Raw genomic sequence first — 105,476 nt, forward strand, 5'->3', positions numbered from 1 at the left:
GGGTACGGATACTGAGAACAGCAGAGCCGCGAGCGATAAAACGGCGAGCTTGCCAGATCGGCGTGTGAACTTGTTCATCTCGATTGCTTCTCTCCTTGTCTCTTTAATTATATGTAATATAAACGCTCGTTTTATAAAAAAGTTACTTTTTTTGCTTATTTCTATACAGGTTTTGGAAAAAATAAAAAGAACAGCGAATCCATCCATCTGAAGATAGTTCCGTTCTTAACAGGAAAAAGTGAAGCTGGCTTCGAAAAAATCAGCGAGGAGCAGGTGCTGGGAGGTTTCAGGCAGCCTGGGACAAGTTGAAGAATAAGTAACGCAAGAAAGCATAACGTGATAATGGGACGATAACGTGCATCTTTTTCTAAAAGGAGAAGCGACACGGAGTAAGTGGGATGTTGACCTTAATATACCGATCTTCAGTCAAAACAGAGAATACATAAACCAATACGTTTATTTGTCAAAGGAAGAATGATTATGGAATGCGTTATTTTTATCGGAATTCAAGCATCAGGAAAATCGACCTTCTATAAAGATAGGTTTTTTAAGACTCACGTTAGAATAAATCTTGATATGTTAAGAACCCGAAATCGTGAGAATATTTTTATTGATGCTTCAATAAGAACCCAGCAGCCATTTGTAATTGATAATACCAACCCCACAATTCTTGAGCGACAAAAATATATCGAAGCAGCAAAGAAACACAATTTTAAAGTTGTCGGTTACTACTTTGAACCTAATTATGATTTAACCTTTGAAAGAAACAAGAGAAGAGAAGGAAAAGAAAGGGTTCCAGAGATAGGAATTAAAAGCACACTGAAGAAATTACAGAGTCCTTTGTATAGTGAAGGGTTTGACGAATTATATTTAGTGAGATCAAAGCATGGGGAATTTGAAGTTAGTCGAGTGCCAATAAAATGAGTCATAAATTCCCACTTTCCTTTATAAATTTTTCACGTTTTCTCAAGGTTTATTTTTCTTGCTCACGGCTCTGAAATATGGTAAAATTCTTCTTGTTGTGAATTCGGTGGTCCGCTGCGGATAATGAGGGAGACATGGGAGTTCTCCGGAAGAAGCATGAACGCCTGAGTGGAAGGAGGGAGTCATAGATGAATATCGTTCAAGCGATTACACAGGAACAGCTTCGCAAGGATATTCCGAGCTTTCGCCCTGGCGACACTTTGAAAGTGTACGTAAAGGTTATCGAGGGATCTCGTGAACGTATCCAGCTGTTTGAAGGTGTTGTAATTAAGCGTCGTGGCGGTGGAATCAGCGAAACTTATACCGTTCGTAAAATTTCCAACGGTGTGGGCGTGGAAAGAACTTTCCCGCTTCATTCCCCGAAAATCGATAAAATCGAAGTGGCTCGCCGTGGTAAAGTACGTCGTGCGAAGCTGTACTATCTTCGTGAACTTCGCGGTAAAGCAGCAAGAATTAAAGAAGTGCGTCGTTAATCCAGCATTTTCGACCAGCAGGGGGCTTGTTCATGCAAGCCCCCTTCCTTTATCCCAAAAAAGGACATTTGTCCGTCATTTCAGGCATTTCTATATCTGAAGGAAGAAGCGGGGGCGTCAATTTATGGAGCAGCTTTACCAAGAAAGTCAGCAATCCGATCAAGCGCCAGACAAAAAGAACAATGAAACAATGGAATGGGTAAAGGCCATCGTGATCGCTGTTGGACTTGTTCTCGTAATTCGGTGGCTTTTGTTTGCGCCCTTCATTGTAGACGGTCCTTCGATGCATCCGAATTTTTCAACGGGCGAAAGGATTATCGTCAACAAAGTGATTTATGACATCCGCAAGCCGAAACCGGGGGAAGTTATTGTGTTTCATGTCCCTTCCGAAGGACGGGATTTTATAAAGAGAGTGATCGCCGTACCCGGAGATACAGTAAAGGTGCAAGGAGATACGGTTACGGTTAACGGAAAACCGATTGACGAACCATACATTAAAGAGGCTGTTGAAGCGAAACATAAGAATAACGAATTGTACAATGACAAGGATTTCCCAAATGAAGATGTTCAGGACGGAACCGTTCCCGAAGGCCATTTGTTCGTGATGGGCGATAACCGCTCGGACAGCAGGGACAGCCGGATGATTGGCTATATTCCGTACAAGGATGTTGTCGGGCGGGCTGATCTTGTCTTCTGGCCGTTCAATAAAGTACATTTTATCAAACACTAACATAAGTGGTCCAAGAATCAAGTAAATAAGGGAACTGAGGTGAGAGTGCGATGACAATTCAGTGGTTCCCCGGGCATATGACCAAAGCCAGGCGGCAGATCCAGGAAAAGCTCGGTTTGATTGACCTTGTGATCGAACTCCTAGACGCTCGTCTTCCGCTGTCCAGCCGCAATCCGATGATTGATGAAATTCTTGCCGGCAAGCCGCGGATGATTGTGCTGAACAAATCGGATCTGGCCGATCCGGCTGTGACCAAGGAATGGCTCCGGTTTTTCAAGGAAGAGGGACATGGAGTTCTGGAGGTGAATGCCTCCACCGGACAAGGCATTAAGGAGATTCCTTTGAAAGCGAAGGAACTGCTTAAAGAGAAAATCGACCGGCAAATTGCGAAAGGGATTCGTCCGCGCGCGTTAAGGGCGCTTATTGTCGGCATACCGAATGTCGGCAAGTCTACGCTCATTAACAGGCTGGCAGGCAAAAATATTGCCGTTACCGGCGACCGTCCCGGCGTAACGAAGGGGCAGCAGTGGATCAAGGTCGGCGGTGAAATGGAGCTGCTTGATACGCCCGGCATACTCTGGCCCAAATTTGAGGATCAGAATGTCGGGTACCGCCTTGCCGTAACCGGAGCGATCCGGGAGGAAATCCTGAACGTAGAGGATATAGCCTTTTTTGCCGTTAAATATTTGGCCAAGTATTATTGGCCGCAGCTTAAAGAGCGTTTTGAGCTGGAGGAACAGCCGCAGGATTTTGACAACCCGGATGAAATAGTAGCCGTTATGGAAGCCATTGGCCGCAAAAGGGGTTGCATCGTCAGCGGAGGCCGGATTGATCTAACAAAGGCATCGGGAATCTTGCTCCGCGAACTGCGGGCGGGGAAAATGGGGCGTTACTCGATGGAAGCGCCATATTAATCGAATTATTTTTACAAGCCGTCGGCTGTGCCGGCGGCTTTTTTGACGAATAGCGCACCTAGCCGAGCCAGGCACAGGCCGGCAAGCCGAGTCCGGGCGTTCGATTAAGACAGAATGATCAGCAAGGACTTTCATCCAGCCCTTTTTCCGCGTCCACGAATCAGCATAATCACAAACAGAAGACCTGGGATAATCCCGAGCAGAATCGGATTGAGCATGAATTTCTCTGCGACGATCGTTCCGATCTCCAGATGCGACTGCCAGTTCGGCGGTATAAAAGCCGTTAAATAGATAAGAGCTCCGACCAGAAAGACAAATCTGCGATAATCCGTTTGAAAGAGCTGGGCCAACCCGAGTACGGCGGCCAAAAACCATAATGTAGCTTTTATAAAGATCCCTGAATAAAAAAGCAGGATGACAAGAACATCGAAACGTTCAAAGATTCCGGGAATCTGGATGAGCTGTACGGCCTGAAGCAGGGGAACGGTGCTGATGTCGGCGACTTGCGGTCCGAGAACGATAAGGGTCGTTGTATTCATGAGAAAAATAACGAAGCCCGCAATAAAATACGCCCGGATCGACGTCCCGGAGAGTTTCTTCTTGTCGTCCAAATGGCTCCAGAACATCAGAAAAACCATCATTTGACCGAATGGAAACCAGATAGATCTGGATAAACTTTCCTGTAGTATTGGCCGGATTCCGTTCTCCAGAACAGGAAGAAGTTTATCCGGTTGAGCGACGCCGGTGATAAAATACATCACCACTAAAACGAGATAGAAGAATATGACTCCCCCGACTAAAAATTCGGCTACCCGGAAGAAGACTTCCATCCCTTTGTATATTGCATAGATCGACAACAGCATCAAAATCAGCATAATGAGGAAAATGGGAGTTCGGGAAAGAATGGTCATAATCGTAAGTTCTCCGAAGTCCCGTACATTTCGCATGGATTCATAGGCAAAACTCACGACGTAAATCCATCCGACAAACTTGCCCGCATACGGGCCGAAATACTGAATTAAGATCTGAACCAACGTATGATCCGGTTCCCGGCGCTGGATCGCCAAGAACATCAGGACCAGCAGAAACCCGATCAGCATGCCGGTAATGACGACCAGCCAGGCATCCTGTTTGGCTTTGATTCCCAGCTCAAACAGCGGGGTGCTTCCGATCAGAAACAAGATGATCATGGTGCCAAGCTGATATTTACTGATCTTTTCCATACGTAAGGCCCCCAGTTCATTTATTTTTGCCGGACATTTTGGAAAAGGAATCGTTAATCATCCCGGTACGCCGAATTGTTACCTTTACATTAATGTCCAATTGTATTTTGGCAAATTCATTATCCCAGTTTTCGCTCCAAGTTTTCCATTCCCTTGGATAGGCCTTGTGAAAAGCGTCTCCGAAACCAAGGATGTCGGCTTTAACCTTTTTAACGGCTTGAAACGAACGCTCCATATCGTTTTTGATTTGTTCCTGAATTTGTTTCTCCAACTGCCGGAGAATTGCCGGTTTTTTAAGATCCAGCTCGCAGGGGGTTTCGAAGAGAATTCCTTTTGCATCTACATCAACGGACATTGACAACCGGCCGTCAGAAAATTTCGGCATTATTCGGGTGCGGGAGCTTTCTACAGAGAAGGAGGAATCTTTGTCCTTCGGCCTTTTTCCCTCACAGGAAAAGACGACGGTCGTACTGTTCAATCGATCCGTCAACCAGGGAATGCCGGCGCTTTCCTTCCTGCTTAGCCAGGCCGCAAATTTGCCCTGCTTAAACACCCCGAACCGATCTATTTTCAATACGGCGGGACTTCGGGTTTCTTTGAAGGCGTCCAAAGACTTTGTTTCCTCCTTGTTGCCGGAGATTTTGATCTCCGGCAACGCGGCGCCCGCAGCGGGCTTTGCCAGGGTCACAATCAAATCGTGTATTTTGGACGGAACCCAATTGGACATGCCGTCCCTTTTTTCATTAATCAAATTGGCGATCGCGTTTCCGGGAAGAGTCTCCATTGGTGTAAGAACCTCCAAGACGTTCTTTGCTTCTCCGTCCGAAAGGAGTATATCCACATTTTCTCTCGTTTCGATATTTCTCAGGAAGAAATCCAGGATGGAATCGACGCCATACTCCGCAACGCGCCTGCTGATAATGACGGCACGGTTATGAGAAAAAAAGAGGCGGCGGGGCGTTTCCAGCTCCTGGTTTTGAATCGCCTGGAGCACGGTTTTCCCTTGCGACGAGAAGACGGACACCGGAGACTGGGAGCTGGCAGTGCCGGATTGTCCTTGCGATGCCTGCGGAATGATGATTTGAAAGGTGACGATCCATTGATTGGATTCATCCAGATCAAAGGCCATTGCGCTGACAATCCCCAGTTTGTTGAGTTCGATTTTGTTACCGCAGCCGCTTTGCAGACATAAGCAGATGATAAGCAGCATCAGAATGAGCCGATGTTTCATTTCAAGATCACCTTTTAGTTCCTTTCTTCTCCTCTGTTTCGGGAGGTTCAGGCTGCAAATTCGATTTTTGACGAATTCCATTCTCCGCTGCTATAAGTCGGGGTCTGGTTGTCATCATCCACCTTGGCACCCTCACAAACGCATCTTTCCAGTTTCCGGGAACGAAGGGCGATAACGGCGTCAAGTAAGGAATACCGAACGAGCGGAGTCCCGACATATGAATCAGGAGAAAAAGAAGCCCCGACATGATTCCAAACATCCCCAGAGTCGCGCCAAGAAGCATCAGAATGAACCGGATCAGTCTTGCCGAAATCGCGATATTGAGTGCGGGAACAACGAAGCTGGAGATCGCGGTAAAGGCGACCACGATGACCATAGCGGCCGATACCAGACCAGCTTGAACCGCCGCCTGTCCAAGAACAAGCGCGCCGACGATGGAAATCGCCGAACCGATGACCCGCGGCAAGCGTATTCCGGCTTCCCGCAAGATCTCAAACGTGATTTCCATCATTAAGGCTTCAAAGAATGCCGGAAACGGAACCCCTTCCCTCTGTGCGGCAAGACTGACCAGCAGGGTTGTCGGGAGCAGCTCCTGATGAAACGTCGTAATAGCGATATACAAAGAGGGCAAAAGCATCGATATCGTGAGCGCGGAGAACCGTAAAATGCGCAGAAGGGTGGAGATATCGAATCTTTCGTAATAGTCTTCGCTGGCTATGAAAAATTTGAAGAAAGTAACGGGCAGCACAAGCACGAACGGTGTTCCATCCACCAGGACCGCAACCTGTCCATCCAAAATAGCCCCAGCAACGCTATCGGGACGTTCCGTGTTGATGAGGGTGGGAAACAGGGTAAAGGTCTGATCCTGGATAAATTCCTCCAAATAACCGCTTTCCAGAATGCTGTCCGTATCAATGCGGTCGAGCCGCTTCAGAAGCTCGTTTACAACGGAATCCCTGGCGACCCCTTTCAAATAGAGGACACTGACGTCCGTTTGCGTAATTCGCCCGATTATCCGGTCGATTTTCCACAGGTTCGGACTTTTGATCCGGCGCCGGATAAGCGCGATATTGGTATTGATATCTTCGGTAAATCCGTCCTTGGGGCCTCGAACCACCGATTGCGACGAAGGCTCCACAACGCTTCTGTGCTCCCATTTGGCGCAGTTTGCCGTCATTCCCCGATCCCAGCCTTCCGCGAGAATAACGGCATTTCCGTTATACAGGGCCTGTATTAATTCGGGCAATCGCATTTTCGTATTGGTTGCGCCAACAGTCAGAATTTTTTTTTGTATCAGGGTAAAAGAGTCCGCCAAATCTTCTTCCGAATCCGGATTAGCCTCTGCAGCGGACAGGATCGGCTTAATGATGTGATCATTGATCATCTCAATGTCGGTCGCCCCGTTCAGGTAAACAACAGCCATAGACAGTTGGTAAGGCCCTTCAAAAGCTCGAACTGTAATATCCGAACTGTGCCCGGTCAAGTCCGAAATTTGCTCAATATTTTGCTGCAGGCTGCGGGAAAGTTCTGTAGTCCGTTCGCCTGCCTCGGATTCTTGTTGCGGACTGATCTTGTCTTTCGGGAAAGATCGCTTCAGGATTTTTTTCATATGCAGCATCCACCTAGTGTATGTAGTATTTTTCAGTTTCTCCGCAGCCCATCACGATTATGCATAATGCAGTAAAACTGAACGATTTTCATAGAGCGGCCGATATTATAATTATTATAAAATCTTGACCCGTACTAGGCTGCAACCTGGCCTTGTGATAATCTAGTAAGCGAGGATGAATCGGATGGTGAAGGAGCGAAAGAGAGTGAACAAAAAGCTTGCAGCCTCGCTTGCAGCCGCCCTGATTCTGATGCTGTTTGGCGGAATGGCGGTTTGGCATAAAGATGTTGTTAAACGCGGTGTACGTCATGTACTGGTGAGGGCCGGTTTTAAAGGCTTGTCCGATTCGGGTCAGAGCGCAAAGCTGCCCATTTTAAGGAAACCTTCTGCCAAGCCTACTCCGAATGCCGTTTATTATCGCGACGGGGTTATCGTACTGATGTATCATGAAGTAAAGCCAGTGCAAAGTGATGCAAAAACACTGCTAGTCAGCAAGTTCAAGGAACAGTTGAATTTGATGAAAGCCAACGGCTTTCACTGGATAACGATGAGTCAATATACGAATTTTATTCTTCATCATGGCAAAATTCCGGATAATGCGGTTTTGCTGACCTTTGACGACGGTTATGAATCTTTCTATCAGTATGCGTATCCTGTATTGAGGCAGTATCATGCTCCGGCGACCAACTTTCTGATTGTGAATACGATCAGCAACGTTAAGCATATTGGCATTCCCAAATTGACATGGGGCCAGATCAGGCTGATGCATCGTAGCGGCATTGATTTCTTCAATCATACTTTTGATTCCCACAGCTACAGCTATACCGACAAAGCTCATCGCCATCTGAAGCCGCTGCTGGCAGGACCCATTTATTCGGCCAAAGATGCCCGGAAGGAAACGGAGCCGGAATATGAGGACCGGATTTATAATGATTTGTCCAGAGCCAAAGAGATGCTTCATAGAGAACTGGACAATACCTATGACGTTCTTGCTTTTCCATACGGAGCCTTTTCGGAAGATACGATCAAAGTTTGCCGCGAATTGGGAATTGAGGTTACGTTTACGGTGAAGCGCGGAATGAATCACGCCGGGCAGCTGAACGGATATCGGGTAAATGGAGGCGGCGGGGACAATGAACCCGACGTGATCGTGGAGTATATGAAAGAAGGGGCGCCGGAGAAGAATCTGACCTTGAACAAACCTTATGATTTGATAGAGATCAAATAGCAAGGCTTTGCCTGAAAAAAACGCATCCCAGGTCGACCGCAGTATGAGTATAAAGCGGCAGGATCATTGTTCAGAAGGAAAGGAGGACCAGGGTGGAAGATTTGCTTGGATATGAAAGGGAATATTGGGAGAAGTCTTTCCAGCATATTGCCGGGATTGATGAAGTGGGAAGAGGATGTCTGTTTGGAGATGTCGTGGCCGCAGCGGTTATTTTGCCGCAGGGGCTTGTATTGGAAGGCGTGAACGATTCCAAAAAGCTGAGCCCGAAGAAACGGGAAGCTCTATTCGATGAAATCATGCGGGAAGCAGCCGCAGTCGGGATCGGGCTTGTTGATGCGGAAACGATTGACCGTATTAATATCAAACAGGCCGCCCGTCTTGCCATGAAGCAGGCGGTTGAAAATTTGCAAGTGCAGCCCGACTATTTGTTTGTCGATGCCGAGAAGGTGGATGTTCCGCTTCCGCAGCTGGCGATTATCAAAGGAGATGCGAACAGCCAGTCTATCGCGGCAGCATCGATTATTGCAAAGGTGACGAGAGACCGGCTTTGCCAGGGAGAGTGGGAAGCGAAATACCCTGAATACGGGATCGCAGTACATAAAGGCTACGCTACGAAGCTGCACAGGGAGCAACTTTTGCTGCTTGGCCCTACACCGATGCACCGGAAAAGTTTTTTGACCCATTTGTTTATAGAGCAGCAGGAGCTGTTCTGACCGGATCAGATGGGGGAACCGGAGCAGGTTTATGGTTTGGCCTTGCTTCGAACTAAGCAAAGGGGGTAAAAGCAATGAATATTGGCCCTATCTTAAGAGGCGCGCTCGGAAAAAGCCAGCCAGCTGACGCCAGAACGCTGGAGCTGCGCACAGGCCAGGTGGTGAGGGGAACTGTGTTAAGCGTATCGGAGGACGGGGCGCAAGCCGTAGTTGAGGTACAGGGCGTGAAGCTGAAAGCCGCTCTGGAATCTCCGCTGCGGCAAGGGCAGTCCATGATGATGCAGGTTCAGCCGCCCGGAGGCGACGGGCAGACCGTTCTTAAGCCGCTGCTGCCCGGAGCAATGCCGTCAGGCGGCGATCCAGGCGTGGAGCAGCTTCTGAAAAATGCCGGCTTGGACAATACGCCGGACAACCGCGAACTGGTCAAGCTGATGCAGAGTGCAGGCATGCCGGTTACCCGGGAGCAGGCGGAGGCGCTCATTCGGACGCTGGCCGCAAGGCCTGCCGAAGTCCCGCTCGCTGAATGGGTAAACGCGGCGGCCATTGCGGTTCAGCGCGGACTTGAGCTGAGCGGAGAGATTGTGGGCGGCCTGCGCCAAGCGATATACGGGCCGCCTGTCCATCAACTGATCGCCGTTCTTGAAGATCAGCTTGCGGCATTGCTTCGGGCAGACGGCGGTACTTTGGGCCTTACCTCCGGCCAAATGGGTCCGGCCTCGTCCGAAAGTCTGCCGGAAGGTACGGCAGCGGGTTCAAGCGCCGGAACGGGGTCTGCCGTCCCGGGCCCGGGCGCAGCCAAGGCCGGCGAACCGGCCTCGGCTGCAGGCGGGGCAGCGGCCGGTTCCGCTGCCCAAGGCACAGTCGCTCTGCTGCAAAAGCTGCAGAGCGTTCTCGGCGAGCTGCGTGCAGAGCTCGCCGCAGGGCAACAGAGCTCCCGCGCGTCTGCGCCGGGAGCTCAGGCGAATGCCGCAGCCGCCGGTTTCCCGGCTGCGGGCGGGAGCGCCGCCGCGCCTGGCCAGGCGGCGCAGGAAGCAGCTCCGCCGCCGCAGGGCGGGGCTGCGCCGGAGCTGACGCGGCCCGCCCACGAGACGGAGTCGTGGGTGGGCCGCGTCTTGAAGCTGCTCGGTGCGGAGCACGAGCAGCAGGCGGGGCGCGCGCTTTTGCTCGCAAGCGCGCGCCATGCGGCTGCGCCGCAGGAGACGCCGCCCGGCCAAGGGGCGGCGGCCAGAGCCGGCGGCGGCGAAGCTGCGCCGCCGGGCGCGGGCGCGGCTCAATCAGGCGCCGCGCCCGCTGCGAGCGGCACTGCGGCTGCTAGTGCCGCCGCCCGGGCCGCGGCAGGCGGAAGCGCTGGAGCTGCAGCAGGAGCCGGTGCCGAAGCACCCACCGGGAGCTCCGGCACTGCGGCTGGCTCCGCATCGGCGCAGCCTGCGGGCGGCGAAGCGCCCGCTGCAAAGCTCGCAGCGGGCGAGCAGCAGGCCGGCGGCCTTAAGCCGCTTCCCTCAATCCTTCCGGCGGAGTCTGCCGCGGAGCTTCCTGCGTCTTCTCCTGCCGCCTTTGCCGGTTCCTCCGCTGATGATGCGGCGGCGGAGCCGCTTAAGGAAAGTCTGAAAAGCGTGCTTCTGCAAATTATGGACGCCCCGGATGCGCCGCCGCAGCTGCAGGAAGCCGCCCGGCAAATGGTTCAGCAGCTGACGGGGCAGCAGCTGCTGCTGAATACGGACCGGACGGCCCCGTTTGCGCAAATCACGATGTTCCTGCCGTTTAAAGGTCCGGACGGCGGCGAAACGGCGACCATCCAGATTCAGTCGCGCCGGGGGAGACGCGGAGAACTGGATCCGGACAACTGCCGGCTCTGGTTTGATCTTAATATGTCTGCACTGGGAAAGCTTATGGTTGACGTCCAGGTTGCCGACAAAAAAGTCATTTTGCAGATTCACAGCGAAGGCGAGGAAGTGAGCGCTTTTCTGGAGAATAGACGTGAAGAAGTGAGCGAAGCGATAAAAGGGGCCGGATATCGGCTAGTCGAGCTAAGAACAGAATCCTACCCGGTGCCTGCGGAAGACCGGGAGGAGAACGTTTCACAGTCTGGGGCCATTTCATATGTTCCTTCTGTGTACCGGGGAGTGGATTATCGGGTATGAGTAAACAGCAAAGGGAAGAATTGCCGCTAATCAAGAAGGCGGTTGCCTTGAAATATGATCCGGGCGTCCATGAAGCGCCGATTGTGTCTGCCAAAGGACGAGGGCATCTGGCGCAGCAAATTCTAGACAAAGCGAAAGAGCACGGCATTCCGGTTCAGGAGGATGTTGCGCTTGTGGAGGTGCTCTCCAAGCTGGATTTGGATCAGCAAATACCTGCGGAACTGTATACGCTCGTTGCGGAAATATTAAGCTTTATTTACCGTTCCGATCTTGCGGCGAAGGATGGAATGGATGATGGGGAATAACGGGGAAAAGCATCCTTTTTTCACAAGAGATAACCGGAAAGCTACAGGAGCGGCGGGGGAAAAGGCTGCCGCTGACTTTCTGGAGCATGAGGGCTATACGATATTGGAACGGAATTGGCGCTGCCGCAGCGGCGAGCTCGATATTGTCGCCTGCAAGGACGGCCTTGTTGTCATCGTTGAGGTTCGCAGCCGGAGCGCCGGCTCGTCTTCCTTCGGAAGCCCGGCCGAATCGGTTAATGCTCGCAAGATCAGGCAGGTGAGGGACACTGCGCAGGTTTATCTTTTTCAGAGCGGCCGGAGCGGTTTGGCTGTCCGTTTTGATGTAGTGGCCGTATTGCTGGACCGAAAGGGCGAAGCGGTATCCACCGAGCATATCATGGCGGCGTTTTGAGCTGTCCCTCCAGCCGGAAAATGAGCGTGCAAGCAAGCAGAAAGTGTGAGCGAAGCGGTCTGCCCAAGTTACTCTTAAAAAAATTTCCGGATTCGAACAACATTTCATTGACTTTCAAGGCGCCCTAATTATACAATGATTTACAACAACATAAGGAAGAAAAAGGAAGCACCTTTTCTTGACAGAGAGTGGATGTACCATGACTGCCGGAATGAGGTGTTTTTTTGCTATGTACGGAAAATTATACAGCGCTTGTCTTTATGGTATCGACGGGGTGCTGATTGAGGTGGAAACCGATTTAAGCAACGGACTCCCAATGGTGTCCATCATAGGCCTGCCGGATACGGCGGTCCGGGAAGCTGTCGAAAGAGTCAGATCGGCTATCAAAAATTGCGGGTATACTTTCCCGCTGCAGCGGATCACGATTAACCTGGCACCTGCCGATCTGCGGAAGGAAGGCTCCGCATTTGACCTGGCGATTGCGCTTGGCTTGCTTACGGCGAGCGGCCAAATATCACTGCCGCTTGATGAGAAGGTGTTGATTATCGGAGAGCTGGCGCTTGACGGAGCGCTGCGTCCGGTAACCGGCGTCCTTCCGATGGTCGATCTCGCCCGTCGCTGCGGATTCCATTCTGTGCTTCTGCCGGTCGAGAATGCGGATGAAGCTTTGCTGCTGGAAGGGGTTCATATCTATGGAATCAGCCATTTGAACCAGCTTTCCTTTCTGAAGCAGGCTCCGGATGGCAGAAAGCAGGCGAATCCAGGCATGTTCGTCAGCTCGGAATCAACAGTCTCCACCGATCAAAACGCTAGCTGCCGCTTGGAAGGGGCATCCGCCTCCTGGTCCCGCCTGGAGTATACCCGCAACTCATCAACGACACCTGTGGCTCAGATTCAGCAGCAACCCGATAATTACAGCGACGTTTCAGGACAAAGGCAGGTGAAGCGGGCGCTTACCATTGCGGCAGCGGGCATGCACAATCTCGTACTGATCGGTCCTCCGGGCACGGGCAAAACGATGCTGATCCGCAGACTCCCGGGCATTTTGCCTGATTTGTCCGAAGAAGAAGCGCTGGAAGTAACGAAAATATACAGCTCAGCGGGAAAATTCAAGGAATTTTCTCACGGACTGCTGAAACGCCGCGCTTTCCGTTCACCCCACCATACGATTTCAGCGGGAGGGTTGGTCGGAGGCGGCCCGATTCCGAAGCCGGGCGAGGTAAGTCTTGCCCATAAAGGGGTTCTCTTTCTTGACGAGCTGCCTGAGTTTTCACGCCATGTCCTGGAAGTGCTGCGTCAGCCGCTGGAGGAGCGGATGGTCACGATCAGCCGTTCAAGAGCTGCGTTTACGTTTCCGGCCCATTTCCTTCTGGCGGCCTCGATGAATCCATGCCACTGCGGCTATCTCGGTTCCCAGCCGCCTTTGCCCCGCTGCACATGCAGCCCGGGCAGAATCAGCCAATACCGTGCGCGGATTTCGGGTCCTCTACTGGATCGGATCGATCTGCAGCTTGAAGTTCCGCGTCCCAAGACATGGAATCCGGACGAAGTCCCGATTTCCTCCGAAATGATGAGAGAGCAGGTATTGTTTGCGCAGGAGCGGCAAAGCCGCCGTCTCCAGGGCAGCGGGCTCAGTTGGAACAGCGAGCTGTCCGGAGCCATGCTCAGGCAGTCCGTCAAGCTGCGCAGGGATGCGGAGCTGCTGATGACCTCGTCGTTCGATCACTTGGGGCTCAGTATGAGAGCTTATGACCGAATTATCAAGCTGGCCCGTACCATTGCCGATTTGGAGGATAAAGAACAGGTCATGGCGGAGCATGTGGCGGAAGCGATGCAGTATCGCCAGCTTGACAAGCGAAGCGTTGACACGGAAATATAGCGGGTTGTTATCGGGATTTGACGAGCGTCGGCAAATGCTCGGGAAATTTGTCAAAGCCCGTTGTCACTGTACTGTAACCGTTCTCAAAATGGGATGAATTTCATATCAAAAAGATGTGTATAAACCGTGAACTTTTTGAGGAAAGCGTTTTAAAAACATGCTAAAATAAATTGGGTTTATATTGATTGCCCATATAACCGTCCGTTGATAGGAGGATTCAAACCAGATGAATATCCATGAATATCAAGGAAAGCAAGTGTTGAAACAGTATGGTCTGGCCGTTCCGGAAGGACGGGTGGCGTTTACGGTGGATGAAGCCGTAAAGGCGGCAGAGGAATTGGACAGTCCGGTCGTTGTGGTCAAGGCTCAGATTCATGCGGGCGGCCGCGGCAAGGCCGGAGGCGTCAAGGTAGCCAAACATCTGGATGAAGTGCGCGTTTACGCACAGGAGCTTCTCGGCAAGGTGCTCGTTACTCATCAGACGGGTCCTGAAGGCAAAGAAGTTAAAAGGCTGCTCATTGAAACAGGCTGCGACATCAAGAAGGAATACTACATTGGGGTTGTAGTAGACCGTTCAACGGGACGGGTTGTGATGATGGCCTCTGAAGAGGGCGGTACGGAGATTGAAGAGGTTGCCGCAAAGACGCCGGAGAAGATTTTCAAGGAAGTGATCGACCCGGCAGTGGGGCTCCAAAACTACCAGGCGCGCCGGCTGGCTTATGCCATCAACATTCCGAATGAACTTGTGGGCAAGGCTGTTAAATTCATGGCGGCGCTTTACAAGGCGTTTGTGGATATGGACTGTTCAATCGCGGAAATCAACCCGCTTGTTGTGACCGGTGAGGGCGAGGTGCTCGCGCTGGATGCCAAACTGAACTTCGACTCCAACGCTCTTTTCCGTCACAAGGATATTCTTGGGCTTCGGGATCTGGAAGAAGAAGATGCGAAAGAGATCGAAGCTTCCAAATACGATCTGAGCTATATCGCCCTTGAAGGCAATATCGGTTGTATGGTCAACGGAGCGGGCCTTGCCATGGCAACTATGGACATTATTAAATATTACGGCGGCGAGCCGGCGAATTTTCTGGATGTCGGCGGCGGTGCAACGGCAGAGAAGGTTACGGAAGCCTTTAAAATTATTTTGTCCGACCAAAAGGTAAACGGCATATTTGTGAATATATTTGGCGGAATTATGCGCTGCGATGTCATTGCGTCCGGCATTGTCGAAGCCGCCAAGCAAGTAGAGCTCAATCGACCGCTTGTCGTTCGGCTTGAGGGCACGAATGTGGGGCTGGGCAAGAACATTTTGGCCGATTCCGGACTGGATATCGTTTCTGCAGACTCCATGGCGGACGGGGCGCGCAAAATCGTCGAATTGGTCTCGTAAGTCTCATTTTCATCCATATAAAGCTGGAAGAATTGCCTGACTATGAAGGAGGCCTTTAAAATGAGCATTTTGATCAATAAATATACAAAAGTCATTACCCAGGGTATAACCGGAGCAACCGGGCTGTTTCATACGAGAGGCGCGCTTGAATACGGAACGCAAATGGTAGGCGGTGTTACGCCGGGCAAAGGCGGAACGACGATCGATATTGAACTGGAAGGCGGTCAGACCGTCACCCTGCCGATCTTTAATTCCGTGATGGAGGCCAAGGAGTCGACAGGGGCTACGGCAAGTGTAATTTATGTTCCCCCCGCATTTGCTGCCGACTCGATTATTGAAGCGGTAGAGGCCGGGCTTGATCTCGTCATTTGCATTACGGAAGGCATTCCGGTTCTGGACATGGTGAAAGTGAAACGGTTTATGGAAGGCAAGAGAACCGTCCTCATCGGTCCCAACTGTCCAGGCGTCATTACACCCGGCGAATGCAAAATAGGGATCATGCCCGGTTATATTCACAAGCCTGGACATGTAGGCGTCGTATCCCGAAGCGGAACGCTTACTTATGAAGCGGTACACCAATTGTCCACGCGCGGACTGGGCCAGTCGACGGCGGTCGGGATTGGCGGAGACCCTGTCAAAGGCTCGGAATTCATTGATATTTTATCCCGCTTCAACGAGGATCCGGATACGCATGCAGTTATCATGATCGGCGAAATCGGCGGAACCGCGGAAGAGGAAGCCGCGGAATGGGTACGCGACAATATGACGAAACCTGTTGTTGGCTTTATTGGCGGTGTTACGGCGCCCCCAGGCAAGCGGATGGGGCACGCAGGAGCCATTATTTCCGGTGGAAAAGGGACGGCGAAAGAGAAAATCGAAAAGCTGGAGACATGCGGCATTAAGGTGGCGCCGACTCCTGCGGAAATGGGCTCAACGCTAATCGAAGTGCTGGAATCCAGGGGATTGCTGCAGGGCTGCCAGGTACATTAATAAAGGCTGCAAAACTGTCCAGGCAAAGGTAAGCAACCTTCTTATCCTAATAACAGGAATGGAAGGTTGCTTATTTGTGTCTGCCGGCTTTTGAGCTCTATGGAAAGGATGCTGATGGATAAAATGGATCTGCGAAAAGTGCTAATTGGACTGCATCACAGCAAAGGGATCGGCTGGAAAACGATATCGCAGTTAATGGAGCATCGAGATTTGCCTATGGCCGAAAATTTTGGCGAATCCGATTGGATTGAGCGGGGCGTCGCAGCCGCAGCCGCCCGAGGACTTACGCATACGGTTCGGGAAGAATATGTTCTAGAATATGAAGATAATCTTAAGAACAAGGGGATAATACCGGTGACGCCATTTGATGCCGAGTACCCCATATTATTGAAAGAAACGCCTAGACCGCCTTGGGTATTGTATACGATAGGACGAATCGAGCTGCTTGCTTCGCTATGCATTGCGCTCGTCGGGACCAGGGTGCCTACAGCTTATGGCAGAAAGGCAGCCGAAATGCTGGCTGGGACGCTGGCTAGCCAAGGGATCAATGTCGTCAGCGGCATGGCGAGAGGGATTGACGGAATTTGTCATGAGGCGGCTTTTCGCGCCTCCGGGCTTACAACAGCGGTGCTGGGTACGGCGATCGACAAGCCATATCCTCCCGAGAACTACTCGCTTTACCGGGAAATCGGCGAAAAAGGGCTTATCATATCCGAGTATCCGGTTGGCACGCCGCCCCATCCCGGTTTGTTTCCGCAGCGCAACCGGATTATTGCTGGGCTCTCCCGCGGCACAGTCGTGGTGGAAGCGGATCTGCGAAGCGGATCGCTCATCACGGCCGATAGCGCGCTTGAGGCCAATCGGGATGTGTTTGCCGTTCCCGGCCCGATCACTTCGCCCAAAAGCAGAGGAGCTCTAAATCTGATCAAGCAGGGAGCCAAGCTTGTAACGGAGGCATCGGATATTTTGGAAGAATACGGATTTAGGCCGGCTCCTGTGCAAATGGAAAATGGAAACAAGTTGACAGAAGAGGAACAGCGCATATACCATATGTTGGAGCAGGGAAACCGAAGCTTTGATGAGCTTCTGGCCCTGACTAGCTGGGAGTTTGGACTTTTGCATTCAGTTCTGTTATCTTTAATCATAAAAAAGCAGGCGGTTCAACTGCCAGGCTCCATTTATAAATTGGTTTAGTCTGTGAACAGCAAAGCAGACGTGAATGAAATCAAGCTTAACTATGTATGTAGGAGAGGAGGAACATCCTGTGGCGGATTCACTAGTAATCGTGGAATCACCGGCCAAGGCAAAGACGATCGGCAAGTATTTGGGCAGCAAGTTTATCGTCAAAGCCTCCATGGGCCATGTCCGCGATTTGCCGAAAAGTCAAATCGGCGTTGAAATTGAAAATGATTTTAATCCAAAATATATAACGATTCGCGGTAAAGGCTCTGTACTTAAGGAATTGAAGGACGCCAGCAAAAAGGTGAAGAAAGTCTATCTGGCAGCCGACCCTGATCGCGAGGGAGAAGCCATTGCCTGGCATTTGGCCCACGTGCTGGATTTGAATGAAGGAGAAAGCTGCCGGGTCGTATTTAACGAAATTACGAAGCAGGCTGTGAAAGACGCTTTCAAAAGCCCGCGGCAAATCAATATGGACCTTGTTAATGCACAGCAGGCACGGCGCATTTTGGATCGGCTTGTCGGCTACAAAATCAGTCCTCTTTTATGGAAGAAAGTAAAGAAGGGGCTGTCGGCGGGACGTGTTCAATCCGTAGCGGTCAAAATTATTATGGACCGGGAAAATGAAATTTCGGAATTTGTGCCTGAGGAATACTGGAGCATCACGGCTTCTCTCAAAACGGGAGACAGCGTATTTGAAGCCAAGTTCCACAAGTTTGCGGGAGAGAAAAAGGAGCTTCACAGCGAAGCTGACGTACAAGAAGTTCTGAAGGCGATTGAAGGCGCGGAATACACGGTTGGCGCTGTTAAAGAAAAGGAAAGACAAAGACATCCCGCTCCGCCGTTTACGACAAGTTCGCTGCAGCAGGAGGCTGCACGCAAGCTGAACTTCCGCGCTGCCAAGACGATGTCCGTCGCCCAGCAATTGTATGAAGGGGTAGACCTCGGCAAAGAAGGTACGGTAGGTCTGATCACTTATATGCGTACGGACTCGACCCGGATTGCCGAATCGGCTCAGTCGGAAGCCAAGGAATTCATTTTGGAGAAGTACGGAAATGACTTTGCGCCGGAGTCGCCGCGCCAATATTCGAAGAAAGCGGCCAATGCGCAGGATGCCCATGAAGCGATCCGCCCAACTTCTGTTTCAAGAGATCCGGAATCGGTCAAGGCCTTCATGAGCAAGGATCAATTCCGGCTTTATAAGCTGATTTGGGAACGCTTTATGGCAAGCCAGATGGCCTCGGCCGTTCTGGACACGATGTCCGTAGACATTGCAGCAGGTGAAGTCACCTTCCGGGCGGTTGGATCCAAAATCCGCTTCCACGGCTTTATGAAGGTTTATGTGGAGGGAAGCGACGATTCCGCAGCTTCGGAAGACGACAAATTTCTCCCGCTTCTTCATGAAGGTGACCGCTTGCAAAAGGAAAATATCGAGCCCAAGCAGCATTTTACCCAGCCCCCTCCCCGGTATACGGAAGCGAGGCTCGTCAAAACGCTGGAAGAGCTCGGAATTGGACGCCCGTCTACTTATGCCCCTACGCTTGAAACGATCCAGAAACGCGGATACGTAGCGATAGAAGAGAAGAAATTTGTTCCAACCGAGCTTGGAGAATTGGTTATCGAGCAAATGGAACAATTTTTCCCTGAAATTCTGGATGTAGAATTTACGGCGAACATGGAAGGTGATCTCGACCATGTCGAGGAAGGCACGGAAGATTGGGTTCGCGTTCTCGGCGAATTTTACGGTTCCTTTGAGAAGCGGCTGGAAGTCGCTGAAGAAGAGATGAAAGAAATTGAAATCGAAGATGAAGTGTCTGATGAGATTTGCGAGAAGTGCGGCAAACCTATGGTTTATAAATTGGGGCGCTTCGGAAAATTTTTGGCGTGTTCGGGTTTCCCGGAATGCCGGAATACGAAGCCAATTGTCAAAGAAATCGGTGTGACCTGTCCCAAATGCAAGGAAGGCCATGTCGTTGAGCGCCGCAGCAAGAAAGGCCGCGTATTCTATGGCTGCAGCAGATACCCGGAGTGCGATTTTGTCTCATGGGATAAACCTTCAGCGAAGCTTTGTCCTGAATGCGGTTCACTGATGGTCGAGAAGAGAAGCAAACAGGGGGTCAAGCTCCAGTGTACGGCTTGCGATCACAGCGAGATCGTGGAGGAAGAGGGCGACGAGGCATCAGAGGTTTAACATATTGGAGGTTGTAAAAATTGACAGAACCAAATAGGGTAACCGTTATCGGCGCAGGTCTGGCGGGCAGCGAAGCTGCCTGGCAGATTGCAAGCCGCGGTGTGCCTGTTACTTTATATGAAATGCGCCCTGTGGTCAAAACCCCGGCTCATCATACGGATCAATTTGCCGAGCTGGTGTGCAGCAACTCTCTGCGGGCAAACGGCTTGACCAACGCGGTTGGCGTCCTTAAAGAAGAGATGAGAATGCTGAATTCCCTGGTACTTGGTTCAGCGGATCGGAATGCGGTTCCTGCAGGTGGCGCGCTGGCCGTTGACCGCGACGGTTTTTCAGGAGAGATTACAAGGACGCTGCATGAGCATCCGCTCATCAATGTAGTCCATGAAGAAATTCAGGATATACCTCAGGAGGGGGTTGTGGTTATTGCCACAGGCCCTCTTACTTCCCCGGCGCTTTCGGAGAAAATCAAAAGCCTGATGGGCGAAGAATATTTTTACTTTTATGATGCTGCGGCTCCGATTATTGAAAAAGATTCAATCGATAGGGGCAAAGTTTATCTGGCATCCCGCTATGATAAAGGTGAGGCGGCCTATTTGAATTGTCCGATGAATGAAGAGGAATTCAACGCTTTTTATGATGCGCTTGTCTCCGCCGAGGTGGCACAGCTGAAAGAGTTTGAGAAGGAAGTTTATTTTGAAGGCTGCATGCCGATCGAAATCATGATGAAGCGCGGCAAGCAGACCGCTTTGTTTGGGCCGATGAAACCGGTGGGGCTCGTTAATCCGCATACGGGAACTCTGCCCTATGCGGTTGTGCAGCTGCGTCAAGACAATGCTGCCGGAACGCTGTATAATATGGTCGGATTCCAGACTCATCTGAAGTGGGGCGAGCAGAAGCGGGTATTTTCCATGATTCCGGGCCTGGAAAATGCGGAGTTTGTTCGGTATGGCGTTATGCATCGCAATACTTTCATCAATTCCCCCAAGCTTCTTGAACCTACCTATCAATTCAAGAAACGTCCCGACCTGTTCATCGCCGGACAAATGACGGGAGTGGAAGGCTATGTCGAGTCAGCCGCTTCCGGGCTGATCGCCGGTATTAATGCAGCCCGGGTCGCTGCAGGCAAAGACGGCATTGTGTTCCCGGAAGATACGACGCTGGGAAGTATGGCCCGGTATATTACTACAGCAGATTTTAAACATTTTCAACCGATGAATGCGAATTTCGGCCTGTTTCCCAAGCTTGAAACACGTATCCGCCAGAAGAAAGAAAAGAACGAGGCGCTGGCTCGCCGTGCGCTGGGGTCGCTTCAATCTTTTATTGCTTCAGTCGAGGTCATTTAACCAAAAGGAAGGTGCTTGCTGATGGAATTGTCTTTTCATGCAACAACGATTTGTGCAGTAAGACATAACGGCCAGGGAGCAATTGCCGGGGACGGGCAGGTTACATTCGGAGAAAACGTCATCATGAAGCATACGGCCAAGAAAGTCCGCCGTCTGTACCGCGGACAGGTTTTGGCGGGTTTTGCGGGTTCTGTTGCTGATGCGATTACCCTGTTCGAAAAATTCGAAGGGAAGCTGGAGGAGCACCATGGCAATTTGCAGCGTGCTGCAGTCGAACTTGCCAAAGAATGGAGACAGGATCGGGTGCTTCGCAAGCTTGAAGCCCTTCTGATCGTTATGGATAAGACCGGAATGCTGCTTATTTCCGGCGGCGGTGAAATCATCGAACCCGATGATGATGTGCTGGCTATCGGCTCTGGCGGCAACTACGCCCTCTCTGCTGCGCGTGCTTTGAAACGGCATGTCAAGGATATGAATGCCAAGGAAATGGCTTATGAAGCCCTGAAAGTCGCTGCAGATATTTGTGTTTATACGAATCATAACATTATTGTTGAAGAACTTTAATAAAATTTGGATAGGGCTGCTTAACCGTAAAAAGGTTTTTGAAATTTTTCGGTCAGGCTTGTTTCAGACGCGAACCTATGCGTTATGGAGCAGTTTGTCCGATTTTTCAGGAGGGACATATGCAGAACCAATCATTGACGCCAAGACAGATCGTTGCCGAATTGGATAAATATATCGTCGGTCAGAAGCAGGCTAAGAAATCCGTCGCTGTCGCGCTTCGCAACCGGTATCGCCGCAGCCGGCTCAGCGATGAAGTCAGGGATGAAATCGTGCCCAAAAATATCCTGATGATCGGCCCTACAGGCGTCGGCAAAACGGAAATTGCCAGAAGGCTGGCCAAGCTCGTAGGGGCGCCCTTTGTCAAAGTGGAAGCGACCAAATTTACCGAAGTCGGCTATGTAGGCCGGGATGTGGAGTCCATGGTTCGTGATTTAATTGAAACCTCAATCCGCATCGTGAAAGAGGAGCGTACGGAAAAGGTTAAAGACAAAGCGGAAGAGCTTGCCAATGAACGGCTTGTTCACATTCTTGTTCCATCCGAGTCCAAAGCTAAAGCACAGCGCAATCCGTTTGAATTTATTTTTGGAACGAATAATAACGCCTCCCAGGACAACACCGCCAAAGAGGCCGCTGAGGAGCAGGATGCCGGGCTGGCTGAGCGACGTCGCCAGGTTCGGTTCAAGCTGCTTTCCGGCGGTCTGGAAGAGGATATGGTCGAGATTGAAGTGGAGGACAATACGCCGACCATGCTGGATATGTTGTCCGGACAAGGGGGCGACCAGCTTGGCATGAATATGCAGGAAATGCTGGGCAGCTTTATGCCAAAGCGGACAAAGAAACGAAAGCTTCCGATCAAGGAAGCCCGTAAGGTGCTCACCCAGGAGGAAGCGAATAAGCTGATCGATCAGGAGGACCTCATCCAGGAGGCGGTCAGCCGTGCGGAGCAGGCCGGGATTATATTTATTGATGAAATTGACAAGGTAGCCAGCAAGGGACAGGGCTCAGGTCCCGATGTTTCCAGGGAAGGCGTTCAAAGGGACATTCTTCCTATTGTCGAAGGATCGACGGTTATGACGAAGTATGGACCCGTGAAAACGGATTTTATTTTGTTTATCGCCGCTGGAGCCTTCCACATCGCCAAGCCATCCGATCTGATTCCCGAGCTTCAGGGCAGATTTCCGATTCGAGTTGAACTGAGCAGCCTAACTCTTGACGATTTTGTGTCAATTTTAACGGAGCCGCAAAACGCGCTTACCAAGCAATATTCCGAGCTGCTTGCAACCGAGAATATCCGGGTAGAATTTTCACCCGACGCGATCCGGGAAATTGCCAGCATCGCGGCTTCGGTTAATGCAAACAATGAGAATATCGGAGCCCGCAGGCTGCATACCATATTGGAGAAGCTGCTCGAGGACCTCTCCTTTGAAGCCCCAGAGCTTAACCTTGAGCAGTTTGTCATCACGCCGCAATATGTCAAAGAGAAGCTCGGAGACATTGCAGAAGACCGTGATCTTAGTCAATATATTCTGTGAGTCTCTAAGCCAATAGTCACAGAAATCCACAAAAATCAAAGATACCGACCAACGTCCTACGGTACTCCGGACGTTAGTCGGTATCTTTTTTTGACAGCGTTCGCAGCCTAAAAATGTCGATTTATAGCGCTTTTTTAGTCACTTTCCCGAAATTAATGTTAGAAAGTACAAAAAAATACCATTTTTTCAGAAAAGATAGTCCTTTTTTCTTATTGTATTATATTACAAACTCTACGAAACTTAGGTTATGCGATGTCGAAGAATTTTTTTCCATAATAGGACGTAAGAAATAAACTTCTGAAACCTATTGTCGAGAAAAAGAGGAATTTATCGAAAAATGTAGAATATCTCAAAAGTACCTAATCAAGTTAGGGATTTAGGAGGAGAGTGAAGGGATGCAGTTACTAAACGGAACCAGTTTTGACCGACTGCAAAATGCGATTCAGGCAGCAGATTTACGGCAGGATGTGATTGCTAACAATGTTGCCAATGTGGATACACCTAAGTTTAAAAGGTCCGAAGTCTCATTTGAATCGTTGCTTCAGAACGAGATGAAGGGCGGAACGAACCAACTGGTTGGCTTTCGTACAGACCCCAGACACTTTGTGATCGGACCAAGCTCCAATGTACCTACAGCGAAAGTAGCTACCGATGAGACTACAGCGATGAACAATAATTTAAACAATGTGGACATAGATCGTGAGATGTCTTTACTTGCTGAAAATCAGCTGAGGTACAATTCCTACATAGAGCAACTTAACTATCAGATCAAAATGATGCGGACAGCAGTAGGAGGGAATGTCTGATTATGAAAATCAGCAACAGCTTTGATATTAGTTCTTCGGCTCTAACCGCGCAACGCTTACGCATGGATGTTATTTCTTCTAACATTGCTAACGCAGAGACGAGCAGAGCTTCAGTTGTAGACGGAAAGGCTGTTCCATACCGTCGCAAAATGGTAGTTCTTTCGTCCCAGCAGAACAGCTTTGACCATGCATTGAACAGGGCGATGGGGGGACAGAAAACTCCGGGACAAGGGGTTAAGGTTACAGCGATCGAGGGTGATCCATCGGCTTTTAAGCCGGTTTACAATCCGACGCATCCGGATGCTGACAGCCAAGGTTATGTTTATATGCCTAATGTTGACATCGTGAAAGAGATGGTTGACATGATTTCAGCATCTCGTTCCTATGAGGCAAACGTAACGGCGTTGAATGCATCCAAAGCGATGGTTACAAAAGCGCTGCAAATTGGCAAATAAACAATACAGAAAGGGAGTGCTTAATCATGTTCCAAAATGCGACTAATTCGGTCATTCAGTCGCTTAATCTCATTCAGCCGCAAACTGCATCTGCAGCTGTTGAAAAGACGCCTTCGGAAGCCGTTAAAGAATTTGGATCCTTTTTAAAAGACGCCATTGACGGAGTTTCCGCACAGGAACAAAATGTTCAAACCCTGAATAACCAGTTTATGCTAGGCCAAGCGAATATTGATCAGGTCATGATTGGATCGGAACAGGCTTTGCTGAGTTTGCAGCTTACTTCCCAAGTTCGTAACAAAGTAATCGAAGCCTATCAGGAGATAATGCGAACCCAAATGTAACTTGTAACAGTAAAGCAAAGTTTCGGATGAGGTGACAATGTGAATGAGAGAATCGCCCAGTATAGGGAAAAAGTAGTTCAATACTGGAATAATTTCAGCAAAAAACAAAAAACGCTATTTATTTCAACGGTCGGCATCATCTTGCTGGCAATCATTCTTCTGACGATACAGTTTTCCAAGACTGACTATGAAGTAGCCTTCACAGGGCTTGATTCTACAGATGCCGCAGGAATCATGACCTACCTGGACAGCAACGGTACTCCTTACAAGCTGAGCAGCGATGGTGCAAGCATCTCTGTTCCAAGTACCGATGCCGCCCGCGTCAAGGTGGATATCGGCTCTCAAGGCATGCTGCAGAGCGGTTCAATCGGTTTTGACAAAGCGTTCGGATCCAGCTCGTCCGTAATCGGCATGACGGATCAAGAATTTAATGTGAAATACAAGAGCGCGCTGAACGGCGAAGTTGAACAGCTGCTTGAAAGAATGAACGGCGTACAGAATGCGAAGGTACTTATCAATCTTCCTGCACAAAATGTATTCGCAAGCAGCGAAGAGCAGGAGAGGGCATCTGCTTCCGTAGTCCTAGATTTTAAACCGGGCTTTCGTCCTACACAAGATAATATCGACGGATATTTCAATTTAGTAAAGACCGCGATTCCAAATCTTCCGATTGAGAACATTACGGTCAGCAGCGAAGAAAACGAATTGCTGCCATCCGGCAAGGGCGGTACATCAGGCAGCCTGACCGGGGCCGTTCAGGAAAATCTGAATCTGCAAAAGAAATTCGAGAGCGACGTAAAGCAGAGCGTCCAGCAATTTTTAAGCAAATTGACCGGTCCCGACAAAATTGATGTATTGGTTGCTTCCAAACTGAACTTCGATCAGGTCAGATCTAATGAAAAATTAGTGACTCCCGTAGATGAAGAGAACATGAAAGGGATCGAAATCAGTGCGCAAAAGGTTCAAAACACGTATTCGGGAACAGCAAACCCGGATGGAGGGATTGCAGGTACTGGTCAAGGAGATGTTCCAGGATATCCATCCTCGTCTTCAGGCGGAGGTTCAACCTCGGAAGAAAACTCTTCTACGATCAACTACGAGGTCAATCATATTACAAGAGATATCGTCTCCAGTCCTTACGTTGTAAAAGATTTAACCATAAATGTACTTCTTGAACCACCAACGGGACAAAATTCTTTGGATCAGCCGACACAGGACGCGATAGCCAAAATTTTGAAAAATATCGTTGCTTCATATCTGGCTGATTCCGGTGTTACTTATACAGACGCTCAACTGGCCCAAAAAGTTTCGGTACTCTCGCAAACATTTCAAAGTGGTGATCAACCGGCGCCAAAAACCGGCCTGTCCAGCATGTGGTTATGGGGTATTGGAGCGGTTGCCTTGCTCGCGGTCGGGACGGCAGGATTCCTTATTTACAGGAACCGCAAACGGGCGAAGGAAGAGGAAGAAGAAGATCTTCCGCTGCCGGTCGCTACAGAATTTCCGTCCGTTACTTTAGAGAGTGTTACGAATGAGAACCAGGTAAGGAAACAACTTGAGACCCTCGCCAAGAAAAAACCGGACGAATTCGTCAACCTGCTCCGTACTTGGCTTGCTGAAGAATAGAGGTGATTTTTCAATTGTCCAAATTAAGCACTCAAGGATTGACCGGAAGGCAAAAAGCGGCCATCCTGCTGATTACGCTCGGGCCGGAGGTTTCAGCCCAAATTTTCAAGCATTTGCGCGATGATGAAATTGAACAGCTGACACTGGAGATTGCAAATGTCCGCAAGGTGGACAGCGCTGAAAAAGAATCGGTTATGGCTGAATTTCATCAAATTTGTCTGGCGCAGGAATATATTTCGCAGGGCGGCATCACCTATGCGAAAGAAATCCTTGAGAAGGCGCTCGGAGAGCAGAAGGCGCTCGATATTATCAACCGCCTGACGGCAACGCTTCAGGTTCGGCCGTTCGATTTTGCCAGAAAAGCGGATCCTAATCAAATTCTTAACTTTATTCAAAATGAAAATGCCCAGACGATTGCCTTGGTTCTGTCTTACCTGCAATTTGAACAGTCTTCTACCATTCTTTCATCGCTGCCGCAGGAAAAACAGGCTGAGGTGGCACGAAGAATCGCCGTTATGGACAGCACGTCTCCTGAGGTCATCTCCCAGGTTGAACGGGTGCTGGAGCAAAAACTGTCTTCAACGGTGACGCAGGATTATTCAACTGCCGGAGGGATCGAATCCATTGTACAGATTTTGAATGGAGTCGACCGCGGGACAGAAAGAACGATTCTGGATTCGCTCGAAATCCAGGATCCCGAGCTTGCCGAAGAGATCAAGAAACGGATGTTTGTATTCGAGGATATCGTCAACGTGGACAATCGCTCCATTCAGCGGATCATCCGCGATATCGAAAATGCCGATTTGCAACTCGCGCTCAAAGTGGCCAGCGACGAAGTCCGCGAAGCGATTTTCCGAAATATGTCCAAACGCATGTCGGAGTCCTTCAAGGAAGAAATGGAATACATGGGGCCTGTGCGGCTGCGTGATGTTGAAGAAGCTCAAACCCGCATCGTAGCGACGATTCGAAGACTTGAAGAAGCCGGAGAAATCATCATAGCCCGCGGCGGAGGAGATGACATCATTGTCTAATTTGATTAAAGCTACCCAATATGTTCCCGTGGATAACTTGAAGCAATTGGACCTCGCCAAGCATTATGAAGCTATACCGGAAGTTTCAGCGGATTATGGCGAATCGGACCATGATTCTTTCAGTCAGCGCCGGATTGATGAAGCGGAACAGACAAGAAAGGAAATACTCGCGGATGCCAAAGAATTTGCCGAACGGCAGGTCCGCGAGGCTGCGGAAGAAGCGCATCAATTGCTGGATGAAGCCAAACAGCAAATTGACTCCTGGTGGCAGGAAAAAAGGGAACAGGATGAACAACTGATCGAAGCTTCCAAAGCGGAAGGCTTTCATCAGGGTTATGAAGAGGGAAAGCTCCAGGCGGAACACGATCTCAAGGAACGGATTGACCGGATGATGGCCGAAGCCCAGTCCGTGCTCACCGCAGCCCAGCGCAGCAAAGAGCAGATTATTCAGGAAGCGGAGCCGTTCTTGGTAGCTTTAAGCTGTGAAATTGCCCAGAAAATTATCGATCATCAGCTGACGCTTGAACCGGAATTCGCTGTCGAACTGATTAAACGGAATCTCTCCCGCAAGAGCGAGCAGGGAACGTTGACGCTGTGCGTATCTCCCGCCCATTTCGCTTTTGTTCAGGCGGCGAAAGAAGAGCTTGCTCTGGTGATTGATTCCCAGGCGGAGCTGCTGATCATTCCGGATTCCAGCGTGAAAGATCGGGGCTGCGTCATCCGTTCAGCCTTCGGCAGCGTGGATGCAAGAATTGATACGCAGCTGACCGAAATCAAAAAAGAACTGCTGCGCATTTCGCAGCACGCTGAGGAGCGGGGACCAGATGATGATGAAGCTTAACCTGGACAGTTACCTCGAGCATTTGAGGGAAATGGACCCGGTTCGAGTCAACGGTAAAGTGACCCAGGTCATAGGCCTCATGGTGGAATCAGAAGGACCGGATGCGAGCATCGGCGATGTCTGCGAAATTTATCCGAGCAAGTCGTCTGTTCCGCTTAAAGCGGAGGTTGTGGGCTTCAGGGATAACAAGGTGCTGCTTATGCCGCTGGGGGAACTTCATTCCATCGGGCCAGGCTGCGATGTGGTCGGAACAGGTAAGCCGCTAACGGTTCAGGTAGGTTCCGAATTACTCGGCAAAGTGCTCGATGGACTGGGTCAGCCGCTGGACGGTTCGCTGCTTCCATCGCGAATAGGGCAGTTCTCAACCTTTAGCAAGCCAAACAATCCGTTGGCCAGACCCCGGGTTAAAGAGCCGATCAGCATCGGTGTCAGAGCGATTGACGGACTGCTGACCATTGGCAAGGGACAGCGCGTTGGCATATTCGCCGGATCAGGTGTCGGAAAGAGTACGCTCATGGGCATGATCGCCCGGAATACTTCAGCTGACGTCAATGTCATTGCGCTAGTCGGAGAACGCGGACGTGAGGTGCTTGATTTCATAGAGCGGGACCTTGGACCCGAGGGACTGGCAAGATCAGTGGTGGTTGTCGCCACTTCCGACCAGCCGGCCCTGATCCGGATGAAAGGCGCGCTGATTGCCACGACGATTGCGGAATTTTTCCGGGATCGCGGCATGAATGTCATGCTGATGATGGATTCGGTCACCCGCTATGCCATGGCGCTGCGCGAGGTGGGGCTGGCCGTAGGAGAACCGCCGGCCATGCGCGGCTACACGCCTTCAGTGTTTGCGGCGCTTCCGAAACTGCTGGAACGCGCAGGGACGGGGAAGACGGGATCCATCACCGCGTTTTATACGGTTCTCGTCGATGGCGACGACATGAACGAACCGATAGCGGATGCGGTCAGGGGGATCCTGGACGGACATATTGTGCTGAACCGGAATATAGCGAACAAGGGACATTTTCCGGCCATTGATGTGCTTGCCAGTATCAGCCGGGTGATGAAGGATATTGCGCCCGAGGAGCAAATAGAGGCAGCGGAAAATCTGAAACGATTGCTGTCTGTGTATAAAGAATCGGAAGACTTGATCAATATCGGCGCTTACCAAGCGGGCTCAAACGCCCAGATTGATGAAGCGATTGAAGCGATCGACGGGATTTGGAGCTATACGAAACAAAAGGTGGATGAAAAGGTTACGCTTGCGGAAGCCATAGAGCGTTTAATTTCAGAGTTTGCAGGGGGATGACTGAAGGATGAAATTTAATTATGCCTTTCAAAAAGTGGTCGACTTGAAAACAAATGAGAAAACGCAGGCGGAATGGCTTCTCTCGGCGGCGATTGGCGCACTTCAGGCGGAGCAAAGAACCCTGGAGCAGCTTTTGGAGGACAAGCGGAAGCTGGCTGTGGCCATGCTGGAGGAAGCGAAGAAGAAAGCATCCCTGCTGAAGCTGCAGGCTCTGCAGCAATACGCGGATCATCTGGAACGCTGCATCGCCGATAAGTCCAATGATGTCAATCGCGCGGAGCAAAATGTGGAAAAGAAAAAAGTCCAGCTAAGCACCAGAGTGCAGGACGAGAAAGTATGGCTGAAGGCAAAAGACAAGGCATGGGATGCCTTCCGCCATCAGATGCTTCTCCGGGAGCAAAGCGAGCTTGACGAAATGGCGACGGTCCGTTTTGCCATGAGAGCAAGGTAGGCATTGTCCCGAACGTTTGGAGAAGGAGGGTTTGAAAATTGGCGCAGGCTAGACTTGAAGTAGAGAGAGAGACTGGCGGGGGATTCGGACGTTTTTTGTTTTTTGTAACACCGATTCTGTTCACAGTCGTGCTATTGGGCGTTCTCCTAACGCTGCTGAATAACAATATCCAGGATAAAGCTTTGAGCCTGCTGAATAAAATTCCTGTGGTGAATCAATGGATTCCCGATTCCGAAAAGGACAAGCTGGACGCTAAGAGCAACCCGGCCAATCAGGAAAAAAGCTCGGAGGCAACAATCAAGGAACTGAAGGCTCAGCTGGACGAACGGCAGAAGGAAGTTCAGAAGGCCAACGAGCAGACGGCACAGCAGACACGGAAAGTAAATGAACTGCAGAGCAAGCTGGATACGGTAGCTCAGGAGAATGAGCAGAAGGCCCAGGCTGCCGAAAATGAAGCTGCTCAAAACTACCAGAAGGAAGTCAAAAAGCTGGCTCAGTTGTACAGCGATATGAATGCTGGCAAAGCGGCCGCGATCATGAGCAATTTGACAACTGATGAAAACATTCTTCTATTAAAGTCCATGAACAATGAGAGCAAGGCGGCCATTCTCGAAAAAATGGATCCCAAAACGGCTGCCGACATCTCGATCCGTCTAAAAGACGCCGAGGATTCGGAGGATTTGGCCATTGCCGCGCTGCAATCGAGACTGAAGAAGGAAAGCTTAAGCAGCCTGGCGGCGAAAACCTCAACGGCAGTAACAGGTCTTGACAGCACACAGATCAGTCAAACCTTTGCAACCATGGATCCCGTAAAAGCGGCCACGTTGCTGCTGCAGACCGACAAAATCAGCCCGGAGAAGACGCTCAGTATTTTGCATGCTGTAGATGATTCTACCCGCTCCAAAATATTGGCTGCGATGTCCGACGAGGATGAAGCCGAAGCCGCCAAGATTTTGAACAAGCTGGTGAGCAAATAGAGCGAAGCAGTAGCTTTGAACCGGATGTGAAAGGAGGTGAGAAATCAAATGAGCACCATTCCAGGAACAACCGTCAGCGCGCCTTCAAGCGCAGGCAAATCAACCGTTGCAGCTTCAAATGGGAAAGGCCAAGAGCAGGCGGGGAAAACGTCTAGCGCAATTGGTGCAGCGGAGAATGCAAATTCAAGCACAGCTGCAAATGGAAGCGATAAAGGAAAAAGTGTTGCCGGCAGCGGTTCGGCTTTTGGAAAAACATTGCTGCAGTATATTTTAAACCCTGCTGCATCTGCAGAAGCTGCATCTGCGGATGATACGCTTGGCCCGAATCTGGCGGAGTCCTTAACAGGACTTGCGAAAGGAGAATCGGCCGCCGGTACGGGACTTAGCCAAAATATGGATGGACTTCAGAATATTCTTGATGCGCTTTCGGAGCTTTTACAGAACAATTCTGAACTGGATCAAGCCATTGCAAGCGATCCTGCGCTTATCGCTCAGCTGCAAAGCTGGATTCAGCAGGCCATGCTCTTGCTGCAGGGAACAGACGCAGCGCAGATGCAGCAGGCAAGCGAAGGCGGCAATGGCACCGGGCTGTCTCTACTTGCTTCGCAGCCGGAAACCTTGCGTTTTGCCGTACAAGACACGCTTCATATGCTTAAAGAGCAGCTAAACCGTCTTGGATCGCAAGGCAGTGCAGGCTCCGCGTCCTTTAGCGAGCTGATTCAATCGCTGCAAAAAACGCTGGGCCAGTTCGTCAAGCTGCCGTCAGAGCAGATCCAGCAGCCAGGGCAGCACGTTTTTCCAATCAGCGGATCTGCTTCAGGTGAAGGAGCCGCACACGCTGTAGTAACGGCAGCGGCCACTGCAGGCGATGAAAATCCTGCGGATCAGCATGATGCTTTTGAAGGTAACGGCGGTAACAGCGCGAACATTGTTACGGCAGGCCAACTTCAACTGCGCGACGGATCTGCAGCTCCCGCTAAAGTGAGCACGCCCGTTCCAGTTGAAAGGTTTGCGCAGGAAATGACCGGCTTTGTGGTCAGCAAGCTGGATATTGTAAAGCTGCAAGGCATGTCAGAAGCTAAGATTTCCTTATTCCCGGAACATTTGGGACATGTAGATGTAAGAATCACGCTTCATAACGGACAAGTTGTGGCCCAGTTTATAACCGAGCATGCTTTCGCCAAGGATTCGCTTGAACAGCAAATGACCCAGCTGCGAGCTGCCTTGCAATCCCAAGGGCTCCAGGTAGAGAAGCTTGAGGTTACTCAAAATTCATCTCTTTCTTCCCAAATGTATCAGGATGGAAGACAATCCGGCGCCGGTTCCCAGCAGCGTCAAAACAACAAACGCCGTGAAACGGGCGGTGACGAAGCTTTAGCCACCCTGGATACGATGGAGGAATGGAATGAATGGGTTCGTGAAGTACAGTCCAAACAGGCTGATTACGGAAGCTCGTTCATTGCCAAAGCCTAGTTTACACATTTAAAGAAAATGAGAAAGGAGGCAGCCGGATGGCGGATAGTATTCCAACAGGCGTAGCTTGGCCCAATTATTCGGCTTCGAATGTGCAGGCCGCTTCGAAGAAAGATAATCAGACCATGGGCAAGGATCAGTTCTTGAAGATTCTGATCACGCAGCTGCAAAATCAGGATCCGATGCAGCCGCTGGAGGATAAAGAATTTATTGCCCAAATGGCGCAGTTTACTTCCGTTGAGCAGCTTATGAATATCTCTTCGCAGCTGACTGCAATGAACCAATCATTGGGCAGCGTGTCGGGCCTGATCGGTAAACAGGTAACCTGGATGCAAGAAAGTACAGACGGTTCATCCGAGTACAATGTGGATGGATCTTCCGCAAGCGGTACGTATACGACAGGCATTGTGGATTCGATTGTAATCAGGTCGGGCGTGCAATATGCCAAGATTGGAAGCAGCGAAGTTCCGCTGGATCAAATTTTGCAGATCGATAATCCAGGCGATTCGGGACAGGATGGCAGCGGCTCGGATAGCAGTGCTGAGGATTCCGGTGCAGAGAGTGCGTCATGAATGAACCCATCCAAGTAGGACGCTTGTATCCGGGGCGACTTCAGCCGGGCATACTGCAGCAGCAGAGCGGCAAGCTTGCCGGTTCGGATGGAAGTGCTACATTTAAAGAGCTTCTGGGTCATGAACTGGTTCGCTTCAGCAATCATGCGGCCAAGCGCATGGAACAGCGCGGAATTGAGCTTAGACCGGAGCAGCTCGGTAAAATCGGACAAGCGATTGATAACGCAGCTGCCAAGGGAGCGAAAGAATCGCTTATTTTGATGAAGGACATGGCTTTTATCGTTAACGTAGGCAACCGAACCGTCGTAACAGCCATGGACGGAAACAGCATGAAAGATAACGTATTTACGCAGATCGACAGCGCGGTAATTATTAATTGACACCATTAGCTGGCCCGGTTACGGAGAGCTAATCAACAGGCTTGCAGATCGACTGATGCAGGCAATTGGACCGTAAAAAAGGAGGAAATGTCAAATGTTAAGATCCATGTATTCCGGGGTTTCCGGTATGCGCGGTTTTCAAACCAAGCTGGACGTTATCGGCAACAATATCGCGAATGTAAATACCGTTGGCTTTAAATCCGGCAGAGTTATGTTTAAGGATATTATGAGCCAAACCGTATCCGGCGTTACAGCGCCAACGGAAGGTGAAGTTGGCGGGGTTAACGCCAAACAGATCGGACTCGGCGTTTCGATCGGTTCCATCGATACGAATCATACGTCAGGAAGTGCTCAAACGACAAACAACCCTCTTGATCTCCGAATTGACGGCGATGGTTTCTTTCTGGTCAAGCTTTCCCCGGACCAAGAGACCCCATATCTGACAAGAGCCGGGGATTTTCATCTGGACGCAGCACGCAATCTCGTCACATCTGACGGCATGCTGGTGATGGACTCGGGTGGCGAACCTATCACGATTGGTGCAGATGTTACGGCTTTTACCATCGCCCAGGACGGGACAATTGTTCAGAAAATGGCTGACGGAACAACCGCTCCCGGAGTTTCCATCGGCGTTGCAAAAGTTACAAACCCTGAGGGTCTGGAGAAAATTGGAGGAAACCTGTACCGGATGACTCTGAATGCCAATGCCGATGGAGCGCTTGAACCGACCACGGGCAACAATGCCGAAATCGGAACCGGGGCGATTATCTCCGGACAGCTTGAAATGTCCAACGTAGATTTGACCGGCGAGTTTACCGAGATGATCGTGGCACAGCGCGGCTTCCAGGCCAACTCCCGCATTATCACCACTTCGGACGAAGTTCTTCAAGAAGTCGTTAACCTGAAACGTTAGTGATTAAATAGACGGGGAAGGGGCACCTTCCCCGGAAATTTCCGGGAGGGGCGCCAATGATTTCAGTAACAAGAATAAACGGTTCTCCATTTTGGATAAATGCCCTAATGATAGAATCCGTTGAAGAAACACCGGACACTTACATAACGCTAGTGACCGGCAAGCGAATGATCGTTTTGGAGAAGGCGGCAGAGGTGCTGAAGAAAATCCAAGAGTACTATACGGAAATTGGGATTCATGCAGCAACTATTAAAGTGCAACAAACGGAGGAATTGTCATGAAAAAAATGTTTCCTTGGCTGATAACGATGCTGTTATCAATTACACTGATCGCATTAGCAGCATTCCTTATCGTCAAACCGGGTACCGATCAGGCTGAAGGCTCTTCTAACAAGCAAGGGGGGGTATTCAAGAAACTGTCGGCTGAAGAAATTGTAGAAACTACATCTGTCATTGAGGATATCAAAACGAATTTGTCGGATCCGAGTTACGTCGTCAGCATGAATCTGGCATTTCAATTGAACAATGGGAAGGCAAAAGAATCCTTTGACAAAATTGCGGAGTATAAAGTCAAGCCGATTATTATTAAAACACTTGCTGATAAGAAGCCGGAGGAGCTTGCCGGAGCCAAAGGAAAAGACCAACTGTGCACAGAACTGCTTAACCAAATTGACAAGGTGCTGCCGGAAGGAAGCTTGGCTCAGATTGACATTACTTACTTTATTGTTACATCGATTTAAATAAGAATAAAGCCGGTTTCAAGTTTTTGAAGGGGGTGAGATATTTTGGTAGATGTATTATCACAGAATGAAATCGATGCGCTGCTGGCCGCGCTGTCTTCCGGTGAAATGGATGCCGAGGAATTGAAGAAGGAAGATACGCAAAGAAAAATCCGTTCATATGATTTCAAGCGTGCGGTCCGGTTCTCGAAGGATCATATCCGCAGCTTGACAAGAATTCATGAGAACTTTGCACGTTATCTCACTACCTACTTCTCGGCACAGCTTCGGACTTTTGTTCAAATTAATGTCGTCCAGGTTGAACAATTGCCTTACGACGAATTTATCAGATCCATTCCTAAAATGACGATCCTTAATATTTTCGAAGCTGAACCGCTTGAAGGAAGAATGGTACTGGAAGTTCATCCTAATGTAGCTTATGCCATGCTGGACAGGCTGCTCGGAGGAACGGGCACAGCTCCTTCCAAAATCAATTCTCTGACCGAAATTGAAACGATTATAATGGAGAGAATTTTCAGCCGTGCCTTTGAAAGTTTGCAGGAAGCGTGGAAAACGGTAATCGATATTTCGCCGAGAATGGAAGCGCTGGAAACAAATCCGCAGTTTATGCAGATCGTATCGCCGAATGAAACGATTGCACTTATTTCGCTCAGTACAAAAATCGGGGACACATCCGGGATGATCAATCTTTGTATCCCGCATGTCGTCATAGAACCTATAATGCCAAAGCTCTCTGTTCACCACTGGTTTGTATCCCAGAAGAAATCGAGAGCGCCGGAGGAAGTAGACGCCCTGCAAGCAAGAGTCAGCAAAGCCAAGCTTCCGATCGTAGCCGAGCTTGGGGAGTCCAGGCTCACGATCCGTGAATTTCTTGGCCTTACGGCCGGAGATGTCATTTCTCTGAATAAGCCGGTAAATGATGGCCTTTCGATCCGTGTAGGGGAAAGACTGAAGTATACAGGCAGTCCGGGTACGATCAAGGATCGGGTTGCCGTTCAAATTGATGAGATTGTCAGTGAAGGAGTTGAAGAACTTGACGAGTAAAGATTATTTGTCCCAGGAAGAGATCGATGCCCTCTTGAAACAGGCAGGCCAGGAAACGCCTGAACCGACAGTTAACGATTATTTGACTCCGCTTGAACAAGATGCTTTAGGCGAGATTGGAAATATCACTTTCGGCAGCGCGGCAACGGCCCTCTCTGCTTTGCTCAGTAAAAAAGTGGATATCACCACGCCGAGAGTTTCCATTATAAAACGCTCCAACTTTGAATCGGAGTTTCCAAAGCCGCATGTAGCTGTGCATGTAACTTATGTAGATGGTTTTCAAGGGATCAACTCTCTTGTCATCAAGAAGCGGGATGCTCAGGTTATAGCTGATCTGATGCTCGGCGGAGAAGGAAACCCGGCAGATGAAGAGCTTAATGAAATTCATATTAGCGCCGTGCAAGAAGCAATGAATCAAATGATGGGTTCGTCTGCAACTTCCATGTCCACGATCTTTAACCGATTCGTGAACATTTCGCCACCGGCCATTGATATTCTGAATATACAGAGCGGAGATGGAATTTCGAACCTTCCGCCCGATGAAACGCTGATCAAAATATCGTTCCGCCTGACGATTGGAAATTTGATTGATTCAACGATCATGCAGCTTCTTCCGGTGCAGTTTGCCAAAGAAATGGTTAAAAGCCTCATCGGCGGAACATCGGAGACGTCAGCTGCTTCGAGCGAAGCAGCGGCAGCCTTGGAAGCTCCGGCTCTCTCTGCCGAGACTTCAGTGCCTATGGCCCAGGCTCTGCAGCAGCACAACAATTACAATCCGGCTATGACGTCGCCCGGACAGGGCTACGCACACCCTCAGCATTACGGAGCCGCTGCTGGCCGAAACGTTAACGTACAGCCAGTTCAGTTCTCTAATTTGCAGGCACCGGCCTTTGATCAGATCGATGAAAATAATTTGAACTTATTAATGGACATACCCCTTAAAGTCACCGTAGAATTAGGTAGAACCCAGAAGCAAATTAAGGATATCCTGGAATTGTCTCAAGGTTCAATTATCGAGCTGGACAAGCTGGCAGGTGAACCTGTAGATATTCTGGTAAATAACAAACTGATCGCCAAAGGCGAAGTTGTCGTTATCGATGAGAACTTTGGCGTTCGCGTTACCGATATCGTTAGCCAATGGGACCGAATTCAAAATTTACAATAGAGAAGATCTCAGGAGGGACTATTATCCATGGCAAACCGAATTTTGATTGTAGACGATGCAGCATTTATGAGAATGATGATCCGAGATATTTTGACAAAAAACGGATTTGAGGTTGTAGGCGAAGCGCAGGATGGGGCGCAGGCAATTGAAAAATATAAGGAACTCCGTCCGGACCTCATTACGATGGATATAACGATGCCTGAAATGGACGGAATTGCAGCATTGAAAGAAATCAAAAAGATCGATAACGCGGCAAAAGTCATCATGTGCTCGGCGATGGGCCAGCAGGCCATGGTTATCGATGCCATTCAAGCAGGCGCCAAGGACTTTATCGTGAAGCCGTTCCAATCCGACCGGGTTATTGAAGCCATTAACAAAACGCTCGGAGTTTAGGACTGATATATTATGACGGAACAGCCAGCGCCAGACTATTCAAGCTCGGTTGGAAATATCATTACGGTTATTGTTGTCCTGGCGGTCATCATTGTTCTTATCGTACTTCTGATCCGTTTCCTGGGAAATCGGAATCACGCCATGTCCAAAAGCCGCTCCATTCGCACGCTTGTTGCGGTAGGACTTGGTCCGAGCAAGTCGCTTCAAGTGCTGGATATCGGCGGAAGTATTTATATCGTGGGTGTAGGTGATGACGTTACGCTTATTGACAAAATCACGGATCCGGCAGAGGCAGCTCTGCTGATCGGGAATTTTGAAGAAGGGGCTGCCGATTTCTCGAAGCTGTCTTCCATCGTTTCGGCCATTACCTCCCGCTTTCGGAAAGAAGACCCTCCTGTGGAGGAAGAAATAGACGAAGCCGCTTTTCACGAGGTATTTGAGTCAAAGCTGAGAAAGCTGCCGAATCGGAAACAGCAGGTCAAAGAGATCCTGCAGGAGGAACAATCTACAGATCGGTTGAGGGACTCATGAAAAAAAAGCTTGTTATGATTGCATTGCTGCTGATGCTTTTCAGCGTTTTCTCGGTAACGGCGGCTGCGGCCGATCCGATTCCGAACGTTAACATCCAGGTCGGAGATTCGGGAGGAAAGCCGAGCACTAGCTCGCTTTCCATTCTGCTGCTGGTAACGGTGCTGAGTGTGGCGCCCGCTATTTTGGTACTGATGACAAGTTTTACGCGGATCGTTGTTGTGCTTGGATTTGTAAGAAGCTCGCTCGGCACACAGACGACGCCTCCCAATCAGGTGCTGATCGGGCTCGCTCTGTTTATGACTCTGTTCGTGATGAGTCCAACGTTGTCCGATGTAAATAAGGTGGCGCTGCAGCCTTATCTGAAGGGTCAGATCAGCCAAACGCAGGCGCTCGAAAAAGCGGCTGTTCCGATGAAAAAGTTCATGTATTCCCATACGCGGAACAAAGATCTTCAGCTATTCCTGAGCTATACCAAGACCGAGAAGCCAAAAAGCTATGAAGATATCCCGATTACGGTGCTAGTACCGGCGTATGCGATCAGCGAATTGAAGACTGCATTTCAAATGGGCTTTATGATCTATATTCCTTTTCTGATCATCGATATTGTAGTCTCGAGCACGCTGATGGCGATGGGGATGATGATGCTTCCTCCGGTCATGATTTCCCTGCCATTTAAAATCCTGCTGTTTGTTCTGGTTGACGGCTGGTATCTGGTTGTGAAATCGTTGCTGCAGAGCTTTGGCGCAACTTGAGTATAGTGAGGTTCATACTTGAAGACGAATTAAAACTGGAGGGACGGTTATGAGCTCGCAATTTGTGATCGGATTAGCCGGACAGGCCGTTTATACGGTATTAAAAGTCAGTGCACCAATGCTGATCATTGCTTTAGTCGTCGGGCTTGTCATCAGCATATTTCAAGCAACAACACAGATTCAGGAACAAACGCTTGCTTTTGTTCCAAAGATCGTGGCTGTACTTTTGGCTCTGCTGCTGTTTGGACCGTGGATGTTGACTACCTTGGTGGATTTTACATACGGTATTTTGAACAACTTGTCCCAATATATCGGTTAGGAACGGTCATTCATGGATATCATGCAGGGTTTTACTATTTTTCTGCTTATTTTTTGTCGAATTACTGCTTTTTTTGTTGTCTCGCCTGTCTTTTCGGCTCGAACGGTGCCGAACATATTTAAAATCGGTTTTTCCGGCATTGTTGCGCTTATCATTTTCCTGGTGTACGGGACAACACAGACGGCTCCGTCCGATCTGACTTACATCGTCCTGATCATCCGGGAGGTATTAATCGGACTTCTCATGGGATACGTAGCTACGCTTATGTTTTCCGTCATTACGATGGCCGGTTCGTTTATCGATATTCAGATCGGATTTGGGATGGCCAACGTATTTGATCCCATGACAGGTGCTTCGGCGCCGGTAACCGGCAACTTTAAGTATTCAATCGCATCTCTTTTTTTCCTGGGGATGAACGGCCACCATTATTTGCTGGAAGCGGTCCTCAGAAGCTATCAGTGGATTCCGCTTTCGAATGACGTATTTAACCGGATCTACCACGGAGACTTAAGCGAATTTTTGATCCGCGCCTTCGGTCAAGCATTCATGCTCGCTTTTCAAATGGCTGCGCCTTTGATTGTTGCCCTGTTCCTTACAGATGTCGCTTTAGGCTTTCTGGCAAAGACGGCACCGCAGTTCAATATCTTTGTCATCGGCATTCCGCTGAAGATTCTCGTTGGGCTTGTGCTGCTGCTGGTGTTTATGTCCAGTATGGTGTATGCCTTTCAACAGCTGTTTGAACTGCTGTTCAGGGCGCTGGAGAATCTGCTTGGAACGCTTGGGAGCAGGCCCTGAGCCTAAGAAAGGAAGGAATTGTCGTGGCGCTGCGTTATGAACTCGACCTTCAGCTGTTTGCCGAAGAGAAGACGGAAAAAGCAACACCGAAGAAAAGGCAGGAGGCCCGCAAAAAGGGGCAGGTTGCCAAAAGTAACGAGATCCCCGGAGCATTGGTGTTGCTTTCCTCGTTTCTTGCGCTGATGATGTTTGGAGGCTTCTATAAAGAGCGTTTGGTCGCCTTGTTCAAAGATTTTTTTCTACATAGATTGACTTCTGAAATTACGATGGAAAATGTGATAAACCTGTTCGGCAGCGCCGCCATCCAGATTGCGATTATGCTGGCGCCGATTTTCGCCGTCGTCATCATCATGGCGCTGTTATCCAACTACATCCAGGTGGGCTTCCTGCTGACCGGCGAACCGCTCAAACTGAAGTTCAGCAAGATAGATCCGATAAAAGGGTTTAAAAATATTGTCTCGATGCGTTCGCTCGTTGAGATGCTAAAGTCTATCTTCAAGCTGCTGGTCATCGCTGTGGTGGTATATACCACCATATCGGGGGCGCAAAGCGAAATTTCCAAAATGGGTCATATGGCCGTTGAACGGACGTTTTCTTATACCGCCAAGCTGACGATGGAGCTGGGACTGAAAATAGGCGCAGCCCTGCTGATTCTGGCGGCGGCCGATTATATGTATCAGCGTTATTCCCATTCCAAGAGCCTGCGGATGAGCAAGCAGGATATTAAAGACGAGTATAAAAAAATGGAAGGCGATCCGCTGATCAAGGGTAAAATCCGTGAACGCCAACGCAGGATGGCGCTGCAGCGGATGATGCAGGAAATTCCTAAAGCGGATGTCATTATTACGAACCCAACGCATTTTGCCGTTGCGCTTAAATATGACGGCAATGAGATGGATGCTCCGCAGGTAATCGCAAAAGGTCAGGATTACGTTGCGCTCCGAATCAAGGACATTGCCAAGGAGCACGGGGTCATTACGATGGAAAACAAGCCGCTCGCCAGGGCATTGTTCCATAGAACGGAAATCGGGGATTCGATACCGGCCGATTTGTTCCAGGCCGTGGCCGAGGTTTTGGCTTACGTATATAAATTGAAAGGCAGAGTGAAATAAATGTGGGATCGGAGGCGATACGAATGAAATTAAAAGATGTTTCCATATTGGTAGGGATTATCGGCATCGTCCTGATGATGGTTCTTCCGATCCCGACATGGCTGCTAAGTATCCTTCTCGTTATTAACATTTCCTTGGCAATGATGATTCTGCTCGTTGCCATGAATACGAAGGAAGCACTTCAGTTTTCGATATTTCCGGCGATACTGCTGATTACGACGCTGTTCCGCCTGGCGCTGAATATCTCCACGACAAAGCTTATTTTGGGAGAAGCCGATGCGGGGAGTGTAGTTCATACCTTTGGCAGCTGGATCTCTCAGGGACAGCCGGTCATCGGGTTCATCGTCTTTCTGATTCTGGTCGTTGTCCAGTTTATTGTCATCACCAGAGGCTCTGAACGCGTTGCCGAAGTCGCGGCGAGGTTTACCCTGGACGCGATGCCCGGCAAACAGATGAGCATCGACGCGGACCTTAACGCCGGACTCATCAATGAACAGCAGGCACGGGACCGCCGGACAAAAATCGAACGAGAAGCCGATTTCTACGGGGCCATGGACGGGGCGAGCAAATTTGTAAAGGGAGATGCCATTGCTTCGATCATCATCTTGTTCATCAATCTGATCGGCGGATTCATTATTGGCATGTCGATGCGGGGGATGAGCTTTATGGATGCCATCTCGACCTATTCCTTGCTGACGATCGGGGACGGACTGGTCAGCCAGATTCCAGCCCTCCTGATATCGACATCGGCAGGTTTAATTGTCACCCGCGCTTCTTCCGAAGGGAATCTCGCCGAAGATATTACCGGCCAGCTTTTTGCCTATCCAAGGCTGATATATATTGTTGCCGGCATGCTTGCCCTGCTGGGGCTGTTTACGCCGATCGGTATTTTTGCGACCCTGCCGCTTGCGGCGCTGCTTGTTTTTGCCGCCCGCAGAATGCAGACCAATATGAACCGCAAAGCGCTTGAGCAGGAACAGCAGGAGGAGGAACAGCAGATCGAGGAAGTGCGCAGCCCTGAAAGTGTGATCAACCTGCTTCAGGTTGACCCGATTGAATTTGAGTTCGGATACGGGCTGATCCCGCTCGCGGATACTTCGCAGGGCGGCGACCTGCTCGACCGGATTATTATGATCCGGAGGCAGTGCGCGCTCGAACTGGGCCTCGTCGTCCCGGTCATCCGCATTCGCGACAATATTCAACTAAAACCGAACGAATACGTCATGAAAATTAAAGGAAATACGGTAGGACGCGGGGAATTATTACTTAATCACTATTTGGCCATGAGCCCGGGATTTGATGATGAATCCATTACAGGAATCGACACGGTGGAGCCGGCTTTCGGACTTCCCGCCTTGTGGATTGATGAAGCGACCAAGGAACGTGCGGAGATGGCAGGATATACCGTTGTAGACCCGCCGTCCGTTGTAGCTACTCATTTGACGGAAACGATCAAGAAGCATGCGCATGAATTGCTTGGAAGACAAGAGACCAAGGCGCTTATCGACAATCTTCGGGAAAGCTATCCGGCTCTCGTGGACGATCTTATTCCGTCGGTGCTGTCCATTGGCGATGTTCAGAAGGTTCTGGCCAAGCTGCTGCGCGAGAAAATATCGATTCGCGATATGGTTACCATTTTCGAGACGCTTGCCGATTACGGCAGCTATACGAAGGATCCGGAAGTGCTGACCGAATACGTCCGTCAGGCCTTGTCGCGTCAAATCACCCAGCAGTTTACGCACGAGGGCGAAACGATGCAGGTCATTACGGTTGGTCCTGCCCTGGAGAAGAAAATAGCGGAAAGTGTTCAGCAAACCGATCAAGGCAGTTATGTAGCCCTCGATCCGGTATCGACGCAAACTGTATTTCAGAAGCTGAGCGAACAAATTAACCGGCTCATTCAAGCCGGCCAGCAGCCGATCGTGCTGACTTCGCCGACGATCCGCATGTACCTGAGACAGGTGATGGAAAGAACGATGCAGGATGTGCCCGTACTTTCCTATAGCGAGCTTGAACCAAATGTAGAGATTCAGAGCGTGGGAGTGGTCAATCTATGAGAGTAAAACGGTATATCGTGGATTCCATGCCTGACGCGATGGTCAAGATTCGAAAAGATCTGGGCAGCGATGCGGTCATTCTGAGCAACAAAAAGGTGAAGGTTGGCGGATTTCTAGGCATGTTCGGCCAAGTGAAGTTGGAGGTTATCGCCGCCGTTGAGTCGTTGGAAACGGATCACCCCGGTTCTACAGCGATCAAATCCACGCCGCAGCCGGTTCCGGCTAGCGGCAAGCCAAGCAGTCCCGCCTCGAATCATCCGGCAGTTGCCGCCTTGCTGGCACAATCCGCAGCAGCTCGTACAGCGCCTGGGGAAAGAAACGGTCAGCAGGCGCCAGACAGGCCGGTGCTTGCTGGGAGGCGCTCGGTTCCCCAGGCTTACCGGCGAACAACCGAACTGCTTTCAGGCCTGAATGAAGAAGTGAAGGCAGTTCAGCCGTCAGCGGATAGGCAGAACTTGGAGGAAACGAAGGCTGCCGAACTCTCCCGTGCGCTAAAGTCGGCATTTGAATCGGCATCTGCAGGAGAGGCGGTCCCCCAGGCTTCGGATGAAGCCATGGACAAGCCGATGGTTCCATCCATTCGCGGATCGGAACGGCAGCGGCCGGCCGAAGGCGCCGAACCCCCGTATAGTGAAAGTCTGAAAGAAGATATTCGCCAAATGAGGTCGATGATCAGCGAGCTTGCGCGCCAGCAGCGAAATGAACGGACTCTTCCCGATCCGCTTCAAACGCTGCTTGAGCAGTTCAAGCAGCAGGATGTGGATTCAAGGCTGGCTGAAAGCTGGATCGAGCCGGCCTACGAGAAATGGAAGAAATCCGGGGAAACGCTGGGCGATCAGGAATTGGTGCAGGCTGTCAGGTCCGAATTGGAGCATTTTCTGGACGGCCGCATTTCCGAAGAAATTGCCGAAAATACAAGAATGGTTTATGTCGCAGGTCCGACAGGCGTAGGCAAAACAACAACGATCGCTAAAATGGCCGCGGACCAGATTTTTCGCAAGCACAAAAAAGTAGGCTTTATAACCGCCGATACATACCGGATTTCGGCTGTCGAGCAGCTTAGAACCTACGCCTCCATTTTGAATGTTCCGCTGGAAGTGGTGCAGTCGCCAGGCGACATGAAGCGGGCGGTTTCGCGGCTTGAGGAATGTGATCTTGTTTTTGTGGACACCGCCGGGCGAAATTATTTGAATGAATTGTACGTAGCGGAGCTTCACAGCCTGCTGACGCTGAGAGAGCAAAGCGAAACCTGCCTTGTGCTTAGTCTGACGTCCAAATCATCGGATATGCGGCTCATCACGGAGCATTTCTCCAAATACGGCCTGGACAAGGTTATTTTCACAAAGCTGGATGAAACGGAAAGCTTCGGCTCCATGTTTAATCTGCTGTTCGAGTATCCGCTTCAGCTTATGTTTCTCACGAACGGCCAGACCGTTCCGGATGATCTAATCAGCGCAAACAGCGAACTTTTGGTGAACGAGCTTCTCGGAGTTGCTCCTTCATGAAAGACCAGGCAGAATCTCTGAGAGCGATGATCCAGTCGATGGAGCAGCCGCAACCGGAAGCTGGACGTTCGCAGTGTACTGCCAAAATCATTACGGTAAGCAGCGGGAAGGGCGGGGTTGGAAAATCCAACTTCACTTTAAATTTGGCTCTATCGCTCAAAACTTACGGCAAAAAGGTACTGCTGTTTGACGCTGACATCGGGATGGCTAATATTGATGTGCTTATGGGCGTCAGACCCAAGTACAGCCTGTACCATCTGCTGAAGAGAGAAAAGACCGTTTCAGAGATTATAGAGTATGGGGAAGGGGGGCTTCCCTTTATTGCGGGCGGCTCCGGCCTGACTGAACTGTTTACTCTGTCGGATCAGGATTTACACTATTTTACCGGGCAAATCGAAGAAATCGCCGCAGAAATGGACTACATTTTATTTGATACCGGTGCAGGTCTTTCCAAGGAAACATTCCAATTTATTGCAGCCGCGGATGAATGCTTTGTCGTTACAACGCCGGAGCCCACGTCGATCACGGATGCATATGCGCTGATCAAGGTGGTCAGCGGCTCCCGCCCGGATGTAAAGTTCAAACTCATGATCAATCGGGTGGCGGATGAGAAAGAAGCCCGGTTCGTGGCTGACAAAATTAAGCTGGCTGCACGAAGGTTTCTGAATATGGAAATAGCTCTTCTTGGCTATATAAGGGACGAGGCTTACGTCATGAATTCGGTAAAAAGGCAGATTCCGTTCACGATCGCTTATCCTCATTGTGCCGCTTCGCGGGACATTCGGCAGATTGCCCGGACTTTGGCCGAGGAGAGCGAGGTTAAACAGGAAGGTGCTTTGACGGGAATCAGGGGATTTTTACAGAAATGGCTGCTGCGAACTAAATGATTCTTCACAAGAACAGAGGTGCGCAAGTGAAACCTTATCGGATCTTGGTAGTCGATGATTCGCCTTTTATGCGCAAGATTATTACCGATTTGATTGAACAGGACCCTGCCTTTTGGGTCGAAAGAACCGCTGCGAACGGCAGTGAGGCTTTGGAGCTGATTAAAGAGCTGTCGCCGGATCTGGTGACTATGGATATCGAGATGCCGGAGATGAATGGCCTTGAAGCTCTCCGCAGCATCATGAAGGAGCATCCGGTTCCGGTGATTATGCTCTCGGGCATTAACGAGCAGGGGATGCGCGAAACGATCATGGCGCTCGAGCTTGGCGCGTTTGACTTTATCCGGAAGCCTTCAATTTCAGCGGGCTCTCAGGGCATTGATGAGATCGGAAGGGTTCTTCGCCTTCAGATTCAGGCCGCGATGGCCAGCAGGCAGCGGCGCGCTGCACGCGAAGAGGCGCTGAAGAAGCAGGCGGAAGAGCCTTCGGCGCTTCCGCAGCCCCTGCCCGGAGCCGGCTTGGGAAAACCGGCTCCGGGCATAGCCGCGGCGGGGCGCAAAGCCTCCGCCGAGAGCAAGGCGCCGCCGCCGGGCGTCTGGAAGGAACCGGCGGGGCCGGTTCCGCCGAAGCGCGGCAAAGCGCCTGTGTCCCCTGCCGCAAAGCGGCCCCGTGAGCGGAAGGCCGCCCGGCCTTCCGCTTCGGAGGATGCGGCAGCAATAGCCGTGCCGCCGGCGGTTGCTCAGCCGCCGGCCGCAAACAACCCTAAGCCCGCGGCAGTCCCGGGCCGCTTTCAGCACATCGTGGCAGTGGGCTGCTCCACGGGCGGGCCGAAGGCGCTCAAGGTGCTGCTCGAATCGCTGCCGGGTAACTTTCCGGCGCCGATCGTCATTGTGCAGCATATGCCGCCCAGCTTTACCAAGTCGCTGGCCCAGCGTCTGAACAGCCTGAGCCCTTTGACGGTTGTAGAAGCCGAGCAGGGCATGGCGCTTGACAAGGGGACGGCCTACATTGCTCCCGGCGGCAAGCATACCCGGATTACGCAAGGGGAGGACGGCATCTGCCGCATCAGCCTGAGGAGCGATGAGCTGCGAAACGGGCACAGGCCATCTGTGGACGTTATGTATGAGTCATTGCTAACTTTAGAATCATTGCACATCCATGCGGTGCTCCTTACGGGCATGGGAAGTGACGGAGCCAAAGCGATGAAGCAGCTCTATGATCAGGGAGTAACGTCCACGATAGCGGAGAGCGAGGAGAGCTGCGTTGTTTATGGAATGCCTCGTTCAGCGGTAGAACTCGGCTGTGTGCATGATATTTTGCCGCTCCATGAAATTGCGCCGAAGCTTGCACAAATTGTGAAATAAGAACTGATCCCTTGGAGGAGGTGCCTCACCATGGACATGAATCAATATTTATCCATGTTTATTGATGAGTCTAACGATCACCTGCAGTCCTTGAATGAAAACATGCTGCAGCTGGAAGACAATCCGGAAGATATTGCAATCGTACAGGTTATATTCCGTTCTGCCCACACGCTAAAAGGCATGGCGGCAACGATGGGATTTGAAGATTTGGCATCATTGACGCACCAAATGGAGAATGTGCTCGATTTGGTGCGCAATGACAAGCTGAAAATGCAGGATTATATTTTCGACACGCTATTCAAGAGTCTGGATGCTCTGCAGTCGATGGTGCTGGACATTACGCAAGGCGGGGAAGGCAAGGCGGATGTTGCAGCTATCGTAGACTCGCTACAGGCCATTGTCCGTGGAGAGAAGCCGGGGGCGGGCAAGGCGGATTCCGCGGCTGCTTCGGGTTCTACCGGAGAAGCGCCCAAAACGGCGATCGAGCTGGACGAGTTTCAGCAATCCGTACTGGAGCAGTCCTTGGCGGAAGGCCATAAGGTCCATTATATTGAAGTTTCGATTCGTGAAGATTGTCAATTAAAAGCCGTGCGCGCCTATATGGTTTTTGATCTTCTTGAACGCTTCGGTGAGATTGTGAAGTCCTCGCCTACCGTTCAAGAGATCGAGCAGGAGAAATTCGATACCAGTTTTGCACTGTATTACATAACACAGAAAGATTCGGCGGATCTTGAAAGCATGATTATGAATGTTTCCGAAATCGCAACCGCCAAAGTGATTCCGGCGGGCCAGGAGTCGTTGGGACAGCTTACAGCTTCGGCGAGCAAGCAAGCGGCTGCTGCGTCTGAGGCGCCTGAAGCACCTGCCGCTGCTTCTTCAGCCGCTTCTGCCCCGGCGAAAGCAGCTGCGCCCAAAGGTTCGGCACAGGACAAAGCTCCTGCAAAGCGGCATGGTACAGGAACTCCCGTTCCTTCCCGTACCATTCGGGTTGACATTGAACGCCTTGACGCACTGATGAATTTGTTCAGCGAGCTGTTAATTGACCGGGTAAGGATGGAGCAGCTTGCGAGCGAGATTAAGCGCAGCGAGCTGACGGAAGCCGTTGAGCATATGGCCCGCGTCGGCAACGACCTGCAGAACATTGTGCTCAAGCTGCGAATGGTACCGGTAGATACTGTTTTTAACCGGTTTCCGAGAATGGTGCGTGATTTGTCCAAATCGCTCGACAAGAAAATTGATCTTGTCATTACAGGGGCCGAGACCGAGCTGGACCGGACGGTTATTGATGAAATCGGCGATCCGCTTGTGCATTTGCTTCGCAATGCCGTGGACCACGGGGTTGAAACCACTAGCGAACGTATCGCAGCCGGCAAGCCTGAAACGGGAACCATCAATCTGAAGGCTTTTCACAGCGGAAATCACGTGTTCATTGAAATCGTGGATGACGGTCATGGCATTGACCGGGAGAAGGTGGCCGCCAAGGCGATCAAGAACGGCATCCTGACCAAGGAACAGGCAAGCGGCATGAGCGATGACGAAATTGCTTTGCTGTTGTTTGCTCCCGGCTTCAGCACGGCGGAGAAAATTTCCGATATTTCCGGGCGCGGCGTCGGGCTGGATGTCGTGAAATCGAAGATTGAATCTCTGGGCGGGACCGTTCATGTGACCTCTACGCTCGGCCAAGGCTCCAAATTTTCGGTGCAGCTTCCGCTTACCTTGTCCATCATTTCGGCGATGCTGATCAAGGTAGGCGATGAAAAGTATGCAATCCCTCTCTCCTCCATCGTAGAAACCGGTTTGCTCAAGAGGTCGCAGATTCGTGAAGTTCACGGCTACAAAATGATTCCTTACCGTAATTCGAACATCCCGCTTCTGTCGCTAAAACAGATTTTCTCTATTCCCGGCTTTGATGAAGAAAGCGAAGAAGAATCGGAGATTGTCGTCATTCGCAAGGGAGACCGCATAGCCGCGCTGACCGTTGAGGACTTCATTGGACAGAGCGAGATTGTAATCAAGAACCTTGGCAAATATCTGCCTTCCATTCAGGGAGTTGCGGGGGGCACGATTCTTGGCGACGGCCAGGTCGCGCTGATTATTGATCCCAACGCTTTTATCAAATAGCTGGTCATAGATTGATTTAGGAACAGTCTTAAGAACAATTTAAGGAGGAGTTATCCATGGGACAGGAAATGAAAGTGATCGTGTTTAAGCTTGGTACAGAAGAATACGGGATCGACGTTGACAAAGTCCAAACGATCGAGCGGATGCTGCCGATTACCCGTGTACCTAAAACCTATGCTTTTGTTAAAGGGGTAGTGAATTTGCGGGGCGTGGTCATTCCTGTGATCGATCTTCGCGGCCGGTTTGGATTGCCGGAAACAGAACTTACCGATCAGACCCGGATCATTATCGTATCGGCCTCTGACATGGAGGTTGGCTTTATCGTGGATTCGGCGAATGACGTCATCGATCTGGATACCGATTCCATCGATACGCCTCCTGAAGTAGTGGGAGGAATCAAGGCCAAATATTTAGACGGTGTTGCCCGGATTTCGGAAGAGCGCCTTTTGATTATGCTTAATTTGTCCGAAGTTCTGAATAAAAGCGAAATCATTCAACTTGAAAGTATTGAGGGCTGATCTTGGTGGAACTTTTCAGAGGGTTTGCAGAATTTAAAATGGACGTGCTCAAAGAGGTCGGAAATATCGGCGCGGGCAACGCCGCTACCGCCCTTTCACGTTTGCTGGACAAACCTATCGATATGGCCGTTCCTAAAGTCCAGCTGCTTCCATTCGGGGAAATTGCCGATAGCGTAGGAGGCGCGGAGAATATTGTAGTCGCTGTTTTTTTTCGGGTGGAAGGCGATGTTCCGGGCAATCTGTTCTTTATTTTATCTCCGGAAGCTGCCAAGAAGCTGCTAGGCCGGCTGGCTGCGATTGAAATCGCGGAAGGCGACAGCTTCTCCGAGATGGAATGGTCGGCCATTTCCGAGATCGGCAATATACTCGCGGGCTCTTATCTGTCTTCGCTCGCGGATTTTACGCAGCTTTCTATGAGTCCTACCGTACCCGCCATTGCCATGGACATGGCCGGAGCAATTTTGAGCTATGGACTTTTGCAATTCGGGCAAATGGGGAATGACGCTCTTCTCATCGATACTACATTTATTGAGGGTAAGCATGAGGTGGAGGGGCAATTTTTCCTGATTCCGGATCCTGATTCTTTTGAGAAAATATTTACCGCTCTGGGAGTACCCACTGACTATGATTGATGAGCAGCATGTTGTAAAAGTTGGAATGGCGGAAATGGGAACGATTCGCTCACAGGGATTGATACGGACCACGGGACTTGGCTCCTGTGTGGGCCTCACCCTTTTTGATCCGAAGCTCAGACTTGCCGGAATGGTCCATGTGATGCTCCCTTCTTCCGATATTGCCAGGGAAGGCACTCTGAATGTGGCGAAATATGCGGACACGGCGGTGCCGGCTCTCTATGAGCAGCTTGTACAATCAGGTGCTTCTCCCGGTCGGCTTGTGGCCAAAATGGCCGGCGGATCTCAGATGTTTGCGTTCGCCGGCGGCGGAGATACGATGCGGATTGGCCCTCGAAACGTTGAGTCCTGCAAGGCTTGCCTCGAAGAATTGGGGATACCTCTAACGGGTGAAGATACCGGCGGAAGTTACGGCAGAACGATCGAACTAGATTGTGAAACGGGCATTTTATTCGTACGCAGTGTACAAATGGGGATAAAGGAATTGTAGCTATGGCAGGTAAAATACATTTTAACTGGTTGTTTGGCGGCATTGGTTTTATTCTGACGTTTATCGTTTCCTCAGCTCATAATTTATTGATGACTTCTTTAATCCGCAGCTTGATTGCCTTTGTAATCTGGTTTCTGCTCGCCTTTGCGATTCGGTGGATTATAAGTCTGCCGTTTACGAACCCGTCTTCCAAGGAGCAAGAGATTTCTCGGAAGCAGGGAGCCGAAGAAATCGGCAGCCGGGTTGATTTGACAACACCCGATGAAAGCGAGGCAATAAGCGATTTGCTAAAGCCCTCTGAACAAGCGAGTCCAGCCGATCAGGGGCCGGCAGTTTTTGAACCTTTGAATCCGCCGCGTCTGGTTAAAACGACCGACCGGAATCCTGAGGAGTTGGCCAAGGCTGTCCGTCACCTGACAGAAGAATAGAGAGGGTGAGGTTAAGTGAGTGAGCGAAAAAATTCTCCTCTCAGCTATGCCGATCTTTGGGAGAGCTGGAAGGAACAAGGAGACCTGGAGGCAAAAAAAGCGCTGATCGAGAAATATCTGAATATTGTGGATTATGTTTCCGGCCGTCTCGCCGTAGGTCTGCCAAGAAATATATCCAAGGACGATCTTTTTAGCAACGGTGTTATGGGGCTTATTGACGCCGTGGAGAAATTTGACTACAAAAGAGGCCTTCAGTTTGAAACTTATGCCTCATGGAGAGTCAGAGGCGCTATTCTGGACGGTCTTCGCCAAGGGGACTGGGTTCCCCGTTCCGTCCGTGAGAAAGCCAAAAAAATTGAAGAAGGGTACCAAAAGCTGGAGCAAAAGTATTTGCGTACTGTAACCGATGAGGAAATGAGTCTTTATCTGAACGTTTCGGAGAAAGAATTCCAGCAGATGCTTCAGGAAGTTGCGGTTATGACTCTCTGCTCATTGGAAGATCCGATCCGGGAGGAAGAATCCGAGACACGGATGTCCATGCTGATTGATGATAAAGCCAAAAATCCCGATTATAAAGTTCGTGAATTTTATTTGCGTGAATCATTAACTAAAGGAATCGAGAAGCTGACGGAGAAAGAACGTACCGTTGTCTCATTATTATATTATGAAGATCTATCGCTTAGTGAAATTGCCGAGGTCATGTCTTTGTCTCCATCGCGTATTTCACAACTCCATTCCAAAGCAATTTTGCGTCTTCGAGCCACACTGGAGAAAAATCGAAATTTATTAATGCAGGAGGATTAGAAGCAGCGCTCATAGCGGGTTCCTGGGAGGAGAAATGATTGATGAAGCAGCCGGAAGCTCTTGAAAAACTAGTACGCATTACAGTTTCAGAAGACAAAATGGTCGCTTATCTCGAATTTGAAAAGACGGATGATGACTTTGGCTGCAGTGAAGAGCAGCTCTTGCGTTATTTGAAAGCTAATGGGATCAAATACGGCATTCAGCAAGATACCGTTCGGCGATTTGCCCAGAATCCGATCGAATACGCCCGCAGCCGAACTCCGATCGCTTACGGCGAGAAGCCCGAGCACGGGCGGGACGGCAAGATCGTACTCGCTTTCGACTTGAACAATAAAGGGCCGCATCCCCGGGAGACCGAGGACGGCAAAGTAGATTATAAAGACATTACCCGTTTGAACAACGTAAAAAAAGGACAGCTCATTGCAACCCGTGAACCGGCGCTGCCGGGCCGATCGGGAACAGCTGTCACAGGCCAGGAAATTCCATGCAAGGCGGGCAAGGAAGCGCGGTTTAAAGTCGGTAAAAATGTTATAGTCATCGGTGAAGAAACGGCGATGTATGCAGCCATTGACGGGCTCGTGACGGTCACGGACAAAGGCAAGCTCAATGTGTTTCCCGTTTATGAGATTAATGGCAATGTGGACTACAGCATTGGAAATATCAATTTTGTCGGCACCGTCATTATCCGGGGCCAAGTCCTTACGGGGTTTAAAATAATGGCAGCCGGCGATATTCGGGTAACCGGCGGAGTAGAAGGCGCCTCGCTGGAAGCCGGAGGCTCGATTGAAATTATGGGTGGAATTATCGGCTACAATAAAGGTCTGGTGAAGGCCGGCTGCAATGTGAAAAGCTCGTTTATTCAGGATGGCAACGTGGAGGCCGGAGCCGATGTTATCGTCTCCCAAAGCATTATGCATTCCAGTGTCAGGGCAGGTAAAGACGTCTTGTGCAATGGAGCCAAGGGGCTGATCGTGGGCGGTCACGTTCAGGCCGGAGAAACCGTTACGGCAAGAACCATCGGGAATCCGATGTCTACGGCAACCGTGATTGAAGTCGGCGTTCTGCCGGAGCTTCGCAATGAGCTTGCCACGCTTAGAACGCATCTCAAGGAGATGATGAGCGGCCTGGATAAAACGGAAAAAGCGCTTGTGCTGATGGACCAGCTTGCCTCGCAAGGAAAGCTTTCCCAAGACAAACTGGCGATGAGATCGAGACTAACGCTTTCGAAGAAATCGTCCTTAAGAGAACTGGATACGATGAAGGAGCGCATTCTCGAAATTGAGAAGACGCTGGAGGACACGGGAAAGGCCAAGGTAAAGGTCATTAAAACCATTTACGGCGGCTCTAAGATAGTAATCGGAAGATACACGAGATTTATTAAGGATCCGGTGTCTCACATTTCTTTTTATTATAGTGAAGGAGACATCTCTATGTCGGCTTATGTATAGCAGAAAGCATGGAGATCGTTTAGATTCGGAGCTAATCACCAGAGGCGTATTCAACTTCTGCCTGAAATGGGGGGAACCCGGATGGATTTAAAACCGGTTGAATTACAAATTGCGGTACCGCGTACAAGCGAAGCCAGCCGTATTCATCAGGACCAACAATCCAGGCCGCAGCTGGACCAGCAGCAATTGGCCGGACAGAACATCAGAAGCAGCGAACAGCAAAGGATGCGGAGCAATCAGGTTGACGAGTCTTCCCAACCCGAAGTAAGGGAGGAAGCGAAGCAATCCTCTTCTGGCAATCAGGGTCATCAGCGTGGGGGCCGCCGTCAGGAGCGGTCCGACCATCCGAATCAAAGCCACCCGGCAGAACATCCGTTCAAAGGGAAGCATATCGATTTTTCTTTATAAATTTTGAACTTTAAAAGGTGAGTATATTGTCTTGGAGCCCTTGGGTCTATATTGTTTTGCTTGGTATTGCCGCTATTCTTTATGCATGGATCATGCCGGAGCGGAAGCAGCCTGGAAGAGCAGGCAACGGGACCATCGATGAAGTTGAAATGACGCTTGAGCAGTACATGGCAGAAATGGAGCGGGACAATCAGGAAATCGTGAATCTGGTGGGACAAATGAAGCAGGAAACCGTCTCGAAGCAGCTTTCCCAGCAGGAGCAGATAGGCGAGCTAAGACAGCGGCTGCTTGATTACGAGCGCCGGACGGTCTTGCTTGAGGAGCGCCTGCAGCAGCTTGAAAACACTGATTTCAAAACGGCCGGATCTCTGGGGCCGGAAACGTTGCCTGTACCATCCCAGCAAGTGCCAGTTGATGTTATAGAAGAAGAACCCGCACCGTTGGCTTCCAGGGTACGTGACCGATATCCGGAGCTGTTCTCGCTTTATGACGAAGGCAAATCCATCGATATAGTAGCCAAATCCGTCGGGATCGCCCGCGGTGAAGTTCAGCTTATTTTGCAGCTGGCGAAGAGGGAGGAATCCCTGTGATACGTAATCGTCATTTCATGAGAGGCCTTGGGGCGGGACTGATCGTCGGGGCGCTGCTGCTTCAGGTCATGAATGTTTCGCTCGATACGGGGCCAAAAAGCCTGTACTCGGAGGAACAGGTCCGTGAGGCTGCAGGAGAGCTGGGGCTGAAAGTATATGACGGCTCGCAGCAGGTATACACGGAGCAGGAATGGAAGAAGAAGAGCGAAACGGGCGTGAAGACGGAGGGGGCTGCTCAGAAACCGGCGCCTGCAACGAAACCGAAGACTGCTGCGCAACCTTCTGGTCCGAGCAGTCCGGCCGAGACGTCAAAACCGGCTGCGAAATCTGCGAACGCACCTTCGGCAGTTGTATCGCCATCCGTGAATCAAGGGAAGAGCACTGGAACTTCAGGGAGTACAGGCTTGCCCCAAGCAAAGTTCAAAATCCAGATCGCGCCTGGGGCTACCTTGACTGAAGTTGGGACAAGCCTTGAAGATGCGGGCGTCATTTCAGACAAGACGGCATTTATCCAGAAGGCCAAAGCCAAAAAAGCGACCAAAATCATCCAGCCCGGCACCTATTTGTTTGCTAAAGGTGAATCGTTCGACAGCATCGTTGCCCAGATCACGGCCCAATAGCGATTATTTTCAGGAGTTGCATCGGCTTGAGTCTTATGATATATTAACTGATGGTGTTAAAACACACGCTTGGCGGATTTCGTGAAGGGTGCTTTCCGAAAGGAAAAGGGGAGTCTTGACGAAAAATGACGCAGGCGGAGGAGCATCAAATAAAACCAAACTAGGAGGTGCGTGAAGATGGCAGTAATCTCCATGAAACAACTGCTTGAAGCAGGTGTTCATTTCGGTCACCAGACTCGTCGCTGGAACCCGAAAATGGATCGTTATATCTTCACTGAAAGAAACGGTATTTATATCATTGACCTGCAAAAGACGGTCAAGAAAGTTGAAGAAGCTTACAACTTCGTCAAGAGTATTTCTGAAGAGAACGGTACAATCCTTTTCGTCGGCACCAAGAAGCAAGCTCAAGATTCCGTTAAGGAAGAAGCTGAGCGCGCTGGACAATTCTACATCAACCAACGCTGGTTGGGTGGAACGCTCACTAACTTCCAAACTATTCAAAAGCGTATTGACCGCCTGAAAACTTTGGAAGCTTGGGAAGAGGACGGCACTTTTGGTGTGCTGCCTAAGAAAGAAGTTATTCTTCTCCGCAAAGAGAAAGAGCGTCTTGAGAAATTCCTCGGCGGTATCAAGAACATGAAAGGCTTGCCAAGCGCATTGTTCGTTATCGATCCGCGCAAAGAGCGCATCGCTGTTGCGGAAGCGCGCAAACTGGGCATCCCTATCGTGGGTATCGTAGATACAAACTGCGATCCGGACGAAATCGACTATGTCATTCCGGGCAACGACGACGCAATCCGCGCTGTCAAACTGCTTACCGGCAAAATGGCTGATGCTGTAATCGAAGCGAATCAAGGCGAGCAAACGACTGCTTAATTCGAGGCCAGTCTACAACGCATAAATTAAATGAAAAGGGTGGTTGGTAGGTGCAAAAACCTCTCACTACCCTTTTTTTAAAGCGAAAAACTTATAAACCATATATGGAGGGAATCAACAATGGCAGTTGACGCAAAAGCGGTAAAAGAACTTCGTGAGAAGACAGGCGCAGGGATGCTGGATTGCAAAAAAGCTCTGGAGGAAGCAAACGGTGATTTGACCAAAGCGGCCGAAATCCTTCGTGAGAAAGGTTTGGCAGCTGCAGCTAACAAAGCTGGCCGTGTTGCGACTGAAGGTGTTGTAGAATCCTACATACACGCTGGCGGACGCATCGGTGTACTTGTTGAAATCAACTGTGAAACCGACTTCGTGGCCAAGACGGATCAATTCAAAGAATTTGCCCGCGACATCGCGATGCACATCGCAGCTGTAAGCCCTAAATACGTTCGCCGCGAAGAAGTGCCTGCAGATGAAATCGAGAAGGAAAAAGAAATTCTGAAAGCACAAGCGCTGAACGAAGGCAAACCGGAGAAAATTGTTGAAAAAATGGTTGAAGGCCGAATCGGCAAATACTATGAAGAAATCTGCTTGCTCGACCAGCAATTCGTTAAAGATCCGGACAAAACAGTTGCGACGCTGCTGAATGAAAAAATCAGCACGATCGGAGAAAACATCTCCATCCGCCGCTTCGTTCGTTATGAGCTGGGTGAAGGTCTGGAGAAGAAAGTGGACAACTTCGTAGAAGAAGTAATGGCGCAAGTAAAACAATAATCGAGGCCGGAAATTCAGCGTTTCTAGCCAAACTATTTGATGGAACACACCGTGTTCCTTCTTTTTTAGAAGGTTAGGTTCTGCAAGTTTTAAGGGTCCCCGTGAAGCAATCGGCACAAGCTTTTTAGACTGGCAGCGCTTCGCGGGGATATATTAACCAGTGACGGCTCGCTTAGGGCGGTCTTTCGAAAGTGGAGGGTTTGCATTGGAACAGCCTATATTTAAACGCGTTATTTTAAAAGTTAGCGGTGAGTCGCTCGCCGGGCAAAACGGATACGGTATTGACGCAGAAACCATTTCATCCATTGCGCAACAGGTCAAAGATGTGGTAGAGCTTGGCGTTCAGGTTGCTATCGTATGCGGCGGGGGCAATATTTGGCGTGGTATTGCAGGAAGCGCCAAAGGTATCGACCGCGCTACGGCGGATTATATGGGCATGCTTGCCACTCTGATGAACTCGCTCGCTCTGCAGGATGCGCTGGAGCAAATCGATGTGCCTACGCGCGTGCAAACATCGATTGCGATGCAGCAGATCGCCGAGCCTTATATCCGCCGCCGGGCGATCCGACATCTGGAGAAAGGGCGTGTCGTGATCTTTGCGGCGGGGACGGGCAATCCGTTCTTCTCCACGGATACGACTGCTGCTCTTCGCGCTGCCGAGATCGAAGCGGAAGTGATTCTGATGGCGAAGAATAAAGTGGACGGAGTATATTCCGCTGACCCATTCGTCGATCCAACCGCAGAGAAATATGAGCAGCTCACTTATCTGGAAGTGCTGAACAAAAACCTGGGAGTCATGGACTCCACAGCATCGTCTCTTTGCATGGACAATAATATCCCGCTTATCGTGTTTGCGATTACGGAGCAGGGGAACATCAAGCGCGTTGTTCTCGGAGAGAAAATCGGAACGATTGTAAAAGGGAGTGTAGATTAATGCCGCAATCGATTAAGAAGAACGCTGAAGAGCGTATGGAAAAAGCGATTCAGGCACTGAAGAGAGATCTGCTGACGCTTCGCGCAGGCAGAGCGACTCCGTCACTGCTTGACCGGATTCAAGTAGACTACTATGGAGCTCCAACTCCGGTAAACCAGCTTGCCAACATCAATACTCCTGATTCGCGTACGCTGTTGATTCAGCCTTGGGATAAATCTTCTCTGGCTGAAATCGAAAGAGCAATTATGAAATCGGACCTTGGTCTGACACCGGCGAATGACGGAACCACCATCCGGCTCACGATTCCTGCTTTGACGGAAGAACGCCGGGTAGAACTGGTGAAGACTACCAAGAAGTATGGAGAAGAAGCCAAGGTGGCCATTCGCAACATCCGCCGCGATGCCAATGACGAAATCAAGAAACTGGAAAAAACGGATTTGTCGGAAGATGAGTCGCGTCGTCATCAAGAGGACATCCAGAAGAGTACGGATAAATTTGTCGCGGAAGTAGATAAAGTGCTCGCAGCGAAAGAAAAAGAAATCATGGAAGTGTAAGAGACGAAGCGGCCCCTCCTAATATGGTGGGGTTTTGTCTCTTTTTCAAATATAAGAACGGCTGCCAGCCTAAAGGATGGCTGGACGTTTCTACTTGTCACCGCATGGAGGATAACAATGATCAGACTATTTCGGCCTAGGTGGAAGCAAGATCGTAAGGACCTGCAGCAGAGCGTTAGCTTGCAGAAGGATAACATCCCGCAGCATGTAGCCGTGATCATGGACGGCAACGGCCGATGGGCCAACCGGAGGGGAATGCCGCGAGTACTAGGACATCAGAACGGGATGAAAGCTGTCAAGCGCACCACGATTGCGGCAGACGAGCTTGGCATCCGGTACTTGACGCTGTATGCATTTTCAACGGAAAATTGGAAACGGCCCAAGGATGAGGTCGACTATTTGATGAAGATCCCGCAGGAATTTCTGGCGATCGAGCTTGATGAGCTCGTGGAGAAGAATGTCCAGGTCCGAATGATGGGTTACACCGACGGTCTGCCCAAGCATACGATTGCGGCGATGGAAGAAGCGGTAAGACGGACGGAGAACAATACCGGTCTTGTCCTGAACTTTGCCCTTAATTACGGAAGCCGCAGGGAAATTACCGATGTCGTGAAGAAGGCGATTGATGAAATCGGCGCTGGCCGTTTTTCAGAGCAGGATATTACCGAGGACTGGGTCTCCTCAAAGCTGATGACTGCCGGTTTGCCTGATCCCGATCTGCTGATACGTACGGGCGGCGAGCTTCGCCTGAGCAACTTCATGTTGTGGCAGATGGCATACGGTGAGCTGTGGTTCACCGATGTATACTGGCCGGAGTTTGGAAGAGAGCAGTTGCTTGAGGCAGTGGCGGAATACCAAAGACGCACGCGCAGATATGGAGGATTATCCTAGCGGACGGAGGAACAAGTTTGAAACAGCGATTAATTACAGGAATTATAGCAGGCGCATTCTTTCTCGGCTTGTGTCTGATTGGAGGAACGCCTTTCGGGCTGCTTGCCCTGCTCATGGCTCTCATCGGATATTATGAATTTGTCAAAATGACGGGAGTATCCCCGTTCGGATTTGCCCCGCTGATCGGTTACGCAGGCGTGTTTTTGTTTTTCCTGCCGTGGGGTTCCTTAAGTCTTCCTTTGGATTGGAATACAAGCTCGCTCATTTGGCTTCTGATGCTGATATTTGCGGGCGTTACGGTATTCAGCAAAAACCGCTTTACGATCAAGGATGCCTCCCTGCTCTTTCTTGGAGCGGTATATGTCGGAGTCGGTTTTTCTTCCATAGCCAGCCTCAGGGATTCAGCGGACGGTCACGGTCTGTTCTGGACGTTTTTGCTGCTCTCGTCGATTTGGGCCAGCGATGCAGGCGCTTATTTTGTAGGCAAGGCGATCGGTAAGAATAAGCTGTGGCCGGCCATCAGTCCGAACAAAACCGTAGAAGGGGCGCTTGGCGGAGTTGCGATTGCCATCCTAACGGCCATTGTTTTTGCTTTATGTTCAGGAGGGCTGCTGTCCGTTCCGAGAGCGGTTCTGATCGGCGCCTGCGCGGCTGTCGTGGGACAAATCGGCGATTTGATACAATCCGCCTACAAGCGTGTGTACGGACTCAAAGATTCAGGCAACCTCCTGCCCGGGCATGGCGGCATTCTGGACCGATGCGACAGCTGGATTGCCGTATTTCCTTTTGTCCATCTGCTGATGCTGCTGCCTTTATAACGTTTTGCTAACCTAAAGCATACGTCAAACGGATACATAAACAAATTCATAAAGCAGAGGTTATATGATGAAAAAGATTACGATACTCGGCTCGACCGGCTCGATCGGGACCCAGACGCTGGATGTTGTTGCGAACCACCAAGGCCGGTTTCAGGTGGAAGGGCTGGCTGCGGGATCGAATATCCGGCTGCTGCTGGAGCAGATTGAACAATTCGGGCCGAAGAAAGTGTCTGTCGGAACAGCACGCTTGGCTGAGGAGATAAAGCCGCATCTGCCGGCCGGAACCGAGCTTTTCTATGGCGAGGAAGGCTTGGTGGAAGTTGCGGCCGGAACGGATGCGGATATGGTCATTACGGCGGTAATGGGCAGTGTCGGGCTTCGTTCAACGCTTGCAGCTATTGAAGAAGGAAAACAAATCGGGCTTGCGAACAAGGAGACGCTTGTAACCGCGGGACACCTTGTGATGGACCTGGCCCGTCAGAAGGGCGTTTCCATTCTGCCGGTTGACAGCGAGCATTCGGCTGTGTTTCAATGCCTGAACGGCGAACATGTCCGGGAGGTTTCCCGGATCACGTTGACCGCCTCAGGAGGTTCTTTCCGCGATCTGTCGCGCGACCAGCTGTCGCAGGTGACCGTGGAGGACGCCTTAAAGCATCCTAATTGGTCCATGGGTTCCAAGATTACGATTGATTCTGCAACCATGGTGAACAAAGGGCTTGAAGTGATAGAAGCCCACTGGCTGTTTGGCATGCCGTACGAACAGATCGGCGTGCTGCTGCATCCGGAAAGCATCGTTCACTCCTATGTTGAATTCGTTGACGGCAGCGTGATTGCCCAACTTGGAACGCCGGATATGCGGGTTCCCATCCAGTATGCCCTTACTTATCCGGAGCGCTGGACATCCCCGGGGAAAAGGCTGTCGCTGGCCAGCGTCGGAAAGCTTCATTTCCGTGAAATGGACTTTGGCCGCTTCCCGTGTTTAAGACTTGCCTTCGAATGTGGTAAAATAGGAGGAACAGCGACGACGGCTTATAACGCTGCCAATGAAATTGCCGTTTCCCGTTTTTTGAATAAAGAAATCTCTTTCCTGCACATCGAAACCATCATTGAAAAGGTTCTTGAACGGCATGAGGTTATAAAAGGTCCGGATTTGGATGCGATCGAGGCTGCGGACGCCTGGGCCCGAGAAACGGCAAGAACCCTGTAACCAGCAAGCCTGCGTTATGCCTGATCAGCCCATTCGAAGGCCCGTAAGCCATTTTCTCCGGAAGCGATCATCCGTTTGGACAGCAATGAAGGTATATCTATGCTGAAAGATTGATAAACTTTTATAGACTAAGAGCAGTTTGCCGGCTGTTAAACCAAAATGAATGGTTGTTTTGAGAACTAGAAGGGAACGAGACCCGAAGGAGGATGCTTTCGATTGGAAATGCTGCAGATCATTATTATGACGGTGCTGATGTTCTTTCTCATCGTAACCGTCCACGAATGGGGACACTATTATTTTGCCAAACGTGCGGGGATCCTCGTACGGGAGTTTGCGATCGGGTTCGGTCCCAAGCTTTTTTCCTACAAGCACAATGAGACTCAGTTTACCTTAAGGATGCTGCCGTTCGGCGGCTATGCGCGTATGGCGGGCGAGGATCCCGAGCTGATTGAGGTCCAGACCGGACAGACCGTCGCGGTTCGCCTGACCGGTGATGAAGTCACGAAGATTTACCTTGACCGTCTTGACACCCGCAAAAATGTAATTCGCGGTGAAGTCGTATCCGTTGATCTCGAGCAGAAGCTCTTTATTGAACTTGATGTCGACGGGGAGAAGCAAGCCTTTCCGGTTCATAGACAAGCTATGTTGACGGCCAAGGGCAAGGATACGCAAATTGCGCCGAAAGACCGGCAGTACGGCAGCAAAACGGTTGGCCAGCGGGCGCTCGCTATTTTTGCGGGTCCGCTTATGAACTTTGTACTGGCGTTTGTGCTGTTTGCGCTGCATATCCAAATGGCGGGGATTCCGCTGGATCCGACGCATCTTGAAATCGGAGAAGTGTCCAAAGGAATGCCGGCCGCGGAAACCGGTCTTAAGAGAGGCGATATCATAGAAAGCATTAACGGAGTGGCCATCGGCACCGATGGGGAGAAGATGATTAACATGATCAGTGAATCGCAGGATAAGCAGATGACCTGGAAAATCCGCCGCGGTGATCAGCAGCTCGAAGTGAAAATCACGCCCCGGGCGATAGAAGGACAAGAAGGCGGCAAGGTAGGCACCTCCATTGTCTACTATCAGCCAACACGAAGCGCCGGCTTCGGCGAAACGCTGACCAAGTCCGGCGAGGCAATGGCGAATACGACGCAGGCGATCTTCCTTGGCTTCAAACAGCTGATTAACAAATTCTCTATGGACGATTTGGGCGGACCTGTCCGTACGTTTGAGTTAACCGGACAAATTGCCAAGCAGGGAATCGCCCAGCTCACGCAATGGGCGGCGATTCTCAGCCTGTATCTTGGCATATTCAATCTGCTGCCGATTCCTGCGCTCGACGGTAGCAGACTCATTTTCCTGGGCGTTGAAGCGCTTCGCGGGAAACCGATCGATCCAAACCGGGAAGGCATGGTTCATTTTATCGGGTTCGCCATGCTGTTCCTTTTGATGATCGCTGTAACCTACAACGATATTTTGCGATTGATTAGCGGTTAATCCGCATTCTTCGGGGATTGCAGACAAATTAGAAGATGCTGCATCAGCAAGCAGCCAAACTGAAGGGCTTCCGGCAACATACTGCCTTAAGGCGATACCAAGGCAAGGGGCCGGAGGCTCTTCGTTTCTTGCAGCTTGCCAGCAGCTTGATAGTATCTTCCGTTTGCTGCACACACGCAAGGCCGGTAATGAGGGGGGAGAGAAAGATGAACGGAGTGAATGAGAAGAGAACGCGTCTGGAACTGCTCATGAAGCAGACGGAAATATCCGCGGGGCTGATAGACCCGTATTTCCTTGACGGCTATATCGAACAGGTCATTGTCAGCCGGAGCAACAAGGAATGGAAAATTGTCATTCGCAAAGATACGCTCGTACCTGCCCAGATCTACCGGACGTTTTGTCTTCAGATCAGGGAACGGATGGAGCATATTGCCCGGATTTCTTTTGAATTCCGCTACAGCTCTGCCATTACGACCCATTCGGTTGTCGAGGAATATTGGAGGCTCTTTCTGGAATGGGTACAGCGCGAAATTCCGTCGGTAAACGGCTGGATGACCCGGGCGTTATTTGAAATCGAAGGGGACCTTGTGACGGTTGTCCTTAGTGACGCCATGTCGCTGGAACTCGCACGCAAAAAGGCAATCGACCGGGCCATCGCAACCTTTTACGAAAGGTACTTCGGCTTGTCGCTAAGAGTGAAGCTGCAGACCGGAGAGAACAGCGCAGAAGCGTTTGAAGAATTCCAGCAGCGCATCGTGGAGGAGAACCGGGAAGTCATCCAGCAGCTTATGGAGAGCATCGAAGCGGAAGCTTCAGCTCAGGAAGTGGGCGGCGAGGAAGAAGTGAAACTTCAGGTCGGCTATGAGATTAAGGATCAGCCCGTTCCGCTGCATGATATTCAGGACGAAGAGAAAAAAGTGACCATCCAGGGCACGATCTTTGGACTGGAGAGCAAGGAGCTTCGCAACGGCAGTACGCTGTTCACCTTTTATTTGACCGACTTTTCCGATTCGCTGCAGATGAAGATGTTTGCAAAGAACAAGGAAGATCTGAAAATCATGAGCAAGCTGGCAAACGGCAAATGGGTCAAAGCCCGGGGACGGGTTGAATATGACCGGTTTATGCAGGTTCCCGAGCTGGCCATGATCCCGTCGGATCTGTCTGAAGTAAGCGCGCCGCCTGCCCGAAAGGACGGGGCATCCGAGAAACGCGTGGAATTTCATCTGCACACAACGATGAGCACGATGGACGCCGTAACGCCGATCGATCAATATGTGAAGACGGCCGCCAAATGGGGCCATAAAGCGATAGCGGTGACCGATCATGGCGGTGTGCAAAGTTTTCCGGACGCTGCCAAGGCGGCGAAGAAAAACGGGATTAAAATGATTTACGGGGTTGAAGCCAACGTCGTGAACGATGATGTGGCCGTTGTGCTTGAACCGAAGCCGCTAGAGCTGAAAACAGCTACATACATTGTTTTTGATATCGAGACAACCGGCTTGTCGGTGACCCAGAACAAAATTATCGAAATTGCAGCCGTTAAAATGGTTGAAGGCAAAGAGATCGACCGGTATTCGACGTTTGTAAATCCCCATGAGCGGATTCCTTATCATATTCAGCAGCTGACCAATATCAACGATGAAATGGTTGCGGATGCGCCGGAGGTAGAGCCGGTTCTGCGAGAATTTGTGGACTTTGCCGGGGACGGCGTGCTGGTAGCGCATAACGCGAGATTTGACGTCGGGTTCGTGAACGCCAAGCTGAAGGAACTGGGTATGGAGCCGATGCGAAATCCGGTGCTCGATACCCTGGAGCTGGCGAGACTGCTTCATCCGAAGCTTAAAAATCACCGTCTGAATACACTGGCCGCCAAATACAAAGTTTCGCTAGAGAACCATCACCGCGCGATTGACGATACGATAGCGCTTGGCCATATTTTAAATCATTTGCTGATCGATACCGAGCAACTGCAGGGCATTACGATGCTTGACCGTTTGAATGACCATGTCGGCAAAGACTTGTCCAATGTACGTCCGTTCCATTGCGGCATTTACGCCCTGAATCAGACCGGGAAGAAAAATTTGTTCAAGCTGGTATCCATGTCGCACACCGGTTATTTCAACAGGGTGCCTACGATCCCGAAATCTTTGCTCAGCGACATGCGCGATGGGCTGCTCGTAATTTCCGGCTGCGAGAAAGGCGAATTTTTTGAAACGGTACTGAATAAATCGCTCGAGGAAGCGGAAGCGGTCGCCGAGTATTACGACGTGCTGGAAATTCAGCCGCTCACGATGTACATGCACCTGGTGGACAAGGGGCTGGTTGGAAGCGTGGATGAGCTTAAGACAGCCATTCGCAAAGTGTGCGATATCGGCCGCAAGCTGGACAAGCCCGTGATCGCGTCCGGAAACGTGCATTATCTCGAGCCGCGTGAAAAGCTGTTCCGCGATATTACGATTCACGGCATCACCGGCTTCAGTCCACTCAAGGATATCCGCAAGCCGGATGCCCATTTCCGGACAACCGATGAGATGCTGGAGGAATTTGCTTTCCTCGGCAAGGAAAAAGCGTTGGAGGTGGTCGTGACGAATACCTCGGCGCTGGCCGACCGGTTTGAGGAGATCCAGCTGTTTCCGGACAAACTGTTTACCCCGATTATCGACGGCGCGGATGAGGAAATCCGGGAGACCTGCTACCAAACCGCAAAATCGATTTATGGAGAAGAGCTGCCGGAGGTTGTCGTAGCAAGGCTTGAAAAAGAATTGGAGCCGATCATCAAATACGGCTTCTCCGCGAACTATCTTATTTCCGAACGTCTGGTTAAGAAATCCAACCAGGACGGGTATTTGGTAGGCTCCCGGGGTTCCGTCGGTTCTTCCGTTGTCGCGACGTTTCTTGGCATATCGGAGGTAAATCCGCTTCCTGCCCATTACCTGTGCCGGAATTCCGAATGCCGCTACAGCGAGTGGTTTCTGGACGGCAGCGTGCCGAGCGGATTTGATTTGCCGGACAAGGATTGCCCGCACTGCGGTCAAAAGCTCAAAGGAGAAGGACAGGATATACCGTTTGAAACGTTCCTGGGCTTTAAAGGCGACAAGGTTCCCGATATCGATTTGAACTTTTCTGGAGAATACCAGCCGGAAGCCCATAATTTTACGAAGGTGATGTTTGGAGAAAAAAACGTGTTTCGCGCAGGTACAATCGGTACGGTTGCGGAGAAAACCGCATTCGGCTTTGCCAAGAAGTATGAAGAGGAGCACAGCAAGAAATGGCGGGGAGCCGAGCTGAACCGCCTTGCCACAGGCTGTACGGGGGTAAAGCGAAGCACCGGACAGCATCCGGGCGGGATCGTGGTCGTTCCGAATTATATGGAAGTGGACGATATAACGCCGGTTCAGTACCCGGCCGACGATACAAGCTCCGAATGGAAGACGACTCATTTTGATTATCACGCCTTCGACGCGAACCTGCTCAAGCTTGATATTCTGGGACACGATGATCCGACGATGATGCGTATGCTGCAGGATCTGACGGAAGTCGATCCAACGACGATTCCGATGAACGACCAGAAAGTGATGAGCATGTTCAATTCCACGGAAGCGCTCGGCGTAGCGCCGCAGCAGATTCGGACTCCGGTTGCCACGTACGGCATTCCGGAAATGGGTACGAAATTCGTACGGCAAATGCTTGTGGAATCGCAGCCTTCCTCTTTTGCCGATTTGCTGCAGATTTCCGGCCTGTCCCACGGGACCGGCGTTTGGCTCGGCAATGCGCAGGAACTAATCAAGAACGGAACGTGCAACATCAAAACCGTGATCGGCTGCCGCGACGATATTATGCTGTATTTGATTTATAAAGCGGGGATGGATGCAGGCCTTGCCTTTAAAATTACGGAGAGCGTTCGTAAGGGCAAGGGGCTGACGCCGGAATGGATCGAGGAAATGAAGAAATGCAAGGTCCCTCAGTGGTATATCGATTCCTGCCTGAAGATTCAGTACATGTTCCCGAAGGCGCATGCGGCGGCTTATGTCATTTCCGCGGTGCGCACGGCCTTTTTCAAGTTATATTATCCGATCCAGTATTATGCGACCTACTTCTCGGTTCGCGGCGAGGATTTCGACATCGAGCTGTTCTGCCAGGGATATGATGCGATCTATCGCAAAATTGAAGAAATTGAGCAGAAGGGCTTCCAGGCGCTGCCTAAAGAGAAGAGCATGCTGCCGATTCTGGAGATGGCGCTCGAAATGACAGCCCGGGGCTTCCATTTCAAGACGATTGATCTTTACCGGTCCGATGCAACCCGGTTTACGGTGGACGGGGACGGGCTTATTCCGCCGTTTTCGGCGCTGGCCGGCATTGGCGACAATGCGGCGCGGAATATTGCCGCAGCCAAAGAGCAGGGCGAGTTTCTGTCGATAGAGGACTTTCAGCAGAAATCAAAGGCAAGCAAAACCGTAGTCGAGCTGCTTAATCAGCTGGGCTGCTTCAGAGGGCTGCCGGAAAGCAACCAGCTTTCCCTTTTCTGATCCCGGGATGTCCCGAAAGGTCGGAAGCAGGCTGGCGAAAGGCTTTCCCAAGCCTTCCAGGTCAAGGTCATTCACTTGTCACTACCACCGGATTATGTTATACTTTTTATGGCAATCATGAAGATAGAACCGTTGTTTAAAGAGTGGGGAAACCCACTCTTTACTCTTTGGTATATAGGAATTTTGATGGTATGGAGGTATGAAAGCTTGAGCACACCGAAGATCAAAGCGGCTGTGGAAGACATGATTCAGCCTTACTTGGCAGACAATGGCTTTGAACTGGTAGATATCGAATATGTGAAGGAAGGCAGCAACTGGTTTCTTCGCGTATTTGTGGACAAGGAAGGCGGCATCGACATCGACGATTGCGGCCGGATCAGTGAAGTACTCAGCGAGAAGCTGGACAAGGACGATCCGATTCCATCGGCTTATTTTCTGGAGGTGTCTTCACCGGGCGCGGAACGTCCGCTTAAAAAGGCCGAAGACGTCAGAAAGGCTGTCGGCAAGGACGTGTTTGTGACTACCTACGAACCCGTTGACGGCCAGAAGGAGTTTGAGGGACGGCTTCTATCGTTTGAACAGGATGAACTGCTGATTCAAACCGGCAAGAAGCAGTACGCCATCCCGTACGCCAAGGTCGCCAGCGCCAGACTGGCTATTATTTTTTAAGAGGCGCCTTAAGACTTAAAGAGGGATATTTTGAAAGGGGGAGCTTGAGGCAAATGAGTATGGAGTTTATTGAGGCCTTGAATGAATTGGAAAGGGAAAAAGGAATCAGCAAGGATATTCTGTTTGAGGCCATTGAAGCCGCGCTGATTTCGAGCTACAAGCGGAATTTTAATACCGCGCAGAATGTGCGTGTAGATATGAACCGCAATACGGGGGGCATTAAAGTATTTGCCCGCAAGCTGGTTGTTGAAGAGGTGCTGGATCCGCGCACGGAGATTTCCTTGCCGGCTGCACGCGAAATCAACCCGGGCTTCCAGATCGATGATGTTGCGGAGATCGAAGTGACTCCGCGCGATTTTGGACGCATTGCCGCCCAAACGGCCAAGCAGGTTGTCACGCAGCGTATTCGCGAGGCGGAACGTGGACTGATCTATAACGCTTTTGTTGATAAGGAAGAAGATATTGTAACCGGCATTGTACAGCGCCAGGACTTGCGCAACATTTATGTCGACCTCGGTAAAGTAGAGGCTCATCTGCCACTGAACGAGCTAATGCCTAATGAGAAGTTCAAGCATAATGACCGGATCAAGGCTTTTATCACGAAAGTGGAGAATACGACCAAAGGGCCGCAGATTTTGCTGTCCAGAAGCCATCCGGGCCTGCTGAAACGGTTGTTTGAGCTTGAGGTTCCGGAAATCTATGACGGCGTGGTAGAGATTCGTTCCGTAGCCCGCGAAGCGGGATTCCGTTCCAAGATTGCGGTGTACTCCCGCAACCCTGAAGTGGATCCGGTAGGCTCCTGCGTGGGTCCAAAGGGACAGCGCGTGCAGACGATCGTTAACGAGCTTCGCGGCGAGAAAATTGATATCGTGCGCTATTCCGAACAGGTTGAAGAATATGTGGCAAACGCGCTCAGCCCTTCCAAGGTTTTGGAGGTTCAGGTGTTTGAAGCCGAGAAGATGGCGCGTGTCATTGTGCCTGATTATCAGCTTTCGCTAGCCATCGGCATCAAAGGTCAAAATGCCCGCCTGGCAGCAAAGCTGACCGGCTGGAAAATTGATATCAAGAGCGAGACCCAGGCGGAAGAGGAATTCGGCAGACCGATTACAGAGGCCGAAGAAATGCATCAGGATTCCATCACTATCGACTGATTTTACCTTTGGCGGGGGGCATGGTTATGAAAACAAGAAAGATACCGCTGCGCAAATGCGTTGCTTGTCAGGAAATGAAGCCGAAGAAACAGCTGATTCGCGTCGTAAAGACGCCTGAAGACGTGATCATGATCGACCTGACCGGCAAGAAGTCGGGACGGGGCGCGTACTTGTGCGGCACTGAAGCCTGCTTCAAGTTGGCTCATAAGAACCGTTCGCTCGACCGGGCGCTGAAGTCGCCCGTTGGAGCGGAGATTTACGAGCAGCTTGCCCGCGATTTCGTGGCCGCTCAAGATGAGTTTATCGCCTCCCAGAGTGTGAGCGAAGATGATGAATAAAGCGTTGTCGCAGCTCGGTCTCGCAATGCGTGCAGGCAAAGTTGTTACAGGGGATGAAATCGTCCTGAAGACGATTCGTTCGTCTGAAGCGAAGCTGGTGCTTGTAGCTGGCGATGCTTCACTCAATACACGAAAGAAATTCCGCGATAAATGCGGAACTTATCAAGTTCCTTTGCTGATCGGATTTGATCGGGAGAGCCTTGGGGCCAGCGTAGGGAAGCCGGAAAGGGTGGTGCTTGCGCTGACGGATCAAGGATTCGCAAATATGTTGCGTAAAACCGTGAGTAATACGTCGGAGGTGGAGTATATTGAGTAAACAAGATAAACTGAGAGTGTACGAATATGCCAAGTCGCTGAATATGAGCAGTAAAGAAATTATTACGATTTTAAAACGCCTTGGTGTGCCGGTGAATAATCATATGAGCGTCATGGAGAATGATGCGGTCGGCAAGGTAGAACAATTCTTTAAGGATATCAAGAACAGCGCCGCTGCCAAACGCGAAGGATCCGCCGCATCCGGCGAGGCCAAGGCGGCAGTCTCTTCGGCGAGGGAAGAAGGGAAGGCCGCAAAGGCATCCACAGCTGTGAAGAATGAGAACAACAAGGCAATCAAAACCAACAGCAACAACAAAAATCAAACGGAAAAGCAGGTAAGCATGAATAATAAAACACAAAATCATTCAAAAGGCGCCGCATTGGCGACGCAAGAACGCAAAAGTCAGCATAACTCGAACAACGGCAGTCAGCAGGCGGGTGGAGGCAGACCTTCCGCTCCACGCGGCGAACGCGCCGGTTCATCCCGGGCTCAAGGCAGCCAGAACAGCCGGCCCGCACAAGGCGGGCAGAACAATGCCCGCTCCCAGGAAGGAAGAGGAGCCCGTCCATCCCATGGAGGAGGTCAAGGAGCGCCTCGCTCGCAGCAAAATCAGCCAAACCGCGGCGGCGAAGGGCAGAACCGTTCCGGGCAAAAAAGCGATGATGATAACCGCAGACAACGGCGCGGGAACGGCGGAAATAACGGCCGTCCGGGTCAAAAGCGCTTTGACGACAATAGACAAGGGAACTTCCGTGGCAATAACCGCGGCGGGAAAGGTGGTCGCGGAGGCAAGGGCCAGCCGCAGGAACGCCGTGAGAAGATTGACAACACGCCGAAGAAAATTATTGTCCGCGGTGAAATGACCGTTGGCGAAACAGCCAAACTGCTTCACAAGGATGCTTCCGAGGTTATCAAGAAGCTCATCCTGATGGGAGTTATGGCGACAATCAACCAGGAGCTTGATCTGGATACCATTCAACTGCTCGCCGGCGATTACGGTGTTGAAGTCGAAATCAAGATTCCGGTTGAGGAAGACCGTTTTGAAACGATTGAAGAAAACGACGATCCGGCCGATCTGAAAGAGCGTCCGCCGGTTGTGACCATCATGGGACACGTTGACCACGGGAAAACGACGCTGCTGGACACGATCCGCTCCACAAACGTAACGAGCGGCGAAGCTGGCGGAATTACCCAGCACATCGGCGCTTATCAGGTTGAAATCAACAATAAGAAGATTACGTTCCTGGATACTCCAGGTCACGAAGCGTTCACCGCCATGCGTGCCCGCGGAGCGCAGGTTACGGACATTACGATTATCGTGGTTGCGGCCGATGACGGCGTCATGCCGCAAACGGTAGAGGCTATTAACCATGCCAAGGCGGCAGGCCTTCCGATTATCGTTGCCGTGAACAAAATTGACAAGCCAGGTGCAAATCCGGATAAAGTCAAGCAGGAGCTGACCGAATACGAGCTTGTTCCGGAAGAATGGGGCGGAGATACGATCTTTGTCAATGTATCCGCGAAGCAGAAGATCGGCATCGAGGATCTGCTTGAAATGATTCTTCTTGTGTCCGAAGTGAACGAATATAAAGCGAATCCGAGTAAACGCGCTCGCGGTACGGTTATTGAAGCCGAGCTGGATAAAGGCCGCGGACCTGTTGCCCGAATTCTCGTGCAGCACGGCACCCTCAAAGTTGGCGACGCTTTTGTGGCAGGCAACTGCTTTGGCCGTGTTCGCGCCATGGTTAATGACAAAGGCCGCCGCTTAAAGGAAGCAGGTCCATCCACACCGGTAGAAATTACGGGGCTTACGGAAGTACCGGGTGCAGGCGATCCGTTTATGATGTTTGAAGATGAGCGCAAGGCTCGTTCCATTGCCGAGAAACGCTCCATCACCCAGCGTCAGTCCGAGCTCAGCAGCAATACGCGCGTAACGCTGGATGATCTGTTTAACGCCATCAAGGAAGGCGAGATCAAGGATCTGAATGTCATTATCAAAGGCGATGTTCAGGGCTCCGTCGAAGCGCTCAAGGGTTCCCTTTCCAAGATTGAGGTGGAAGGCGTCCGCGTTAAAATCATTCACAGCGGAGCAGGTGCCATCACGGAATCCGATATTATTCTGGCCGCGGCTTCCAACGCGATTGTGATCGGCTTTAACGTTCGTCCGGATTCCCAGGCGAAGCAAACGGCCGAGCAGGAGAAAGTGGACATCCGCCTTCACCGCGTCATCTACAACGTCATCGAAGAGATCGAACAGGCGATGAAGGGAATGCTGGATCCGGAGTACAAGGAAAGTGTGATCGGCCATGCGGAAGTGCGCAACACCTTCAAGATCAGCAAGGTGGGCACGATTGCCGGATGTATGGTTACATCGGGCAAAATTACCCGCTCGGCGGAAGCGCGCCTGATCCGCGACGGTATTGTCATTTTTGAAGGCAAGATCGATTCCTTGAAACGCTTCAAGGATGATGCCAAAGAAGTGGCGCAAGGCTACGAATGCGGCATCACGCTCGACAATTACAACGACCTCAAGGAAGGCGATGTCATTGAAGCGTTCGTGATGGAGACGGTTGAACGTTAAGATCATGCAAGGCAAGGCATAACCCGTACCGGCATGTCTTCATCTGATTTACAAAGATCTGCGGTTGAATCCGCCTTGACAAGCATCGGCCCCTTGCATCTTCGGCCGGTGCTTTCAGGATAGATAAAGAGGTGTTATTAATGGCAAACAATCGACCAGGACGTGTCGGAGAGCAGATCAAGAAAGAGCTTAGCCTTCTGATTCAAAATGAACTGAAGGACCCGCGAATCGGGTTTGTTACCGTTACCGGTGTGGACGTAACGAACGATTTGTCCCAGGCCAAAGTCTATTTGAGCGTATTCGGCAGTGATGAAGAGAAGAATGCGTCTCTGAAAGGGATTGAAAGAGCAAGCGGATTTCTGCGCAGCGAGCTTGGCAAGGCGATCCGGCTGCGTCATACACCCGAGCTGATTTTCAAGTTCGATGAATCCATCTCTTATGGCAGCCACATCGAGAAGCTGCTCGGTGAAATTTCGAAAAATGATCAAAAGTGAACAAAAGGAGACGGCTATGCAAATTAGCGAACAGGAGCTTCAGAGTGCTGTGGATTTTATCAAAGAGCACGACGATTTTCTAATCGTTTCGCATGTACAGCCGGACGGAGATGCAGTCAGCTCTACCCTCGCGGTGGGCTGGCTTCTCTCATGTCTGGGCAAAAAATACGCAATGGTCAACGAAGGACCGATCCCGCGCAGAATGTCTTATTTGTGGCATGCGGACAAAATCGTCGATTTGTCCAAAGAGTCCCTTCCTCATACCTATAAACATGTAATATGCGTGGATTGCGCGGATTTCAAGCGGGTAGGAACGACCAGGGAGTATTTTGACGGGGATGCCCTGCTGCTCAATATTGATCATCATCCGACCAATGACGGCTATGGCTCCGTAAATCTGATCGTTCCGGATGCGGCAGCGACAGCGGAAATCCTGTTCGATGTTCTCGAATGTGCAGGAGTGGAGCTGGACAAGGACGCAGCCACCGCAATCTATACCGGCATACTGACCGATACCGGCGGCTTCCGGTATTCGAATACATCTCCCAAGGTGATGTCAATTGCCTCCAGGCTGCTGGAATACGGCGTCGACGGCCCTTGGCTGTCCGAGCAATTACTGGAACAGATGACATATCCTCAGCTGCGCATTCTAACCAAAGCGCTGAACAAGCTGGAGTGTACAGAAGACGGAAAAATCAGCTGGGTAAGCATTACGGACGAAGATTTGGCCGAAGCCGGCGCCATTCATGAGGATCTGGAAGGCATCGTGAATTATCCGCGGAATATTTCAGGCGTCGAAGTAGGGATGCTTTTTAAGGTCATTAACGGAAATGCGGTAAAAGTCAGCATGCGCTCGGCGGGCAAAGTCAATGTGGCCGCGGTAGCCCAGAGCTTCGGAGGCGGAGGTCATGTGCGCGCGGCAGGGGCTCGGCTTGAGGGGACGCTAAGTGAAGTTGTGGCGGCGGTTGTAGAGCGGGTGAAGCAGGAGCTATGATGGCGTATGAAGGCATTCTGCCTGTTCTGAAGCCGGCTGGTTTCACCTCGCACGACGTTGTCGCCAAAGTCCGGGGAATACTGAAAATGAAACGCATCGGCCATACGGGAACGCTGGATCCCCAGGTAACCGGCGTTCTGCCGCTTTGCCTGGGCCGGGCCACCCGAATGGTTGAATACTTGCAGGAATTGCCCAAGGAGTATGAGGCTACGCTTGTTCTCGGTATCGCAACGGATACGGAGGATTTAACCGGCACCGTGACGGAACGGAGCGAGGGCGTCACCGTGACAAAGCAGCAGATCTGCGAGGCGCTGAGCCGTTTCCACGGAACCATTTCCCAGATTCCGCCCATGTATTCCGCGCTGAAGCAGGATGGCAAGCGTCTCTACGAGCTGGCTCGGCAGGGCAAAACGGTAGAGCGGAAAGCCAGGGAAGTGACCATACATGAGCTTGAGCTGACCGCGTTTAAGCCGGAAGGGCCTTTCCCTGAAATTTCTTTTCGCGTCCTATGCTCAAAAGGAACTTATATCCGTACCCTATGCGTCGACATTGGACGCGCGCTCGGCGTCCCTGCAGCGATGTCGGTTTTGAGACGGACGATGTCCGCCGGAATTCCGGTTTCCCGCTGTTTGACATTTGAAGAGATTGCGGAGCGCGCGAAGGACGGAAGTTTGGCATCCTGCCTCATTCCGGTTGATGAAGCCGTTGCCCATCTGCCGGCTGCCGAAGTGGCGGGCGAGAAGGCAAGGGCCGCTCTGCAGGGTCAAAGACTGTCCCCTTCTGTCGTACATCCTCTTCCAAATCGGGAGGAGATTATCAGGCTGTATGATCCGGAAGGGCGGTTTCTCGGGATATACGAGCGGGAAGAAGGGTCGGGCGCTATTGCTCCGGTCAAGGTTTTTGCTCAAAATGAACAATAACAAGGCGGGCTGTTCAAGGGCCAGCCATTCTCCGCAAAGTCGGCCGTTTAAGGGATGGCCGGCTGTTTGCCGGGGCAACTAACGGAAATTGCAGGTGAGTGGTGTATGAAAACTGTAAATTTATCTTATCCGTTATCGGATGACGTGGCGAGAGCATATGCCGCCCCCCAGGTGCTTGCTCTCGGCCAGTTTGACGGGCTGCATTTGGGACACGCCAGCGTGATCGAGACCGCCGTCTCTGTCGCGAGGCGCGCAGGACTGCCAGCTTCCGTCATGACCTTTTATCCGCATCCCAAGGAAGTGATGAAGAAAGGGGATTACGACGGGTATTTGACTCCTCCTGAAGAGAAAGAGCGGCTGCTTGGGGAAATGGGGATTGAATATTTATACGTCGTCCAATTTAACGAAGCATTTTCCCGGGTAAGTCCCCACAATTTTGTGGCCGGCATGCTTCTTCCGCTTGGGATCCATACGGCGGTCGTCGGTTTCGACTTCCGCTTTGGCTATATGGGAGAAGGCAACGTAGATATGCTGCGCGAGCTTGGCGAAGGCAAAATGGATGTGTTCGCCGTTCCTCCCTTCCTGATCGAAGAGGAGAAGGTAAGCAGCTCGGGGATTCGCAAATGGCTGCATGAAGGACGCGTTGACCTTGCCAGGAACTGGCTTGGCAGGCCATATGTGCTGAGAGGCAGCATTGCCCATGGCGAGAAACGGGGCCGGCAGATCGGCTTCCCGACGGCAAACGTGGAGCTTTCGGAGCATTTCGTTCTACCCGCCAAAGGCGTTTACGCCGTTAAGGCGCAGCTTCAGGGGGAAGCCGGCTGGATGCCTGGTGTGATGAACATTGGTGTGAAGCCAACGTTTCACGAAGGTGTGACGAAACCCTCTCTGGAGGTGCATTTGCTCGATTTTAGCGGCGATATTTATGACCGTGAGCTTACGATTCAGTTTGTGTCTTACATTCGCCCGGAACGCAAATTTTCTTCCATTGATGAACTGATTGCCCAAATATCCCGGGATACCGATACAGCCAGAAATCGGCTTCTTTAATTTTTCGGCTTCTTAATCGAGATAGCAAGTTTACTTTTTATAAGTTAGTATGATATACTATTCAGAGTGTTCCTAGGAACATCTGGTAACCTTGGCTTGGTTGTTCGCTCTCACCGGCGGCTACGAGGCCAATGGCGATTATAATGAAGGAGGTGAACAGGATGGCATTGTCCCAAGAACGTAAAAGTCAACTGATCGAAGAGCACAAAACTCATGAATCCGATACCGGGTCCCCAGAGGTGCAAATTGCTATCCTTTCGGAGAACATTACCAATTTGACAGATCACTTGCGTACCCACAAGAAAGACCATCATTCCCGCCGTGGTTTGCTCAAAATGGTTGGTCAACGTCGTAAGCTTCTTGCTTACTTGAAGAACAAAGACGTTAAGCGTTACAGCGCTTTGATTGCAAAGCTCGGTCTGCGTCGTTAATTTGTAACTCCTACCGAAAGCAGCCTGGTTGCCGCCGGATCCGCTTGTTTGAAAAGCGAACGGCGGAAATCGGGTTGCTTTTTAGTGTAAGAATGAATTGTACTTCAGCGGCAGGAAATAATGGTATAGAACCGAATATAGAATGTATCCTTTAAAGGAGGGATTTCATGGAGAAGCAAGTGAAAATGCAGCTTGGAGGAAGACCTCTTGTGCTGGAAACCGGCCGTCTGGCCAAACAGGCCAACGCGGCAGTGATGGTAAGGTATGGCGAAACGGCGGTATTGTGCACAGTAACCGCTTCGGCAGAGCCTAAAGATCTGGATTTTTTCCCGCTGACGGTCAATTATGAAGAGAAATTGTACGCAGTAGGCAAAATCCCCGGCGGATTCATCAAACGTGAAGGTCGTCCCAGCGAGAAAGCGATTCTCGCCAGCCGTCTGACGGACCGCCCGATTCGTCCGCTTTTTCCGGAAGGGTTCCGAAATGATGTGCAAATTGTTAACCTCGTGATGAGCGTGGATCAGGACTGTGAGCCGGAAATTGCGGCCATGATCGGTACTTCCGCGGCGCTCAGCATTTCCGATGTTCCATTTAACGGACCAATTGGCGGCGTTGCCGTTGGACGCGTGAACGGCGAATTTGTCATTAATCCGGATGTTGCCCAGCAGGAAGCAAGCGATTTGTATCTGGTTGTGGCGGGAACGAAAGATGCGATCATGATGGTTGAAGCGGAAGCGAACGAAGTTCCTGAAGAAGTGATGCTCGAAGCAATTATGTTCGGACATGATGAAATCAAGAATATCGTAGCCACGATTGAAGAACTCGTTCAGGTAGCTGGCAAAGAGAAGATGGAAGTGAAGCTTCACACCGTTAATCCTGAGGTCAACCGCGCGGTTCGCGAATTTGCTGCAGAACGCTTGATCGAGGCCGTGAAAATTGCGGAGAAGCATGCGCGCCAGGATGCGATCGATGCGATCAATGACGATGCCGTTACTTTCTTTGAGCAAGAGTACATAGAGTCTCCTGAGCTCTTGGATGACGTCAAAGAAGTACTGCACGATATTGTCAAGGAAGAAGTGCGCCGCCTGATTACGCACGATAAAGTACGTCCGGACGGACGTAAATTGAACGAAATTCGTCCGATCGAATGCGATATCAATTTGCTCCCTCGTACACATGGTTCCGGTTTGTTTACCCGCGGCCAGACTCAGGCCCTCAGCGTTTGTACCCTGGGCGCACTTGGGGATGTACAAATTCTCGACGGTATCGATCTGGAAGAAACCAAGCGTTTCATGCATCATTACAACTTCCCGCCGTTCAGCGTAGGCGAAGCTCGTCCGCTGCGCGCTCCGGGACGCCGCGAAATCGGTCATGGCGCTTTGGGCGAACGAGCATTGTCCAAGGTTATTCCGTCTGAAACCGAGTTCCCGTACACGATCCGCCTTGTATCGGAAGTGCTGGAATCCAACGGTTCCACTTCGCAGGCAAGTATTTGCGCAAGTACGCTTGCCATGATGGATGCGGGTGTGCCGATCAAAGCGCCGGTAGCCGGTGTGGCGATGGGGCTCATCAAGGACAAGCATCATGTATCCATTCTGACAGATATTCAGGGGATGGAAGATCACCTGGGCGACATGGACTTTAAAGTAGCCGGAACCCGCGAGGGCGTAACGGCCATCCAGATGGATATCAAGATTGACGGTATCGACCGCCAAATTTTGACCGATGCTTTGGAGCAGGCCAAAGAAGGCAGAATGTTCATTTTGTCCAAAATGATGGAAGTGATCGACAAGCCGAAGGAGAACCTTTCCCCGTATGCGCCTAAAATTTTGGTTATGCAGATCAATCCGGACAAGATCCGCGACGTGATCGGGGCGGGGGGCAAAATCATCAACAAGATTATCGAGGATACCGGCGTAAAGATCGACATCGAGCAGGACGGCCGCGTGTTTATTGCTTCCTCGAATCCTGAAATGAACGAGAAGGCGCGCTCCATTATCGAAGGGATCGTCAAAGAAGTTGTCGTTGGCGAAATTTATACGGGTACCGTGAAACGGATCGAGAAATTCGGCGCGTTTGTAGAAGTGCTGCCAGGCAAGGACGGTCTGGTTCACATTTCCCAGTTGTCTACGGAACGTGTAGGCAAAGTGGAAGATGTCGTTGCGATTGGTGATGTCATTACGGTGAAAGTGACTGAAATCGATCAGCAGGGCCGCATCAACCTTTCGCGCAAAGCGGTTCTGACCGCCGAAACCGTGAAGCAGGACTAACCCTATATAATCGATCTAAGATGAATAACCGTAAGGCGTAAAAGAGGCAGAACGAAGATTCTGGCTCTTTTTTAATCTTTTGCTAGATGCGTCTCTTTGTATTTCTCCAAAATGGCATCCTCTCTTTCACTCATAAACGGGGCTTTTCCTACATAAAAATGGGACATACCGGGTGAAAGGGAGAATGATCCGTGAGAAGGAATAGAACGAAAGCGGTGATCATCCTGGCAGGAATAAGTACGGTGCTTCTGCTTGGAGAATGGAGCGGCGTAACTGAATTTGTTCAAAGCGGCGAGCTGTCCCGCCAGGAAACGCGGTCAGTCACAGCATTAAGCGGCAATATCGGAGCGGAAGGGGACAACAATCTGCTGGATGAGATCAAAAGACAGGCGGACAAGCTGAATGAGAAACCGGTGGACGCCGTAATCGACAGAGTCTGGAAAGCGATACCCGGCTACAATGGCCGGGAAGTTGATGTGGAAGCGACTTATTTGAAGACGATGGAGATGCGGCAAAAATCGAAAACGAACCCGGAGCAAGTTCCGATTGCTTACGTCTACCGGGAAACGAAACCGGCAAGATCCCTCAAGGATCTTGGACCACAGCCGATTTACCGCGGCAATCCGCATAAACAAATGGCGGCCATTATGATCAATGTGGCCTGGGGCAACGAGTACATAGAACCGATGCTGGATACGCTGGATGAGGAAGGAGTCAAAGCTACCTTTTTCCTCGATGGAAGCTGGCTAAAGAAATACCCCGAAGTGGCCAAGGAAATCCAGAAAAGAGGCCATCAGTTGGAGAACCATGCCTATTCCCACCCTAATATGAGCCGGCTCGGCACCGAACGGGCAACGCTTGAAATTTCAAAAACGAAGCAGCTTCTCAAGGATACGCTTGGTGTGGACAATACCTGGTTTGCTCCGCCTTCCGGTGATTTCAATCAGCGAACTGTGGAAATTGCCGCAAGCCAGGGGCTTAAGACCGTGCTATGGACAGTCGATACGGTGGACTGGAAAAACCCCGACCCCTCTTCGGTCGTCGCCAAAATTGCCCAAAAGGCAGGGCCGGGATCGCTCATTCTCATGCATCCTACCGCCTCTTCCAAGCAAGCGCTTAAAGGGATTATCCAGGCTCTGAAGCAAAAAGGGCTAAAGGTCGGAACAGTGGAAGAAACGCTTTCCCAGGGCAGGGTCGATATCGACAGTTGAGGACGTTGCCTTTTTTTGATAATATCAGTAAGACTCGGAGCAAAAGCGGGCACAGATCTGTCTTGGCTTCGTCTAAAGCCATAATCAAGTAATTTTAAAGAGATTGCCGTAATGACAAAAACGGCATGGTACTCTAGGAGGTCCTTTCGTGATTAGAACGCAGCTGAAAAATGGCCTGAGGATCGTAATGGAGAAGATACCGACCTTCCGTTCCGTTTCCTTCGGCATTTGGGTAAAAACAGGCTCACGCAACGAGAAGATGGAAGAGAACGGGATCTCTCATTTTATCGAGCATATGCTGTTCAAAGGAACGGAGCGATTTACGGCCAAAGAAATTGCCGAACAGTTTGATGCAATCGGCGGCAATGTCAATGCTTTTACCTCAAAGGAATATACCTGCTATTATGCCAAGGTGCTGGATGAGCATCTGGAGATTACGATGGATATTCTTGCCGATATGTTCTTTCGTTCCAAGTTTGAAGAAGAAGAGCTGCACAAGGAGAAAAATGTAATTCTCGAAGAAATTTCGATGTACGAGGATACGCCTGATGATATGGTGCATGATCTGCTCGCGGAGGCAGCTTACGGCAGCCATCCTCTGGCCTATCCGATTCTGGGGACTGAAGAGCGGCTGCAGACTATGGATTCCGCAAAGCTTCACAGCTACATGAAGGAGCACTATACCCTGCCCAATACGGTCATCAGCATTGCAGGAAACTTTGATGATGGAATATTGGAACTGCTTGAGCGCTACTTTGGCGAGTTTGAGCTGACAGGGAACGAACAGCAGCTGGCGGCGCCGGAATTTGCAGGGGATCTTCGTTTTTACCGTAAAAAAACGGAGCAGAATCACATCTGCATGACGTTTCCGGGACTGCGAACGGGCGACGAGAAGCAGTATGCGATGGTTCTATTGAACAATGCGCTTGGCGGAGGTATGAGTTCGAGGCTGTTCCAGGAAATCCGCGAGAAGCGAGGCCTTGCGTATTCCGTCTATTCTTACCACAGTTCTTTTGCCGATAGCGGATTGTTCACCGTATATGCGGGTACGGCCCCCAAGCAGACAAAAGAGGTTCTGGAGCTGACGCAGGAGCTGCTGTTTGAGGTCAGAGAGAAGGGACTGACCGAAAGCGAGCTGCGCAAGGGCAAGGAACAGCTGAAGGGAAGCTTGATTCTGGGTTCCGAAAGCACGGGCAGCCGGATGAACCGTCTTGGCAAAAACGAGCTTATGCTGGGCAAACACTACAGCCTTGACGAGATAACAAGCCGTATTGAAGCGGTTCAAATGGAAGATATCGAAGATGTGCTTTCCCGCATGTTCCAGAAGCCGTATGCGCTGGCTATGGTTGGATCTTCGGATCGGGCAATATCAGGATTAAGGAGAGATGAACTTGTCGTATCTGGTACAAATTAACCGCCTGCCGGGCAATGAGGATATTGAGCTTCCGCGCAAAATGTCCGAGCTTGCCTCCGGCTTTGATCTTTATGCCGCCGTTGAGGAAGAGGTCGTACTCATGCCCGGTGAGCGAAAATTGATTCCGACCGGCTTTGCGATTGCCATGCCGGCGGGACTCGAGGCGCAAATCCGGCCGCGGAGCGGGCTTGCGTTCAAGTTCGGCATTACCTGCCTGAACACGCCGGGAACGATCGATGCCGATTATCGCGGCGAGATCAAGGTGCTGCTCATTAATTTGGGGCAGGAGCCGTTCGCTATCAAGCGGAACGAGCGGATTGCCCAAATGGTGTTCCAGATTGTTCCCGAAGTTGAACTTAAGCAGGTGGACCGTTTGAGCGAAACCGTACGCGGCGCAGGCGGATTTGGACATACCGGCCGTCATTAACCGAATAAAGCGGAGCTATAAGCCCGTACACGCTTTACTGAACTGAACGGTTCTTGGCGTGTGCGGGCTTTTCCTTATACCCAAATACGAAAGGCGCTGTTTTTCCGGGGCGTTTCACCCCTTCACAAACACCTGCATAAGATGACTCTATAAAAGTTTGTTTTGAAGGGAGTGACATCCTATAATGCTAACCGGACTGACGATTGTATTTCTGGGTGGGGACGCACGGCATCTGGAAATCATCGGAAAGTGTACGGAAATGGATGCAACAGTGAAAGTTGCAGGTTACGATCAGTTAAAGCAGCCGCTCCCGGGGGTGTCACAGGAAAAACTGACGTCCGACTTGCTGGGGGAAGCGGATGTTTTGATTTTGCCTGTCGTTGGCTGTGATGAAAATGGCGTAGTAAGTACGTCGTTCTCTGAAGATAAGCTGGTTCTGCGGGAGGAACATGTCGCGGCGCTTCCCAAGCATGCACTGATCTACACGGGTTTGGCAAAGCCTTACCTGATTAAACTGTGCGAAAAGTACAATTTGAAGCTAAATCAGGTGCTTGACCGGGATGAAGTGGCTATTTACAATTCCATACCGTCCGCAGAAGGCGCGTTAATGATCGCGATGCAGAATACGGATATCACCATTCATGGATCATCCTGCTCCGTTCTTGGCATGGGCAGAACCGGCTTTACAATGGCAAAAACTCTGCAGGGCATTGGAGCGCATGTCAGGGTGGGCGTAAGGCGCAAGGATCATTTTGCAAGGGCTGAGGAGATGGGCTGGAAGCCTTTCCTGACAACGGATTTGGCCGATGAGGTGAGCGGCATTGACTTGATTTTTAACACAATTCCGACTATGATTATCACAGCGCAAGTCATATCTAAATTATCCCCGAAGGCGGTCATTGTCGACCTTGCTTCTGCACCTGGCGGTACGGATTTCCGTTTCGCCGAAAAGCGTGGAATCAAGGCAATACTGGCGCCCGGTTTACCCGGAATTGTCGCTCCCAGAACGGCTGGAATGATCATGGCAAATTGTATTTGTCAGTCGGTGCTTGAGGAGTTTAAGACACGGGGGGATGAACAGTGAATTTTGAAGGTAAAACCGTTGGCTACGCGTTGACAGGGTCTCACTGCACGCTTGAAGAGGTAATTGGGCAAATCCAGCGCTTTGTGGACGCCGGCGCTAACGTCATTCCGATAGCTTCGCAATCGGTAATGACTACAGATACGAGATTTGGCAAATCGGAAGAATGGCAAAATCAGTTGAAAGAAATAACAGGGAATGATATTATTTCTTCAATTGTAGATGCAGAACCGCTTGGGCCTTCCGGCAAGTTGAATGTACTTGTCGTTGCCCCCTGCACTGGCAATACGACAAGCAAGCTGGCGAACGCGATGACAGACGGTCCTGTACTGATGGCTGCCAAAGCGATGCTTCGAAACCATAAGCCCGTCGTGCTTGCGATTTCGACGAACGATGGACTTGGGCTGAATGCCGCTAATATCGCCAAACTTCTTGTGGCCAAGAACATTTATTTTGTGCCTTTCGGACAGGACAATCCGGTCGGTAAGCCGAATTCGCTGGTTGCCGATATGAACCTGATTCCTGAAGCCTGCTATGCCGCACTAGAGGGCAAACAGCTTCAGCCGCTCATTGTTCAGCGCGTCCATTGAGGCTGAGATTATAGAGCAGTAATAGCTTTTTTTATTCTATAAGTCATTGCCACGTGTTGTTCTTGACGATCCGGATCAGCAATCTTATCCGCTATGCTCCTTAAGGGAGCCGCTTGGAACGCCGTTCAAATAGCCGAACAGATCGTTGCCCAATTCATAGTTCACTCATTAAACGTGACCGGCCGAGCAATCGGCCGTCTTTTCTTGAACTATAGAAAAGTATATGTGTAGTTCTATGCTATTTTATAGTTCTTGCAGAAACGTGCGTGTTTAAAAGGCTGCTTTGCCGTTTCTGCTTGATCGTCTGTATATACTGAAATGCATTTATACTCCGTTCGGGGTTGTTTTGCACTTATTACTGGAGGGTTATCCATGCGTATTTTGGTGCAAAAATTCGGCGGCACTTCACTTGCAACGCCGGAAGCCAGGGAACATGTTATCAAGCACATTGAGAGAGAGCTGGCAGAGGGCTGCCGACTGGTTGTTGTTGTATCTGCCATGGGACGCAAAGGCGATCCATATGCAACGGATACGCTGCTTGACTGGGCGGCTTCTCATGGCAACGCTCTCCCGCCGCGTGAAAAGGATTTACTGCTGTGCTGCGGTGAAATTATATCGGCTGCGACATTGTGCAGCTTACTGGAAGCCAGATCCATTTCTTCGGTCGTGCTGACCGGAGCCCAGGCCGGCTTCAGAACCGATGACCATTTCGGCAACGCGCGCATCCTTGACGTCGTACCGGACCGGATATTCAAGGAACTTAAGGACAAGGACGTCGTGATTGTGACCGGTTTTCAGGGGATCAGCGAAAAGGGCGATTTCACGACCCTTGGCAGGGGCGGCAGCGATACTTCGGCAACGGCGCTTGGAGCCGCGCTGCATGCGGAAATGGTTGATATTTATACGGACGTCAACGGGATATTGACCGCGGATCCGAGACTTGTTGAAGACGCAAGACCTCTTCCTTATGTCAGTTATGCGGAAATTTGCAATATGGCTCACCAAGGGGCCAAAGTCATTCATCCCAGAGCCGTGGAAATTGCCATGCAGTCCGGCATTCCGGTGCGGGTCAGATCTACTTTCAGCGAAGGCAAAGGCACCTTGGTAGCCAATCCGGAAGGGTTCAAGGATGTGCAGAATGGTATTATTGACCGCTATGTCACAGGCATCGCCTATGTAGGGAATGTGACTCAGATTACGGTCGAGTCGGATGAAGGAAGCCATCATCTCCAGCTGCAGGTATTTAAAACTATGGCTGCGAACGATATCAGTGTAGACTTTATTAATGTAACCCCGGCAGGGGTAGTCTATACCGTGTTTGATTTCGAAGCTTCAAGAGCGCTCGACAGACTGAGGGAGCTCGGACTGCATCCAAAAGCGCTCAGCGGCTGCGCAAAGGTCTCGGTTATAGGCGGAGGCATTAACGGCGTTCCGGGCATTATGGCTAAAATCGTCGAAGCGCTCGCGGAGAAGGACATTTCGATTCTGCAATCGGCAGATTCCAACACGACGATTTGGGTCCTTGTCCATAAACAGGATATGGTTCAAGCGCTTAGGGCGCTGCATAAAAAATTTGAACTTCACATTTGAAAATAACGGATCAATCCGGTTTCAGGATGCAGCAAAGACTTTATTACGATTTAGGAGGGCTTAATGTGGATTTCGGAAGATTAGCTACAGCTATGGTCACGCCGTTTGATGAGAACAGGCAAATTGATTGGGACCAAACTGCAAAACTTATAGATTATTTAATTGACAACCAGAAATCCGATACGCTCGTAGTCAGCGGAACGACGGGGGAGTCGCCGACGTTAACACTGGAGGAGAAGCTGCATTTGTTTGATTTTGCGGTGAAGCATGCGGCCGGCCGCTGCAAGATTATAGCCGGCACAGGAAGCAATTCGACCTATGCATCAATCCAGTTGACAAAGGAAGCGGAAAAACTGGGTGTTGACGGGGCCCTTCTTGTCGTTCCTTACTACAATAAACCGAATCAGGAAGGTCTTTACCGTCATTTTGAAGCCATCGCAACATCCACTCCGCTTCCGATTATGCTTTATAATGTACCGGGTCGAACCGTAGTCAACATGAACGCAGAGACAACGCTTCGGCTGGCGCAGCTCCACAATGTGGTGGCAGTCAAGGAATGCGCTTCACTGGAACAGGTGGCGACAATAGCCGCTTCTGCCCCGGCTCATTTCAAGGTATACTCGGGCGATGATTCCTCGGGGCTGCCCGCGCTGGCGGTCGGCGCTTACGGAATCGTCAGCGTAGCAAGCCATGTGGCGGGAGCGCAAATGAAGGAAATGATTACGGCTCATTTAGAAGGCAAGGCAGCAGACGCGGCGAAATTGCATCAGAAGCTGCTGCCGCTTTTCAAAGGCATGTTCGTAGTCCCGAACCCGGTCGCCGTCAAATTTGCATTGAATGAACTTGGGATCAACGTCGGATCTGTCCGGCTTCCACTCCTGGAAGCGACCGAAGCGGAACAGGCATTTATCCGCTCGCTGCTTTAAACAACCAGGTACTTTGTAAGAGTACCGAAACCGATGCTCCTTTTTAGGACATCGGTTTTTTGATGTATTTAGGGGTTTATGGCCCCGCTAAGCTGCTAAGCTGATCGGCAACTTTGCGGGGATTATTTTGCATGGTGAGAAGGTATGTTATTAAGGTGCAGAGCACCTGACTTGTTTTTTGACAAAATAATCATGTATAATGATTTCAAGTGACTGGGTGCGGTATATTTTAGAAATTTAATAAAGAACAAACTTCCAAAGAAAAGTTCTTCATGCGCATTGGGGCCGCCGGCAGCGGAAGTTTATTCTTCAATTGCGGCTATGATGTCTTTTAGGGAAGTAAGTCCTTTCTTAATATCGATAACACAAAATACGACGTCCAAAATTATAGGAGGGTTAGATTGTCTTGTCCAAAAAAAATAATAATGATAAACTAAGCATCTTCGCGCTCGGCGGCGTTGCCGAAATCGGGAAGAACATGTATGTAATCCAGTATGCCAATGACATCGTAGTCATTGATGCAGGTCTTAAATTTCCTGAAGAGGACATGCTGGGCATTGATATCGTCATTCCCGACATCACTTACCTGACGGAGAACCGTGACAAAGTAAGAGGCATTGTCCTTACCCACGGACACGAGGACCATATTGGCGGTCTTCCGTATGTTCTGAAGAACTTGAACGTACCTGTTTACGGAACGAAGCTGACGCTCGGCCTCGTTGAGAACAAATTGAAAGAAGCAAATCTGCTTGGCGATACGAAACGGATTTTGATCCATGCGGATTCGGAAATACAGCTTGGAAGCACTCTTAAAGCCACATTTTTCAAAACAAACCACAGCATCCCGGATTCCGTCGGCGTATGCATCGAAACACCTGAAGGAAATGTGGTGCATACCGGCGACTTTAAGTTCGACCATACCCCTGTCAACGATCAGTTCGCTGATCTGCAGCGGATGGCGGAAATCGGAAGCAAAGGCGTTCTCGCTCTGTTGTCCGACAGCACGAATGCTGAGAAACCCGGTTTTACCCCGTCTGAGAAAAATGTCGGCGGCGTGCTTGATGACATTTTCAGCAAGGCGGATCAACGTGTCGTTGTGGCAACTTTTGCATCCAATGTCCATCGTATCCAGCAGGTTATGGATGCGGCTTATACCACTGGGCGCAAAGTAACCATCATTGGACGCAGTATGGTGAACGTTGTTGGAATCGCAGCCGACCTTGGCTATTTGAATGTTCCTGACGGCCTAATCATTGAGCCTGAAGAGGTAAACAAAATGGCGGCAGACCGGGTCGTTATTTTGTGCACAGGCTCGCAGGGGGAACCGATGTCAGCGTTGACCCGGATGGCGCGTTCCACCCATCGCAAAGTGGATATCCTTCCGGGAGATACCGTTATTATTGCGGCTACACCGGTACCGGGAAATGAAAAATATGTTGGCCGTACGATTGACGAATTGTTCCGCCTTGGCGCTAATGTAATATACAGCGGTTCCAATTCCGGCGTTCACGTATCGGGTCACGGCAGCCAGGAAGAGCTGAAGCTGATGCTTAACCTGATGAAACCGAAATATTTCATCCCGATTCACGGTGAATACCGGATGCTTCGCAAACATGCACAGCTTGGCGAAAGCGTAGGAGTCGATCGCGATAATATTTTCCTTGTGGATATTGGAGATGTGGTAGAGATTCAGAACGGTGCGGCTCGCAAGGCCGGCAAGGTTCCGGCAGGCAATGTGCTGATTGACGGACTTGGCGTAGGCGACGTAGGCAATATCGTGCTCCGCGACCGCAAGCTGCTGAGCCAGGACGGTATTCTCGTAGTCGTTGTTACCTTAAGCAAGCAGGATGGGAAAATCGTCTCGGGTCCGGATATCATTTCCAGAGGTTTTGTTTACGTTCGGGAATCGGAAGGGCTGCTGGATGAAGCAAATCGCATTGTAAGCAGCACTCTTGAGAAGCTCATGAGCGAGAAAGTGAACGAATGGGCTTCGCTCAAGACAAACGTCAAAGACGCCTTGGGCCGTTTCCTTTACGAGCAGACGCGCCGCAGACCGATGATTCTTCCGATTATCATGGAAGTGTAACCGTAAGCCGAAATCGGCTTAACTATAAACCAGGCACACAGTCGCCTCTTCTTGCCAAAGCGGAACATTGGACGGTTCCCCTTTGGAAGAAGAGGCTTTTCGCATTTGAAGGAGGCGTGAATAGAGGATCTCCATTTGTCGGTATACTACTTCGTGTTGACTGCGACTGTACCGTTAGAGTACAAAGCGGAAAGGAATGAGAACATGAACGAACAACCAGACAAGCAGAAGCCGGAAAATGATCCGCCAGGGCCTCAAGCCCCCGCTCCCAATCCAGCCGGACCCGGGCACGGGGATATTCCGCCTACCGCTGAATATATTCAGCAATTCGGGCAGACCGCCGTTCCTACAGCCGAAACTTCCAATATATATTGCCTGACCATCATCGGCCAAATTGAAGGGCATTTGGTGCTTCCGCCTCAAAACAAGACGACCAAATACGAGCATCTGATTCCCCAGCTTGTAGCCGCAGAGCAAAGTCCGAAAATCGAGGGCATCCTGATTATGCTGAATACGGTTGGCGGAGATGTGGAAGCGGGACTGGCCATTGCCGAAATGATCGCGTCTCTGAGCAAGCCAACCGTAACGGTTGTCATAGGCGGAGGCCACAGCATCGGGGTGCCGATCGCGGTTTCATCCGATTATTCGCTAATTGCGGAGAGCGCTACGATGACCATTCACCCGATTCGTATGACCGGTCTGGTGATTGGCGTTCCGCAAACCTTTGAGTATATTGAGAAGATGCAGGAACGCGTCGTGAAATTTGTGACCAGGCATTCAGCGATTTCCGAGGAAAAATTTAAAGAGCTGATGTTTAAGACCGGCGAGTTGAACCGGGATATCGGGACAGCCGTAGGCGGAGCGGATGCCGTAAAACATGGCCTCATTGACGCGATCGGCGGGATTGGCGAAGCCATGGTGAAGCTGAATGGGATGATTCAGGCGAAAAAGACTGCCGCGGCAGAAGGAGGTATACCCCAGTGAGCATCTATACGATTATGCCGGATGAAGCGCTTTGGGATGGTTATGAAGCCCAGGAAAGCTATACTGAGCTTGAAATCAACGGCGTGCTGCTTCAGGTGCGGATTGAACCGGATCACAGGGCAACGATCGTTCGTCTGCTCCGCTGCGGACTTGAAGATTATTTGAATCCGGCTTACGCGCCGGGAAATGAAATCCGGTTTATTCCTTGCCTGATGAAACCAAGACCGCAATAACCGCCCTTGAATCCCCTAGGTAGCCTCCAGAGAATATGGTATAATATTCATCTGGGGGTGTTCCTTGTGGCTGGTAAGAGACGCAAAAAGAAGAAAACAGCATTAACCAAAACATTAAAGTATGAAATATACGGGATCATCCTGATTACACTGTCCATAATCGCTTTGTCCGGAGAAGCGGCAGTCGGAAGGTCTCTTTCCAAAATGGCTGCTCTGCTGCTGGGGAAATTTTATTTTGTGATACCGCTTGTCGGCATTTATGTAGGGCTTGCCGTCATGATTCATCGTCGCTGGCCTAACAGGTGGAGCAGCAGAAAGAGCGGCATCCTGCTTGCCGTCCTCTCGTTCGCACTCATGAGCACCATTTCGGCCATGGAGCTGAAGCTGGTTCCCATCAGCGCTCTGACTCCAAATCACATATTCAATCAAATCCGCCTCGATCTGCAGCACGCGCTCAGCCTGCCTGGTTATGGCGGAGCTGTTTCCATTTTTAATCTGGATATAAGCGGCGGATACATAGGCGCTGCCCAATTCGCCTTGCTGTGCATGCTTTTCGGCCTAACCGGCAGCAAGCTCATTTTGATTGTGATGTTTGCAATCAGTTTTATGCTTATTACGAACTTGTCGTTTGTAGAACTGGGAAGAATTGTTCGAACCCGTATCGTGAATTTGGGCGAGCAGGCTTCGCGCAAATGGCGGATGTTTAGAGCCGTTCCGGCTGGCCAAAAGAGCGGAAAGCCTAAACCCGTTTCAGCGGATGATGATGACGAAGACGATGATGATGATTTTCATAATCCGGATGTTTCGGAGAATAAAGGTCCTTCATCCAAAGCAAAAACGCCTGTATTCTTCCAGCTTCTGGGCTTCAAAAACAAAGAAAAGCAGCTGCCTGAAGAAGATGAGGAGCAGCCTGCGGACGACATTATTGTAGCAGGAAGCCCCGTAAACTGGAATGAGGTCAGTTATACCGGGACCGGTCAGTCGGACGATGCTGCGGACCGCTTGGACCAGCCTGAAGACAGAAGACTGATTATTCGTGACTTTTTTGACCAGATTCAGACGGAGAACCGCGTCCCGGACGAAGAGCCTGATGATGCGTTAGAAGCAGCAGATGCGGCAGGTCCGAAAGACAAGCCAAGAGAACTGTATAAAGACAGCAGCGAAAATGTTAGCGAGCATGAGCTTGGAGATCACGGTTCTGCTTCAGGGAGCAATGAAGATCCTTCTTTAGCGGGATCGCAGCATGCAAGTTCCCCCGATGCTTTGGGCGAATCCTTGGAAAATATCGAAGCAGAGCCGCCTAAGCCGCAGCCAAAACCCTACAGGCTTCCTTCCTTCCGGCTGCTGGCCAAGCCAAATAATGGAGGCAAGTCTGGCGATCAGGCAGACTATATGAGTACGGCGCGCAAGCTTGAAGCTACGCTCGAAAGCTTCGGGGTAAGGGCCAGAGTGCTTGAGGTTGTACGCGGTCCGGCTGTTACGCGTTATGAAATTCAGCCCGATATCGGGGTCAAGGTCAGCCGGATTGTCAACCTGACGGATGATATCGCATTGGCTCTGGCAGCCAAGGATATCCGGATGGAGGCGCCGATTCCGGGGAAGTCCGCTATCGGTATTGAGGTGCCGAACAACGAGGTTTCGGTTGTAACGATGCGCGAAGTTATGGAAACCCCAACGTTTCAGGAAGCGGAATCGAAATTAACGATAGCGTTTGGCCGCGATATTTCGGGTCAGACCATTATAGGCAACTTGGCCAAGATGCCCCATCTTTTGGTCGCCGGAGCGACCGGATCAGGCAAATCGGTATGCATAAACGGGATTATTACCAGCATTTTATTTAAAGCCAAGCCGGATGAAGTCAAATTCATGATGGTCGACCCGAAAATGGTGGAGCTCAATGTTTATAATGGCATACCTCACTTGCTTACGCCGGTTGTTACCGATCCGAAGCGGGCGTCGCTGGCGCTGAAGAAAATCGTTGTCGAAATGGAGAAGCGGTACGAGAAATTTTCCAAATCGGGAACGCGCAATATAGAAGGCTATAACAAACTGATGAAAGAGAATCCGGAAGCGCTGCTGCCTTACATCGTTGTTATTGTGGACGAGCTGGCCGATTTGATGATGGTGGCCGCTGGTGACGTAGAGGATGCGATTGCCAGACTTGCCCAAATGGCCCGGGCAGCCGGCATCCACTTGATTATCGCTACGCAGCGGCCTTCTGTGGACGTCATTACAGGCGTCATCAAGGCGAACATTCCTTCCCGGATCGCCTTCGGCGTGTCATCGCAGGTGGATTCCCGCACCATTCTGGATATGGCCGGAGCGGAGAAGCTGCTGGGACGCGGCGATATGCTGTTTATGCCGATGGGAGCTTCTAAGCCGGTACGGGTACAGGGAGCCTTCATGAGCGATCAGGAAGTAGAGACGATTGTGCATTATGTAAGCGGACAAGGTCAGGCGGAATACGACGAAAGCCTTGTGCCTGAAGTCGACGAATCCCAGCAGGAGCATGAGGAAGTGCTGGATGAACTCTACGACCAGGCCGTTCAGATTATTTTGGAAGCCAAACAGGCGTCCGTATCGCTGCTGCAGCGCAGAATGCGGGTCGGGTATACGCGGGCAGCCCGGCTGATCGACTCGATGGAAGCGAGAGGGGTCGTCGGGCCTTACGAAGGGAGCAAGCCCAGAGAAGTGCTGCTGTCGATGGAACAATATCGGCAGAGCCGCATCAGTTCCTAAATATACAGTAAGTAACAAACCGTTTCGCCGGTGGCGGAACGGTTTTTTGCTGAACGGGATTGGAATGAAAAACCGTCATGCAGTTGGCCTAGATTCCAGAAAAGTTCCTTTACTTTTACGGGTATTGTAGCGGTGCTACTTGCCGTTGTTGTCTTGTTCAAAAGATGCATAGGAAAGGAAGCCGGTTCGCATACTAATGTTACCCACACTTGGTTAAATCACAGAGAAAGGTAGAGCTAAAGCGTATGATAAACTCAAGAAACTGGATTACAGCCGGTTTAATGGTTGTTCTGATCGGTATGGTTTTGGGATCGCTATTTTTCCGTGAGCCTTCGGCTTCACCGGAACAGAAGGCACAACCGGAAAACAAGCTGACTGAACCTGTATTCACCTCTCAGGTTATGCATACCGGTGCATTCGGTCAGGATGTATATGAGCTGCAAGGCCGTTTGGAATATCTTGGTTTTTATAAAGGCAAGCTGGATAGTCACTACGGCATTGAAACCCGGAATGCCGTTTATAACTTCCAGAAAAAATTTGGCATGAAGGCTGACGGGGTAGCCGGCTCCAAAACGAAGCTTAAGCTGTACAACGCGACCAAAAACTGGAGACCGAAAGCATCTTCGTATAATCCGAATCCGAACCAAACTGCGGGCGCTGCCAGGACAGCAAAAGCTGCACCAGAAAGAACGAATGAAGCTTTAGATTCGGCCAATCCGATGGGACTTACCGATAACGATCTCAGGATTATGGCTAATGCCGTAAACGGGGAAGCCCGTGGCGAACCGTTTGAAGGACAAGTAGCGGTGGCTGCCGTTATTCTGAACCGGGTAAGCTCTCCGAGTTTCCCCAACACAGTGTCGGGCGTTATTTTTCAACCGGGCGCTTTTACCGCCGTCGCCGATGGACAAATATGGCTTGAGCCAAACGAGTCGTCCAAAAAAGCGGTCCGCCAAGCGCTGAATGGTTGGGATCCTTCGGGAGGGTGTCTGTATTATTTCAACCCTGAGACAGCCACCTCGAAATGGATCTGGACCCGTCCTCAGGTTAAAACCATCGGAAGACATATTTTCTGCATGTAGCAGGCCTTAAAGCGGAGGCAGCCGAGATTCATCTTGGTTGCTTCTTTCCTGTGGATTGGTATAGAATGGAACTACATTTTGGAGGAAACAGGCAATATCAGTCTCTTGAAAAGGGGTTTTGACTCTTGACGACAACTTTGTTTGAACGGGGGCAGGTGAACCAAATCCGGATTCATGTGCTTCCAACCAAGCGTTTCAAAACTTTTGCAATCTCCTTGTATGCCGGTATCCCGCTCAGGGAAGATACGGTTACAACTACAGCCCTTACGCCGTTTGTGCTGCGAAGGGGAACAGTTTCATATCCGGAAACGACGCTTTTTCGTGAACAGCTTGAACATATGTACGGAGCCGGTTTTGGTTTTGACGTTTATAAGCGCGGAGATTATCAAATCGTGCATTTCCGCATGGATACCATTAACGATTCCTTTGTGCAGTCGGCGGATTCCTTGCTGGGGCAGTCTTTTGCCTTTTTGGGCGAAGCGGTTACCCGCCCGGTAACGGAAAGGAACGGTTTTCGTTCCTCCTACGTAAAAGCTGAAAAGGACAATGTCCGCAAGAAGCTCGAATCCATTATCAACGATAAAATCCGGTATGCTGCTGAACGGTGCATTGAGGAAATGTTCAAGGATGACGTTTATCGTCTTCATCCGCTTGGGCGCAGAGAGGAGCTAGAGTCCATTACGGAAGAAAGCCTGTATCAGGCTTATGGCAAGTGGCTTACGGATGTGCATCTGGATCTGTATGTAGTTGGGGATACAACGCTTGAAGAAGTATCTTCCCTTGTACAAAAGAACTTTAAGCTTGACCGGAAGAACTCACCTGAATACAGGGCGCAGAGCAGCGATTTCAGTCCAAAAGAAGCCCGCACCGTTGTCGAGCGGCTCGATATCAATCAGGGCAAGCTGAATATGGGCTTGCGCACGCCGATCATCTACGGCGACGACCGTTACGCCGCCGCATTGATGTATAGCGGTATTCTTGGAAGCTATCCGCATTCCAAACTGTTCGTCAACGTCCGGGAGAAGGCCAGCCTCGCTTATTATGCGGCTTCCAGGTACGATGGTCATAAAGGACTCACCACGATTCAATCGGGAATCGAGATCGCGAATTACGAAAAGGCGCTGAAGATTATCAAGGAGCAGCTTGAAAGTCTCCGGCAGGGTGAGATCAGCGATCTCGAAATGTCACAGACTAAAGCGATGATCCGCAATCAACTGCGTGAAATGCAGGATTCGGCTTTTGAGATGATCGCCTATGATTTCAATCGCGTGCTTTCGGGCAAAGATCGTCCCGCCGAAGAGCTGCTGTCCCAGGTGGAAGCTGTGACCAAGCAGGATGTGGTCGATGCCGCGCACACTTTCCATTTGGATACCATTTATTTTTTGACGGGCCGGAAGGAGGAATAGCCGGTGGAACAAATTACTTACGACAAACTGCAGGAAACGCTCTATCATGAGAAGATGGATAACGGGCTTGAAGTCTATGTGCTGCCTAAACCGGGATTTTCCAAAACCTATGCCACCTTTTCAACTAAATACGGATCGATCGATAATCATTTCAAGGTAGAGGGACAGGAAGGAATCAAGGTTCCCGACGGGATTGCTCATTTTCTGGAGCATAAAATGTTCGAGGAGCCGGAAGGCGATATTTTTTCAACTTTTGCGTCAAACGGCGCTTCCGCCAATGCTTTTACAAGCTTTAACCAGACGGTTTATCTGTTTTCGGCGACGGATCACGTTTATCAAAACCTGGAAACGTTGGTCAACTTTGTGCAGCACCCTTATTTTACAGACCAGAATGTGGAGAAAGAAAAAGGCATTATCGGGCAGGAAATCGGCATGTATCAGGACAATCCGGACTGGCGCGTTTATTTTGGGCTAATTGAAGCCTTGTACAAAGTACACCCGGTTCATATCGACATCGCCGGGACCGTAGAATCGATTGGCACCATTACGAAAGAGACGCTCTATACATGCTATAACGCCTTCTACCACCCAAGCAATATGCTTCTGTTTGTCGTTGGAGGAGTGGATCCAGAGAAGGTATTCACGCTCGTTCGCGACAATCAGAACAAGAAAAATTACCCGCCGCAAGGGCAAATTGAACGGATATTCAAGGACGAACCCGAGTCGGTTGCTGAGTCCAAAAAGGTTACGCATCTGCCTGTTTCGCTCCCCAAATGCCTGTTCGGATTTAAGGATACCCATTTGGGCTTTACCGGCGAACAATTGATACGGCGCGATCTGGTTACCAAGCTGATGCTCGATTTGCTGTTCGGCTCCAGTACAAAGCTGTACCAAAAGCTTTATGACCTCGAGCTGATCTCGGACAGCTTCGGGCATGAATATAACAGCGACCCGAATTATTCCTTCTCGGCGATTGGCGGAGATACGCGCGATCCCGATCTGCTAATTGCAACTATCAAGGAAGAAGTAGCCAAATTATCGGAGACGGGCTTTAGCCGTGAGGATTTTGAACGGGCCGTTAAGAAGAAAATCGGCGGCTTCCTCAGAATGATGAATTCGCCTGAAAATATCGCCCATGAATTTACGCGTTATCATTTCCGTGGGGGCGACTTATTTTCTGTAATCCAGATGTATGAGTCGATGACGCTGGAAGAAGTTAACGACAGACTGCGGGAACACGCAAACTGGAACCAGCTGGCTGTTTCGGTCGTGGTGAGTCCGAAGTGAATCAGGCTAACGGGAGAGAGAAGACAATCGGGGAAATGACCGTGCTTGTAACCGGAGCGAGCCGGGGAATCGGCGCTAAAATTGCGGAGCGTTTCGCCACGGTCGGCATGAATATTGTGATTCATTACGGCTCATCCCATGAAGCGGCAAATGAGGTCGCGAGAACCTGCATGGAGCTTGGAGCGAGAGTGCTTACCGTTTCAGCGGATCTGCGCAAGGGCGAGGAAATCCTGAGAATGCGGAGCAAGCTTGCGGATCATGGCCTGTTTCCCGACATTTTGGTCAATAATGCCGGGATTGCCAGGTACGGGATGCTCAGCGATGTGACGGAAGAAGAATGGGATGAAGTCATCGACGTCAATTTGAAGGGCGTATTTTTGTTCAGCCAGATTTTTATGCCCTATATGGTCAGCCAGCGCTATGGCAGAATCATTAACGTGTCCTCGATCTGGGGGATATCCGGCGCCTCCTGTGAAGTTGCATATTCCGCAGCGAAAGGCGGAGTGAACGCATTTACCAAAGCTCTGGCCAAGGAGCTTGCGCCATCCGGCGTCACCGTAAATGCGGTGGCTCCGGGGGCAGTTCATACCGATATGATGCAGGGCTTTTCACCTGAGGAAATCCGTCAGCTTGAGGAGGAAATCCCGGCAGGACGTCTGGCAACCGCTGATGAAATATCGTCGCTGGTTTATTTTTTGGCTTTGCCCGAATCGGGATATATTACCGGCCAGATTATCAGCCCGAACGGCGGATGGCTGACATAGTCCGAATGCGGGAAGGACAGGACCTGTAGTAGTTATAAAGTCGGGGTTATTTACCATACCTTTTGGATAAACGGCTTGAATAATCGGCCTCCGGAAATCACATATTACGACTGTTGATTAAATTCATTCGCTAAAGTGATAGGAGGAATGATCATGTCGTCGGTGCTGAGTAATTTCGACTCCTGGAAAAAGTTTCTCGGGGAGCGGGTCAAGCATGCGGAGAACGCCGGTCTGAGCGAAGAAACGATCGCCAATCTGGCCTATGAAATCGGGGGATTCCTTGACGATAAAGTGGATCCGAAGAACGAATCAAACCGGACTCTCAAAGAACTTTGGGATGTCGGTACCGATGAGGAGCGCAAGACGATCGCCCGCCTCATGGTAAAGTTAGCCAAAAAATACGCATGAGCAGCGACAGGAGCACCACATCCGGTCGTCTGAAACGCGAACCGATTTTACTTTGAAACGGTTGTTCGTTTTATGTGCGGCGGAGCTCCCGAAAGGGAGCTTTTCGTATGTCTTTAGGCAGATTTTCCCCCAAGCTTGCCTTTCAATTTCATTTTTTATATCATTAAAATTGACTGTGTTCATGATCGTGATAATGCATATTTCCATATCGAATAAGCAGGAAATCTGTTTAGAGTTGTCGAATGGTTCATGAAGGAAAGAAGAGGGTGTTTGACTTGAGTAAAAAGCAATGGTATCTGGAATATACAATACATAAGAACCGTCCGGGACTGTTAGGAGATATTGCCTCCATGCTGGGCATGCTGGAAGTCAATATACTGACCATTAACGGCGTTGAGGGAAAAACGCGGGGCATGCTGCTGGAAACGGATGATGAACGGAAAATCGAGCTTCTTGGAGAAATGCTTAGAACAGTGAGCAGTATCACGGTTTCCGCGCTTAGACATCCCAAGCTTGTCGATATATTAGCTGTCCGGCATGGCCGTTACATCGACCGTGATTCCGATGATTTGAAGACGTTCCGCTTTACCCGTGATGAGCTCGGGCTGCTTGTTGATTTTTTGGGGGAAGTATTCAAAAGGGAAGGACATCAGGTTATTGGTCTGCGCGGTATGCCAAGAGTTGGCAAGACCGAATCCATTATTGCGGGAAGCGTATGCGCTATGAAGCGCTGGACCTTTGTTTCCTCCACTCTGCTAAGACAAACAGTGCGGAGCCAACTGTCCGAGGATGAAAGCAATCCCGGGAATATTTTTATTATCGACGGAATTGTCAGTACGCTTCGCTCCAATGAAAAGCACCACCAGCTCCTTCAGAGCATTATGCAGATGCCGTCTACGAAAGTCATTGAGCATCCTGATGTTTTTATGCAGGAATCTGAATATAGTTATGACGATTTTGACATCATTATCGAATTGCGAAACAATCCGAATGAGGAAATCGTTTATGATACGTTTGTTACGGTTTACAACGAGGATGTATAACCAAGAAGCTTTGCCCATATTAAAGATCAGGAGGTGATGGTATGTCGGATCTGGGCCGGCAACTGAGAGAAGCGCGGATCGCGCGCGGCTTGACGCTGGAAGATGTACAGGAAATGACAAAAATTCGCAAAAGATATTTGGAGGCCATCGAGGCCGGTGATTATAAAGTCCTTCCCGGAAGCTTCTATGTTCGAGCTTTCATCAAAACCTATGCCGAAGCTGTTGGCGTCAGTTCGGATGAACTGCTAACAGAACACAAAAAGGATGTTCCCTCTCCTGACCCTGAACCTGTCATGGAGCCGGTTCTGCAGCGGCGAAGAACAAAGCCCGCATCGGAAAATAATTCGAAATGGCTCTCTACGGTTCTGATGTGGGCTTTTGCAGTCATTATTGTGGCTGTCATCTATCTGGTTGTCATAAATAGCAACAAGGGCGATAACAATAAGACTGCTGACCCGACTCCGGTAACCAGTGGGAGCGCGGCGAATCAGACGGCCGTGCCTGGAGGCAGTGCGGAAGCGAGCCCTGAGCCATCCGGCAGCGGGGCATCGGCTAATCCGAGTGAGTCAGGTGGAACGGAATCAGCGTCTCCTTCGCCATCCGCTTCGGGTGACGAGATAAATAGCAGCTCCCTGCCGCCTGTGACGGACGGAGTGACTGTTACGGAAAACGGCAGAAAAGGCAGTGCCGCAGTGTTCGATGTGCAAAGTCCTGACAATGCCCCGGTGCAGGTTCAAATCAATGCTTCCGGCCAAAGCTGGGTGGAAGTGCGCCGTGGAGACAGCAGCGGTGAAAAGCTTTTCTTTGACAACACTAAAGAAGGCGACGTACTCACTTACGATCTGGATAGCCAAGGGCTGTTCATTAAATCGGGCGCTTCCTCCAAGACGGTAATCACCGTCGGGGGACAAACCGTAGAGGACGGCCGGAATACATCCAAAATTCAGCTTAATCTGGCAGGTGCCGGAGACAGCTCGAGCAGCGAGACGACCACGCCGTAATGGCTGGAGTTGGAATAACCGTATTTGTTTAAAGATCAGGTGCTCTTTCGCTTTAGGCGAAGGGCGCCTGATTTTGCGTTATCCGTCGTTACTCGGCAACTTGAGGCTTTGGAAAATGGACTTAAGTGACTGTTTTTTCTATAATAAAAGAACCAATTCAGAGAAAAGGAATGTGATTCTATGGCTTCCGAAAATTCATTTGATATTGTCTCCAAAGTGGACATGCAGGAGCTGAATAATGCGATTCATCAGACAGAGCGCGAAATTGAGACGCGTTTTGATTTTAAGGGCAGCAAATGCAGCCTGACTTTGGAAAAGGATGCTCTCGTTGTTGTAGCGGATGACGATTACAAGCTGGGAGCGGTACTTGACATTTTGCAATCCAAAATGATCAAACGCGGGCTGCCGATCAAAAATCTGGATTACGGCAAAATCGAGCCCGCTTCGATGGGAACCGTCCGTCAGCGTGTGAAGCTGAAACAGGGAATCGATCAGGACACCGCCAAAAAAATTAATGTGCTGATCCGCGATTCCAAGCTGAAGGTTAAAAGTCAGATTCAGGGCGATCAAATTCGGGTAACCGGAAAAAGCCGGGATGACCTGCAATCGGTCATAGCATTATTGCGCAACTCGGACATTCCGCTCGATCTTCAGTTTGCGAATTATAAATAATGCGGGTACATAGCCTCCTTGCCAAGCCCTGATACACGCTTTTAGGAGGCCTCCTGCTCTTTGACTCTTGCCTGTGACGTATAATATACTTATTAGGATATATCTGGTTCATCTAGTCTGACATCCAATGGGGGAAACGTCGTGAACGACATATTGACAATTCTGGAAAGGCAGCAGAAAAGAAATCGGACTACCTGCGGGGAGGTTTATCTGTGAACTTGCCTAATAAAATCACATTATCCCGTATTTTTTTGATACCGTTGATGCTCGTTTTTCTTCTTATCGACGAAAAGCATTTTTATACGATGCAATGGGGAGTTTACAGCTTGCCCGTAAATCAACTGATTGCAGCTATATTGTTTATTGTTGCGGCAAGTACGGACGGGATTGACGGATATCTGGCCCGCAAGAACAATATGGTGACCAATCTGGGCAAGCTGCTGGACCCGCTCGCTGACAAGCTGCTTGTCGCAGCCGTCCTCATTTCGCTGGTAGCATTGGGCAAATGTGATGCTTGGATCGCCGTCGTTATTATCAGCCGCGAGTTCGCGGTAACCGGGCTTCGCGAGGTCGCCCTTCTGGACGGTTCCGTTATTGCGGCCAGCAAGTGGGGAAAAGCTAAGACATTTACGCAAATTGTGGCCATCAGCGCACTTATGCTTAACAATTTTCCGTTCGAATGGATGCATATCCCGTTCGACGATATTGCAATCTGGCTTGCCGCTATCATAACGATCTACTCTGGAATTGATTATTTTGTGAAGAACAAAAAAATTCTTTCCTTGTCCTAAGTGTACCTGTCTATAAAAATCGTTGAATATGAATTGAATATTATTGCAGTGAAGGGGACTGACACAGTTGAAAGCAGAGATTATTGCCGTTGGAACCGAGTTATTGCTCGGGCAAATTGTGAACAGTAACGCCCGGTATCTATCTCAGGAATTGGCGGCGCTCGGAATTGACACCTTTTTTCAAACAGTGGTGGGCGATAACATGGATCGATTGCAGCAGGCGATCAAAACGGCGCAGGACCGGGCGGATATTCTGCTATTTACCGGCGGACTTGGACCTACCCAGGATGATCTGACCAAGGATGCGGTAGCAGCTGTGCTGGGGCGTTCCCTGCACATTGACCGTCTGGCGATGGATCATGTGGAGCAGTTTTTCAAAGACCGTTCCCGGCCTATGACAGACAATAACAAGCGCCAGGCGCTTTCCATTGACGGAGCGGCTCCGCTGCCAAACCGGACCGGCCTTGCCATTGGCAATGCGCTGTCCGAAGACGGCAAATTTTACATACTTCTGCCCGGACCTCCCAAAGAAATGATTCCCATGTTCGAAGAAGAGGCAAAAACATGGATCATGCAGCATATTCTGACCGAGGAAAAGCCACTTTACTCCAAGATGCTTAAATTTGCCGGAATCGGCGAATCGGCGCTGGAGACGGAGCTGTTGGACCTGATCGAGGGCCAGACCGATCCTACTCTTGCCCCTTATGCGAAGGAAAGCGAAGTGACGGTGCGCATTTCGACGAAAGCGGCATCCGCTCAAGAAGCGATGGAGAGACTGGACGCGCTCGAAGCGACAATCCGGGACAGACTGCCTGAACATCTTTATGCAAGCGAGGATGTGCCGATCGAGAAAGTGATCATCGATATGATGACCTTGCATGGTCTTACCGTGGGCGTAGCCGAAAGCTGCACAGGGGGCCTGCTGATGCAGAATTTAACTTCGATTCCTGGCAGTTCTGCTGCATTTAAAGGCGGAATTGTTTGCTACTCCAATGAAATGAAGGAGAAGCTGCTGAATGTGCCCCATGACCTTCTGGAGGGAGAAGAGGCCCCGGGAGCCGTAAGCCAGGAAACTGCAGCGGTGCTTGCAGAGCAGGTCCGGATGATTATGGACGCGGATTTTGGCTTGTCGGTTACTGGAGTTGCAGGCCCTGGCTTCTCCGAGCGAAAGCCGGTGGGACTAGTCTACATCGGATTGTCAGAACGTGGAGGGCAGACCGCAACCTTCAAGCTGAATCTTAAAGGCAATCGGGAAGCGATCCGGACACGGTCGGCCAAAACGATTTTGTATCACCTGTGGAGACGGCTGAACGAGCGCACAGGCGTTTAGATTTTACACCCGCAATCATTCATTTTGCCATTCGGTGAATTATGGTTTATAATGGTTTTTAGCGGAAGAACCGCAGCAACTTCTTGTCAAGTTCGCTGCGGTTCTTTTTTATTGGAGGGTATACTTGATCATTCACTTCAGAGGAGAGTGATAGGTAAAAAAACGAATGTATGTTCGAAAAATGCTTGGCAAACGCTCCAAAACAAGGTATAATTGCACTAGTAAGAACAGTTAGAGATATTTATTCTTATAAGGATGTGAGCTGATTGTCAGATCGTCGTGCAGCGCTTGAAATGGCGCTTCGTCAAATAGAAAAGCAATTCGGTAAAGGTTCTATTATGAAGCTCGGGGAATCCACACATATGCAGGTGGAAATTGTTCCCAGCGGATCTTTGGCATTAGATATCGCACTTGGTACAGGAGGGTTTCCGCGCGGGCGGATTATTGAAGTATACGGACCGGAGTCTTCCGGTAAAACGACTGTAGCGCTTCATGCTATCGCAGAAGTTCAGAAGATTGGCGGACAAGCCGCTTTTATTGATGCGGAGCATGCTCTTGATCCATCTTATGCGGGCAAGCTCGGCGTAAATATTGATGAACTGCTTCTTTCCCAGCCGGATACGGGCGAGCAGGCGTTGGAAATTGCCGAAGCGCTTGTGCGGAGCGGCGCTGTAGATATCATTGTTATTGACTCGGTGGCTGCATTGGTGCCTAAAGCGGAAATTGAAGGAGAGATGGGTGACTCTCACGTCGGCCTTCAGGCAAGATTGATGTCGCAGGCTCTCCGCAAATTGTCGGGGGCCATCAGCAAATCCAAGACGATTGCGATCTTTATCAACCAGTTGCGCGAGAAAGTAGGCGTTATGTTTGGCAATCCGGAAACAACGCCGGGCGGCCGCGCTTTGAAATTCTATTCCACGGTTCGCCTTGACGTCCGTCGTGTCGAAACCATCAAGATGGGGAACGATATGGTGGGCAACCGTACACGGATTAAAATTGTGAAGAATAAGGTGGCTCCGCCGTTCAAGCAAGCGGAAATCGATATTATGTACGGTGAAGGGATCTCCAGGGAAGGCAGTATCATCGATATCGGAGTTGAGCTGGATATCGTGGACAAGAGCGGCGCATGGTATTCCTATAGCGGCGAACGTTTGGGACAGGGCCGTGAGAATGCGAAGCAATTTTTGAAAGAGCATAAGGAAGTTGCGAATGCGATCGAGCAGAAGATTCGTGAATCGAGCAATTTGTCTGCAGTCGTTCCTGTCGCTTCCTCGGAGGAACAAGAGGCCGACAGGCTGGAAGAGCAAGCGCTTTTCGAAGCAGAATAAGATATTTATTTTAAGCGCTCTGGTCTAACATATCAGAGCGCTTTTTTGGTATGAAATTGCGGTGATTGTCAAAGTTATAGAAGAGCGGGGTTAAAGGAATGGAGAAATGGCAAAACCGCTGGAGAGAGCCTGGATACAGGGAAGAAGACCCAGGGATGGCGGAGGAGTATGAGCAGTCCCTAGGTAACGGACTATCTTCATTTCCGGATCATCTGGAGCTCGAGATTACAAGCGTCAAGCAGCTTAAAGGACGAGGCAGCCGCCAACGCTACCGTATTTGCTTTGGCGAGCATTTCCTCGAAGTCCATGAAGATGTAATGATCAAATACAGGATGATTAAAGGAAGCGCCTTCACGAAAGATGAACTGGTTGAGATTGTCCAGGGGGATGAGAAGCAGAAGGCTTATGCCGCGGGACTCGCTTACCTGAGCCGAAAGCCGCGGACAAATTACGAAATTGCTCTCAAATTGAAGGAAAAGGGCTGGGAAGAAAGCCTGATTGAAGAGATAACAGACCGGCTGAAGTGCGAGGGCCTGATCGATGATGCGCAGTACGCGCTAGAATGGACTCAGCAGCGCGTTCAAAACCATGGAAAAGGAAAGCTATGGATCAGACAGGAACTGCGCCGGAAGGGCATCTCCAAGCCTTACATTGAGGCTGCGCTCGGCAATGTCAGTGAAGCGGAAGAATTTGAGACCGCCAGGCAGCTGGCCGAGAAACGCTTAAGCCGCTTATCCGGGAACAAGGCTGATCATAAACGCAAGATTGCCGCTTTTTTGATCCGGCGCGGGTACAGCGGGGCTGTCGCATCCCGAGTTGTCAGAAATTTGAATGTTAGCGAAAGCCTGGATCCGGATGAAGAAGATTTTGAAACGTGGATGTAATAATGGACGTTGCAACGTGTCATCGCTTGACAATTTCTTTGACTGAATAATAAAATGAACAAGAATCAGTATAGACAGAAGTCTCTTTTTCATTCCAAAAATGTGACCTCTATAAAGATTCTTATCGCACGTTACCGAGGGTGGCCAGACTGGCCGACGGGATACGTCGAACGCGCATGAAGCAGCATGTGCAGCTTATTGAATCGGCATGTTTATATCGATTCTTTGCATGATGATTATGTGAAACGTAATTTGACAACTGCACACTCCCAAGGAATACCTTGGAGAAAACAACGAGGAGGTGAAAGATATGCCCGTTTGGCTCTCGATCATTCTCGTTGTCGCCGCACTATTCTTTGGGTTCGGGATCGGATATTTTATCCGCAAATCTCTTGCAGAAGCTAAAATTTCCAGTGCAGAAGAAGCCGCGCTCCAGATTGTGGACAATGCGAGGAAAGAAGCAGAAGCACTGAAGAAAGAAACAGTTCTGGAGGCTAAAGATGAGATTCACAGACTCCGGACTGAAGCTGATAAAGACATTCGTGAACGTCGGAATGAATGCCAACGACAAGAAAGACGATTGTTGCAAAAAGAAGAGTCGCTGGATAAGAAACTGGAATCGTTAGAACGCAAAGAAGAACAGATGGCCGGCAAGGAGAAGAGAATTGAAGAAACACAGCAGCAAATCGAACTGCTGTACAAGAAACAGCTAGCCGAGCTGGAGCGGATTTCGAATCTTACGATGGAGGATGCCCGAACCATCATCCTGAACAATGTGGAGCAGGAAGTTCGCCATGAAACCGCTCAGATGATCAAAGATATTGAACAGCAGGCGAAGGAAGAAGCGGATAAGAAATCCCGCGAAATTATTACGCTGGCTATTCAGCGCTGTGCAGCCGATCACGTTGCGGAAACGACCGTATCGGTTGTTACATTGCCTAACGAAGAAATGAAAGGCCGGATTATCGGACGTGAGGGACGGAATATCCGCGCACTTGAAACGCTCACGGGTATTGATCTTATTATTGATGATACGCCTGAAGCGGTCATCCTCTCCGGATTCGATCCGATTCGCCGCGAAATTGCCCGTAACGCTCTTGAGAAGCTGGTAGCGGATGGACGCATTCATCCGGCCCGGATTGAAGAGATGGTTGAAAAATCCCGCCGTGAGGTGGATGAACGAATTCGGGAATACGGGGAACAGGCTACGTTTGAGGTAGGCGTTCATGGTCTGCACCCGGATTTGATCAAGATTCTGGGACGTCTCAAGTTCCGGACAAGCTACGGCCAGAACGTGCTGAAGCACTCCATGGAAGTCGCGTATCTTGCAGGACTGATGGCAGGAGAGCTTGGAGAAGACATCGTTCTTGCCAAACGTTCAGGACTGCTGCATGATATCGGTAAAGCGCTGGACCATGAAGTGGAAGGATCCCATGTGGAAATCGGAGTGGAGCTGGCCAAGAAATACAAAGAGCATCCTGTTGTAATCAACAGTATTGCTTCGCACCATGGCGATGAGGAAGCCACTTCCGTGATCGCGATGCTTGTAGGCGCAGCCGATGCGTTGTCTGCAGCTCGTCCGGGAGCGCGCCGCGAAACGTTGGAAACGTATATTCGCCGGCTTGAGAAGCTGGAGGAGATCTCCGAATCGTTTGAGGGCGTCGAGAAGTCTTATGCGATCCAGGCAGGCCGTGAAGTGCGTGTCATGGTTCAACCGGACAAGATTGATGATGCCGAAAGCTTCCGCCTCGCGAGGGACATTACGAAGACGATTGAAAATGAACTGGATTACCCGGGACATATTAAGGTCACGGTTATTCGCGAGACGCGTGCGGTAGAGTACGCGAAGTAAAGGAAATACGGTTCGAGCGGCCCTATTGGGCCGCTTTTTCATAGTGGCTTAAGCCAGTTGAGCTCGCGAAGCGTGCGAAACAAAAATCCACCCGCTATGCGGGTGGTGTAGTCCAGGCTTATAGCAAAAAACCACCTGATGCGAACGTTATAATAGAGTTGTTCAAG

At 50.4% G+C, this 105,476-nt stretch carries 102 protein-coding genes (1 of these 102 only partly in view); 98 read left to right on the forward strand and 4 right to left on the reverse strand.

What is annotated here, in order from left to right; all coding sequences use genetic code 11:
- Positions 1–78, reverse strand: partial view of a hypothetical protein gene (locus tag K7397_RS04505; RefSeq protein WP_223066749.1) — the beginning only. The gene continues 1,083 nt to the left of window position 1, outside the view; only the first 78 of its 1,161 coding nucleotides appear in the window; the start codon lies at positions 76–78; the stop codon falls past the left edge of the window.
- A gap of 402 nt (positions 79–480) precedes the next feature.
- Between K7397_RS04505 and K7397_RS04510 the strand changes: the two genes are divergently transcribed.
- The 4 genes from K7397_RS04510 (at position 481) to ylqF (ending at position 3,101) form a co-directional block, all read left to right on the forward strand.
- Positions 481–924: an ATP-binding protein gene (locus tag K7397_RS04510; RefSeq protein WP_223066750.1), complete on the forward strand. Its 444-nt coding sequence runs from the start codon at positions 481–483 to the stop codon at positions 922–924.
- A gap of 188 nt (positions 925–1,112) precedes the next feature.
- Complete coding sequence (rplS, locus tag K7397_RS04515) at positions 1,113–1,457, forward strand: 50S ribosomal protein L19 (protein ID WP_223066751.1); 345 nt, start codon at positions 1,113–1,115, stop codon at positions 1,455–1,457.
- A gap of 124 nt (positions 1,458–1,581) precedes the next feature.
- Positions 1,582–2,187, forward strand: a complete 606-nt coding sequence (lepB, locus tag K7397_RS04520; RefSeq protein WP_223066752.1) for a signal peptidase I — start codon at positions 1,582–1,584, stop codon at positions 2,185–2,187.
- A gap of 50 nt (positions 2,188–2,237) precedes the next feature.
- Entirely contained in the window at positions 2,238–3,101 is an 864-nt protein-coding gene (ylqF, locus tag K7397_RS04525; protein ID WP_223066753.1) for a ribosome biogenesis GTPase YlqF, read from the forward strand.
- A gap of 131 nt (positions 3,102–3,232) precedes the next feature.
- Here ylqF and K7397_RS04530 read toward each other — a convergent pair whose 3' ends face one another.
- The 3 genes from K7397_RS04530 to K7397_RS04540 are packed head-to-tail and all read right to left on the reverse strand — an operon-like array spanning position 3,233 to position 7,164.
- The gene (locus K7397_RS04530; RefSeq protein ID WP_223066754.1) at positions 3,233–4,324 is read right to left on the reverse strand and encodes a GerAB/ArcD/ProY family transporter; all 1,092 of its coding nucleotides are present in this window, start codon (positions 4,322–4,324) and stop codon (positions 3,233–3,235) included.
- A gap of 16 nt (positions 4,325–4,340) precedes the next feature.
- A complete protein-coding gene (locus tag K7397_RS04535) occupies positions 4,341–5,555 on the reverse strand; it encodes a Ger(x)C family spore germination protein (protein WP_223066755.1) in 1,215 nt (404 codons plus the stop codon).
- A 7-nt stretch (positions 5,556–5,562) separates the two neighbouring features.
- The gene (locus tag K7397_RS04540) at positions 5,563–7,164 is read right to left on the reverse strand and encodes a spore germination protein (protein ID WP_223066756.1); all 1,602 of its coding nucleotides are present in this window, start codon (positions 7,162–7,164) and stop codon (positions 5,563–5,565) included.
- 205 nt (positions 7,165–7,369) lie between these two features.
- Between K7397_RS04540 and K7397_RS04545 the strand changes: the two genes are divergently transcribed.
- The 94 genes from K7397_RS04545 (at position 7,370) to rny (ending at position 105,309) form a co-directional block, all read left to right on the forward strand.
- Positions 7,370–8,392 carry a polysaccharide deacetylase family protein gene (locus K7397_RS04545; RefSeq protein ID WP_337926671.1) on the forward strand — a complete coding sequence of 341 codons (1,023 nt, stop codon included), beginning with the start codon at positions 7,370–7,372 and terminating at the stop codon, positions 8,390–8,392.
- A 65-nt stretch (positions 8,393–8,457) separates the two neighbouring features.
- Entirely contained in the window at positions 8,458–9,105 is a 648-nt protein-coding gene (locus K7397_RS04550) for a ribonuclease HII (RefSeq protein WP_223066846.1), read from the forward strand.
- Positions 9,106–9,179: 74 nt separating this feature from the next.
- Positions 9,180–11,246, forward strand: coding sequence for a flagellar hook-length control protein FliK (locus K7397_RS04555; protein ID WP_223066757.1), 2,067 nt, complete (start codon positions 9,180–9,182; stop codon positions 11,244–11,246).
- On the forward strand, positions 11,243–11,551 hold the full coding sequence (locus K7397_RS04560) for an EscU/YscU/HrcU family type III secretion system export apparatus switch protein (RefSeq protein WP_223066758.1): 309 nt from the start codon (positions 11,243–11,245) through the stop codon (positions 11,549–11,551). Before K7397_RS04555 ends, K7397_RS04560 begins: the two co-directional genes overlap by 4 nt.
- On the forward strand, positions 11,541–11,942 hold the full coding sequence (locus K7397_RS04565; protein WP_223066847.1) for a YraN family protein: 402 nt from the start codon (positions 11,541–11,543) through the stop codon (positions 11,940–11,942). Before K7397_RS04560 ends, K7397_RS04565 begins: the two co-directional genes overlap by 11 nt.
- A gap of 229 nt (positions 11,943–12,171) precedes the next feature.
- Positions 12,172–13,821, forward strand: a complete 1,650-nt coding sequence (locus K7397_RS04570; RefSeq protein ID WP_223066759.1) for a YifB family Mg chelatase-like AAA ATPase — start codon at positions 12,172–12,174, stop codon at positions 13,819–13,821.
- A 226-nt stretch (positions 13,822–14,047) separates the two neighbouring features.
- Positions 14,048–15,208, forward strand: a complete 1,161-nt coding sequence (sucC, locus tag K7397_RS04575) for an ADP-forming succinate--CoA ligase subunit beta (RefSeq protein WP_223066760.1) — start codon at positions 14,048–14,050, stop codon at positions 15,206–15,208.
- Positions 15,209–15,268: 60 nt separating this feature from the next.
- Positions 15,269–16,198 (forward strand): succinate--CoA ligase subunit alpha, encoded by a 930-nt coding sequence (sucD, locus tag K7397_RS04580; protein ID WP_223066761.1) that lies wholly within the window; start codon positions 15,269–15,271, stop codon positions 16,196–16,198.
- Between the two features lie 123 nt (positions 16,199–16,321).
- The gene (dprA, locus tag K7397_RS04585; protein ID WP_223066762.1) at positions 16,322–17,392 is read left to right on the forward strand and encodes a DNA-processing protein DprA; all 1,071 of its coding nucleotides are present in this window, start codon (positions 16,322–16,324) and stop codon (positions 17,390–17,392) included.
- 70 nt (positions 17,393–17,462) lie between these two features.
- A complete protein-coding gene (gene topA / locus K7397_RS04590; protein ID WP_223066763.1) occupies positions 17,463–19,568 on the forward strand; it encodes a type I DNA topoisomerase in 2,106 nt (701 codons plus the stop codon).
- Positions 19,569–19,588: 20 nt separating this feature from the next.
- Positions 19,589–20,911 carry an FADH(2)-oxidizing methylenetetrahydrofolate--tRNA-(uracil(54)-C(5))-methyltransferase TrmFO gene (trmFO, locus tag K7397_RS04595; protein WP_223066764.1) on the forward strand — a complete coding sequence of 441 codons (1,323 nt, stop codon included), beginning with the start codon at positions 19,589–19,591 and terminating at the stop codon, positions 20,909–20,911.
- Between the two features lie 21 nt (positions 20,912–20,932).
- On the forward strand, positions 20,933–21,475 hold the full coding sequence (gene hslV / locus K7397_RS04600; RefSeq protein ID WP_223066765.1) for an ATP-dependent protease subunit HslV: 543 nt from the start codon (positions 20,933–20,935) through the stop codon (positions 21,473–21,475).
- A 119-nt stretch (positions 21,476–21,594) separates the two neighbouring features.
- On the forward strand, positions 21,595–23,007 hold the full coding sequence (gene hslU / locus K7397_RS04605) for an ATP-dependent protease ATPase subunit HslU (protein WP_223066766.1): 1,413 nt from the start codon (positions 21,595–21,597) through the stop codon (positions 23,005–23,007).
- A 395-nt stretch (positions 23,008–23,402) separates the two neighbouring features.
- Complete coding sequence (gene flgB / locus K7397_RS04610) at positions 23,403–23,813, forward strand: flagellar basal body rod protein FlgB (protein WP_223066767.1); 411 nt, start codon at positions 23,403–23,405, stop codon at positions 23,811–23,813.
- Positions 23,814–23,815: 2 nt separating this feature from the next.
- The gene (flgC, locus tag K7397_RS04615; RefSeq protein ID WP_223066768.1) at positions 23,816–24,268 is read left to right on the forward strand and encodes a flagellar basal body rod protein FlgC; all 453 of its coding nucleotides are present in this window, start codon (positions 23,816–23,818) and stop codon (positions 24,266–24,268) included.
- Between the two features lie 26 nt (positions 24,269–24,294).
- Positions 24,295–24,609 (forward strand): flagellar hook-basal body complex protein FliE, encoded by a 315-nt coding sequence (fliE, locus tag K7397_RS04620; RefSeq protein WP_223066769.1) that lies wholly within the window; start codon positions 24,295–24,297, stop codon positions 24,607–24,609.
- A gap of 39 nt (positions 24,610–24,648) precedes the next feature.
- Positions 24,649–26,235, forward strand: a complete 1,587-nt coding sequence (gene fliF, locus K7397_RS04625) for a flagellar basal-body MS-ring/collar protein FliF (RefSeq protein WP_223066770.1) — start codon at positions 24,649–24,651, stop codon at positions 26,233–26,235.
- A 14-nt stretch (positions 26,236–26,249) separates the two neighbouring features.
- A complete protein-coding gene (gene fliG, locus K7397_RS04630; RefSeq protein WP_223066771.1) occupies positions 26,250–27,266 on the forward strand; it encodes a flagellar motor switch protein FliG in 1,017 nt (338 codons plus the stop codon).
- Positions 27,259–28,107, forward strand: coding sequence for a FliH/SctL family protein (locus tag K7397_RS04635; RefSeq protein WP_223066772.1), 849 nt, complete (start codon positions 27,259–27,261; stop codon positions 28,105–28,107). Before fliG ends, K7397_RS04635 begins: the two co-directional genes overlap by 8 nt.
- Positions 28,094–29,413, forward strand: coding sequence for a flagellar protein export ATPase FliI (fliI, locus tag K7397_RS04640; protein WP_273545573.1), 1,320 nt, complete (start codon positions 28,094–28,096; stop codon positions 29,411–29,413). The genes K7397_RS04635 and fliI overlap by 14 nt, the downstream gene beginning before the upstream one ends.
- Positions 29,414–29,420: 7 nt before the next feature.
- Positions 29,421–29,864: a flagellar export protein FliJ gene (gene fliJ, locus K7397_RS04645; protein WP_223066773.1), complete on the forward strand. Its 444-nt coding sequence runs from the start codon at positions 29,421–29,423 to the stop codon at positions 29,862–29,864.
- A gap of 38 nt (positions 29,865–29,902) precedes the next feature.
- Positions 29,903–30,841 carry a MotE family protein gene (locus tag K7397_RS04650; RefSeq protein ID WP_223066774.1) on the forward strand — a complete coding sequence of 313 codons (939 nt, stop codon included), beginning with the start codon at positions 29,903–29,905 and terminating at the stop codon, positions 30,839–30,841.
- A gap of 48 nt (positions 30,842–30,889) precedes the next feature.
- Entirely contained in the window at positions 30,890–32,314 is a 1,425-nt protein-coding gene (locus K7397_RS04655; RefSeq protein WP_237690673.1) for a flagellar hook-length control protein FliK, read from the forward strand.
- A 38-nt stretch (positions 32,315–32,352) separates the two neighbouring features.
- Complete coding sequence (locus K7397_RS04660; RefSeq protein WP_223066775.1) at positions 32,353–32,886, forward strand: flagellar hook capping FlgD N-terminal domain-containing protein; 534 nt, start codon at positions 32,353–32,355, stop codon at positions 32,884–32,886.
- Positions 32,883–33,266, forward strand: a complete 384-nt coding sequence (locus K7397_RS04665; protein ID WP_223066776.1) for a TIGR02530 family flagellar biosynthesis protein — start codon at positions 32,883–32,885, stop codon at positions 33,264–33,266. Before K7397_RS04660 ends, K7397_RS04665 begins: the two co-directional genes overlap by 4 nt.
- 94 nt (positions 33,267–33,360) lie before the next feature.
- A complete protein-coding gene (flgG, locus tag K7397_RS04670) occupies positions 33,361–34,179 on the forward strand; it encodes a flagellar basal body rod protein FlgG (RefSeq protein WP_223066777.1) in 819 nt (272 codons plus the stop codon).
- Between the two features lie 56 nt (positions 34,180–34,235).
- Positions 34,236–34,460, forward strand: a complete 225-nt coding sequence (locus K7397_RS04675) for a flagellar FlbD family protein (RefSeq protein ID WP_223066778.1) — start codon at positions 34,236–34,238, stop codon at positions 34,458–34,460.
- Positions 34,457–34,918, forward strand: a complete 462-nt coding sequence (locus K7397_RS04680; protein ID WP_223066779.1) for a flagellar basal body-associated FliL family protein — start codon at positions 34,457–34,459, stop codon at positions 34,916–34,918. Before K7397_RS04675 ends, K7397_RS04680 begins: the two co-directional genes overlap by 4 nt.
- Positions 34,919–34,963: 45 nt before the next feature.
- Positions 34,964–35,962: a flagellar motor switch protein FliM gene (fliM, locus tag K7397_RS04685; RefSeq protein WP_223066780.1), complete on the forward strand. Its 999-nt coding sequence runs from the start codon at positions 34,964–34,966 to the stop codon at positions 35,960–35,962.
- Entirely contained in the window at positions 35,952–37,127 is a 1,176-nt protein-coding gene (gene fliY, locus K7397_RS04690) for a flagellar motor switch phosphatase FliY (RefSeq protein WP_223066781.1), read from the forward strand. The genes fliM and fliY overlap by 11 nt, the downstream gene beginning before the upstream one ends.
- A 27-nt stretch (positions 37,128–37,154) precedes the next feature.
- A complete protein-coding gene (locus tag K7397_RS04695) occupies positions 37,155–37,520 on the forward strand; it encodes a response regulator (RefSeq protein WP_223066782.1) in 366 nt (121 codons plus the stop codon).
- Positions 37,521–37,532: 12 nt separating this feature from the next.
- On the forward strand, positions 37,533–38,051 hold the full coding sequence (locus tag K7397_RS04700) for a flagellar biosynthetic protein FliO (protein WP_223066783.1): 519 nt from the start codon (positions 37,533–37,535) through the stop codon (positions 38,049–38,051).
- On the forward strand, positions 38,048–38,803 hold the full coding sequence (fliP, locus tag K7397_RS04705; RefSeq protein ID WP_223066784.1) for a flagellar type III secretion system pore protein FliP: 756 nt from the start codon (positions 38,048–38,050) through the stop codon (positions 38,801–38,803). The genes K7397_RS04700 and fliP overlap by 4 nt, the downstream gene beginning before the upstream one ends.
- A 49-nt stretch (positions 38,804–38,852) precedes the next feature.
- Complete coding sequence (gene fliQ / locus K7397_RS04710; protein WP_223066785.1) at positions 38,853–39,122, forward strand: flagellar biosynthesis protein FliQ; 270 nt, start codon at positions 38,853–38,855, stop codon at positions 39,120–39,122.
- A gap of 12 nt (positions 39,123–39,134) precedes the next feature.
- Complete coding sequence (gene fliR, locus K7397_RS04715) at positions 39,135–39,917, forward strand: flagellar biosynthetic protein FliR (protein ID WP_223066786.1); 783 nt, start codon at positions 39,135–39,137, stop codon at positions 39,915–39,917.
- Between the two features lie 23 nt (positions 39,918–39,940).
- Positions 39,941–41,029, forward strand: coding sequence for a flagellar biosynthesis protein FlhB (gene flhB / locus K7397_RS04720; RefSeq protein ID WP_223066787.1), 1,089 nt, complete (start codon positions 39,941–39,943; stop codon positions 41,027–41,029).
- Between the two features lie 23 nt (positions 41,030–41,052).
- Positions 41,053–43,086 (forward strand): flagellar biosynthesis protein FlhA, encoded by a 2,034-nt coding sequence (gene flhA / locus K7397_RS04725; protein WP_223066788.1) that lies wholly within the window; start codon positions 41,053–41,055, stop codon positions 43,084–43,086.
- Complete coding sequence (flhF, locus tag K7397_RS04730) at positions 43,083–44,591, forward strand: flagellar biosynthesis GTPase FlhF (RefSeq protein WP_223066789.1); 1,509 nt, start codon at positions 43,083–43,085, stop codon at positions 44,589–44,591. The genes flhA and flhF overlap by 4 nt, the downstream gene beginning before the upstream one ends.
- Complete coding sequence (locus tag K7397_RS04735) at positions 44,588–45,478, forward strand: MinD/ParA family protein (RefSeq protein WP_223066790.1); 891 nt, start codon at positions 44,588–44,590, stop codon at positions 45,476–45,478. Before flhF ends, K7397_RS04735 begins: the two co-directional genes overlap by 4 nt.
- 26 nt (positions 45,479–45,504) lie before the next feature.
- On the forward strand, positions 45,505–46,839 hold the full coding sequence (locus tag K7397_RS04740; protein WP_223066791.1) for a protein-glutamate methylesterase/protein-glutamine glutaminase: 1,335 nt from the start codon (positions 45,505–45,507) through the stop codon (positions 46,837–46,839).
- Positions 46,840–46,869: 30 nt separating this feature from the next.
- Positions 46,870–48,960 carry a chemotaxis protein CheA gene (locus K7397_RS04745; protein WP_223066792.1) on the forward strand — a complete coding sequence of 697 codons (2,091 nt, stop codon included), beginning with the start codon at positions 46,870–46,872 and terminating at the stop codon, positions 48,958–48,960.
- Positions 48,961–49,016: 56 nt separating this feature from the next.
- Positions 49,017–49,478 carry a chemotaxis protein CheW gene (locus K7397_RS04750; protein ID WP_223066793.1) on the forward strand — a complete coding sequence of 154 codons (462 nt, stop codon included), beginning with the start codon at positions 49,017–49,019 and terminating at the stop codon, positions 49,476–49,478.
- A 38-nt stretch (positions 49,479–49,516) separates the two neighbouring features.
- Entirely contained in the window at positions 49,517–50,110 is a 594-nt protein-coding gene (locus K7397_RS04755; protein WP_223066850.1) for a chemotaxis protein CheC, read from the forward strand.
- Entirely contained in the window at positions 50,103–50,600 is a 498-nt protein-coding gene (locus tag K7397_RS04760) for a chemotaxis protein CheD (RefSeq protein WP_223066794.1), read from the forward strand. Before K7397_RS04755 ends, K7397_RS04760 begins: the two co-directional genes overlap by 8 nt.
- A gap of 2 nt (positions 50,601–50,602) precedes the next feature.
- Positions 50,603–51,028, forward strand: a complete 426-nt coding sequence (locus tag K7397_RS04765; protein WP_223066795.1) for a hypothetical protein — start codon at positions 50,603–50,605, stop codon at positions 51,026–51,028.
- Between the two features lie 15 nt (positions 51,029–51,043).
- Positions 51,044–51,832: a FliA/WhiG family RNA polymerase sigma factor gene (locus tag K7397_RS04770; RefSeq protein ID WP_223066796.1), complete on the forward strand. Its 789-nt coding sequence runs from the start codon at positions 51,044–51,046 to the stop codon at positions 51,830–51,832.
- 41 nt (positions 51,833–51,873) lie between these two features.
- Positions 51,874–53,280, forward strand: coding sequence for a DUF342 domain-containing protein (locus tag K7397_RS04775; RefSeq protein WP_223066797.1), 1,407 nt, complete (start codon positions 51,874–51,876; stop codon positions 53,278–53,280).
- An 81-nt stretch (positions 53,281–53,361) separates the two neighbouring features.
- A complete protein-coding gene (locus K7397_RS04780; RefSeq protein WP_223066798.1) occupies positions 53,362–53,688 on the forward strand; it encodes a hypothetical protein in 327 nt (108 codons plus the stop codon).
- Between the two features lie 26 nt (positions 53,689–53,714).
- Positions 53,715–54,278: a hypothetical protein gene (locus K7397_RS04785; RefSeq protein WP_223066799.1), complete on the forward strand. Its 564-nt coding sequence runs from the start codon at positions 53,715–53,717 to the stop codon at positions 54,276–54,278.
- Positions 54,275–54,898, forward strand: coding sequence for an endolytic transglycosylase MltG (locus K7397_RS04790; protein ID WP_223066800.1), 624 nt, complete (start codon positions 54,275–54,277; stop codon positions 54,896–54,898). The genes K7397_RS04785 and K7397_RS04790 overlap by 4 nt, the downstream gene beginning before the upstream one ends.
- Positions 54,899–55,075: 177 nt before the next feature.
- Entirely contained in the window at positions 55,076–55,774 is a 699-nt protein-coding gene (gene rpsB, locus K7397_RS04795; RefSeq protein WP_223066801.1) for a 30S ribosomal protein S2, read from the forward strand.
- Positions 55,775–55,894: 120 nt separating this feature from the next.
- Positions 55,895–56,545 carry a translation elongation factor Ts gene (gene tsf / locus K7397_RS04800; RefSeq protein WP_223066802.1) on the forward strand — a complete coding sequence of 217 codons (651 nt, stop codon included), beginning with the start codon at positions 55,895–55,897 and terminating at the stop codon, positions 56,543–56,545.
- A 205-nt stretch (positions 56,546–56,750) separates the two neighbouring features.
- Complete coding sequence (gene pyrH / locus K7397_RS04805) at positions 56,751–57,479, forward strand: UMP kinase (RefSeq protein ID WP_223066803.1); 729 nt, start codon at positions 56,751–56,753, stop codon at positions 57,477–57,479.
- Positions 57,479–58,033, forward strand: a complete 555-nt coding sequence (gene frr / locus K7397_RS04810) for a ribosome recycling factor (RefSeq protein ID WP_223066804.1) — start codon at positions 57,479–57,481, stop codon at positions 58,031–58,033. Before pyrH ends, frr begins: the two co-directional genes overlap by 1 nt.
- Before the next feature lie 117 nt (positions 58,034–58,150).
- The gene (locus K7397_RS04815) at positions 58,151–58,924 is read left to right on the forward strand and encodes an isoprenyl transferase (RefSeq protein WP_223066805.1); all 774 of its coding nucleotides are present in this window, start codon (positions 58,151–58,153) and stop codon (positions 58,922–58,924) included.
- Between the two features lie 17 nt (positions 58,925–58,941).
- Positions 58,942–59,742 carry a phosphatidate cytidylyltransferase gene (locus K7397_RS04820; protein ID WP_223066806.1) on the forward strand — a complete coding sequence of 267 codons (801 nt, stop codon included), beginning with the start codon at positions 58,942–58,944 and terminating at the stop codon, positions 59,740–59,742.
- A 67-nt stretch (positions 59,743–59,809) separates the two neighbouring features.
- On the forward strand, positions 59,810–60,949 hold the full coding sequence (locus K7397_RS04825) for a 1-deoxy-D-xylulose-5-phosphate reductoisomerase (RefSeq protein ID WP_223066851.1): 1,140 nt from the start codon (positions 59,810–59,812) through the stop codon (positions 60,947–60,949).
- A gap of 216 nt (positions 60,950–61,165) precedes the next feature.
- Complete coding sequence (gene rseP / locus K7397_RS04830; RefSeq protein ID WP_223066807.1) at positions 61,166–62,440, forward strand: RIP metalloprotease RseP; 1,275 nt, start codon at positions 61,166–61,168, stop codon at positions 62,438–62,440.
- 206 nt (positions 62,441–62,646) lie between these two features.
- On the forward strand, positions 62,647–66,966 hold the full coding sequence (locus K7397_RS04835; protein WP_223066808.1) for a PolC-type DNA polymerase III: 4,320 nt from the start codon (positions 62,647–62,649) through the stop codon (positions 66,964–66,966).
- A 207-nt stretch (positions 66,967–67,173) separates the two neighbouring features.
- Positions 67,174–67,635, forward strand: coding sequence for a ribosome maturation factor RimP (gene rimP / locus K7397_RS04840; RefSeq protein WP_223066809.1), 462 nt, complete (start codon positions 67,174–67,176; stop codon positions 67,633–67,635).
- Between the two features lie 53 nt (positions 67,636–67,688).
- On the forward strand, positions 67,689–68,786 hold the full coding sequence (gene nusA / locus K7397_RS04845) for a transcription termination factor NusA (RefSeq protein ID WP_223066810.1): 1,098 nt from the start codon (positions 67,689–67,691) through the stop codon (positions 68,784–68,786).
- 26 nt (positions 68,787–68,812) lie between these two features.
- Positions 68,813–69,124 carry an RNase P modulator RnpM gene (rnpM, locus tag K7397_RS04850; protein ID WP_223066811.1) on the forward strand — a complete coding sequence of 104 codons (312 nt, stop codon included), beginning with the start codon at positions 68,813–68,815 and terminating at the stop codon, positions 69,122–69,124.
- Positions 69,117–69,440 carry a L7Ae/L30e/S12e/Gadd45 family ribosomal protein gene (locus K7397_RS04855; protein WP_223066852.1) on the forward strand — a complete coding sequence of 108 codons (324 nt, stop codon included), beginning with the start codon at positions 69,117–69,119 and terminating at the stop codon, positions 69,438–69,440. The genes rnpM and K7397_RS04855 overlap by 8 nt, the downstream gene beginning before the upstream one ends.
- Positions 69,433–72,021 carry a translation initiation factor IF-2 gene (infB, locus tag K7397_RS04860; protein ID WP_223066812.1) on the forward strand — a complete coding sequence of 863 codons (2,589 nt, stop codon included), beginning with the start codon at positions 69,433–69,435 and terminating at the stop codon, positions 72,019–72,021. Before K7397_RS04855 ends, infB begins: the two co-directional genes overlap by 8 nt.
- Before the next feature lie 140 nt (positions 72,022–72,161).
- The gene (gene rbfA, locus K7397_RS04865) at positions 72,162–72,515 is read left to right on the forward strand and encodes a 30S ribosome-binding factor RbfA (RefSeq protein ID WP_223066813.1); all 354 of its coding nucleotides are present in this window, start codon (positions 72,162–72,164) and stop codon (positions 72,513–72,515) included.
- 16 nt (positions 72,516–72,531) lie between these two features.
- Positions 72,532–73,509, forward strand: a complete 978-nt coding sequence (locus tag K7397_RS04870; RefSeq protein ID WP_223066814.1) for a DHH family phosphoesterase — start codon at positions 72,532–72,534, stop codon at positions 73,507–73,509.
- The gene (gene truB / locus K7397_RS04875; protein ID WP_223066815.1) at positions 73,506–74,429 is read left to right on the forward strand and encodes a tRNA pseudouridine(55) synthase TruB; all 924 of its coding nucleotides are present in this window, start codon (positions 73,506–73,508) and stop codon (positions 74,427–74,429) included. The genes K7397_RS04870 and truB overlap by 4 nt, the downstream gene beginning before the upstream one ends.
- 105 nt (positions 74,430–74,534) lie before the next feature.
- On the forward strand, positions 74,535–75,479 hold the full coding sequence (locus K7397_RS04880; RefSeq protein ID WP_223066816.1) for a bifunctional riboflavin kinase/FAD synthetase: 945 nt from the start codon (positions 74,535–74,537) through the stop codon (positions 75,477–75,479).
- 161 nt (positions 75,480–75,640) lie between these two features.
- Positions 75,641–75,910 carry a 30S ribosomal protein S15 gene (gene rpsO, locus K7397_RS04885; protein ID WP_223066817.1) on the forward strand — a complete coding sequence of 90 codons (270 nt, stop codon included), beginning with the start codon at positions 75,641–75,643 and terminating at the stop codon, positions 75,908–75,910.
- Between the two features lie 167 nt (positions 75,911–76,077).
- The gene (gene pnp, locus K7397_RS04890; RefSeq protein ID WP_223066818.1) at positions 76,078–78,180 is read left to right on the forward strand and encodes a polyribonucleotide nucleotidyltransferase; all 2,103 of its coding nucleotides are present in this window, start codon (positions 76,078–76,080) and stop codon (positions 78,178–78,180) included.
- Positions 78,181–78,371: 191 nt separating this feature from the next.
- Entirely contained in the window at positions 78,372–79,391 is a 1,020-nt protein-coding gene (locus tag K7397_RS04895) for a polysaccharide deacetylase family protein (RefSeq protein ID WP_223066819.1), read from the forward strand.
- 148 nt (positions 79,392–79,539) lie between these two features.
- Entirely contained in the window at positions 79,540–80,805 is a 1,266-nt protein-coding gene (locus K7397_RS04900) for a M16 family metallopeptidase (protein ID WP_223066820.1), read from the forward strand.
- Complete coding sequence (dut, locus tag K7397_RS04905) at positions 80,777–81,232, forward strand: dUTP diphosphatase (protein WP_223066821.1); 456 nt, start codon at positions 80,777–80,779, stop codon at positions 81,230–81,232. The genes K7397_RS04900 and dut overlap by 29 nt, the downstream gene beginning before the upstream one ends.
- A 184-nt stretch (positions 81,233–81,416) precedes the next feature.
- Complete coding sequence (dpsA, locus tag K7397_RS04910) at positions 81,417–82,316, forward strand: dipicolinate synthase subunit DpsA (protein WP_223066822.1); 900 nt, start codon at positions 81,417–81,419, stop codon at positions 82,314–82,316.
- A complete protein-coding gene (locus tag K7397_RS04915) occupies positions 82,313–82,903 on the forward strand; it encodes a dipicolinate synthase subunit B (RefSeq protein WP_223066823.1) in 591 nt (196 codons plus the stop codon). Before dpsA ends, K7397_RS04915 begins: the two co-directional genes overlap by 4 nt.
- Positions 82,904–83,275: 372 nt before the next feature.
- Entirely contained in the window at positions 83,276–84,493 is a 1,218-nt protein-coding gene (dapG, locus tag K7397_RS04920; RefSeq protein ID WP_223066824.1) for an aspartate kinase, read from the forward strand.
- A gap of 65 nt (positions 84,494–84,558) precedes the next feature.
- On the forward strand, positions 84,559–85,419 hold the full coding sequence (gene dapA / locus K7397_RS04925) for a 4-hydroxy-tetrahydrodipicolinate synthase (protein ID WP_223066825.1): 861 nt from the start codon (positions 84,559–84,561) through the stop codon (positions 85,417–85,419).
- A 406-nt stretch (positions 85,420–85,825) separates the two neighbouring features.
- Positions 85,826–87,505: a ribonuclease J gene (locus tag K7397_RS04930; protein WP_223066826.1), complete on the forward strand. Its 1,680-nt coding sequence runs from the start codon at positions 85,826–85,828 to the stop codon at positions 87,503–87,505.
- A gap of 204 nt (positions 87,506–87,709) precedes the next feature.
- Complete coding sequence (locus tag K7397_RS04935; protein ID WP_223066827.1) at positions 87,710–88,489, forward strand: ClpP family protease; 780 nt, start codon at positions 87,710–87,712, stop codon at positions 88,487–88,489.
- Complete coding sequence (locus K7397_RS04940; protein ID WP_223066828.1) at positions 88,486–88,722, forward strand: YlzJ-like family protein; 237 nt, start codon at positions 88,486–88,488, stop codon at positions 88,720–88,722. The genes K7397_RS04935 and K7397_RS04940 overlap by 4 nt, the downstream gene beginning before the upstream one ends.
- Before the next feature lie 66 nt (positions 88,723–88,788).
- Positions 88,789–91,461 (forward strand): FtsK/SpoIIIE family DNA translocase, encoded by a 2,673-nt coding sequence (locus K7397_RS04945; protein ID WP_337926673.1) that lies wholly within the window; start codon positions 88,789–88,791, stop codon positions 91,459–91,461.
- A 245-nt stretch (positions 91,462–91,706) separates the two neighbouring features.
- The gene (gene sleB, locus K7397_RS04950) at positions 91,707–92,543 is read left to right on the forward strand and encodes a spore cortex-lytic enzyme (RefSeq protein ID WP_223066829.1); all 837 of its coding nucleotides are present in this window, start codon (positions 91,707–91,709) and stop codon (positions 92,541–92,543) included.
- 125 nt (positions 92,544–92,668) lie between these two features.
- Positions 92,669–93,949 (forward strand): EF-P 5-aminopentanol modification-associated protein YfmF, encoded by a 1,281-nt coding sequence (gene yfmF, locus K7397_RS04955; protein WP_223066830.1) that lies wholly within the window; start codon positions 92,669–92,671, stop codon positions 93,947–93,949.
- Positions 93,950–93,952: 3 nt separating this feature from the next.
- The gene (yfmH, locus tag K7397_RS04960) at positions 93,953–95,236 is read left to right on the forward strand and encodes an EF-P 5-aminopentanol modification-associated protein YfmH (RefSeq protein WP_223066831.1); all 1,284 of its coding nucleotides are present in this window, start codon (positions 93,953–93,955) and stop codon (positions 95,234–95,236) included.
- Between the two features lie 35 nt (positions 95,237–95,271).
- Positions 95,272–96,000 carry an elongation factor P 5-aminopentanone reductase gene (gene ymfI, locus K7397_RS04965; RefSeq protein WP_223066854.1) on the forward strand — a complete coding sequence of 243 codons (729 nt, stop codon included), beginning with the start codon at positions 95,272–95,274 and terminating at the stop codon, positions 95,998–96,000.
- Between the two features lie 153 nt (positions 96,001–96,153).
- The gene (locus tag K7397_RS04970; RefSeq protein ID WP_223066832.1) at positions 96,154–96,408 is read left to right on the forward strand and encodes a DUF3243 domain-containing protein; all 255 of its coding nucleotides are present in this window, start codon (positions 96,154–96,156) and stop codon (positions 96,406–96,408) included.
- A gap of 275 nt (positions 96,409–96,683) precedes the next feature.
- Entirely contained in the window at positions 96,684–97,451 is a 768-nt protein-coding gene (locus tag K7397_RS04975) for a DUF3388 domain-containing protein (protein WP_223066833.1), read from the forward strand.
- Positions 97,452–97,492: 41 nt separating this feature from the next.
- The gene (locus K7397_RS04980; protein WP_223066834.1) at positions 97,493–98,452 is read left to right on the forward strand and encodes a RodZ domain-containing protein; all 960 of its coding nucleotides are present in this window, start codon (positions 97,493–97,495) and stop codon (positions 98,450–98,452) included.
- Positions 98,453–98,632: 180 nt separating this feature from the next.
- Entirely contained in the window at positions 98,633–99,124 is a 492-nt protein-coding gene (locus tag K7397_RS04985; RefSeq protein ID WP_223066835.1) for a YajQ family cyclic di-GMP-binding protein, read from the forward strand.
- Positions 99,125–99,336: 212 nt separating this feature from the next.
- Positions 99,337–99,915, forward strand: coding sequence for a CDP-diacylglycerol--glycerol-3-phosphate 3-phosphatidyltransferase (pgsA, locus tag K7397_RS04990; protein WP_223066836.1), 579 nt, complete (start codon positions 99,337–99,339; stop codon positions 99,913–99,915).
- A 67-nt stretch (positions 99,916–99,982) separates the two neighbouring features.
- A complete protein-coding gene (locus tag K7397_RS04995) occupies positions 99,983–101,245 on the forward strand; it encodes a competence/damage-inducible protein A (RefSeq protein ID WP_223066837.1) in 1,263 nt (420 codons plus the stop codon).
- A gap of 266 nt (positions 101,246–101,511) precedes the next feature.
- Positions 101,512–102,573, forward strand: a complete 1,062-nt coding sequence (gene recA / locus K7397_RS05000) for a recombinase RecA (RefSeq protein ID WP_223066838.1) — start codon at positions 101,512–101,514, stop codon at positions 102,571–102,573.
- 98 nt (positions 102,574–102,671) lie between these two features.
- Positions 102,672–103,457, forward strand: coding sequence for a regulatory protein RecX (locus tag K7397_RS05005; protein WP_223066839.1), 786 nt, complete (start codon positions 102,672–102,674; stop codon positions 103,455–103,457).
- Between the two features lie 310 nt (positions 103,458–103,767).
- Complete coding sequence (gene rny / locus K7397_RS05010) at positions 103,768–105,309, forward strand: ribonuclease Y (protein ID WP_223066840.1); 1,542 nt, start codon at positions 103,768–103,770, stop codon at positions 105,307–105,309.
- Positions 105,310–105,476: the final 167 nt, after the last annotated feature.

The sequence above is a fragment of the Paenibacillus caui genome (assembly GCF_019904135.1).
Taxonomy (GTDB): Bacteria; Bacillota; Bacilli; order Paenibacillales; family Paenibacillaceae; genus Fontibacillus; species Fontibacillus caui.

Excerpts from the sequence above, each read along its gene's own strand:
- rbfA (WP_223066813.1), top strand. The coding sequence starts at position 72,162 with ATGGCAAACAATCGACCAGGACGTGTCGGAGAGCAGATCAAGAAAGAG.
- dapG (WP_223066824.1), top strand. The coding sequence starts at position 83,276 with ATGCGTATTTTGGTGCAAAAATTCGGCGGCACTTCACTTGCAACGCCG.
- hslV (WP_223066765.1), top strand. The coding sequence starts at position 20,933 with ATGGAATTGTCTTTTCATGCAACAACGATTTGTGCAGTAAGACATAAC.
- ylqF (WP_223066753.1), top strand. The coding sequence starts at position 2,238 with ATGACAATTCAGTGGTTCCCCGGGCATATGACCAAAGCCAGGCGGCAG.
- flhF (WP_223066789.1), top strand. The coding sequence starts at position 43,083 with ATGAGAGTAAAACGGTATATCGTGGATTCCATGCCTGACGCGATGGTC.
- hslU (WP_223066766.1), top strand. The coding sequence starts at position 21,595 with ATGCAGAACCAATCATTGACGCCAAGACAGATCGTTGCCGAATTGGAT.
- K7397_RS04980 (WP_223066834.1), top strand. The coding sequence starts at position 97,493 with ATGTCGGATCTGGGCCGGCAACTGAGAGAAGCGCGGATCGCGCGCGGC.
- K7397_RS04660 (WP_223066775.1), top strand. The coding sequence starts at position 32,353 with ATGGCGGATAGTATTCCAACAGGCGTAGCTTGGCCCAATTATTCGGCT.
- K7397_RS04855 (WP_223066852.1), top strand. The coding sequence starts at position 69,117 with ATGAATAAAGCGTTGTCGCAGCTCGGTCTCGCAATGCGTGCAGGCAAA.
- K7397_RS04765 (WP_223066795.1), top strand. The coding sequence starts at position 50,603 with ATGGCAGGTAAAATACATTTTAACTGGTTGTTTGGCGGCATTGGTTTT.
- lepB (WP_223066752.1), top strand. The coding sequence starts at position 1,582 with ATGGAGCAGCTTTACCAAGAAAGTCAGCAATCCGATCAAGCGCCAGAC.
- sucD (WP_223066761.1), top strand. The coding sequence starts at position 15,269 with ATGAGCATTTTGATCAATAAATATACAAAAGTCATTACCCAGGGTATA.
- fliJ (WP_223066773.1), top strand. The coding sequence starts at position 29,421 with ATGAAATTTAATTATGCCTTTCAAAAAGTGGTCGACTTGAAAACAAAT.
- dprA (WP_223066762.1), top strand. The coding sequence starts at position 16,322 with ATGGATCTGCGAAAAGTGCTAATTGGACTGCATCACAGCAAAGGGATC.
- fliQ (WP_223066785.1), top strand. The coding sequence starts at position 38,853 with ATGAGCTCGCAATTTGTGATCGGATTAGCCGGACAGGCCGTTTATACG.
- flhA (WP_223066788.1), top strand. The coding sequence starts at position 41,053 with ATGAAATTAAAAGATGTTTCCATATTGGTAGGGATTATCGGCATCGTC.
- K7397_RS04540 (WP_223066756.1), bottom strand. The coding sequence starts at position 7,164 with ATGAAAAAAATCCTGAAGCGATCTTTCCCGAAAGACAAGATCAGTCCG.
- K7397_RS04655 (WP_237690673.1), top strand. The coding sequence starts at position 30,890 with ATGAGCACCATTCCAGGAACAACCGTCAGCGCGCCTTCAAGCGCAGGC.
- K7397_RS04780 (WP_223066798.1), top strand. The coding sequence starts at position 53,362 with ATGGATTTAAAACCGGTTGAATTACAAATTGCGGTACCGCGTACAAGC.
- rnpM (WP_223066811.1), top strand. The coding sequence starts at position 68,813 with ATGAAAACAAGAAAGATACCGCTGCGCAAATGCGTTGCTTGTCAGGAA.
- K7397_RS04555 (WP_223066757.1), top strand. The coding sequence starts at position 9,180 with ATGAATATTGGCCCTATCTTAAGAGGCGCGCTCGGAAAAAGCCAGCCA.
- sucC (WP_223066760.1), top strand. The coding sequence starts at position 14,048 with ATGAATATCCATGAATATCAAGGAAAGCAAGTGTTGAAACAGTATGGT.
- K7397_RS04970 (WP_223066832.1), top strand. The coding sequence starts at position 96,154 with ATGTCGTCGGTGCTGAGTAATTTCGACTCCTGGAAAAAGTTTCTCGGG.
- nusA (WP_223066810.1), top strand. The coding sequence starts at position 67,689 with ATGAGTATGGAGTTTATTGAGGCCTTGAATGAATTGGAAAGGGAAAAA.
- fliI (WP_273545573.1), top strand. The coding sequence starts at position 28,094 with ATGATGAAGCTTAACCTGGACAGTTACCTCGAGCATTTGAGGGAAATG.
- K7397_RS04570 (WP_223066759.1), top strand. The coding sequence starts at position 12,172 with ATGTACGGAAAATTATACAGCGCTTGTCTTTATGGTATCGACGGGGTG.
- K7397_RS04815 (WP_223066805.1), top strand. The coding sequence starts at position 58,151 with ATGATCAGACTATTTCGGCCTAGGTGGAAGCAAGATCGTAAGGACCTG.
- K7397_RS04680 (WP_223066779.1), top strand. The coding sequence starts at position 34,457 with ATGAAAAAAATGTTTCCTTGGCTGATAACGATGCTGTTATCAATTACA.
- K7397_RS04755 (WP_223066850.1), top strand. The coding sequence starts at position 49,517 with ATGGACGTGCTCAAAGAGGTCGGAAATATCGGCGCGGGCAACGCCGCT.
- fliR (WP_223066786.1), top strand. The coding sequence starts at position 39,135 with ATGGATATCATGCAGGGTTTTACTATTTTTCTGCTTATTTTTTGTCGA.
- pnp (WP_223066818.1), top strand. The coding sequence starts at position 76,078 with ATGGAGAAGCAAGTGAAAATGCAGCTTGGAGGAAGACCTCTTGTGCTG.
- flgC (WP_223066768.1), top strand. The coding sequence starts at position 23,816 with ATGAAAATCAGCAACAGCTTTGATATTAGTTCTTCGGCTCTAACCGCG.
- K7397_RS04825 (WP_223066851.1), top strand. The coding sequence starts at position 59,810 with ATGAAAAAGATTACGATACTCGGCTCGACCGGCTCGATCGGGACCCAG.
- truB (WP_223066815.1), top strand. The coding sequence starts at position 73,506 with ATGATGGCGTATGAAGGCATTCTGCCTGTTCTGAAGCCGGCTGGTTTC.
- rplS (WP_223066751.1), top strand. The coding sequence starts at position 1,113 with ATGAATATCGTTCAAGCGATTACACAGGAACAGCTTCGCAAGGATATT.
- frr (WP_223066804.1), top strand. The coding sequence starts at position 57,479 with ATGCCGCAATCGATTAAGAAGAACGCTGAAGAGCGTATGGAAAAAGCG.
- dpsA (WP_223066822.1), top strand. The coding sequence starts at position 81,417 with ATGCTAACCGGACTGACGATTGTATTTCTGGGTGGGGACGCACGGCAT.
- ymfI (WP_223066854.1), top strand. The coding sequence starts at position 95,272 with ATGACCGTGCTTGTAACCGGAGCGAGCCGGGGAATCGGCGCTAAAATT.
- rny (WP_223066840.1), top strand. The coding sequence starts at position 103,768 with ATGCCCGTTTGGCTCTCGATCATTCTCGTTGTCGCCGCACTATTCTTT.
- K7397_RS04700 (WP_223066783.1), top strand. The coding sequence starts at position 37,533 with ATGACGGAACAGCCAGCGCCAGACTATTCAAGCTCGGTTGGAAATATC.
- K7397_RS04560 (WP_223066758.1), top strand. The coding sequence starts at position 11,243 with ATGAGTAAACAGCAAAGGGAAGAATTGCCGCTAATCAAGAAGGCGGTT.
- K7397_RS04775 (WP_223066797.1), top strand. The coding sequence starts at position 51,874 with ATGAAGCAGCCGGAAGCTCTTGAAAAACTAGTACGCATTACAGTTTCA.
- K7397_RS04985 (WP_223066835.1), top strand. The coding sequence starts at position 98,633 with ATGGCTTCCGAAAATTCATTTGATATTGTCTCCAAAGTGGACATGCAG.
- K7397_RS04675 (WP_223066778.1), top strand. The coding sequence starts at position 34,236 with ATGATTTCAGTAACAAGAATAAACGGTTCTCCATTTTGGATAAATGCC.
- K7397_RS04695 (WP_223066782.1), top strand. The coding sequence starts at position 37,155 with ATGGCAAACCGAATTTTGATTGTAGACGATGCAGCATTTATGAGAATG.
- tsf (WP_223066802.1), top strand. The coding sequence starts at position 55,895 with ATGGCAGTTGACGCAAAAGCGGTAAAAGAACTTCGTGAGAAGACAGGC.
- sleB (WP_223066829.1), top strand. The coding sequence starts at position 91,707 with ATGATAAACTCAAGAAACTGGATTACAGCCGGTTTAATGGTTGTTCTG.
- K7397_RS04870 (WP_223066814.1), top strand. The coding sequence starts at position 72,532 with ATGCAAATTAGCGAACAGGAGCTTCAGAGTGCTGTGGATTTTATCAAA.
- flgB (WP_223066767.1), top strand. The coding sequence starts at position 23,403 with ATGCAGTTACTAAACGGAACCAGTTTTGACCGACTGCAAAATGCGATT.
- fliP (WP_223066784.1), top strand. The coding sequence starts at position 38,048 with ATGAAAAAAAAGCTTGTTATGATTGCATTGCTGCTGATGCTTTTCAGC.
- K7397_RS05005 (WP_223066839.1), top strand. The coding sequence starts at position 102,672 with ATGGAGAAATGGCAAAACCGCTGGAGAGAGCCTGGATACAGGGAAGAA.
- K7397_RS04935 (WP_223066827.1), top strand. The coding sequence starts at position 87,710 with ATGAACGAACAACCAGACAAGCAGAAGCCGGAAAATGATCCGCCAGGG.
- K7397_RS04530 (WP_223066754.1), bottom strand. The coding sequence starts at position 4,324 with ATGGAAAAGATCAGTAAATATCAGCTTGGCACCATGATCATCTTGTTT.
- K7397_RS04750 (WP_223066793.1), top strand. The coding sequence starts at position 49,017 with ATGGGACAGGAAATGAAAGTGATCGTGTTTAAGCTTGGTACAGAAGAA.
- rpsB (WP_223066801.1), top strand. The coding sequence starts at position 55,076 with ATGGCAGTAATCTCCATGAAACAACTGCTTGAAGCAGGTGTTCATTTC.
- K7397_RS04510 (WP_223066750.1), top strand. The coding sequence starts at position 481 with ATGGAATGCGTTATTTTTATCGGAATTCAAGCATCAGGAAAATCGACC.
- K7397_RS04665 (WP_223066776.1), top strand. The coding sequence starts at position 32,883 with ATGAATGAACCCATCCAAGTAGGACGCTTGTATCCGGGGCGACTTCAG.
- K7397_RS04735 (WP_223066790.1), top strand. The coding sequence starts at position 44,588 with ATGAAAGACCAGGCAGAATCTCTGAGAGCGATGATCCAGTCGATGGAG.
- K7397_RS04835 (WP_223066808.1), top strand. The coding sequence starts at position 62,647 with ATGAACGGAGTGAATGAGAAGAGAACGCGTCTGGAACTGCTCATGAAG.
- K7397_RS04745 (WP_223066792.1), top strand. The coding sequence starts at position 46,870 with ATGGACATGAATCAATATTTATCCATGTTTATTGATGAGTCTAACGAT.
- fliE (WP_223066769.1), top strand. The coding sequence starts at position 24,295 with ATGTTCCAAAATGCGACTAATTCGGTCATTCAGTCGCTTAATCTCATT.
- dut (WP_223066821.1), top strand. The coding sequence starts at position 80,777 with ATGAACTTGTCGTATCTGGTACAAATTAACCGCCTGCCGGGCAATGAG.
- K7397_RS04565 (WP_223066847.1), top strand. The coding sequence starts at position 11,541 with ATGGGGAATAACGGGGAAAAGCATCCTTTTTTCACAAGAGATAACCGG.
- K7397_RS04535 (WP_223066755.1), bottom strand. The coding sequence starts at position 5,555 with ATGAAACATCGGCTCATTCTGATGCTGCTTATCATCTGCTTATGTCTG.
- K7397_RS04880 (WP_223066816.1), top strand. The coding sequence starts at position 74,535 with ATGAAAACTGTAAATTTATCTTATCCGTTATCGGATGACGTGGCGAGA.
- flgG (WP_223066777.1), top strand. The coding sequence starts at position 33,361 with ATGTTAAGATCCATGTATTCCGGGGTTTCCGGTATGCGCGGTTTTCAA.
- rpsO (WP_223066817.1), top strand. The coding sequence starts at position 75,641 with ATGGCATTGTCCCAAGAACGTAAAAGTCAACTGATCGAAGAGCACAAA.
- K7397_RS04760 (WP_223066794.1), top strand. The coding sequence starts at position 50,103 with ATGATTGATGAGCAGCATGTTGTAAAAGTTGGAATGGCGGAAATGGGA.